103 protein-coding genes and 2 pseudogenes (2 of these 105 only partly in view) are annotated in these 115343 nt (G+C 43.7%); 32 read left to right on the top strand and 73 right to left on the bottom strand.

Going from position 1 to position 115343, the window contains the following annotated elements:
* Positions 1-448, bottom strand: the 5' portion of a protein-coding gene (locus MKZ13_RS22895) for an ankyrin repeat domain-containing protein (RefSeq protein ID WP_339178458.1). The gene continues 140 nt to the left of window position 1, outside the view; only the first 448 of its 588 coding nucleotides appear in the window; the start codon lies at positions 446-448; its stop codon lies beyond the left edge, outside the window.
* 184 nt (positions 449-632) lie between these two features.
* Between MKZ13_RS22895 and MKZ13_RS22900 the strand changes: the two genes are divergently transcribed.
* Positions 633-1535, top strand: a complete 903-nt coding sequence (locus tag MKZ13_RS22900) for a LysR family transcriptional regulator (protein WP_339178460.1) — start codon at positions 633-635, stop codon at positions 1533-1535.
* Between the two features lie 71 nt (positions 1536-1606).
* Here the strand turns inward: MKZ13_RS22900 and MKZ13_RS22905 are convergent, their stop codons facing one another.
* From MKZ13_RS22905 to MKZ13_RS22930, 6 genes are all read right to left on the bottom strand, one after another.
* Positions 1607-3511, bottom strand: coding sequence for a beta-glucoside-specific PTS transporter subunit IIABC (locus MKZ13_RS22905; RefSeq protein WP_221824500.1), 1905 nt, complete (start codon positions 3509-3511; stop codon positions 1607-1609).
* Between the two features lie 128 nt (positions 3512-3639).
* Positions 3640-4491: a PRD domain-containing protein gene (locus tag MKZ13_RS22910; protein WP_145323608.1), complete on the bottom strand. Its 852-nt coding sequence runs from the start codon at positions 4489-4491 to the stop codon at positions 3640-3642.
* A gap of 233 nt (positions 4492-4724) precedes the next feature.
* Positions 4725-6155 carry a glycoside hydrolase family 1 protein gene (locus tag MKZ13_RS22915; protein ID WP_336765139.1) on the bottom strand — a complete coding sequence of 477 codons (1431 nt, stop codon included), beginning with the start codon at positions 6153-6155 and terminating at the stop codon, positions 4725-4727.
* Between the two features lie 44 nt (positions 6156-6199).
* Positions 6200-7867: an S-layer homology domain-containing protein gene (locus MKZ13_RS22920; protein ID WP_339178463.1), complete on the bottom strand. Its 1668-nt coding sequence runs from the start codon at positions 7865-7867 to the stop codon at positions 6200-6202.
* A gap of 150 nt (positions 7868-8017) precedes the next feature.
* Entirely contained in the window at positions 8018-9475 is a 1458-nt protein-coding gene (locus tag MKZ13_RS22925) for a glycoside hydrolase family 1 protein (protein ID WP_169481317.1), read from the bottom strand.
* 289 nt (positions 9476-9764) lie between these two features.
* Positions 9765-10058 (bottom strand): antitoxin Xre/MbcA/ParS toxin-binding domain-containing protein, encoded by a 294-nt coding sequence (locus MKZ13_RS22930; protein WP_083657375.1) that lies wholly within the window; start codon positions 10056-10058, stop codon positions 9765-9767.
* A gap of 147 nt (positions 10059-10205) precedes the next feature.
* Between MKZ13_RS22930 and MKZ13_RS22935 the strand changes: the two genes are divergently transcribed.
* The 3 genes from MKZ13_RS22935 (at position 10206) to MKZ13_RS22945 (ending at position 12948) form a co-directional block, all read left to right on the top strand.
* Positions 10206-11270 carry a suppressor of fused domain protein gene (locus MKZ13_RS22935; protein ID WP_221824506.1) on the top strand — a complete coding sequence of 355 codons (1065 nt, stop codon included), beginning with the start codon at positions 10206-10208 and terminating at the stop codon, positions 11268-11270.
* A gap of 26 nt (positions 11271-11296) precedes the next feature.
* Positions 11297-12058, top strand: coding sequence for a LuxR C-terminal-related transcriptional regulator (locus MKZ13_RS22940; protein WP_221824508.1), 762 nt, complete (start codon positions 11297-11299; stop codon positions 12056-12058).
* 110 nt (positions 12059-12168) lie between these two features.
* Positions 12169-12948 (top strand): hypothetical protein, encoded by a 780-nt coding sequence (locus tag MKZ13_RS22945; protein WP_221824510.1) that lies wholly within the window; start codon positions 12169-12171, stop codon positions 12946-12948.
* A gap of 114 nt (positions 12949-13062) precedes the next feature.
* Here the strand turns inward: MKZ13_RS22945 and MKZ13_RS22950 are convergent, their stop codons facing one another.
* Complete coding sequence (locus MKZ13_RS22950; RefSeq protein WP_313771511.1) at positions 13063-14814, bottom strand: ABC transporter ATP-binding protein; 1752 nt, start codon at positions 14812-14814, stop codon at positions 13063-13065.
* 129 nt (positions 14815-14943) lie between these two features.
* Between MKZ13_RS22950 and MKZ13_RS22955 the strand changes: the two genes are divergently transcribed.
* The 3 genes from MKZ13_RS22955 (at position 14944) to MKZ13_RS22965 (ending at position 19850) form a co-directional block, all read left to right on the top strand.
* Positions 14944-16407 (top strand): ABC transporter permease, encoded by a 1464-nt coding sequence (locus MKZ13_RS22955; protein ID WP_221824512.1) that lies wholly within the window; start codon positions 14944-14946, stop codon positions 16405-16407.
* 36 nt (positions 16408-16443) lie between these two features.
* Positions 16444-17955, top strand: a complete 1512-nt coding sequence (locus MKZ13_RS22960; RefSeq protein WP_221824514.1) for an ABC transporter permease — start codon at positions 16444-16446, stop codon at positions 17953-17955.
* A 74-nt stretch (positions 17956-18029) separates the two neighbouring features.
* A complete protein-coding gene (locus MKZ13_RS22965) occupies positions 18030-19850 on the top strand; it encodes an ABC transporter substrate-binding protein (RefSeq protein WP_221824516.1) in 1821 nt (606 codons plus the stop codon).
* Between the two features lie 60 nt (positions 19851-19910).
* On the opposite strand, the gene MKZ13_RS22970 is transcribed toward MKZ13_RS22965, so the two are convergent.
* The 3 genes from MKZ13_RS22970 to MKZ13_RS22980 all read right to left on the bottom strand — a co-directional run bounded on the left by MKZ13_RS22970 (position 19911) and on the right by MKZ13_RS22980 (position 22631).
* Positions 19911-20555: a sugar O-acetyltransferase gene (locus MKZ13_RS22970; RefSeq protein WP_260632981.1), complete on the bottom strand. Its 645-nt coding sequence runs from the start codon at positions 20553-20555 to the stop codon at positions 19911-19913.
* A gap of 63 nt (positions 20556-20618) precedes the next feature.
* Positions 20619-21605, bottom strand: a complete 987-nt coding sequence (locus MKZ13_RS22975; RefSeq protein WP_260632982.1) for an ROK family protein — start codon at positions 21603-21605, stop codon at positions 20619-20621.
* Positions 21606-22175: 570 nt separating this feature from the next.
* Positions 22176-22631: a hypothetical protein gene (locus MKZ13_RS22980; protein ID WP_221824520.1), complete on the bottom strand. Its 456-nt coding sequence runs from the start codon at positions 22629-22631 to the stop codon at positions 22176-22178.
* A 207-nt stretch (positions 22632-22838) separates the two neighbouring features.
* Here MKZ13_RS22980 and MKZ13_RS22985 point away from each other — a divergent pair, with 207 nt between their 5' ends.
* Positions 22839-23039 carry a hypothetical protein gene (locus MKZ13_RS22985; RefSeq protein ID WP_026080945.1) on the top strand — a complete coding sequence of 67 codons (201 nt, stop codon included), beginning with the start codon at positions 22839-22841 and terminating at the stop codon, positions 23037-23039.
* Between the two features lie 229 nt (positions 23040-23268).
* The gene (locus MKZ13_RS22990) at positions 23269-23769 is read left to right on the top strand and encodes an AAA family ATPase (protein ID WP_221824522.1); all 501 of its coding nucleotides are present in this window, start codon (positions 23269-23271) and stop codon (positions 23767-23769) included.
* Between the two features lie 273 nt (positions 23770-24042).
* Here MKZ13_RS22990 and MKZ13_RS22995 read toward each other — a convergent pair whose 3' ends face one another.
* From MKZ13_RS22995 to MKZ13_RS23015, 5 genes are all read right to left on the bottom strand, one after another.
* The gene (locus MKZ13_RS22995; RefSeq protein WP_221824524.1) at positions 24043-25347 is read right to left on the bottom strand and encodes an alpha/beta hydrolase; all 1305 of its coding nucleotides are present in this window, start codon (positions 25345-25347) and stop codon (positions 24043-24045) included.
* Between the two features lie 151 nt (positions 25348-25498).
* Entirely contained in the window at positions 25499-25927 is a 429-nt protein-coding gene (locus MKZ13_RS23000; RefSeq protein ID WP_221824526.1) for a DUF3021 family protein, read from the bottom strand.
* A gap of 12 nt (positions 25928-25939) precedes the next feature.
* A complete protein-coding gene (locus tag MKZ13_RS23005) occupies positions 25940-26386 on the bottom strand; it encodes a LytTR family DNA-binding domain-containing protein (protein WP_221824528.1) in 447 nt (148 codons plus the stop codon).
* Positions 26387-26735: 349 nt separating this feature from the next.
* Positions 26736-27275, bottom strand: coding sequence for a nucleoside deaminase (locus MKZ13_RS23010; RefSeq protein ID WP_339178484.1), 540 nt, complete (start codon positions 27273-27275; stop codon positions 26736-26738).
* A 214-nt stretch (positions 27276-27489) separates the two neighbouring features.
* A complete protein-coding gene (locus MKZ13_RS23015; RefSeq protein ID WP_221824530.1) occupies positions 27490-28227 on the bottom strand; it encodes a cyclase family protein in 738 nt (245 codons plus the stop codon).
* Between the two features lie 200 nt (positions 28228-28427).
* Between MKZ13_RS23015 and MKZ13_RS23020 the strand changes: the two genes are divergently transcribed.
* Positions 28428-29063 carry a type 1 glutamine amidotransferase family protein gene (locus tag MKZ13_RS23020; protein WP_339185436.1) on the top strand — a complete coding sequence of 212 codons (636 nt, stop codon included), beginning with the start codon at positions 28428-28430 and terminating at the stop codon, positions 29061-29063.
* On the opposite strand, the gene MKZ13_RS23025 is transcribed toward MKZ13_RS23020, so the two are convergent.
* Complete coding sequence (locus MKZ13_RS23025) at positions 29047-29994, bottom strand: NADP-dependent oxidoreductase (protein ID WP_313771512.1); 948 nt, start codon at positions 29992-29994, stop codon at positions 29047-29049. The genes MKZ13_RS23020 and MKZ13_RS23025 overlap by 17 nt on opposite strands.
* A 174-nt stretch (positions 29995-30168) precedes the next feature.
* Between MKZ13_RS23025 and MKZ13_RS23030 the strand changes: the two genes are divergently transcribed.
* Positions 30169-31047, top strand: coding sequence for a PhzF family phenazine biosynthesis protein (locus MKZ13_RS23030; protein WP_221824532.1), 879 nt, complete (start codon positions 30169-30171; stop codon positions 31045-31047).
* Positions 31048-31112: 65 nt separating this feature from the next.
* On the opposite strand, the gene MKZ13_RS23035 is transcribed toward MKZ13_RS23030, so the two are convergent.
* From MKZ13_RS23035 to MKZ13_RS23055, 5 genes are all read right to left on the bottom strand, one after another.
* Complete coding sequence (locus MKZ13_RS23035) at positions 31113-32060, bottom strand: alpha/beta hydrolase (RefSeq protein WP_339178490.1); 948 nt, start codon at positions 32058-32060, stop codon at positions 31113-31115.
* Positions 32061-32170: 110 nt separating this feature from the next.
* On the bottom strand, positions 32171-32887 hold the full coding sequence (locus tag MKZ13_RS23040; RefSeq protein WP_017687038.1) for an expansin EXLX1 family cellulose-binding protein: 717 nt from the start codon (positions 32885-32887) through the stop codon (positions 32171-32173).
* Positions 32888-33220: 333 nt separating this feature from the next.
* The gene (locus MKZ13_RS23045; RefSeq protein WP_221824538.1) at positions 33221-34426 is read right to left on the bottom strand and encodes a cation:proton antiporter; all 1206 of its coding nucleotides are present in this window, start codon (positions 34424-34426) and stop codon (positions 33221-33223) included.
* A 3-nt stretch (positions 34427-34429) separates the two neighbouring features.
* The gene (locus MKZ13_RS23050; RefSeq protein WP_221824540.1) at positions 34430-34936 is read right to left on the bottom strand and encodes a TrkA C-terminal domain-containing protein; all 507 of its coding nucleotides are present in this window, start codon (positions 34934-34936) and stop codon (positions 34430-34432) included.
* On the bottom strand, positions 34926-35399 hold the full coding sequence (locus tag MKZ13_RS23055) for a GreA/GreB family elongation factor (RefSeq protein ID WP_221824543.1): 474 nt from the start codon (positions 35397-35399) through the stop codon (positions 34926-34928). Before MKZ13_RS23055 ends, MKZ13_RS23050 begins: the two co-directional genes overlap by 11 nt.
* Before the next feature lie 388 nt (positions 35400-35787).
* On the opposite strand from MKZ13_RS23055, the gene gdhA reads away from it, so the two are divergent.
* Together gdhA and MKZ13_RS23065 are read left to right on the top strand one after the other, a co-directional pair.
* Positions 35788-37173 (top strand): NADP-specific glutamate dehydrogenase, encoded by a 1386-nt coding sequence (gene gdhA, locus MKZ13_RS23060; RefSeq protein WP_221824545.1) that lies wholly within the window; start codon positions 35788-35790, stop codon positions 37171-37173.
* 155 nt (positions 37174-37328) lie between these two features.
* Positions 37329-38183: a pentapeptide repeat-containing protein gene (locus tag MKZ13_RS23065; protein WP_221824546.1), complete on the top strand. Its 855-nt coding sequence runs from the start codon at positions 37329-37331 to the stop codon at positions 38181-38183.
* Positions 38184-38345: 162 nt separating this feature from the next.
* Here the strand turns inward: MKZ13_RS23065 and MKZ13_RS23070 are convergent, their stop codons facing one another.
* The 6 genes from MKZ13_RS23070 to MKZ13_RS23095 all read right to left on the bottom strand — a co-directional run bounded on the left by MKZ13_RS23070 (position 38346) and on the right by MKZ13_RS23095 (position 42982).
* Positions 38346-39329 carry a diaminopimelate dehydrogenase gene (locus MKZ13_RS23070; protein ID WP_074096058.1) on the bottom strand — a complete coding sequence of 328 codons (984 nt, stop codon included), beginning with the start codon at positions 39327-39329 and terminating at the stop codon, positions 38346-38348.
* 206 nt (positions 39330-39535) lie between these two features.
* Entirely contained in the window at positions 39536-40114 is a 579-nt protein-coding gene (locus MKZ13_RS23075; RefSeq protein ID WP_237177095.1) for a hypothetical protein, read from the bottom strand.
* A 32-nt stretch (positions 40115-40146) separates the two neighbouring features.
* Positions 40147-40293: a hypothetical protein gene (locus MKZ13_RS23080; RefSeq protein WP_339178500.1), complete on the bottom strand. Its 147-nt coding sequence runs from the start codon at positions 40291-40293 to the stop codon at positions 40147-40149.
* 47 nt (positions 40294-40340) lie between these two features.
* On the bottom strand, positions 40341-41324 hold the full coding sequence (locus MKZ13_RS23085) for an alpha/beta hydrolase (RefSeq protein WP_339178502.1): 984 nt from the start codon (positions 41322-41324) through the stop codon (positions 40341-40343).
* A gap of 234 nt (positions 41325-41558) precedes the next feature.
* Positions 41559-42314: an exodeoxyribonuclease III gene (locus tag MKZ13_RS23090; RefSeq protein ID WP_221824554.1), complete on the bottom strand. Its 756-nt coding sequence runs from the start codon at positions 42312-42314 to the stop codon at positions 41559-41561.
* A 110-nt stretch (positions 42315-42424) separates the two neighbouring features.
* Positions 42425-42982 carry a GNAT family protein gene (locus MKZ13_RS23095; protein WP_339178505.1) on the bottom strand — a complete coding sequence of 186 codons (558 nt, stop codon included), beginning with the start codon at positions 42980-42982 and terminating at the stop codon, positions 42425-42427.
* 165 nt (positions 42983-43147) lie between these two features.
* On the opposite strand from MKZ13_RS23095, the gene solA reads away from it, so the two are divergent.
* The gene (gene solA / locus MKZ13_RS23100) at positions 43148-44284 is read left to right on the top strand and encodes an N-methyl-L-tryptophan oxidase (RefSeq protein ID WP_339178508.1); all 1137 of its coding nucleotides are present in this window, start codon (positions 43148-43150) and stop codon (positions 44282-44284) included.
* Between the two features lie 132 nt (positions 44285-44416).
* Here solA and MKZ13_RS23105 read toward each other — a convergent pair whose 3' ends face one another.
* The 4 genes from MKZ13_RS23105 to MKZ13_RS23120 form a co-directional block, all read right to left on the bottom strand.
* The gene (locus MKZ13_RS23105) at positions 44417-46261 is read right to left on the bottom strand and encodes an RICIN domain-containing protein (protein ID WP_339178510.1); all 1845 of its coding nucleotides are present in this window, start codon (positions 46259-46261) and stop codon (positions 44417-44419) included.
* 40 nt (positions 46262-46301) lie between these two features.
* Positions 46302-47177 (bottom strand): AbfB domain-containing protein, encoded by an 876-nt coding sequence (locus MKZ13_RS23110; protein WP_339178512.1) that lies wholly within the window; start codon positions 47175-47177, stop codon positions 46302-46304.
* On the bottom strand, positions 47116-47649 hold the full coding sequence (locus MKZ13_RS23115) for a hypothetical protein (protein WP_339178513.1): 534 nt from the start codon (positions 47647-47649) through the stop codon (positions 47116-47118). Before MKZ13_RS23115 ends, MKZ13_RS23110 begins: the two co-directional genes overlap by 62 nt.
* A gap of 341 nt (positions 47650-47990) precedes the next feature.
* Positions 47991-49016: a hypothetical protein gene (locus tag MKZ13_RS23120; RefSeq protein WP_339178515.1), complete on the bottom strand. Its 1026-nt coding sequence runs from the start codon at positions 49014-49016 to the stop codon at positions 47991-47993.
* Positions 49017-49367: 351 nt separating this feature from the next.
* Between MKZ13_RS23120 and MKZ13_RS23125 the strand changes: the two genes are divergently transcribed.
* The 6 genes from MKZ13_RS23125 (at position 49368) to MKZ13_RS23150 (ending at position 55979) form a co-directional block, all read left to right on the top strand.
* Complete coding sequence (locus MKZ13_RS23125; RefSeq protein WP_339178517.1) at positions 49368-51047, top strand: PucR family transcriptional regulator ligand-binding domain-containing protein; 1680 nt, start codon at positions 49368-49370, stop codon at positions 51045-51047.
* Positions 51048-51288: 241 nt separating this feature from the next.
* A complete protein-coding gene (locus tag MKZ13_RS23130; protein WP_221824562.1) occupies positions 51289-52065 on the top strand; it encodes an ABC transporter ATP-binding protein in 777 nt (258 codons plus the stop codon).
* Entirely contained in the window at positions 52065-52937 is an 873-nt protein-coding gene (locus MKZ13_RS23135) for an ABC transporter permease (RefSeq protein WP_221824563.1), read from the top strand. The genes MKZ13_RS23130 and MKZ13_RS23135 overlap by 1 nt, the downstream gene beginning before the upstream one ends.
* A 34-nt stretch (positions 52938-52971) precedes the next feature.
* The gene (locus MKZ13_RS23140) at positions 52972-54003 is read left to right on the top strand and encodes an ABC transporter substrate-binding protein (RefSeq protein ID WP_221824564.1); all 1032 of its coding nucleotides are present in this window, start codon (positions 52972-52974) and stop codon (positions 54001-54003) included.
* A gap of 193 nt (positions 54004-54196) precedes the next feature.
* Positions 54197-55573: an amidase gene (locus MKZ13_RS23145; RefSeq protein WP_221824565.1), complete on the top strand. Its 1377-nt coding sequence runs from the start codon at positions 54197-54199 to the stop codon at positions 55571-55573.
* A gap of 19 nt (positions 55574-55592) precedes the next feature.
* Entirely contained in the window at positions 55593-55979 is a 387-nt protein-coding gene (locus MKZ13_RS23150; RefSeq protein WP_339178523.1) for a Rid family hydrolase, read from the top strand.
* A 99-nt stretch (positions 55980-56078) separates the two neighbouring features.
* Here the strand turns inward: MKZ13_RS23150 and MKZ13_RS23155 are convergent, their stop codons facing one another.
* Positions 56079-58136, bottom strand: coding sequence for a methyl-accepting chemotaxis protein (locus tag MKZ13_RS23155; protein ID WP_339178525.1), 2058 nt, complete (start codon positions 58134-58136; stop codon positions 56079-56081).
* A 276-nt stretch (positions 58137-58412) separates the two neighbouring features.
* Between MKZ13_RS23155 and MKZ13_RS23160 the strand changes: the two genes are divergently transcribed.
* Complete coding sequence (locus MKZ13_RS23160) at positions 58413-58838, top strand: hypothetical protein (RefSeq protein ID WP_221824568.1); 426 nt, start codon at positions 58413-58415, stop codon at positions 58836-58838.
* Between the two features lie 154 nt (positions 58839-58992).
* On the opposite strand, the gene MKZ13_RS23165 is transcribed toward MKZ13_RS23160, so the two are convergent.
* The 6 genes from MKZ13_RS23165 to MKZ13_RS23190 form a co-directional block, all read right to left on the bottom strand.
* Positions 58993-60156, bottom strand: coding sequence for an iron-containing alcohol dehydrogenase (locus MKZ13_RS23165; RefSeq protein ID WP_221824569.1), 1164 nt, complete (start codon positions 60154-60156; stop codon positions 58993-58995).
* Between the two features lie 264 nt (positions 60157-60420).
* Positions 60421-61299: a TatD family hydrolase gene (locus tag MKZ13_RS23170; RefSeq protein ID WP_339178532.1), complete on the bottom strand. Its 879-nt coding sequence runs from the start codon at positions 61297-61299 to the stop codon at positions 60421-60423.
* Positions 61286-64453, bottom strand: a complete 3168-nt coding sequence (locus MKZ13_RS23175; protein ID WP_339178535.1) for a GNAT family N-acetyltransferase — start codon at positions 64451-64453, stop codon at positions 61286-61288. The genes MKZ13_RS23170 and MKZ13_RS23175 overlap by 14 nt, the downstream gene beginning before the upstream one ends.
* Positions 64454-64691: 238 nt before the next feature.
* Positions 64692-65027: a type II toxin-antitoxin system PemK/MazF family toxin gene (locus MKZ13_RS23180; protein WP_339178538.1), complete on the bottom strand. Its 336-nt coding sequence runs from the start codon at positions 65025-65027 to the stop codon at positions 64692-64694.
* On the bottom strand, positions 65024-65326 hold the full coding sequence (locus tag MKZ13_RS23185; protein ID WP_017687001.1) for an AbrB/MazE/SpoVT family DNA-binding domain-containing protein: 303 nt from the start codon (positions 65324-65326) through the stop codon (positions 65024-65026). Before MKZ13_RS23185 ends, MKZ13_RS23180 begins: the two co-directional genes overlap by 4 nt.
* A gap of 254 nt (positions 65327-65580) precedes the next feature.
* Positions 65581-65904: a hypothetical protein gene (locus MKZ13_RS23190; RefSeq protein WP_339178541.1), complete on the bottom strand. Its 324-nt coding sequence runs from the start codon at positions 65902-65904 to the stop codon at positions 65581-65583.
* Between the two features lie 326 nt (positions 65905-66230).
* On the opposite strand from MKZ13_RS23190, the gene MKZ13_RS23195 reads away from it, so the two are divergent.
* A complete protein-coding gene (locus MKZ13_RS23195; RefSeq protein ID WP_211082661.1) occupies positions 66231-66836 on the top strand; it encodes a DedA family protein in 606 nt (201 codons plus the stop codon).
* Positions 66837-67017: 181 nt separating this feature from the next.
* Here the strand turns inward: MKZ13_RS23195 and MKZ13_RS23200 are convergent, their stop codons facing one another.
* From MKZ13_RS23200 to MKZ13_RS23235, 8 genes are all read right to left on the bottom strand, one after another.
* Entirely contained in the window at positions 67018-70812 is a 3795-nt protein-coding gene (locus MKZ13_RS23200) for a DUF4073 domain-containing protein (protein ID WP_339178545.1), read from the bottom strand.
* Between the two features lie 305 nt (positions 70813-71117).
* Positions 71118-72317 carry an MFS transporter gene (locus MKZ13_RS23205; protein ID WP_339185437.1) on the bottom strand — a complete coding sequence of 400 codons (1200 nt, stop codon included), beginning with the start codon at positions 72315-72317 and terminating at the stop codon, positions 71118-71120.
* Between the two features lie 334 nt (positions 72318-72651).
* The gene (locus MKZ13_RS23210) at positions 72652-73689 is read right to left on the bottom strand and encodes an ROK family protein (RefSeq protein WP_339178547.1); all 1038 of its coding nucleotides are present in this window, start codon (positions 73687-73689) and stop codon (positions 72652-72654) included.
* A gap of 199 nt (positions 73690-73888) precedes the next feature.
* Positions 73889-74158: a hypothetical protein gene (locus tag MKZ13_RS23215; protein WP_339178550.1), complete on the bottom strand. Its 270-nt coding sequence runs from the start codon at positions 74156-74158 to the stop codon at positions 73889-73891.
* A gap of 137 nt (positions 74159-74295) precedes the next feature.
* Positions 74296-77430, bottom strand: a complete 3135-nt coding sequence (locus MKZ13_RS23220; RefSeq protein ID WP_339178552.1) for a hypothetical protein — start codon at positions 77428-77430, stop codon at positions 74296-74298.
* Positions 77420-77986: an ABC-three component system middle component 1 gene (locus MKZ13_RS23225; RefSeq protein ID WP_339178554.1), complete on the bottom strand. Its 567-nt coding sequence runs from the start codon at positions 77984-77986 to the stop codon at positions 77420-77422. The genes MKZ13_RS23220 and MKZ13_RS23225 overlap by 11 nt, the downstream gene beginning before the upstream one ends.
* The gene (locus MKZ13_RS23230) at positions 77983-79338 is read right to left on the bottom strand and encodes an ABC-three component system protein (protein ID WP_339178556.1); all 1356 of its coding nucleotides are present in this window, start codon (positions 79336-79338) and stop codon (positions 77983-77985) included. Before MKZ13_RS23230 ends, MKZ13_RS23225 begins: the two co-directional genes overlap by 4 nt.
* A gap of 4 nt (positions 79339-79342) precedes the next feature.
* On the bottom strand, positions 79343-80398 hold the full coding sequence (locus MKZ13_RS23235) for an MBL fold metallo-hydrolase (RefSeq protein ID WP_339178558.1): 1056 nt from the start codon (positions 80396-80398) through the stop codon (positions 79343-79345).
* Positions 80399-80683: 285 nt separating this feature from the next.
* On the opposite strand from MKZ13_RS23235, the gene MKZ13_RS23240 reads away from it, so the two are divergent.
* Together MKZ13_RS23240 and MKZ13_RS23245 are read left to right on the top strand one after the other, a co-directional pair.
* The gene (locus MKZ13_RS23240; protein ID WP_339178560.1) at positions 80684-81295 is read left to right on the top strand and encodes a TetR/AcrR family transcriptional regulator; all 612 of its coding nucleotides are present in this window, start codon (positions 80684-80686) and stop codon (positions 81293-81295) included.
* A gap of 197 nt (positions 81296-81492) precedes the next feature.
* Positions 81493-82815 (top strand): amidohydrolase family protein, encoded by a 1323-nt coding sequence (locus tag MKZ13_RS23245; protein ID WP_339178562.1) that lies wholly within the window; start codon positions 81493-81495, stop codon positions 82813-82815.
* A gap of 210 nt (positions 82816-83025) precedes the next feature.
* Here MKZ13_RS23245 and MKZ13_RS23250 read toward each other — a convergent pair whose 3' ends face one another.
* Both MKZ13_RS23250 and MKZ13_RS23255 read right to left on the bottom strand, forming a co-directional pair.
* Complete coding sequence (locus tag MKZ13_RS23250; RefSeq protein ID WP_339178565.1) at positions 83026-83823, bottom strand: hypothetical protein; 798 nt, start codon at positions 83821-83823, stop codon at positions 83026-83028.
* A gap of 25 nt (positions 83824-83848) precedes the next feature.
* On the bottom strand, positions 83849-84424 hold the full coding sequence (locus MKZ13_RS23255) for a papain-like cysteine protease family protein (RefSeq protein WP_339178566.1): 576 nt from the start codon (positions 84422-84424) through the stop codon (positions 83849-83851).
* 505 nt (positions 84425-84929) lie between these two features.
* Between MKZ13_RS23255 and MKZ13_RS23260 the strand changes: the two are divergent.
* Positions 84930-85478 (top strand): annotated as a pseudogene (locus MKZ13_RS23260) (DUF554 family protein).
* A gap of 26 nt (positions 85479-85504) precedes the next feature.
* Here MKZ13_RS23260 and MKZ13_RS23265 read toward each other — a convergent pair.
* From MKZ13_RS23265 to MKZ13_RS23300, 8 genes and pseudogenes are all read right to left on the bottom strand, one after another.
* Positions 85505-85762, bottom strand: a complete 258-nt coding sequence (locus MKZ13_RS23265; RefSeq protein ID WP_339178568.1) for a type II toxin-antitoxin system HicB family antitoxin — start codon at positions 85760-85762, stop codon at positions 85505-85507.
* A 121-nt stretch (positions 85763-85883) separates the two neighbouring features.
* Positions 85884-86477, bottom strand: coding sequence for a YdeI family protein (locus MKZ13_RS23270; RefSeq protein ID WP_339178571.1), 594 nt, complete (start codon positions 86475-86477; stop codon positions 85884-85886).
* A 572-nt stretch (positions 86478-87049) separates the two neighbouring features.
* The gene (locus MKZ13_RS23275; protein ID WP_339178573.1) at positions 87050-87790 is read right to left on the bottom strand and encodes a hypothetical protein; all 741 of its coding nucleotides are present in this window, start codon (positions 87788-87790) and stop codon (positions 87050-87052) included.
* 316 nt (positions 87791-88106) lie between these two features.
* Positions 88107-88643 carry a DUF5412 family protein gene (locus tag MKZ13_RS23280; protein WP_192133379.1) on the bottom strand — a complete coding sequence of 179 codons (537 nt, stop codon included), beginning with the start codon at positions 88641-88643 and terminating at the stop codon, positions 88107-88109.
* A 124-nt stretch (positions 88644-88767) separates the two neighbouring features.
* Positions 88768-89613 carry a polymorphic toxin type 44 domain-containing protein gene (locus MKZ13_RS23285; protein WP_192133377.1) on the bottom strand — a complete coding sequence of 282 codons (846 nt, stop codon included), beginning with the start codon at positions 89611-89613 and terminating at the stop codon, positions 88768-88770.
* A gap of 918 nt (positions 89614-90531) precedes the next feature.
* Positions 90532-91008: an EVE domain-containing protein gene (locus MKZ13_RS23290; RefSeq protein WP_339185438.1), complete on the bottom strand. Its 477-nt coding sequence runs from the start codon at positions 91006-91008 to the stop codon at positions 90532-90534.
* A 129-nt stretch (positions 91009-91137) separates the two neighbouring features.
* A pseudogene (locus tag MKZ13_RS23295) lies at positions 91138-91572 on the bottom strand (DinB family protein); the annotation flags it as partial.
* Positions 91573-91639: 67 nt separating this feature from the next.
* Entirely contained in the window at positions 91640-92587 is a 948-nt protein-coding gene (locus MKZ13_RS23300) for a YafY family protein (RefSeq protein WP_339185439.1), read from the bottom strand.
* Positions 92588-92953: 366 nt separating this feature from the next.
* On the opposite strand from MKZ13_RS23300, the gene MKZ13_RS23305 reads away from it, so the two are divergent.
* Together MKZ13_RS23305 and MKZ13_RS23310 are read left to right on the top strand one after the other, a co-directional pair.
* Positions 92954-93250 (top strand): hypothetical protein, encoded by a 297-nt coding sequence (locus MKZ13_RS23305; protein ID WP_339178578.1) that lies wholly within the window; start codon positions 92954-92956, stop codon positions 93248-93250.
* A 268-nt stretch (positions 93251-93518) separates the two neighbouring features.
* The gene (locus MKZ13_RS23310; RefSeq protein ID WP_339178581.1) at positions 93519-93863 is read left to right on the top strand and encodes a hypothetical protein; all 345 of its coding nucleotides are present in this window, start codon (positions 93519-93521) and stop codon (positions 93861-93863) included.
* A gap of 130 nt (positions 93864-93993) precedes the next feature.
* On the opposite strand, the gene MKZ13_RS23315 is transcribed toward MKZ13_RS23310, so the two are convergent.
* Positions 93994-94455: a MarR family transcriptional regulator gene (locus MKZ13_RS23315; RefSeq protein WP_339178584.1), complete on the bottom strand. Its 462-nt coding sequence runs from the start codon at positions 94453-94455 to the stop codon at positions 93994-93996.
* A gap of 136 nt (positions 94456-94591) precedes the next feature.
* Between MKZ13_RS23315 and MKZ13_RS23320 the strand changes: the two genes are divergently transcribed.
* The gene (locus tag MKZ13_RS23320; RefSeq protein ID WP_339178586.1) at positions 94592-95470 is read left to right on the top strand and encodes an SDR family NAD(P)-dependent oxidoreductase; all 879 of its coding nucleotides are present in this window, start codon (positions 94592-94594) and stop codon (positions 95468-95470) included.
* A 70-nt stretch (positions 95471-95540) separates the two neighbouring features.
* On the opposite strand, the gene MKZ13_RS23325 is transcribed toward MKZ13_RS23320, so the two are convergent.
* The gene (locus MKZ13_RS23325) at positions 95541-96368 is read right to left on the bottom strand and encodes a sugar phosphate isomerase/epimerase family protein (protein WP_339178589.1); all 828 of its coding nucleotides are present in this window, start codon (positions 96366-96368) and stop codon (positions 95541-95543) included.
* 293 nt (positions 96369-96661) lie between these two features.
* On the opposite strand from MKZ13_RS23325, the gene MKZ13_RS23330 reads away from it, so the two are divergent.
* Positions 96662-97303: a DUF6199 family natural product biosynthesis protein gene (locus tag MKZ13_RS23330; protein WP_339178591.1), complete on the top strand. Its 642-nt coding sequence runs from the start codon at positions 96662-96664 to the stop codon at positions 97301-97303.
* A gap of 127 nt (positions 97304-97430) precedes the next feature.
* Here MKZ13_RS23330 and MKZ13_RS23335 read toward each other — a convergent pair whose 3' ends face one another.
* Positions 97431-98753, bottom strand: coding sequence for an LLM class flavin-dependent oxidoreductase (locus tag MKZ13_RS23335; protein ID WP_339178593.1), 1323 nt, complete (start codon positions 98751-98753; stop codon positions 97431-97433).
* Positions 98735-99931 (bottom strand): MFS transporter, encoded by a 1197-nt coding sequence (locus MKZ13_RS23340; protein ID WP_339178596.1) that lies wholly within the window; start codon positions 99929-99931, stop codon positions 98735-98737. The genes MKZ13_RS23335 and MKZ13_RS23340 overlap by 19 nt, the downstream gene beginning before the upstream one ends.
* 353 nt (positions 99932-100284) lie before the next feature.
* On the opposite strand from MKZ13_RS23340, the gene MKZ13_RS23345 reads away from it, so the two are divergent.
* Complete coding sequence (locus tag MKZ13_RS23345) at positions 100285-101190, top strand: winged helix-turn-helix domain-containing protein (RefSeq protein ID WP_339178598.1); 906 nt, start codon at positions 100285-100287, stop codon at positions 101188-101190.
* Positions 101191-101246: 56 nt separating this feature from the next.
* Complete coding sequence (locus tag MKZ13_RS23350; RefSeq protein WP_339178601.1) at positions 101247-102497, top strand: MFS transporter; 1251 nt, start codon at positions 101247-101249, stop codon at positions 102495-102497.
* Positions 102498-102739: 242 nt separating this feature from the next.
* Here MKZ13_RS23350 and MKZ13_RS23355 read toward each other — a convergent pair whose 3' ends face one another.
* The 6 genes from MKZ13_RS23355 to MKZ13_RS23380 all read right to left on the bottom strand — a co-directional run bounded on the left by MKZ13_RS23355 (position 102740) and on the right by MKZ13_RS23380 (position 109291).
* Entirely contained in the window at positions 102740-103183 is a 444-nt protein-coding gene (locus MKZ13_RS23355) for a GNAT family N-acetyltransferase (RefSeq protein WP_339178603.1), read from the bottom strand.
* A gap of 251 nt (positions 103184-103434) precedes the next feature.
* Positions 103435-104334, bottom strand: coding sequence for an ROK family protein (locus tag MKZ13_RS23360; RefSeq protein WP_221824786.1), 900 nt, complete (start codon positions 104332-104334; stop codon positions 103435-103437).
* A 34-nt stretch (positions 104335-104368) separates the two neighbouring features.
* The gene (locus MKZ13_RS23365) at positions 104369-105844 is read right to left on the bottom strand and encodes a glycoside hydrolase family 32 protein (RefSeq protein ID WP_339178607.1); all 1476 of its coding nucleotides are present in this window, start codon (positions 105842-105844) and stop codon (positions 104369-104371) included.
* A 25-nt stretch (positions 105845-105869) separates the two neighbouring features.
* Positions 105870-107477 carry an ABC transporter substrate-binding protein gene (locus MKZ13_RS23370; RefSeq protein ID WP_143760332.1) on the bottom strand — a complete coding sequence of 536 codons (1608 nt, stop codon included), beginning with the start codon at positions 107475-107477 and terminating at the stop codon, positions 105870-105872.
* 55 nt (positions 107478-107532) lie between these two features.
* Positions 107533-108414, bottom strand: a complete 882-nt coding sequence (locus tag MKZ13_RS23375) for a carbohydrate ABC transporter permease (RefSeq protein WP_036617174.1) — start codon at positions 108412-108414, stop codon at positions 107533-107535.
* A gap of 16 nt (positions 108415-108430) precedes the next feature.
* The gene (locus MKZ13_RS23380) at positions 108431-109291 is read right to left on the bottom strand and encodes an ABC transporter permease subunit (protein ID WP_223200008.1); all 861 of its coding nucleotides are present in this window, start codon (positions 109289-109291) and stop codon (positions 108431-108433) included.
* A 540-nt stretch (positions 109292-109831) separates the two neighbouring features.
* On the opposite strand from MKZ13_RS23380, the gene MKZ13_RS23385 reads away from it, so the two are divergent.
* A complete protein-coding gene (locus tag MKZ13_RS23385) occupies positions 109832-110908 on the top strand; it encodes a LacI family DNA-binding transcriptional regulator (RefSeq protein WP_339178613.1) in 1077 nt (358 codons plus the stop codon).
* Between the two features lie 120 nt (positions 110909-111028).
* On the opposite strand, the gene MKZ13_RS23390 is transcribed toward MKZ13_RS23385, so the two are convergent.
* The 6 genes from MKZ13_RS23390 to MKZ13_RS23415 form a co-directional block, all read right to left on the bottom strand.
* A complete protein-coding gene (locus MKZ13_RS23390) occupies positions 111029-111847 on the bottom strand; it encodes a purine-nucleoside phosphorylase (protein WP_339178615.1) in 819 nt (272 codons plus the stop codon).
* A 164-nt stretch (positions 111848-112011) separates the two neighbouring features.
* Positions 112012-112182 (bottom strand): hypothetical protein, encoded by a 171-nt coding sequence (locus MKZ13_RS23395; RefSeq protein WP_339178617.1) that lies wholly within the window; start codon positions 112180-112182, stop codon positions 112012-112014.
* A gap of 198 nt (positions 112183-112380) precedes the next feature.
* Positions 112381-113382, bottom strand: coding sequence for an endo-1,4-beta-xylanase (locus MKZ13_RS23400; RefSeq protein ID WP_221824637.1), 1002 nt, complete (start codon positions 113380-113382; stop codon positions 112381-112383).
* Positions 113383-113621: 239 nt separating this feature from the next.
* Positions 113622-113969, bottom strand: coding sequence for a hypothetical protein (locus MKZ13_RS23405; protein ID WP_339178621.1), 348 nt, complete (start codon positions 113967-113969; stop codon positions 113622-113624).
* A gap of 127 nt (positions 113970-114096) precedes the next feature.
* Positions 114097-114975 carry an aminoglycoside phosphotransferase family protein gene (locus MKZ13_RS23410; RefSeq protein WP_339178623.1) on the bottom strand — a complete coding sequence of 293 codons (879 nt, stop codon included), beginning with the start codon at positions 114973-114975 and terminating at the stop codon, positions 114097-114099.
* Between the two features lie 38 nt (positions 114976-115013).
* Positions 115014-115343, bottom strand: partial view of a DinB family protein gene (locus tag MKZ13_RS23415; protein WP_339178625.1) — the 3' portion only. The gene runs 150 nt beyond the window's last position; the window shows 330 of its 480 coding nt (coding positions 151-480); its start codon lies off the right edge, out of view; it ends in the stop codon at positions 115014-115016.

Genomic DNA, 115343 nt, shown 5'->3' on the forward strand with positions numbered 1-115343 from the left:
GCCCACCATCCCCCAAAATGACCGCTTCCAGCAAGGCTGTCCATCCCAGGTTGTTGATATGGTTCACATCCACATCACTGCGTGTCAGTAGAAGCTCCACGATGTCCACATGGCCCCGATCCGCTGCCGGGATAAGAGCTGTGCCGCCAAAACGATTCGTTAACTTCGTATCTGCACCTGCTGTAATCGCCAATTCGACCATGTTATACATACCCTCAGCACTCGCGTATAACAGCAGGTTGTCCAATCGTGCATCCTGAAGGTTAATGTCGGCTCCGGCGTCCACTAACACCCTTGCCGTGTCTATCTTGTTACCGTGCACCGCAGCCAGCAGAGGTGTCCGCCCCAATGCATCCCGTTCGTTCAACCGGTTACCCTGTTGTGTGATAAATCGAATGACCTCATCGGTATGGCCCGCTTGAGCAGCATCATGTATTGTTTTAACCACGTTGTTTTATCCTCCAATTCAAGGTCTTTCTCATGCAGTAATATTGATATAGAAACCAAACCCTGTTAGTCAGGTATGCAAATCTAATGTATGGTAACATAAGATCGTAGTATATTAAAAATACATGTTTTGTTGGCTTTCCATACGAATTACATATACATTGCAAGCGAAGGAGAACAATCACTTGGATATCAAACAATGTCGCTATTTCATTGCCATTGCTGAGGAGAAACAGATTACAGCAGCAGCCCGAAGACTTCACATGGCTCAGCCACCCTTAAGCCAGCAGCTTAAGTTAATGGAGGAAGAGCTTGGTGTAATTTTGTTTGAACGCAAAGGACGTATGATGGAGCTAACGCAGGCGGGTCGCAGCTTCTATGATTATGCGGTTACCTTGACCAAATATATGGAGGAAGCTGTAATGGAGATGCAAAGTTTCCGTCATGGCATCCGGGGCAAACTTGCGATCGGCATCAATACCATATCGGATCGCCTGATCCCGCAAGCACTGCAACAGTTTCGCACCACCCACCCACAGGTTACCTATAAAATTCAACAAAATGAATCTGCGCAATTATGCCGATTGCTGGAAGATGGCAAAGTTGAACTTGCCTGTGTACGCATGCCCGTCCAGACAGAACGCTATGAGGTGTTGCACCTGCCACAGGAGCGACTCTTTTATATTTCTTCGACACCGCTGGAACACCCGTCAGAAATGGAGTTAGCAGCGGAGATGGGGACTTACTTCGAACAGCTTACAGGTATCCCTCTACTGCTTCCAAGCACAGAAGGACTCGGTATGTTCGAGCTAATCTTGGACAAGTTCCGGGAGCATCAGGTTACTCCCTCCATCATGGGTGAGTGCTCAGACATTAATATGTTGCTCGAGCTGGTCCGACTCGGCTTCGCCAGTTCCATCGTGCCTCATACGGTACTGCAGCTATACCAAGAGCACCCTTTCCACGTATATTGCATTCAGGATCAGCATTCCACGGTTGGCTCGGCGCTGGTCTGGCTACAAAACCGCTATCTGTCCAAGCCTGCACAACATTTTGTGCAATTGGTGCAGGATATGCTTCCCGTGTAAAAGCTATAAGCAAAAAAACAGCAGCTTTACCGGATTACACTCCGGTGAAGCTGCTGTTTCATTTTTTATGGTTAAGCTTTAGCTGTAAACAACAAGTCTTTTTCTTTGATCGTAGTGCGACCAGCAGATTCAATGGACTCATACTGATGCATATTTGTAATAATAACAGGTGTAATCGTCGTGTAACCGGCTTTTTCGATCTCTTCCCGGTCAAACTCCATCAATACATCACCTACGGTAACCTTCGCACCTGCTTGAACTTTAGGAGAGAAGAATTGACCTTTCAGCTTCACGGTATCAATCCCGATATGAATCAACATCTCTGCGCCTGTATCACTTACCAGACCAATGGCATGTCCACTCTTCGATAACGAGAATACTGTACCGTTGATCGGAGATACAACACGTCCCTCAGATGGTTGAATCGCGAATCCTTTACCCATAATCTCTTCAGAGAATGCAGGGTCTGGAACTTCGCTCAGCGGTTTAACTTCACCTGTGATCGGGCTGAATACTTGCTCATCTTGTGCTTTTGCTTCTTCAGTTACAACAGAAGTCGTTACTGCTGATTTTGCAGGCTCAGCTGCTGGTGCTGCTGGCTCAGTTGCATTTTCTTCTTGGAAGCCCAGGATATACGTAATGATTGCTGCAGCTACGATGGCAATCAAACCACCAACCAGAGCATAAATCAAAGTGCTAATTGCTGGACTGACAAATGCCGCAATACTCGGCAGACCTGCAAGTCCTGTAATAACATAAGATTTAACATTGAAGATTCCCATAAATGCACCAGCAATAGCACCCCCGCTGAGAGCTGCGATAAATGGTTTTTTGAACTTCATGTTGATACCATACATCGCTGGTTCCGTGATCCCCATAATAGCCGTAAGACCTGTGGAATAGGCAAGGGATTTGGTTTTGCTATTTCTCGATCTGAGTCCCACCCCAAATGCTGCGCCACCTTGTGCAAGGTTAGCTGCAAACATCAGTGGAATAATAAAGTCGTAACCCAGTGTTGTCATTGAACCTACAACGATTGGCAACAACGCATAGTGCATACCCGTAATGATCAGCAGTGACATCGTACCACCAATCAGGATACTTGCGAAGATGGACATGTTATCGAACAACCATGAAATACCACCAGACAAACCATTACCAAGAACAGTACCGAGTGGTCCTACAGTCATCAACGTCAGAGGAACCATAATTAAAAGGGTAACTGTTGGAACAATGAGTAACTTAAGTGAAGCATGTATAACACGATCAACGGCTTTCTCTACATATGAAGCAATCCAAACTGCCAGAACAATCGGAATAACTGTAGAAGAATACGTTGCCGCTATGACTGTAATCCCCATAAAGGATGAGTTGTGACCATCTGCCAGTAATGCTGTAATGGTCGGGTGCATAATGCCCGCAGCAAGCGCCGCAGCAATATACATATTACTACCCAGCTTACGTGCAGCACTTATCGCCAGAATGATTGGCAGGAAGTAGAATGCACCGTCGCCGATTGCTGACAAAATGATGTAGGTTGAGCTGGTATCGGACAACCATCCAAGTGCGACCAGGATCGCCACGATCCCTTTGATCATACCTGCACCCGTAATCGCAGGCAGGATTGGTGTAAACATACCTGAGATGAAATCGAACAGCGCACTTATTGGATTTCTCTTTTTCTTTTCCCCAGTTGAAGCACTTGATGTTGCATTATCTGCGTTTGGAGATTTGGACATGTTGCCAACAAGTGCGTTATACACGATAGGTACATCGTTACCAATGATGACCTGGAACTGTCCACCGTTCTCCATAACACCCATAACGCCTGGTGTATTTTTTAGCGTCGCTTTGTCCGCTTTTTTGTTGTCATTGAGGTTGAATCTGAGTCTTGTCATACAGTGTGTGACTTGATCGATATTCTCTTCGCCACCAACAAGCTTCAGTATATCCTTGGACAATTGTTGTGTATCCATTGTGTTTTGCTCCTTTTATGTGTAATGAAGGTTAAAAAAAAACCTAAACACTGAATAATGACAAAGCAGAAAAGCTTATCATTATTCAACGTTTAGGTTTTGCCTTTTTAGCAGTAACAATCCTAACTTTATTCAATTGTTTGTTCATTTCTGACAACTCGTTCAATATGAATGGTCAGATACAGTATTTCTTCCTTGGACAACACCCGATTATAGATCTTACGCGTATAGTCACTGATCCTTACTGCACATGCATGTGCTTCCGGATACTGCTTGCTCACCAAGTCATGAAGTGGATTATCTTCTTCTTTATCTTCAATCGCCATTCCTTGCAACACACGTTGGGCAAAGAACTTCAGATGAGTTAAAAATCGATAATAACTCAATGAATCTTCATCAAGTTCGATCACAAAGCTACGTCTTACAATGTTAAGTATGTCCTTAACGATGTTCGTAATACTGATCGTTTCCCTCATCTCACCGTTCATCTGGGCATTAACCAGATGCATTGCAATGAATGCGCATTCGTCTTCGGGTAACAGGACACCTAACGTTTCCTCAATAATCTGTAGCGCCTTGAGTCCAATGGCATATTCCTTCCGGTACATGCGCTTGATCTCCCAGAACAATGCGTTACGGATCTGCAATCCTTGACGATGTCGATCAATGGCAAAATGAATATGATCCGTCAGTGAAATGTAGATGCTTTCATGCAGCTTCTCACCTAACACCGTCTCGGCATAACGGATAATCTCATCCGAGCACTCGACATATTCAACCGGGATATCAGACAGAAGTGTTTTGAGTTTCTGTGATACTTCCTTACTTTCAAGCGAGAATATTTTTTCGACGAGACTCTCGTCAATCGATTCACCAGTATGCTTTTTGAAGGCAATTCCACGTCCCATAACGACCAGTTCGTTTCCTCCCGGATCAATTACGGTAACTACGTTGTTGTTCAGCACCTTCTCAATTTTCATTTCTTCACATCACCTTGCACCGTCAAAGTAGTAAAAGGCAAAACCAAAGCAGGTCACGAGATATGCCCTGCTTCTGGTTTTGCCTGATTGAACAGTAACAATCCAGTATTCATTAGCCTTAGGCCCATCTTACCATATAATTATCCATATGACAATGTTTTTGTGAAAGCGGTTAATGTGCATTAATGTGACATAAGAAGGTGCGTGTACAACCATGCTTTAAGAACTAATATTTACTCGTTGTTGTTCTTAAGACTTGCGCCATTCGTACCAATAACTTCTTTGTACCAGTGGAAAGATTTTTTCTTGTAACGATCCAGTGTTCCTGAACCGTCATTGTTGCGGTCTACATAGATGAAACCATAACGTTTCTTCATCTCTGCTGTTGAAGCACTTACCAGGTCAATACAGCCCCATGACGTGTAACCCATCACTTCTACGCCATCCTCAAGAGCTTCGCCCACCTGTACCAGATGGTCATTCAAGTATTGAATACGGTAATCATCGTTCACCGTTTTATTGCCATTTTCGTCCGTGATCAGCTCATCAACTGCTCCCAGACCATTTTCGACAATAAACAATGGTTTTTGATAACGGTCCCAGTATTTGTTCAGCGTTACGCGTAGTCCTTGCGGATCAATCTGCCAGCCCCACTCGCTCGCTTTGAGATAAGGGTTTTGCACACCTGCGAACAGGTTTCCTTTTCCTTCAACCCGTTTCTCCTGATCACCTGTCTCACAGATACTTACATAATAACTGAACGAGATAAAGTCTACAGTATGCTTCAGAATTTCAGCATCGCCATCTTCAAACTTGATATTGATATTATTCGCTTTGAAATAACGATTAATGTATTTCGGATAGTAACCACGTGCATGGATATCAGCAAAGATATCATTGCGCTGTTCCGCATGCATCGCTGCAACCACATCATCCGGGTTCGGAGTTAACGGATACGTAGGCATGCTCAGTACCATACAGCCGATTTTCGCTTCAGGCATAATTTCATGACCCAGTTTCACAGCCAAGGCACTGGCTACCAGTTCATGATGGATCGCTTGGTACAGATCCTGTTTGGACAGTTCTGCTTTTGGCGTGTAGATCCCACCACTCATGAATGGTTCCTCCAGGATGGAGTTGATTTCATTAAACGTCAGCCAGTATTTAACTTTGCCTTTGAAACGGTTGAACAGCACTGTTACATAACGCTCGTAGAAATCGATCATTTTACGGTTTACCCAGCCATCATACGTTTTGGACAAATGCAGCGGTGTCTCATAGTGAGAGATCGTTACGAGTGGTTCAATCCCGTATTTGTGGCACTCATCGAACAGGTCATCGTAGAATTGCAGACCTTTCTCATTTGGCTCCATTTCATCACCTTTAGGGAAGATACGGGACCAAGCGATGGATGTACGGAACACTTTGAAGCCCATTTCAGCAAACAGTTTAACATCCTCTTTGTAGCGATTGTAGAAATCGATCCCGATCAGTTTCAGGTTATCCTCTGTAGGACCTTCCGTTCTAGGCGTTGTAATCCCGTGAGGCATGACATCTTGAACAGAAAGACCTTTGCCATCTGTATTATAAGCTCCTTCAAGTTGGTTGGCTGCTACAGCGCCGCCCCATAGAAAGTCTTTCGGAAATGGTGTAGTCATATCAATCATTCCTCTCATTATTTATCACTATAATAGTTTGGTTATAAAACTTAGTTGGTTGGCAATTGTTCCAATCGTTGTAGAATCAGCTCCAGCTGAGCACCTGTAACCGACTTCGATGACTCAAATTGATCTTTGGACATACCGGACATAATACCGGCTTTGGCACTATTCTGAACGGCTTCATAAGCCCAATGCTTATCATTCAAATCCTTGAACAATACTACAGTTGACTCGCCTGCAGCATTCCAACCGCGACTCGTCAAAATATGGTCTACGATCACTGCCATCTGTGCACGTGTTACTTCCTCTCCCGAGGCAAACATCTGATTGCTGACACCTTTCATCAATCCTGCCTTGGTCACTGTCGCAATGGCCTGACGAGCCCATTCAGGAGCAGAATCTGTGTACGGGTAAGCAGATTCGGATACTTCAGGAAGATTTAACTTGTTGGCAAGCACGAGGGCGATCTGCGCTCTTGTCACAGGCTCCGTTGGTTTTGTTCCATGCTCTATGTTACCTCCATCCTGTTCCCCTGAAGTCCCTTTGCTTAGTTGGAACAGGTCGGCAAGTACTTCTTTGTTGTCAAAAGCCGGTACCCATGACCAATGCTTCATGCCACCGTACAGTCTTTGGCTATCCATGTATGCATCGTCATACAGCATCATATTGACATGCTTGGCTCCAAGCTCAGTCAAAGCCTGATAAGCCAAAGAGCTTGTCCGGCTGTCAGTGGTTGGATCATTTTGGGCATGCATAATCCATACTGGGACATCCACAATATCTTTCAGTTCTTTTTTGAATGCTTCTACAGATCCGGTGTAATCCGCTACCGTATCCTTGGCCGCTACAATAATCGCTCCAGCAAACAGATCGGGATATTGTGTCAAGAAACGGAAGGCACCACCACCGCCACTGGAAACACCAGACAGATAGATTCGATTCGGATCAACTTCACCTTCAGCAACCAGCTTCTGAATCAACTCATACTGCGCCACGAAGTACGCCTGCATCTGGGCCAGTTGCTGCGGGTTATCATAGATTTTGAAGCTGTAATTCTCAGGATACTGTACGGCCAGTACGGAAGTATCATACCCTGATTCCGTCCAGACTACAGCTCCACGATTTGCAGTAAGATGGCTGCGCCCGTCCGTACCAACTTCGCCACCACCATGGAGCCATACCATGAGCGGCTTTGGTTCTTCGGACGTGCTTCGTTTCAGTTGATAGGACAAGTTCGCACCATTACTGCCTGTAAATTGTCCGTTTTCAAACTCATCGACCGTACGAGTTTTGACTACATTTACATTTTTATCGTCAAAAGAAAGTTCAGGATACGCCTTGCTTGTGACTGCAAATGCCGACTTAAATCCACCTGGATATTTAAAAGGCTTTACCGCCATATGGATGGTATGATCCGTAATTGTCAATTTTATTCCGTCATCTTCATACTCATTCTGTATGATCTCTTCCGCTTCATTTAAAGGATAGCCATCATAATTGCCAGTAATTTCGAAGTCTGAAGCTTTCAGATTCTGATATTTCTCCGGATTCGCTACAGTAATGTCAAAGGACTCTACCATCTCTCCAGGATCACCAACATAGGTATTGGCCTGGATTCGAGTAACCTGGGTGCTTTCCGCACCAACGGTGGTTGGCCAGATCACACTCAGACTTAGTGTCAGGGCAAGCATCCATCCCATACTTTTTGTGTTCATACTCCATCTTTTCAAAAGATATCCCTCCATATGTAATGTTTGCAGCACATAAAAAAACGGACAAACGCTAATCAGCAGGCCCTCAGGAACATTAAATTCCATTAAACACTAACTGTTATATCAGGTTTGCCCGCTCAGAAAACGTGAGAACTACAGTTGCTCACCATTACTGGAGATTACGTTTTTGTACCAGTCGAATGAATCCTTTTTGGAACGTTTGAGTGTTCCGTTACCTTCGTCATCCAGATCCACGTAGATAAAACCATAACGTTTGGACATTTCGGAAGTGGACATACTCACAAGGTCAATTGGGCCCCATGCTGTGAATCCAATCAGATCCACACCGTCTTTGATGGCTTCTTTCATTTGTTCAATGTGTTTTTTCAGGTAATCCACTCGATAGGAGTCATGGATCGAACCGTCTTCTTCAACACGGTCATATGCACCCAGACCATTTTCTACGATGAACAATGGTTTCTGATAACGATCCCAGAAGTTGTTCAGGGTTACGCGCAGACCGATCGGATCGATCTCCCAGCCCCAGTCGGATGCTTCCAGATAAGGGTTTTTCACGCCGCCAGTCAGGTTACCCGATGTTTCTTCCTTGTCTGCAGATGCAGATTTGGTTACGGACATGTAGTAGCTGAAGGAGATGAAATCAACGGTATTGTTCAGCAAGATCTCATCATCGCCTGCTTCTTTTTGAATCACGATGTCGTTTTCTTCAAAATAACGAGCCATGTAGTTCGGATATTTACCACGAGCATGCATGTCTGTGAAGAAGAGGTTAATCTGATTCTCGTGTTGAGCCAGACGAACATCTACTGGATTACATGTTGCTGCATAAGTTTCCATACGAGCAAGCATACAACCTACTTGGGAACCAGGCATAATCTCGTGAGCAAGCTTTGTTACCAATGCACTTGCTACAAATTGGTGATGCAGCGCTTGATAAGTGGTTTGCAGTTTGTTGTCCACTTTATCGATCAGAATGCCGCCGCCAGTGTACGGGCTGAACAGCATGACGTTAATTTCATTAAACGTCAGCCAGTATTTCACTTTATTTTTATAACGGTTGAACACCGTTTCTGCATATCGAACATAGTGCTGGATCACTTCACGGCCTGCCCAACCGTTATATTTTTGCGTCAAGCCAAGCGGTGTCTCATAATGAGACAATGTAACGAGCGGCTCGATGCCATATTTCAACAATTCGTCGAATACTTCATCATAAAATTTCAAGCCTGCTTCATTCGGCTCTTGATCATAACCGTTCGGGAAAATACGTGCCCAGTGAATGGACAAACGGAATACTTTAAAGCCCATTTCAGCAAACAATGCAATATCTTCTCTAAAGTGATGGTAGAAATCGATACCAAAACGTTTCGGGAAACGTTCTTCGATTTTGCCGGAGAGGATCTCTTCGATTCGGGAAGAGGAGATTTCCATGGCATGTCCGCCTGTACGCTTCTCTTTGGGAACATGAGCGATCATGTCCGCTGTGGAGAGGCCTTTGCCGTCCTTATCGAATGCACCCTCCAATTGATTGGCAGCTGTAGCGCCGCCCCATAGGAAGTTTTCGGGGAATCCTTTTTTTGCCGTGGTCATGAACAACAACCTCTTTTCGAAATTTATTTTGGTTTTTCCAGGTAAAAAACTGCAATTTAGAGCAGAAAACAAGAAAAACCTAAACTCAAGGTAAAATAGCACCAAAAAAAGGAGCTTTCATTTCACCATCAGTTTAGGTTTTGCCTGTCTTCACAGTTACAATCCATCAAAAGATGTTATTGCGTATTCTGTTGTGTTTGCTCTTGTAATGTAAGCGTAACATATCTATTTTGCAAAATCAACTTCACTGGATCAACTGATCGTTCACACACTCTCACCATCGAAAAAATTAACGCGGCATACGCATAATCGCTGCCCTTAATGCCTGCGCTCCTTCCTCCGTTTCCAGGTAAACAGCGGGACTTTGGTCCCCTAAAGCCGGGATATCTTTCGCCATCCATTCAAAAGCGTACTCCCCCATTTCACACAAAAGCACCCGACTTATATCTGCCGGAATCCCTTGTAATCGCGCACGTTCTACCCATGCAGGATCCATCTTTTGTCCAAGTTCTTCGAACAATTCGGAAAATGAGTCCCAGCTTGCCTGATTAAACTCCTTTAAATAGATACCTTTCATACTCATGTAATTTCACTCCCTGGATTGCAATTAATAACTCCGAAGTCCTATCTGACACAATTCATCCTTAAGCCGCTTGAATCCGTTTCTGTAACAGGTAGACTTAATTTTAAATGTTTTTCGGGGGAAAGAACAGTCAAGGAGGATTCAATAATGACTCAGGAAGAAAACACATCCGGTTGGGATGCGATTGATCAATCCATGCGTGAATTGTATGGGGAACAGGAACCAAAACACTACGGCACTGCCCTTCCGTATATGCTCGGTGGGCCTGATCCACTTGATGGTATCAGCGTCTATGCGGTGAACACACCTATGCCTCACTGGCATTTTGTCACATATGGTTTCTCTGAATTATATGAAAAAGAGATGCAGGATGCATCCAAGAGCGGATATGGATTCGAGCTCACCTTTCGTCTTACACGCAGTGAAGCAGAGACTGATCCGCCAGCCTGGGCGCTGAATCTGCTACAGAATGTAGGACGTTACGTGTTCAACAGCGGAAATATCTTTCAGCCAGGAGATTACATGGACGCCAATGGCCCCATCTGTCTGGAATCCGATACTTTGCTGACTGCTCTCTCGTTTATTGAAGACCCGGATCTACCCGCAATCTCTACGCCTAATGGTTCAGTGCAATTTATTCAGATGGTTGGCATTACAGGTCGGGAATTGGAAATGGTTCAAAGCTGGAATGCTCGTGGATTCCTGTCTGTCTCCTCCATGTTCATGCCCAAATATGTGACGGATCTGATGAGAAATTCGTACGCAGATATTCCTTCGGTTATACAAGCGGTTGAGGATGGAATGGAGAAGGACGGGTCCAGTACAGCGTTTTTATTCATACAACAACTGGCTTGGGAGTCTCCTCGCAAAAGATTGCTGCAAAAATCGGTCCCGGCCAAACTCCAGCTTGGAGCCAAACAAGCCGTATTAGTTGGCACCATCCTTCGCAGCCGAATTTTGAAAGGTGCCTCCCTATCCTTGATTGGACCGGATACGAATATTCTGTTCGAAGCAGGAGAACAACCAGCCGTATTGGAATCGGACAGACAAGTTACCCTGACGGTAAACAAACAAATTGTTGAGGAGCTGGCAGAGAACCTTCATCCGGTTGAAGGGACATTCGAGGTGGTTTCGTTAGATCATCTTCTCGTTCAGATTGTTAGAACAGAGATTAAGGACCAGGAAGGACATGTCATTCAAACGATTGGATGAGAACTGTACAGCAAGGAGGAAACAACATGCCTGCCATTACATTTGCCACACGACACGAAGAGTCCCCGACTTGCTCGGATGCAGCAGGAACGGCTCCGTTCGACTATTTACCAAAATCCAGTCTGGACAGGCTTCGCAAAATCAATCACTTTCTGATTCATGCATTCCAGAACAGTATCTCGGATATCAAAGAGAATTTAACGGGCACCTATCTTTTTCTACTCACAGATACGGACGGTGTGTTACTCTCCATGGATTACAGTTCAGATCTTGAAGCTGTGGTGAAACATTCCCCTATATGTCCGGGTATGATCTTCACCGCAAAGAGCTGTGGAGTTAACGCCATATCAGAATCGATGGATAACAATAAACCTGCACTGTTGCTGCCGGAACAGCATGAAAGTCCTTATTTTCAAAGCTGGCATTGTTATGCCGCACCTCTGTTCATGGGATCACAACATGTTGGTTATCTGGATGTGTCCACCATTAATGCAGATATGCAAGGTGAACTAATCGCCATTGCCAAGCTAATTCCAGCTTACATGCAGAACTGTTACCAGAGTCAACAGACTGCTGAACTGTGCGACAAACCGACGGTGGAGTTCACCGAGCGTCAGTTAACCATTCTTGAGATGATAGCCGGTGGCCTCACTGTAAAAGCCATTGCTTTGAAATTAAAGATCAAGGAATGCACCGTGAATCATCACAAAAAAGTGATTTTTAACAAATTAGGTGTGCAATCCAGCACAGAAGCTGTTTCAATTGCCAGCCGAATGTCTTATGTATAGAAGACCCCTATAGATTCCTATAGGTAGTATATGAGAACATTTGTGCTACAATTTAGAAAGCAGGCAACATGTAGAGAGAGAAACACACACACACATTTCAGGAGGGTAATATGACAATTCCAAAAAAAGCTTCTTTATTCGCCATGCTTATTATGATTATGCTGGTTGCAGCCGCTTGCGGTGACAAAGCAGATAACACAGCCGCAACAGAAGAGCCTACCCCGACAGAAACAACGACTGGTACTGATTCAGATACAGCGAATACAGAAGAAACAGAGAAAACAGAACCAGCAAGCGAAGAGTCCAAGGAAACTGATAATTCCCAAGACGTTGAGCTGGGGACGACGGAAAAAGGTTCTTACAACAATGATTATTTCGGCGTATCTCTGAAATTCCCGGAAGCATGGGAGTTCCAGGATGCTGCAGGCATGAATGAGCTGACAAGTGCTTCATCCGAAGCGATTGCTGGTGATGATGAAACAAAGAAAAAACAAATCGAACTGTCTCAGACCAAAACATTGAATCTGCTTATGGCTTCAAAGTATCCACTGGACGGGGGTCAAGTTGGCCCTTCCGCTATGGCCATTGCTGAGAAAGTAAGCTTGTTGCAAGGCATTCGTACAGGTAAAGACTACCTGGAAGCAACCAAAAAATTCATGGTGGATAGCCAGTTCCCTTACGATTATAAGGAAATGACAACGGAAACCATCGGTGGTAAAGAGATGGATCTGATGCAAATCACGATGGATGCAGGTGACGGTTCAACCATTACTCAAGATTACTATAGTACAATCATTGAAGGTTATGCTTTCAACTTCATCTTCACTTACATGGATGATAAGACCAAAGCCGAGATTGATACCATCAAAAAATCGGTTCAATTCAAATAATCGCTTTCGATTACTGCCATTATTCAAAGCACATATAACACAACCCCGATAACGATCTATGGAGATCATTGTCGGGGTTCTTTTTTTACTAAAAAAAGATGTCTTGCTCTTGCACTAGCTAGATATGGCTACCCAGTGCCCTTCCGTGATCTCTACCCACTTGGAATGTTCGAGATTATAACGGTCCTCTACTTCAATATTTTCTTTTGTTGTTTCTTTGACAACATGTCTCTTTTTCTTCGCTTCTACCGCTGGGTCAGGCACAGGAATAGCAGACAGCAACGCCTTGGTATAGGCATGTTGCGGGTTGGAATAGAGTTCTTCACTCTCAGCCAGCTCCACAATCTTCCCGTTATACATCACCGCCACTCGATCACTGATATGTTTAACCATAGACAAGTCATGCGCGATGAAGAGATACGTCAATCCGAGTCGCTGCTGCAACTCTTCAAGCAGCTGTACGATCTGAGCCTGTATCGATACATCCAGTGCAGACAACGGCTCATCACATACGATGAATTCAGGTTCCACAGCCAGAGCTCGTGCAATACCGATCCGCTGTCTCTGTCCACCCGAGAATTCATGTGGATAACGCTGCGCATGGGTGGGATCGAGACCGACCATCTCCAGTAACTCCTCCACCCGCTTCTCCCGCTGAGATGCAGTACCTGCAAGTTGATGGATATCAAGCGCTTCTCCAATGATATCCATAATCCTCATTTTGGGATTCAGAGATGCGTAGGGGTCTTGGAAGATGATCTGCATATGTCTGCGCATCGTTTTCATCTCCGAAGCTGACAAGCGATTGAGAGGGACTCCTTTAAAGAGTACATCTCCACCTGTTGGCTCATGCAACCGCAGTATCGCACGCCCCGTGGTTGATTTTCCGCTGCCAGATTCCCCTACAACGCCAAGTGTCTCTCCTTGCCGAATATGGAAGCTGATATCATTCACTGCCTTTAAGGTATTGCCTTTCCCCAGATTAAAATGTTGTCTGAGCGATTTCACCTCAAGCAACGGCTGATCATCTTCCAGATCTCTCGGGACCAATGATACCGGTTTTGGCTTTTTCTTCTGATCCAGACGTGGTAATGCATTCAGAAGTCTGATCGTATACGGATGTTTGGGATTAGCAAAAATCTCTGTTGTTGTCCCGGTTTCCACAATCTGTCCTTCTTTCATAACAACAACCCGATCACACATGCCTGCTACTACGCCCAAATCATGCGTGATCAGAATAATCGATGTGCCCAGTTGGTCCTGCATATCTTTCATCAAATTCAGAATCTGGGCCTGAATGGTAACGTCCAGTGCGGTTGTCGGCTCATCGGCAATGAGCAATTCAGGACGACAAGCAAGTGCAATACCAATCATGACCCGCTGACGCATGCCTCCGGAGAATTCGTGTGGATATTGGTTGTAGCGTATTTCACTACGAGTTATCCCCACCCGCTCCATCATGGCAATTGCCTGTTTCTTGGCTTCCCTTTTGGACACCTTCTGATGTTTGATCAGACTCTCGGAGATCTGTTTCCCTACTTTAATGGTCGGATTAAGAGAACTCATCGGGTCCTGAAAGATCATACCAATATCACGCCCGCGGATGCTCTCCATCTCTTTCTGCGTTTTATTGGCCAGGTCGCCCCCTTTAAATAGAATCTCTCCCTTTTTCATCTGCGAAGGCGGGGAAGCAAGCAGCCTCATAATGGAACGTGCGGTCACACTCTTTCCACTGCCCGATTCGCCTACAATGCCCAGCGTCTCGCCTTTGCACACTTCAAAACTCACTCCTCGCACTGCCTGAAACTCACTCTCTCCAGAATGAAAAGAGACCGATAGATCATTCACTTTCAGTAAAGGTTCCATATCATCACCAGCTCTCATCCGTTTTTCACATTCACTCATCTCATATGTATACCATTTAAATCCTTGACAATTGTTTAGACCCTAAATAATATATACTATATCAATCGGAATAATGCAATTTAAACCTGAATGAGAGGAGGCACGCTTGGTTTGAATCTTGCAGAAGGCAGCAGACTCTCGCGGTTGGTGCACAATTTAAGTTTTATTTATGGCAAAATGCTGCTTCATCCTTCCTACCGATATGTTCTGTTCATTCTTGGATTACCGATCAATCTGGTCGTGTTTCTAATATGGCGTTCAAATCGAAAAAATGACGGCTGGGTAGCTGCCAGGCAGACGGCTGAGCAAGAACTGCTCGCTTCTTCCTATCGGAACAAGCTGAAGTTGGAAGTCGAAGATCAGTTGCGACGCAAACATCGTTTTTTCCAGCAACAGGTCAGTGAGGAAGAATTCACACGTCAGACCGAGGAATGGTTGGAAGAGACGGTTCAGAAAGAGTTGAAGGAGCGGACTTCTCGCATACTTCAGGAACAGGGAAATCACCGTCTAACGATGGCCGATACGTTCCGTTCGCTTTTTGAAAAACCGTGGTTTTTCGCGATATCGATTATTCCCGGCTGTCTGATGTATGGCATCCTCTTTTTGTATGGAAATCCTTATCTAAAGTACATATTTGAAAGAATACTGATGACGGTATTTGTCATTCTGGGCGTAGCCACACTCGTATTTACGATTTTGTATCTGTCTCCGTTCAACCCGGCAGCTAACATTCTCGGAGAGACAGCAACGCAGGAACAGATTGCAGCATTCAATCAGGTGTATGGCTTGGATCAGCCTTATCTTACACAGCTTTGGAACAATATTAAGGGAGTTGCTCTCTTCGATCTTGGCAAATCTTTTGCTGGAAATGAAGATGTCACAGCAACGATTGCAAGGAAGTTTCCAATTACCTTGACCCTCGCGGTCATTTCTCTGCTATTAGCACTTATCATTGCATTACCTATCGGTATCATCTCAGCGATTAAGCCTAATTCATGGTTCGATTATACGTTTATGTTTATCGCTCTGATTGGATTATCGATCCCGAATTTCTGGCAAGGACTTATTTTCATTCTGAATTTTTCAATCAAATTGCAGTGGCTTCCTGCCACCTTCAACCCGCAGAGCTGGCTCTCGATCATTATGCCAACCATTGTGCTGGGCACGGGACTTACGGCTGCGGTGGCACGGATGACTCGATCTTCCACACTGGAAGTCATTCATGAGGACTATGTGATGACCGCCCGCGCCAAGGGGTTAAGCGAACGTCAGGTCATGCTGAAACACGCTGTACGTAATGCATTGATTCCAATCGTTACTGTGGTTGGACTTCAATTCGGAGCCATGCTCGGCGGGGCAGCAGTGACGGAGAAAGTGTTTAATATCAGCGGTCTCGGCAGCTATATTGTGGATAAACAATTCATCCCCGATATTCCGAGTATCATGGGCGGAGTAATCTACACAGCAATTACGATCTCCATTATCAATGTAGCGGTTGATCTGCTCTACGCTTTTATTGATCCAAGAGTGCGCTCCAAGATGAAACAATATTAACGTGTGTGTTGAACTACCTCTTAAAGCAGGTGTATTATGACAAATTCATCCTTAACACAAGAAATGCGTTTCCGGCTTAAGTCTTCTCGAGAATACAGTCAGGCAAGCTTTGCCTGGATCACGTCCCTTCTCTTGACTGCATTATTGCTGTTCAATAGTTATGACTGGAGCGGGCAGACGTTCAAACCATATCTGCTAACGATACTTGGGATCTATGTATTCTTCACACTGGTCCAAAGTGTCATCACCCTTCGAATTCGAAAAGACTTGATCCGTACAGGTACGATCTCTACTCTGACACGCAGGATTGCCTGGGTTCAACTGCTTGCCATCATTTCTGGCAATATATTTATCGTAACGGCAGCCTTTCATCTGATTCGAAAAGCCAGGAATGTGGAGTACACCTTTGCGGTGTATATGCTGTTAACTCAGCTGTTCGTCATCGGTGTATCGGCGTTAAATGTTTTCAAACCCTATGTGGCTGACAACTTTCTGCCAGCCATGGCGGTGCTCATATTTATTCTGGTCATCGACCTGGTCGTACTGATTATCGTATCCCGATATAACGCGACCTCTATCCTCCCTCGCTGGATGATCGGTGTCAGTGTAGTACTGATTCTGACCTCAATCACAGGTAATGTATTTGCCCTATTGCTCGGCATCTCCATTATTGGGCGCATTCGCAGACAGGGGAAACAAAAATCAAACTTCTGGAATGATCTGTGGGAGCGACTTGCTCCAAATATGACTGCCATGTCCGGTTTGTTTTTTATCATTTTTCTGTTCTCGATATCGATCTGCAGCTTCTTTACCTTTGACTACAGCATGGCTGTGGAAAATAACTACTCGGCGCTGCTTCAACCGCCTTCCCTTGCGTATCCGTTGGGAACGGACGACTTCGGACGATGTTTATTTTCCCGGATTGTATTTGGTGCCCGGATTTCCTTGATCGTAGGTTGCATGTCGACCATCATTCCTGTGTTGATCGGTGGAGTCCTCGGAGCATTCTCCGGTTTCTACGGAAGGCATACGGATAACATCATCATGCGGCTGCTGGATATTCTCTATGCGATTCCGGGAATTCTGCTCGCCATTGCTATTATTGCGGCGTTTGGAGCCAATACGGTCAATCTCATTCTGGCGCTGAGTCTGGGTTCGATTCCAACTTACGCTCGTACCATGAGAGCCAGTGTGCTCTATGTATCTACTTTTGAATTTGTGGAAGCTGCACGTGCACTGGGGTACAACAATCGTACGATTATTTTCAAACACATTATTCCCAACTCCCTTGCGCCCATGATTATCAAATCCACACTCACGATTGGTGGAGCCGTTATTGCTACCAGCAGTTTGAGTTATCTGGGACTCGGCGTGGAGCCGCATATTCCAGAATGGGGTAACATTCTGAAGCTCGGCAGTACATACCTGGAGACCCACTCTTATCTGGCGATTTATCCAGGCTTGGCTATTATTCTGCTGGTTCTTTCGTTTAACTTTCTCGGTGACGGTCTGCGTGATGCGCTTGATCCCAAGCTGGAAAAGGCCTAATTGATTGGTTGAAATGAATGATATAGAAAAAAAGAAAACACACATCACACAATCAAGATATGGAGGGTAATCCCATGAAAAAACGTACACTGATCTCATTGTTATTAATTCTCGTCATTGTGATTTCTGGCTGCAGTGTAAAAACGAAAACCGAATCCCAGGCGGAGACCGCACCAGCGGACACAACAGAAACTGCACAAAAACCGGCTGACATTGAACTGCTCGCCATGAGTTCTTCCGAAAATGATGTAAACATTGTCCGCGACCAGCTGACCAAAAACGGCTTCAATGTGAAACTGAACCTGCAGCCGGATTACGGCAGCTTCAAATCCCAACAGGATGCAGGGAATTATGACATTGCCTTGTCCAGCTGGACAACGGTAACGGGAAATCCCGATTATGCGGTGCGTTCCCTTTTCAAAACAGGTGGAGATTACAGTATCCTTGCCGATGGGGAACTTGATAAGCTCATCGATCAGGCAGCTACTCAAACTCCAGATGAGTACAAAGACACGTACAAACAATTGGAAGATCGCTTGGTAACGGATCAGGCATATATCGCTCCTTTGTACATTTCCCTGAAAAGTCAGGCTGTGAACAAAGACATTCTGAATGTAGACACCGTTCGTCTCTCCAAATCCCGCGCCATGGCTTGGGAACCGATTGAATTCAAGGACAGCTCCAAAAATGCCAAAGATCCGTTGATTCTGACGCAAAGTGCATCCGTACTGACTTCCCTTGATCCAATCAAAGGAAACGACGGCTCCATCAACCAGTTGAACACCAATATGTACGTACGTCTCGTTAACTTGACGGATGACGATCAGCTGACAGCAGATGGATCACTGTCCCATAACTTTAGTATTGCTGAAGGTAATTCGGACTACTACTTCATTCTCAGAGACGATATCAACTTTGCGAAGATTGATAACAAAAAAGCTGTAGATACAGGAGAACGTGTCGGTGCAGATGATGTGATCTTCTCCCTGGATCGTGCTAAAAATAAAGATTCCGTTCCGGATCACCGGACGTACAGTCTGCATGAACACATCAAAGAAGCTGAGGTTGTAACGGATCTGAGTGCATTACAATCCATCAAACAATCCAGCGGCAACGGCACAATCCTCGAAGCATTGGAACAAGGATTGGGCAGCAAAATTACAGAACTCGTGACTGACAAAATCAAAGCAGATAATAGCGCAGGTAAATATCAGGTCGTTAAACTGACCACAACTGAACCTTTCCCGCAAGTTCTGAACTACCTGGCTCACCAATCTGCGGGTATCGTGTCCAAAAAACAGGTGGAGAGCATCAACACATATGATGTAGCTTCCTTTGACGTCAACAAAGATATTCCTTACGGTGATCAGAACACGGTGACTGAAGGCGCAGCATACAATAACACCCTTTATACTAGCGGACCTTATATTTTGTCTTATAAAAATGACTATGAAGGTGTATTCTTAAAAAATCCGGCTTACCGTAAAGGCACGGAAGATGAGCCAAAAATTGCTCAGGTTAACGTCCGATTCATCGCGGATGCAGACAGCGCCCTCTCTGCTCTTCGCAGCAGTGAAATTCACTTATACTACGGTGTACCTGAAACCAAGTATGACATCATCGAAAATGACAGCAAACTGAAACTGCAGAGTCTTCCAAGTAACGCTGTCTCCTATCTGTTGTTTAATACGGCCAATCGTGAAGTTGCCAAGAGCAGTGACCTGAGAAAAGCCGTGCTGTACTCCATTAATCAGGATGAGATTTTGAGTTTCTACAAGAACAACAAACTTAAAGCATACTCCACAGTAAGCCCGCTCGTTCAGACCGGGAATGAATTGAAAGCTGATCCTACAAAAGTAAAAGAATTCTTAAGCAATTATAACGCTTCCAAGTAAACGTATAACAAAAAAGGTTGTCACCAAGATCATCTATAAGATCTTGATGGCAGCCTTTTGTCATTCTTCCAGCACACGGCAATCTGCCAGAACATCGGGATAGTTTCGCATGCTGTCTTCATCAGTAATTTTGCGAATAACTTTGCACGGTACGCCTGCTGCAAAAGAATGCGGTGGAATATCACGAGTCACCACGCTACCTGCTCCGATCACACAGCCGTCTCCAATCGTTACGCCCCCGCATACTGTAACGTTTGCCGAGATCCATACATCGTTACCAATCGTGACCGGTTTGGCATAACATAGTGACTTCACATCACCGTTCTGGTCCACCATCCGTCTCCGCTCGCTGGCAATCATGGGGTGAATGGGAGTAACAATCGTGACATTGGGTCCAAAACTGGTATAGTCCCCGATCGTCACTTGTGCGTCGTCTTGTATCGTCAGATTGTAATTACCGAAGAAGTGATCGCCTATTCGGGTATGCACACCATAATGAAAAAAGATGGGGCCTTGCATGAATCCACCTTCCCCGATCTGCCCCAGTAACTGTTGCAATATCTGATTTCTTTCCTCAGTCTGTTCTTCAAAGGTCTGACTGTAACGCTGACTGAGATTATGGGCTCGCCTTTTGATGATCTTTAATTCGGGATCACTTGGACTAAACAACACGCCCTTCATGATTCTCTCTTCTTCACGCATCATGAATCCTCCTCTACGCTTGTTCCTGCAATTTGTAGAATTAAATCCACCAACATGACCTATGGGTCATAAGGCGTTTGATAGAATTCCTGACTTCAAGGCTTGAAGAACCATTTCTCGTAACCCAGCATCGAAATCATGTTGAAACGAGTCCTGATGTACAATCTCGGGCAACGACGGCATGGGATGATCCTTCCCGTACTGTTTCCATGCCAAGTCCAGCTCTTCTCTCTCCACCCGTTCCTGATAAATGACAATCTGGTGCGGGGCAACGACGGCATTAATCGTTTGCAGGATGTGACATACGTTCAGTACAAAATCATCTTTGCTCATGTCACGGTGCCAATCAGGTGAATAAGGAAGATATTTGATCTCACCAAACATCCCGTTTTTCCCACGGATCATCTGTCCATTCAACATCATGCCCATACCCGGCGGATATCGGTTCGGAAAATAAATTCCGGCTACATTCTGTTCCTTCATATCAGCATGCTGAGTACAGTATCCGCTAATCGCTGCATTAACATCATTTTCCACGAGAACTTTCAGTTGGAACTCGCTCTCGATCTCCCTGATCAGATGTGAATGGATAAGTTCTTCATGACTGCTCACTGTGATGTCTCCATCCACGGCTTGCCCCGGAATACCGATGCCGATCATATCAATGGACGGATACTCCGCAATGAAACGCGCGATAAGTTGCAGCACATGCTGTTTATCGAAAGCAGGCAAGAGACTCTCTTCCTTCAACACAACCTTATTCTCCAGATTCATGACCGTTGCCGAAATTAACTCCTGACCTTTCATCTCTTTGATGTAAAGAACAAGAGCAAGCTTGAAGTTATAATTATATCGATATGCCTGAGCAGGACGACCACCGTTAGACGGAACCACTTTATCCTGGAACAACTCTCCGCCATCACATAATTCCTGAATCAGCGCATTAATGGTAACTACACTAAGATTGGTTAGTAAAGCTAATTGTGGTTTGGTCGCCGTCTCAATCTGCTGCATGACTTCACGCACATTATTCAAATTGATGTATTTCATCATTGTAGCGTTGGCTTTTTTCATAACCCTCTCGTTTCTACTCTGGTTCAATTGAACCAAAGCAATGGTATGCATGTCATTTCACACCATATCATAACATAATACCTTACTCCAACACATGAGTTCCATCGTGCTGGCAAAGGATCGAAATCGGCAGAGTTGCATTGTTCACTCAAACAAATCATCCATCGACTTCACAGGCTTCACTTCTATCGGTTGCTTGGACAAGGCCATACTTGCATAGGTACCTGCCCAAATGATAACTGCCATAATAACGTAGACCATCCATACTTACCTCCCCGTTTCATGTGGATTATGATTTTGCGATACTTACCACATGTGACTATTTCTCTAGTTAATAAACAAACTTTATAAAGTATGTTACGTAAGTATGCGAGGATAATAGTTCTTTGTCAATATGATTTAGATTTATCCGAGCCCTTTTCAGTCCAAGGAAGATGTGGACAACATGACTACAACAACGCGTATTATCTCGATGCCCATAAAAAAATAACTGCCGAAAGAATCATTTAACGATTCTTTCGGCAGCCGTTTGTTCAATATACAAGCAGTTTATTTTGAATAGATTTGTTGTACCCCGGGCAATAAGGTCACAACTTGAATACCCACTCCCCATGCAAAATAGACCAAGTGAATGATAGAAACATCCTGAATCCAGTACACCTGCGCCATAATCCAGATGATGAGAGCAAACCCTGTATACAATGAAAAAGTCCAAGCCCAATAGCGGTCAGGATAGAGATTCATTCTCTCACCCATCCCCCAATGAACGTAGCGGATGAGCGAAATAGCAATCGTTGTAGGCATCACGCCAAGAACCAGCAATAGGATGATCCCCGGGAACAAAAAACTGGCAAACGGAGAATTCTCTAACAAAGATGCGGGCAAATTCACCATACTTCCGGATGGGTCTATGATTAAAATGATGCCTCCAATGATCGCCCCAATCCCCAGCATTCCAAGCATCAACATGAGTAACCACGATCTGCCTATACGTTGCTTCATCATGAATGGCTCCTTCCTTTCTCTCGTTTCTCAACTTCATATATGGAGGATTATGCTCAAACCCTCTAGTACCATTCTCACACATGCCGCGTATTGTTCCTGTGCTTCTTTTCACTATATAGATCTCGAAAATCATTCGTAATGGAAAAACTTGATAAAAGAACGTACGTTCGGTATAATGAGATTATCCTGAATAAGCGAGAGGCAGATATGGACGACAAATTTATTAAGGAATTACGCGAGATTAGTCGGGATGACAGACGAAGATCGGAATTTATGATTCAAGGCTTGAAGGAAACACTGCAAGAACGCAAAGAAGAAGGCATACTCAAGCGCTGGATACGGCGTAAGAAAACAGAGAAAAAAATCTCTCAAAGATTTAATCAAGATCCTCACTCGGATCAAAAGTAACAACATAAAAAGGAGGCGGAATACGCCTCCCTTGCTATTTACATATTTGAATCATTTAGACTTTGTTAGTTGTGACTTAACCCATAAGTTTGCCAAAATACAATTTTTTGTTTCAATAGGTCAAATCCTAGCTAGACTTGGTTCCTGATAAGTTTCTTACCTGTTGCCAGTTTATTGCCTTTATGTGTTAATCTAGTCCAAGGGACTTTCTTATAAAGGGAGTGAAAATATGACAAATACTTCGGACTCAATATCAATAAAGAAGGTGATAATTCTGGTGACAGGAATGTCGGGTACAGGTAAATCAACGGTTCTAGGCGAACTTGCTCATAGGGGGCATAGAATTATCGATACCGATTATGATGGTTGGAGTGAGAATGTGGATGGTTCTGGGTGGTTATGGAACGAGAATCGAATTGATGAGCTGCTCACTGAACATAGCGAAGGTACTTTATTCATTTCAGGTTGTGTATCAAATCAGAGGAAGTTTTACCCGATGTTTGACGCAGTAGTGTTGTTAAGTGTACCCCTCGAAGTAATCCTTGAACGTATAGCTTCCCGTAAGACAAACGATTATGGAAAAACTGTCGAACAACGTGAAGAAATTATAAAAAACGTCGCTAGTGTTGAACCCCTCTTACGTGCTGGAGCTACTGTTGAGATCGACACCAGGAAGCCACTTGATGATGTTGTAACCGAGCGTGAGCTCATTGCCAACTCCACTAGCTAATCACTTCTTCGCACTGTACAAAACCGCCCAGTTCGACCAATTTAAGTACCTTGTTAAACTAACCTGCCCGCTAGTTGAATAAAAGCATCCAATCACAATGGTCGGCTGCTTTCTTAGTTTTATTGAATTAACGTTTCCCGTTAGTTTAATAATCTAGTATATAAAGATTATACTGCTTCCTATCGCTCCATCTTTGTCATTGGCATAATTTATCTTGTGTTCACAATTGTTTTACTTGCCCACATTACTTAAATTCATTAACTCGACAGATACTTAATACGTCGCTTTTGGAGCAAACTGACCTTGATTCTTTAGCACAGAGTCAAAAAAACGAAGGATAAGTTCATTTTGAGTTTCAATCGCATAATACTTATCGATATCTGCTTTTCCACCCTGCAACAGGTCTGCCAATATAGGAGAGAATAAAGGTAGATCAGTCAAACTTAAATGTTTTGCGCCTTTAAAATGAACGGTGTATGCTCCTTTAAAATTTTCATTTGAAATTTTATTCGCGATATAAGAAGAGCTGCTGTCCAGCTGTACCCATACATCATCCGAATAAATGTTAAGAAGCGGGATTGTGTAAGCTTCGGATTTTACAGATAGTTCGTTCGTAGCTTCATCATACGAAAGCTCGCTAAAGAACGGAGAATCTATATTTACCACTGCGTCAATGTCATCGCGTTCTCTGCCCAGTGCTACGCTTGCCGCTCCACCCATAGAATGACCGAACACGCCTATTTTTTGTATATCGATTCGCTCATATACAGGATCTTTATTTTGCCCTGCTTGTTCTAAAATAGTATCCATGACAAAATCCATATCATCAGTTCGCATTGTTATCCATTTTTGAGTAAGCTCGAAATACTCACCAAGCGAATAAAAACCTGCTTTATTTGCATTGTTGACTTCTTGCATATACTCGGGGTTAACTGTCACAATCTTTCCAGCCTCGGAAATGGTATAAAAAGAATGATAAGGATGATCAATGGAAACGACGACATAACCGTGGCTCGCAAGTTCTGTAAAGGTAGAAGTGTTGCTTGCTTTAATACCGAATGCTCCATGGGAGAACATAAGTAAAGGATAGGTTGCGTCTGCATTTTCAGGATACCAAAATTCTACATTAACAAACCGATTGTTTTCTCGATCCGTAAATTCTTCAATACGATTCATGTCCACATAGCTGTAAGTGGCGGTGGCCACTGCATACGGACCTGTCACTTGTGGCAATTTATACTGTGGAAAAAGTAAAACCGGAACAAGAGTGACAACGATAGTCAGTGCTAGCAAAAGGAATTTCAAAATCGTAGAAAAAACTTTGTAACCCGGAGTATGTGTTTGTTTGCGCAGGAGTGCAACCATTTCTTTGAAAGCTAATATAAAGAGCAAGCCTGCAAACAGCCCCCAAGTGTACTCCCATACGACGATGTTCCCTAAGATCAGCATTATGAATACTATAAATGTTGTGATTCTCATCAAACTCTTTATCTTGCTGTGGCTTTGCTTGGTTGCAATGGAATAAACGGCAATTGCAAGCTCAAAAACCAACATAACAATAAGTATTAAAATTTCCATAAGTCTTCTCTCCTCCTCCAACTTTTTATGAGTTCATCATAAGAAATGGTAGAGGATGTGTATACGCATAAACGATAAGCTGTAGCTGAAGGCCACTAAGTTGTAAAAAACAACGCAATGAAGTGTACTTACTCTGCGTTGTGTATACCTTCTAATTCTCGTTTTTAAATGTTTTTAATCTTTTATTAATCATTTGAGCTTCCTTTTTGTCGCTCCTATAGGCCAGCAGGCGAACGATCGCATATACTACGGCAATTTGCAAAGCCAATAATAATATACCGGAAGTGGTGTATACGAGATTCAATATGACAGCGAGAGAAATTAAAACAGATTCCAGAAAGAGAAAATGAAAAACTACCCACAAGCGCATTTTATTCTCGCTAATCGAATGCGGCATATATAATATGATTCCAGTTAAAGCACCCAGAAAAGAGAACGCCATAATTGTGAAAATCGTGTTTAACTCAAAACTAGAATCAGGAGTATAGATTTGCCGTAATATAGCGATGATTATCATGATGGAGGCGAATATAATTAAGAAATCTCTGATCATTTCTTTGATGAGGCCAAAATACTTCATGTAGGTCCCCCTTTATAATCCAAGCATGTGCTTAAGCATGGGCACATACTGCCGTGATATGACTACCTTTTCCCCGTTATCCAATAATGCCTGAAAACGGCCGCTAATCGACGGATGAATACTAGTAATCTTAGCTATATTTAGGATGGTGGATTTGGAGGCGCGAAAACAATGCTTCTCTCTGCATAGTTCCTCAAGTTCATAAAGCTTTTGTTTGACTTCATGAACGTTGTTCTTACCATACGCAAACACTCTGCCGTCAACAGCTTCAAAATAATAAATATCACTAAGTTTGATACGGCTGATCTTATCCTCATGGTAACCAAGTATAATGAGCGTTTCGGTTTTTATTTTATTAACGAGCTCATATATTTCTTCGTCTACCTGGTGACACCTGATGCGGATCTCCTCTTCTTCTGTATGGTCTATAACTTCGATGAAAATTTCGATGAAAATCACCTCAAAAACTCGAATTAAAACTTGTTAACGTTTATAACATGAATCATAAATCCAAATAATCAGATAATCTCGATTTCCACGCCTTTCTAAATTAGAAGTAGGTCCTGGTGCTTGCGAACTTATCGGCGTCCAATAATGTCCTTATTACCTTAATTTTAAAGTCGTCCCTCCAGAAACAAATTGACATAACCCTATTATAATTTTCCGTGTTCCATTGATTCCTCCTCTTCGTTCAGGTATATTACCACTCATCTTACTGGAATATAGTAGAATAATCTATTTTATGCTTACTGTTCATTTAAGCTAACCTGCCCGTTAGCTTAATACATCAGGTGCAAAGTTTCATTTATTATTGAACAGTTTCATTTACTAATTCATCATTCCAATGATTATCGCTATACCCACGGCTGTTGTTCCATTCTGCTAACATTTTTCTTTGTCTCAACTCTAAATCTCTGTAAGGGGCTGCAACAAACACGATGTCGTGGAACAGATCATTATAAATAGGTAATTCGCTATTTAATTCCTTGAATTTTTTAAATGCACCTATATCCCTATCATTTGCAGCCCAAACCACTTTTTTAATCAAAGACAACACGATTGTACCTGTGCACATGGGACAAGGCTCACAGGTAGTATATAAGGTAAGTTCGTTCTTTGGAATAAATTTCTTGCTCTCAAGATGAAGTATCACATTTCCGGCTTTTCTTATAGCGTCCACTTCGGCGTGAGCTGTAGAATCACAGCTTAAAAAAACTCTGTTCCTACCTCGGCTTACAACTGAACCATCTGCATCAACAATAATTGCACCGATAGGAAAAGTACCTTCATCTCTAGCCTTTTCTGCTTCTTCAAAAGCTAACAGAAGGTTTTCGTAATGCTTGTCCATCTTATACACACCCCATCTCAGTAATTCCCAATAATAATATATTCCAGAAATATACTGCTACTCCTTCTCCCATAATGCTAATTTTTCTTGTACGGCTACGCTAACCTGCCAGTTATCTTAACTGAAAAACAGCCGACTATTTAGCCGGCTGTCTACTTGAGTATTCTGAGTTCTGTGCCTGATTTATCTATTTCAGCTTTTGATCTAGCTAGTTTTACGGCAAAATGGCAAAAGACCGGACTGGAAAGCCAGATGCTTTCTCCGCTTTGGGTACAATATTGAAAATAACAGCGCCTTTAGCCGGCACCTGATCCAGGTTTGTTAACAGCTCGACCTGGTATGTATCCTGAGCAAGTACATAATATTCTGCCAGAAGTGCTCCATTCTTCTGATAATCCACCGCTGAATCCGTGTCAAAGGTTTCATGCCCAATGGCTTGTACTTTTCTCTCCTCAAATAAAAACATGAGCGCACTAACCGACCATCCGGGTGCATGACTGTTGCCCTCCGCATCCTTGTTATCAAATGTTTCATGGTTAGGCCAGCGTTTGCTCCAATCGGTACGTAAGGCTACAAAGCTTCCAGCTTCAATCACGCCATGCTCTCTTTCAAATGCAAGAATATGCTCCACTTCCAGTGTAAAATCCGGATTGTTCTCTACTTCGGCAGACTGGTCAATGACCACAAGCGGGAGCACAAGCTCCTTCAAACCTAGTTCATCCAGATACCGGGTATCCCGAACGAAGTGGATCGGCGCATCAAGATGTGTCCCGTATTGACCCGGGAACTTGAAGCTCTGGGCAAAGAAGCCTTGATCGTGATCAAACAGTGTATCGAATTGCGCTGCTTCGAAAGCTGAAAAATGTGGAGAGCCTGGACCAAACGTATGAGTCAGATCCACCCATTTCTTTTCTTTTAACAATTGAATGGCTTGAATGAGTTCGTTGGACATCCTAATCACCTCATGCACAAAATGGAATAAATTTCTCCTATTATATCTTATTCCATTACAATTGGGGAGAATACCTATATTGGTTGGCAGGGCAGTTAATTTTCAAATTTAAAAACTTCACTGACCGTAGATGTCAGTGAAGTTTTTTTATAATAGGAGAGTAATCCATTCAATCATGAATAACAAAAGGAGCGTGTATGATGCAAACGAAGAACGTATATCTATATGTATTTGATACGATGTCAGACTGGGAGATAGGATATCTAACTGCTGAATTGAACTCGGGAAGGTATTTCAGGAAAGAGATCAAGCCTTTACAGGTCGTAACCGTAGGCGTGGATAAACATCCGGTAACTACCATGGGCGGATTGAACATCCTTCCTCATATTTCTATTGATGAATGTTCATTGAAAGGTGACGACGTCATCATTCTTCCAGGAGGAAACACCTGGATGGACACCATCCATGATCCCCTATTGAAAAAAGTTGCTGCCTCTATAGAAGAGGGTACGGTTATTGCAGCGATTTGCGGTGCGACTGTTGCACTTGCAAAAATAGGGATACTGGATTCCAGACAACATACAAGCAATGATTTAGAATACCTGAAGATGATATGCCCAGAATATACTGGGGAAACATATTATCAAACGGAGCCAGCAGTAACCGATGGAAATCTAGTTACTGCATCTGGAATAGCTCCGTTAGAATTTACGATGCATGTGTTGAAGCTGTTGAATGTCTTTGCACCAGAAACATTACAGGCCTGGTTCAATCTGTATCAGACTCATGAGTCCAAATACTTCTACCAGTTAATGAATTCTATTGCACCTGAATAACCAGTTTCCCTCGGGTATGATGGGTTTCACTCTTCTCATGTGCTTCCCTTACTCCCTGTTGAGTTAGCGGGTACGTTCCATCAATAATCGATTTGAGCTTGCCTTCCGCAGCCAGTTCAGCCAGCTGATCCAGTTGATCCCCTTTGGGCTCCATCATGAAGACGTTGGCCGTTACTCCGGCTTCCTTAGCAAGCTTCTCATCCGGTTGTTCCACCAAGGACACGAGATGTCCGCCAGACTTTAACACTTTGAAGCTGTCGCGCTGAATATCACCGCCCATGGTGTCCAGTACAACATCATAACCGGAGAGAATCTCCGAGAAATCTTCTTTTTTATAGTTGATAAAATGATCCACACCCAACGAGCGAAGCAACGCTTCGTTTGATTCACTTGCCGTGGAAGCCACTTCAGCGCCTAGGGACTTGGCGATCTGAATTGCATATGTTCCCACACCACCTGCACCAGCATGAATGAGTAACTTCTGCCCTTTGCCTAAACGTCCATGATCCACAAGGGCTTGCCAAGCCGTCATCGCAGCCAGCGGGATCGCTGCCGCTTCCTCGAAACTCAGTTGCTCCGGTATACGGGCTATAATGTCTGCATCGACAGCAACATATTCTGCATAGGTCCCGAATTGACGCGGACGCGCAAATACCCGATCACCTTCTCTGAACCGCGTGACATTGGAACCTGCTTCAGCCACAATACCCGCAACATCGCCGCCCAGAATCAACGGAAAATTCTCCGCTGCTTCTTTCATATCACCTTGTCTGATTTTGAAGTCTACCGGATTCACCGACGTGGCATGCGTTCGGATTAACACCTGATTCACTCCACATCTTGGCTTGGCTACTTCCTGTTCCTTCAATTGTTCCGCTCCACCAAATTCCTCAATCACAATTGCTTTCATTAGAGATCCCAGCCTTTCCATTGGATTATCGTTATGCTCTCCTCCATCATTACCCTTTCCCAGCAATCACTTGACCTATTCATTCAAAATTCACAACAATCTGAGATTCACAAGCCAATTCAACAATCGTGATATAATGTCGATTAGTGATGAAGTTAAATCTTAACCCAATAACTGAACAAGCGAGGTAACACGATGGAAGTAGAAGTAAGTACATTACATGCATTTTCGGATCAGGCTCATGGAGGAAACCCCGCAGGTGTTGTTTTACAAGCAGCACATTTGTCTGAAACCCAGATGCAGGAGATTGCCAGACAAGTCGGTTTTTCAGAGACTGCATTTGTTATGCCGTCGGATCAGGCAGATTTCAAAGTGCGTTACTTTACCCCAAGTGATGAAGTCGATCTATGTGGACATGCCACAATTGCTTTGTTTTATCTAATGAAGACACAGCTGCTCGTTAATGTTGGTACATATACACTGGAGACACTGGCCGGAATTCTTAAAGTTGATATCGAAGTCAATGGAGAAGTCTATCTGTCTCAGACGTTGCCGGAGTTTGGGGAGATCGTGGATCGACAGCAGATTGCCGATTCGTTACGTATTTCTATGGAGGATTTGCATGCTGAACTACCTGTACAGATTGTGTCTACCGGGCTACCCGATATCATGATAGCCGTTAAAGATATTGATGTTCTAACCAAAATCGATCCTGACTTCCAGCGTATCACTGAAATAAGTAGGGCTCATCATGCCATAGGTTATCACGTGTTTACACTCGAATCAGATGATATGAACGTTCTCGCAGAATGCCGTAATTTTGCACCGCTTTATGATATACCGGAAGAGAGCGCAACGGGCACATCCAATGGTGCAATGCTCTGTTATTTATCCCAGTACAACCAGCTTACAGATCCTCATCTTCACACGTACACGATCAGACAAGGGTATACCATGAACCGCCCCTCCGAGATCCGAGCCAGATTAACGCTGGGCAGCTCTAATGAAATCACACAGATTCAGGTTGGCGGTAGTGCAGTTCATATCAAGAACATTAAAATACACCTCCCTTAATGGGAGGTGTTTTACGTACTTAGGATTTTAGAATTATGTACTTGAAGCAATATCATGATCTTAAATCATTGAATTTGTTGTAAAAATCGTAGTACCGCTACCTCCAACTGGTTCAGTCCTGGCTGCTCTATAGGAAAATGGCCTGCCCCTTCCAAGATCACACATTCCTTGTCTACCACCAGACGATCAAAAAAAGATTGGCTGAACCTGATTGGTGTCATGGGGTCCAGTTCAGGGTGAACCAACAGGACCGGACACTGGCTGAACTGTTCCGGGCTTACCTCCGATTTTTTATTAAGGAATGTTCTTAATAATTCCAACGGAATACGTGCAGCTGCCGCTTGTGGATCATCCATAATAAGCCGGGTTAAGTCCTTGTTATTGGTAATCAGTTGCATCCGGGATACCTGCTTGACCGAAATACGTACATGATCCAGCAGACCAGGGAACATATCCATCATCCGTTTTCCCGCCCGGCTTACCAGACGATTCGGCGCAAGCTGGTCACGCATTTCCGGGTTACTCGTATCTACAAATGTAGTTGCGATCAAACCCTTAACACACTTGCTGCGTGCACTGGTGTGATAGGCAAGCATACCTCCGATACTACTTCCCAATACAACGATTGGCTTGCCGTCTTTCTTGTATTCCCGTTCGATGAGTGACACAAGCAGCTCTATCCATAGTTCGTAGTTGATACGTGTACCAGACATTGCGTAACTTAACCCATACGGTGGAAGATCCGGCGACACCACCTCGTACCCATGCCGCTGCAACATACGGGCATACGGAGCAAGTAACCTGCCATTGCCTCCCGCCCCATGAATGAACAGGATTTTGATTGAAGACTCCGGCGCAGGCAAGCGGTCGATATGCAGATGAACCCCATTTGACTCCGACCATTCTTCCTCAGGAAATGTATGCTCCCCTAGCCTAACTTCTTCCGGGAAAAAGGCCTGATACTGTTTCCAATAGGGATGTGTTGTCTGATATGAAGGCAAACTTTTTTTCATACGGGTACATTCTCCTCTTTTCGTATACAAAAAAAGCCGTACAGTGTACGACTTTTCGTTAAGAATACGTCTATGACCATACTTCTTTTTATAACACCTTCGTATATCTGTCAATCGGGAAACTGTACATTGCCCGGTACGATATATGCACCGCCTGACCCATCATTAGGCAGAGCCGGGATCGTGTCATTTAATACCTGACCGCGAATATCGGTAATACGCACGTTTAGTTTTTCTTTGCCCAGTCCAGTTCCGAGGAAATGATTATAGTCTTGCTTTTCAAGATTGAGCCACGTACCATCCTTCTGTTTCACTTCGAACTTTAGCACCGGATATTTGTGATTACGAACCTGAATGGCTGCCCACCACTGACTGCTGCCTTCCTTAATCCGATAGGAGACGTTGCCTTGAATTGGGGCTTTGACCACTTTCCAGCTGATATTGATTTTGCCTGCCTTTGGGTCACCGATCAGGTTAAAAGCATTCGGTGAGAGATCCAGCGCTCCGCTGGCGCCTTCTGGATAGAGATCTGTTACATAGACGGTTGTTTTGCCTTTAGGACCCTGCACCTCGAGATAGGCTCCCGCTAAAGCGGCTTTGACACCGTTATAATTAAGTTGGAACGGATTAAGTGCAGTAATCTTCATGTCCGCCGGGATGGGATCAAGCAACACTGCACCTCCCGAGTAGCCTGAGCCTGTATACGTCGCGTAACCCTGATATGTATCGTTCCATGCGGCAGATGCAGGTAGAGCAAATAATACGAGACTGAGCAACATCCCTGTACCGGCCCATTTTAACCGTTGAAATCTACTTTTCTTGTTCATAAGCTATTCCTCCTCTACGTTCTCGTGTAAATGGTTGGTTCAACTACTAGATTTGAATATAACATTATTTTACATAATAACTGTTTATTTTCAATCCCTCTCTATTAAATCACATCCAAAGTCCCATCTCTAGACTTAAACATTCACGACCACGCACAAGATATGGATACATACCATAATTTGGTGGAATGAGCATAATTACAAGCCGACATTGGGACGATTCCCAATAATTAAAAAACGCCACACCTCGGAGTGATTCTCTCTCCAAACAATGTGACGCTTATTAATCATTAGGTTATAATTCCCTGGCTGTCCAGCGACAACCGCATCGGCTCATCCTGTTTCCCTTCGTTTCATCCGCTTCCTTAGTCGCTCATACGATGCGTAAATCCGCGGAGATTCTTTTGTCAGGATAGGCCCCAGCACAGCCAGAATTAACACATACAACACGGCAAACGATTGGATGGATGCCATCAGCCCTCCGGCCTTGCCGATGTTCGCCATGATAATGGAGAATTCACCCCGCGAGACCAGGGTAAAGCCCACATTCAATGATGCTTTAGGGCTCATTCCAGCCAGTCTGCCAGCGATCATACCTGCACCATAGTTACTGGCAATCGTCAGAATAACGGCAATAATCGTCATCCCAACAGCTCCGCCAAGTGAAGCCGGCTCGATGGTCAGGCCAAAACTGAAGAAGAAAATTGCACCAAAAAAATCTTTGAAAGGCATGATCTGATGTTCAATCCGACTCACATGTCTTGATTCGCCCAGCACAAGCCCCATCATCAACGCTCCAATAGCTTCCGCTACATGCAGTGTCTCCGAGAAACCAGCCACCAGGAAGAGCAGTGTCATGACGGTAAGCAGGAACAACTCTGATGACTTGATATTCAGTGCCTTATCAATATATTTGATGCTTTTCCTGCCAATAATCAGGAACAGCACAATAAACAGCAGGGCAGACAGCGATACCAGCAGAACACTTAAGAATGAAGTTGCCCCGCTGAGCACAAGCCCAGTCAGGATGGAGATATGAATCGCGATGAACAAGTCATCAAACATGATCATGCCCATGATAATCTCTGTTTCAGGGTTTGCCGTGCGTTTCAGATCAACGAGCACTTTAGCTACAATGGCTGTAGAAGAGCTGGTCATGATCCCGCAGACAACAAGTGTCTCCTGAAGGGGCAGATCCATGAACCACCCCAACAGCAATCCAGAGACAAAATTTAGGCCTACATAGAACATGCCCCCGGTCAGAATGGCTTTACCAGACTTTAATAAACGGGAGACCGAGAACTCCAAACCCAGATAAAATAACAAAAACAGAATGCCAAGCCTGCCCATAAATTCAATAAAGGTCGAACTTTCGATAAAACGTAAATCCACTATGCCAATCTGTGGTGCATGTGGTCCAACAGCCATACCAATGAGGATATAGAAAGGAATGACCGAAAATCGTAATTTTGAAGATATCAGCCCAGTAAGTGTAATCAGCGCAACGGCAATTCCCACTTCGAATATGAGCATATCCATAGGCTAAGTCCGTCCATCAGTCAACAATTGTTTGAGATGTTTGATCTGATTCCGTTCACCGGCAACTACAATTGTAGCTCCAGCGGTAAAAGCATAATCCGGGCCTGGATTAAAATGCTTCTCCTTATCCTTGGTTACAACAGCGAGAATTACGGCGCCCGTGGCCTGACGGATATCCAGTTCACCAATCGTCATGCCAACGCTTGCGGCGTGAGGTTCAATTCGCAGCCATTCGATTAACAGCCCTTCAAGCATCACTTCACGCTCATCCTGAAACTTCGGTTTATAGGTCATACCACCAACGATGGCGGCTACTGCCCGGGCTTCATCATCGTCCAGGGTGACAAGAGATACCATATCACCCACTTCTTCAGGCGTACCCCCTGACTCCATATGGAACAAGTCACGTCGCTCGTCGTTATGAATCACAATGACCAAGTGCTCACCACTACGGGTATGCAACCAGTATTTACGTCCAATCCCTGGTAAGTCTGTCTCTTTAAAGTGCATGATCTGCACCCCCTAGGGCCGGCTCGTTCAAGGTTTCGCTCCTCAGCTCAATCCCCGTGATGCGAATTCTCATGGAACCTGATGGTGTATGAACAGGCCTAACTTCCCCTATACTGCCAAGCAGTAATTGACTCCCTACTGGAGAGAGGAAGGAAATACGACCCTCATCAGGATCGGTATCTTCTGGCATAACAATCATGAACGAATCTGACGTATGAAAATCGAGATATTCAAAATCAATATGACTGCCGATCAATACAGCTGAGTCCAAATCTTCATCAGGGCCCAGGAGTAGTTTTTCCACATACTCCGTATATGCCGACAGTTGTTTTTCCAACTGTATCCGCTCTGGATCACGCACGTCGAAATAGGCGTCGAGAAATGTTCTTTTCTCTTCACCGAATGTAAATAGCTGGCTCACCAGCTTCTCTCTGCAATTATGGCGGGAAGTCCTATGGTTCATAGTAGATTTCACCCCCTATACAAGCCTTATTCTCCATGTTGATTGGCATGTTTCTCTTCATCATCTTGTTTTCCTCCTTTTTATTATAAAAAGACCCCGGGATACGAGACCTTCTTACCATCTTACCAAAACTAATATTTTAATCCAGTATATTCGTCTAACTTGCTTTTTTATTATCATTTGTGGTCATATCTTCCATTTAATAACTTAATTCTTCACATCATATGGTAGATCCATAGAACATTTTAATTACTGCATAAAAAACATTTTATGAATTTTCATCTCGTATTTTTATTTGCTTTCCTGTATATTTAACTACAAACTTTTATTCAATTTATGCAAATAAGCCTCTACAGACTTTAACACAATAAAGGAGTGCATCGAAAAAGTGTCCACGATAACAAAAGAAACTACAGAGTCCGTTCAAGTTACTGCCGCAGAATATGTTCATTCCGTTTATGAGTCGGTTGTCGCCAGAAATCCGCACGAAGATGAGTTCCATCAAGCTGTCAAAGAAATTCTGGATTCCCTTATTCCTGTTATTGAAGCACACCCCAAGTATAGGAACCATAGTCTGCTGGAACAGCTTGTTGAACCCGAACGTGTAATCACATTCCGTGTCCCATGGGTAGATGATCAGGGCAAAGTTCAGGTTAACCGTGGATTCCGGGTGCAATTCAACAGTGCCATTGGCCCTTACAAAGGCGGACTTCGCTTCCATCCTTCTGTATACTCGGGCATCATCAAGTTCCTTGGCTTCGAACAGATCTTCAAAAATGCTTTGACCGGTCTGCCTATTGGCGGTGGTAAAGGTGGTTCTGACTTCGATCCCAAAGGAAAATCGGATCTGGAAGTCATGCGTTTCACGCAAAGCTTCATGACTGAACTGTACAAATATATTGGTTCCGATACCGATGTACCGGCAGGTGACATTGGTGTAGGCGCAAGGGAAATCGGTTATATGTTCGGCCAATACAAACGTATCCATGGCGGACATGTGGCAGGCGTATTGACAGGTAAAGGACTGCTGTACGGAGGAAGCTTGGCACGTAAGGAAGCGACTGGCTTCGGCTGTGTGTACTTCGTGAAGGAGATGCTGCAATCCAAGGGACTCAGCTTCCAAGACAGCACAGTCGTTGTCTCTGGCTCTGGTAATGTGTCCATCTATGCCATTCAGAAGGCACAGGAGCTTGGAGCTACAGTCGTTGCGTGTAGTGACTCAGGTGGCTACATACACGATCCACAAGGCATCAACCTGGATACCGTGAAACGTCTGAAAGAGGTTGATCGTCTTCGCATCAGCGAATACATCAAAGAACATCCGCATGCTACATATACCGAAGGCTGTGAAGGCATCTGGTCCATCCCTTGTGATATTGCTCTTCCATGTGCAACGCAAAATGAGATCGATGAAGAAGCTGCGGCCCTTCTAATCAAAGGTGGCGTGAAGGCCATTGGCGAAGGCGCAAATATGCCTTCCACCCTGGCCGCCATTGACGTCTTCCACGGTGCAGGCGTGCTGTTCGGTCCAGCCAAAGCGGCTAATGCCGGCGGTGTAGCCGTGTCTGCTCTTGAAATGTCACAGAACAGCATGCGGTTGTCCTGGTCATTTGAAGAAGTAGACGCCAAGCTGCATGACATCATGAAGAACATCTACACCAGCTGTGTAGAAGCTGCTGAAGAGTATGGCTGTGAAGGCAACCTCGTAGCCGGAGCGAATATCGCCGGTTTCCTCAAGGTAGCGGATTCCATGATCGCTCAAGGTGTAGTTTAATTTATATACGTGATTCTCCACGATCAAAGGGCGTTCCCATCCATTTGGGTAACTGCCCTTTTTTCCTTGTCTTCAATTGCTCTAATCGCAAGGCAATGGTAAAGTGGTACTGACGTAATTCCATCTATTTGTACTATTATAAGGAAGTGTTTACATTGTCTAACCAACCATTTGCCAGCACTGCGAGTCCGCATCTAAGCGCAGATTGCGAGCAGTGTTTTGGCCTGTGCTGTGTTGCCTTGCCCTATGGCAAGTCATCGGACTTTGCTTTTGACAAGGCCAGCGGCACACCCTGTCCCAATCTGCGCACGGACAATCGCTGCGGTATCCATACCCAGCTTCGGCAGAAAGGGTTCAAAGGTTGCACGGTATACGACTGTTTCGGAGCTGGACAGAAGCTGTCCCAAGTGACCTACGCGGGCAAAGATTGGCGTGATCATCCAGAGTCTGCTAACGAGATGTTCGAGTGTCTGCCTGCCTTGCGACAACTTCACGAGTTACTCAGTTATATGAAGGAAATGATGATGAGACCGGAGACGTCATCCCTTCACTCGGCATTTGGTGAGTTATATGAGGAGATTGAGCACTTGAGCAATCTGGAGCCCGCGGCACTCCTCCGTCTGGACATCGCCAATTATCGATTCAGTGTGAATCAACTCTTGGTCCAGGCAAGTGAGATGGTACGCGCGAATGTCCCCCCCACCGCTCATGGACAAGGGAAGTCGAAGAAGAGTAAAAAACGTACCGGAAGTGACTTTTTTGGTGCCAATTTAAAAGGGGCTGACCTGCGGGGCGCAAGCTTCCGAGGAGCTTTAATGATCGCAGCCGATCTCCGAAATGCAGATACACGAAATGCGGATTGGATTGGCGCGGACTTGCGGGATACGGATCTGGGCGATGCAGACCTGAGAGGTGGCATCTTCCTGACGCAATCCCAGATTAATGCAGCCAAAGGTAATGTGAATACCAAGTTGCCGGATCATCTTAACATTCCCTCACACTGGGTGTAGGGCGCCATTTCCACAAGAGCACGAGCAGGGATACAGGCAGGATTATACCTGCTAATTCATATGAATGTATGAATCGTGTACAGCAACAGCCAAAAAAAACAGCTCGTCCTGTACATCCAAGGACGAGCTGTTTTTTATACAAATCACTGGAACGAATCAGAATTATAACAAGTCGCGGCGAAGATCTTCAGCCGATTTCGGAGACAAGTGACCGAGCGGAATATCAAATACCGTTTTCGCTCCCTTATGTCCTTCCACGCTCAATCGTTGTGCAGCTCTTGCATACGCCACAAGTACGCTTGCTGTAAATTCAGGATTGCTGTCGAGTTTCAGACCAAATTCAATAATTTGCTTTTGACCGGCACCTGTAACCCCACTGCGAATAACAAATCCACCATGCGGCATACCTTCATGCTCGGATTTCAATTCTTCTTCGCTAATGAACGTTACCGTTGTATCGTAATCTGCAAAATAGTTAGGCATCGATACAATCGTCTCACGGATCTCATCCTGGTTGGCACCATCTTCTGCTACCACATAACATTGACGCAGATGTTTCTCACGTGTAGACAACTCTGGTGTCTCCCCTGCACGAATGCGGTTGATCACCTCTTCAACAGGTACAGTATACTGTACACCCGCCTTAACGCCTGGAACACGACGAATAGCATCCGAGTGGCCTTGGCTCACACCTTTGCCCCAGAACGTGTACTCTTTTCCTTCTGGCAGGATGGACTGTGCAAGCAGACGGTTCATGGAGAACAAGCCTGGGTCCCAACCTGTGGAAATGACACTTACGTGACCGCCTTGTTCTGCCGCAGCATTAACTTCTTTGTAGAATTCAGGAATCTTCGCATGTGTATCGAAGCTATCTACCGTATTGAACAACTTGGCGATGGCTGGTGTCTGCTCTGGAAGGTCGGTTGCAGAACCACCACAGAGGATCATAACATCAATCTTGCCTATGTATTGCTCCGCTGCAGAGATATGCTCAAAACGTACTTCTGTGCTTTCAGCGACCATCTGCTCCGGATTACGACGTGTAAACACAGCAATCAGTTCCAGATCCTCGTTCTGGGAAATGGCTTTCTCTACACCTTTACCCAAGTTACCGTAACCAACAATACCCACTCTAATCATGTTCAATCCTCTCCTGTCTTCTTCTATAGTTGTCTATTACTCTGTTTATAATGATATAACATACCATGTAACCTGTCAGGTTTCCAGTTCGAAATAAAAATACCTTGCAGCGGTGCAGCAATAATGCGGCTCCGTATGCAAGGTATTATGACGTTCATTCGTTATTTTAGGAAGGCAGAAAGCAGGAAAGAAAAATAGCCCTTATCTTCTGCTTATGATTCTGTCCAGGTCAACGTCAGTTCAATGACGCCTTCCTGTCCCGCCAATGTTCCTCCAATCAAGGACCAAACATCCTGTGTCTCCGGATCGGTTCCCTGAATGATAATATTTTTGTCATCGATTGTCTGACCCGCATCCGCCAACTTTTTGGCGTTGAAGTATTCTTTATACAGCTGGGATACGGTTTTCATATCTTGTTCAGTGGAGAAAATCACCATGGCCGATTGCTTGCCTTCATTCTCACCAGAATTGGCTAAACGAATCGTTGCATCTTCCGGCAATGGGAAATCACTTGGCAAATTCTCCGGCAACTCATTGGTTCCAGCAGCCGCTTCCTCACCGCTTTCTGAATCGGAGTCTGCTGGTGCAGTCGTACCTTCCGTTTCGGTCACTGTACTTGTAGTTGCTTTGCTTGCACCTTCATCAGTCGCTTGTTCACCGGTTCCGGAGGAAACTTCAGTGTCCACCTTCTCCGTATCACTCGGTTCGTCTGCCGCGCTGCTGCAAGCACTCAAGGCCACCATCATCGCCAGTGCCGCACAGGCCAATACATATTTCCTTCTCTTCACCATCCGTTACCACCCCTTCTTCTTCGTTTCATGTGCTAATCACGTTCAAACGGCTGGATCACAGGCACCGCATGAACGTTATTCTTAACCCATGTCACAGATACAGATAATACACTTAGAGACAATAGACAACTGGCTACAAGAATGGACAGGAAGCGGGTGATTACTTTAAACTTTTTCATCCATCCCTCCTCCTCCTGTTCATCATGTGTTTGTGGAATCATGTTACTCATAGGTCACTGGACGGTGTCACTAATTTCATGATCTCGGCAGCGACAATATCCGGTTGACTGTTGTGGATGTAATGCTCGGCGTGAGGGACAATCTGCTGGGTTCCTTGTCTGGACCATGAAGCAAATTTCACTTGATCTGCCTGCCATGCCCGACTCCCCTCACTTGGTTGATCTGATCCGGCTGTCAGGATCGTCAGAGGGAAAGGAAACTCCTTTTTGTTCTCCAGCACACGTAATGCGTTGATCTTGGAATGACGAATCTCATCCATCACGTTGTCATTGTATGCATGCTTCAGGGTAGAAATGGTGGCAGCCTTTTTCATCGGCGGAGAAACCAACTCCGGGTCAATGACCAGTGTTGCCATCATCTGATCCGAATGCAGCAATGTACGCGCAATGCCTGTTTTAACCAGGAATCGGACTGAAGTAAAATACCATTCGGGCGTATCCATTTCCACCGTACTGTAATATTCAGGACTACCTCCATCGATCATGACCATGCCGGCTACCTCATCAGGATACCTTTGCGCAAACCGAAGTGTCTCCAGCGCACCCAGGGAGTGACCGACCATAATGTAAGGTGGACGTTGACCGGATGTGCGCAGCAATTGATGGATCTCTTCCGAGATGGTATCAACATCACGAGGTTCATCCGTATAGTCGCTGTATCCATACCCGAACCGATCATATACCGCAATTTTTACCTGTGATTTCAACTTGTCATATAGCGGACTGAAATCCACATATGGATTCGGTGTACCCCAGCCTGAGGCAAACACCACGGTTACCTCTCCTTTGCCAGCGGTGTAGAGGTGCATGTTGCGACCACTCACTTCATAATACTTGCCTGGCGGGGGATAGGACTTCATATCCTGCGTGGATTGATACGCTTCATACGCTGTACCTGCCAGCAGCAAAAGTCCTGTGGCAAGCATTATGCCTCCCAGCACTTTTAACCCTCTCCGTAACCCCTTCTTCATCTTCTCTACCCCTTATCCCAAAGGTTCATCTATATATGTATGCTTCAATCGTACCCAAGAAATAGCGGGATTGAAACAATCCCGAGTCCAGTCCTTTCCCCAACCAAAGTCCAGTATCCCTCCCCTACTTGTGACGCAAAAAAACTGCAAATCTCCCATTTAGGAAACTTGCAGTTCATCTATGCCTATATTTTATAATTCATGCCTCTGTCCATCTCACGATAATCCTTGTACCTACAGTTCCAATGTAAGACCCACCGGGCAATGATCACTGCCCATCACATGGCAGTCGATATGCGCATCTGCCACCTTAGGTGCCAATTGATTAGATACGAGAAAATAATCAATGCGCCAGCCCACGTTCCGTTCTCTAACCTTCGGCATATAAGACCACCAGCTGTATACATCCGTACGATCCGGATACAGATGGCGGAAGCTGTCCACATATCCAGAAGCAAGCAAATCGGTCATTTTGCCGCGCTCTTCAAGGGTAAATCCGGAATTACCCAGATTGGGCTTCGGATTCTTCAGATCGATCTCCTGATGAGCCACATTCAGGTCACCACAGACGATAACCGGCTTGGTCTGCTCCAGTTGCAGAATGTATCCCCGGAATCGATCCTCCCATTCCAGACGGTAAGGCAGCCGGGTCAGATCCCGCTTCGCGTTAGGGGTATAGACGTTCACCAGATAAAACTCATCATACTCCAGTGTAATCATACGTCCTTCCGGCTCGCTGTCCTCCTCCATCCCGTAACGAACGGATAAAGGCTTGATTCGGCTAAATACAGCCGTGCCGGAATATCCTTTTTTGATCGCATAATTCCAATATTGATAAACATCTTCCCCCAGCTCCATCTCAATCTGCCCGGCTTGCAATTTGGTCTCCTGAAGGCAGAAAATGTCCGCCTGACTCTCCTGATAATAATCCATGAATCCTTTGGTCACACATGCCCTTAAGCCATTCACATTCCAGGACACCAGCTTCATATCCTCATCTCCTCACATCTCTCCAATATAGCATGGGCCCATTCCGGGGGACAAGCCTTACGGATTTGGGCTGAGATGGAGTTATTGGAATCCTTATGAGGCTAGCTTGCCTATTTTTCGCTTCGTAACTTCGAGAACACCGCAAGGTCAATATATCTGCCTTTCTCATACTCATGCTGCCGCAGTACACCTTCCTGTTGAAAATCAAGCTTGTGTAACAGGCGAATCGACGCCTCGTTCTCCGGTTCAACCTTTGCTTCAATCTTGTTGAGCTGCATGCTTGTGAATCCAAAATGTAACACAGCACGGGCCACTTCAGTCATAACACCGCGGCCCCAGAAAGAGGAACGCAGGTCGTATCCGATCTCTGCACGGTTATGTACATCTTCATAGTTCAGGAACCCACAGGTTCCGATCACTTTACTAGTTTCACGGTCTTCAATCATCCAGCGTAATCCTGTGTGTTCCTTGAAAATCTTCGTATACCAGCTCATCTCACCCTGTGCATCCTCCACGGATTCAAAAGGAGTGAATGGCATATATTGAACCACAGCTTCATCGGAATATAACTCCAACAGATCATGGCTGTCTCCAGTCTCGGCTGACCGGAGGATGAATCGTTCTGTCTGAATTAATGGAAATAGATCAAACCTAAATGGCTCACTCATGCTTGGTCTCCTTTGCAACATTCATTGTAGAAGTCCATTTTACTATTAATATGTTCTATTAACATCTCTCTCTTCTCTATAAGCTGTTGTATTGACTATTAAAAGTGGGGAGACTACATTATGCTTTAGAAGACTAACATTGGAAATAGACTAGGAGGCGGAACCATGACCACACCATCATATGACGTTATTATCGTTGGAGCCGGCTCCATGGGTATGAGTGCAGGATATTATCTATCACGCAGTGGATGCAAAACTTTATTAATTGATGCCTTTGATCCTCCGCATACGGAAGGAAGTCATCACGGGGATACCAGACTGATGCGCCATGTGTACAGTGGTGGGCCTGACTATATTGCCATGGCATTACTCGCACAGAAGTTATGGCACGAGCTGGAGGAAACGGTGGACGATCAACTATTTGTTCCTTCCGGTGTAATAAATGTGGTTGATCCAGAGATTCATTCCTTCCACAACCGATTGAGCCATGCAGATGATGCAGGCATTCGGTATGAAACGTTGCACGCAGCCGAGGTGATGAAACGCTGGCCAGGTATTACCGTACCTGAACACTACGAGGGCATGTATGAACCGGATGCGGGTTATCTGTATAGTGAACCCTGTATTCGTGCCTACCGCAAAGCAGCCGAGACTCATGGTGCCACCTTGTTAACTCACACTCGGGTAGAGCATATTGAATACGGACCACATTCCGTCGCAGTTCAAACTTCAGGTGGTGAGACCTACCACGCGAATCAAATCATCCTGAGCGCTGGTGCCTGGTTTCAGACATTGAAACCTTTCGTGGATCTCCCGATCCAGGCAGTGCGTAAAACGGTTGGATGGTTTGATGCACCAGAAGCTTTGTACGGCGAGGAACACTTCCCCGGTTTTACACTGGCAGGAAAGGAAGGTACATATTATGGATTTCCAAGCATTGGCGGATCAGGTCTGAAGATGGGTCGTCATGATACGGGCCAGGTGTGGACACCAGGAAGTACGATGGCTCCTTTTGGTACGGAAGAAACGGACGAGGGTGATCTGCGCAGGCTGCTCGAACTTCATATGCCTCAGGCAGCTGGAGAATTGAAACGTGGTAGTGTGTGCAAGTATGAATTCACTTCGGATGAAGATTTTATTATCGACCGACACCCTGCCCATGAGCGTGTGTGGCTGGCTGGCGGTTTCTCCGGTCATGGCTTCAAATTCGCAAGTGCCATTGGGCAGATTCTATCCGACTTGGTGCAAACGGGGCACACGGATCAGGATATTAGCAGGTTCACCCTATCCCGTTTTCGTTAAGTACCAGCTGGGTGGATGAATATATGTATGTCTAAAATAGCTACTTTCTTAGAGGGTGCAGTGTTGCTTAGAGCACTGCGCCTCCTCCAAGAAAGAAGGACACGTACGAACGTTAGCTCATGCCAACTCACACTAATTAACTTTGATTAGGCTCCATTGCTGATTGGCTCCGCCATTGTCGGCCCACTGAATCGTCGAGGCACCCGCGGTCAGAGACCCTTGATTGATGTCAACCGTCAGGCCACTGTTTCGATTCGCAAGTACCACATCTCCTCCCACATCAATGGGCAGCCATTGCTGATTGTTGCCCCCGTTATCCTGCCACTGAATCAGAGCGGCTCCGCCTTGTGTAGAACTTGAATTCACATCCAGTAAAAGCCCACTACCCACATTGCGGATGTTGTAATATCCGTTACCTGCCGACTCCAGCTTCCACTGCTGGTTCGCTGCTCCATTATCATTCCACTGAATGATTGTTGCCCCACCCGTAGAAGAAGCACCGTTAACATCGAGTGCAAGTCCACTGTTGCGGTTGATTAATTTGTAGATGGCCCCAGCTTCATATCCTGTACCACCATTATAAGTTGCACCGGAAATGACGTAGGTTGTGACCGAATTGGCCTTGGCCGTAGCGGTAAAGGTTTTGTTTTGCACCGAAATATTAGTCAGTTGCTGCAACTTCTCTGTTGAAGAAGTCCGGTATACTTGAGCAGACGTGCCTGTGTTAGTAAAACGACTTAGATCATAGGTTACCGTTGTATCCGTCGATTCCGAATTGGTTGTAACCAGTACAACTTTGCCGGAAGCTGCATCATAGGCTGCAAGGGTATTGGCATCACTCATGCCGATAATCTTGTATCCAGGACGAATAAATTTGCTGTAATTGCCCATGACATAATATTTTTGGTTCACCGTGTAACTGGTCGTTTGCGTATTGTTCAACACGTTCTTGAAGAATCCCCATCCTTCTGCACTATCGACGGCTTGCCAATACACCCATCCACTTGCGCCCATATTGCGAATATCCTTGAGGATGGTACGTGACATGGTAAGTCCGCTTGCATCTCCGTCTCCATATTCCGAGGTCCACAGATGTTTGCCCGCAGACGTCGCGGTGTTGCGCAAAGCAGTACGATTGCTTCCGCCATACGTATGGGTGTTGATCTGACTGATTGCTGATTTCACCGCGGTGCTGTAGCTGTTGAATGATACATTGGTATCATCGATACTATATTCTTCCGGTGCGCTCAACTTTGTGGACAGGCCCTTTGCATTCAACGAAGCTTGTAATTGACTCAGAATCGTGTTCTGATCCGCCCGGTCAAAGTGCATGCCCTCCTGATCATTGCCCTGCTTCCACCACGTCGAGATCGGTTCATTGAGCGGAGTTACGCTATCGAATGTGATCCCCCAGTTATCCCGGAAATGCTTCACGACCTCAGTCAGATAATCGGCAAAATCATCAACATACTCAGGCTTGAGGTTATTCCCTCCATTCGCTGCACCCGACACATTGCCACTGATGGTCATCCAGTAAGGTGCGGAATTCGCAAAAGCTTCGATGACATCCACGCCTTGAGCTTTGGCAGCTTGCAGCATATATCGTTGGTTTGCATCTGCATTCCAGTCATACACGCCGGGAGAAGGCTGGTAACCAGGAACGGCTTTGCGATATTCGAGAATATTGGACGATGGATTATCCCCGCCTCCAATGTTATACCGCAGGATGTTCAAACCCAGTCCGGTATTTGCGTTGAATATTTTCTCCACATACTCATCCCGGTTGGAGTATTCTCCTACCACTTTGCCCCACCACGCGAGCGATGTTCCCCATCCTTCCATCGTCTGGTATTGCTTCGATGGATCGGCAACAGCCGTGTAAGCTCCCGCAGCAGATACCTCTGTCCCCAGTCCCAAACTGCCTGTTAGCAGACTTCCTGCCAGCAGCAGCGAGCTCATTCGTTTTAACCACTTCATCCGCTTCACTCCTTAGAATTTTTCGGAACACGAACACCTATTATTGTGCAACCTCTCGGAAGGTCGCGTCTGACTTATCGAGTGCGGTAACGACAGATTCCAGTTTCAGCACATTATTATAATGTCTCAGGTACAGGTTCGGGTTACTGAACGAGGTATACGATGTCCAACTGGCGTTAGCAAGTCCATTTATACGTTTGAACGTGGCGTCATTTCCGAACGAAGGGCTGCCGTCATTTTTCACAAGTGTGATGCTGCCATTATTATTGCGCAGGAAATAACCTGGATAATTCATGGACTCAAACGAAATGCCTGTTACATTCGACAGCCCGGGTACGATACGGAATTGTGCATCCTCCGCCGGACTGACACTCGCATCAATCCGTGCCTGATAGTTGTAATGACGAATGAAGCTGCCCGGCACATTGAATGACCCCAGCTTGCAGATATCACCCGGTTGTCCAGACTCTTTCAATACGGTCATATGCCGGACGAGTCCGGTAAGACCTGCAATCTCTTGTTTGGCACCCCAAGTCTGGAAGTTGTCAGCAGAGTCGCTGTAATAATATTTTTGTGTTGCATAGCCGTCAAAGTAGATTCGCCAGGAGCCATTATCCAGCTGAACAAGCGCCGGGCCTTCCACCCAAGAACCCCAACCTGCCCAATCCCCTGCGCCTTTAAAGGTATAAGGACCCGTTAGCGAGGTGGATGTCGCATATTCAATGTATTTGGTGGTCTCGTTCTTGGTAAAAGCATGATAGGTTGAGCCTGTCTTCACGATAAAAGTGTCGATATAATTGGGAGCAATGCCTGCCAGTTCAGTAGGTGCAGACCATGAGGTAGATGTTAGATTGCTACCTGAAGCTGTGAGTACATAAGGTTTGAAATTCTGATAGTTGCCTGGTGAGAGGGACACGATAATGTTCAGACTGCCGTTGCTGTCTTTGAACCATTTCTGGTGCCCAGGTGTGTGCAATTGTGGTAGGTGTGGATAATGTAATATTACGGACAAATGTCCAGTTTACTTTATCCGGGCTGGAGGCGATGCCGATGGTGTTACCCGACCAGTTCGTGGTGTAGACAACGTAATATAGACCATCTGTGTGCTTCATGATGCTGGGATCGCGGATCAGATCGGCCGGAGGTGTATAGGCTGGCCCTTTTAGCAAACCATAGTGGGTCGCATTATAGGATTCATAGATATACATATTGGACTCACTTGTGTTCGTAAAGGCTGATATCGTATATACACTTGTCGCTGCTCTGGCTGTATTAGGGAATAACATGGTTAATAGCAGTAATGTTCCAAGCAGCAGAATCATTCCGGCCTTGAAACCATTGGACTTTCCTGCTCCTATTCCTATCCCCTCTTCCTTCTTCGTCAACATTGGGTCATCTCCTTATCCATGAGTGATGAACAGAGGAATACCTTACTGTATTACCAAAGACAGAGCGTACCTGGGACTGCCCCTGAAGATCAACACCTCACGACTGCCATCGGGTATATTTCAAATTCTCAGTTTACGAGTATTTTTAAGAAGCACTTTTCTTGTACTCCAGCCGAATATCGGCGATTCATCCGTAGGAACTGTAACGAAGGGAGAGTATAACATACTTAACATCATTCAATTGAAGTTAAAATGAGTTTGGTTATTAAGAAAATAAAAAAGGTGATCTCTGCACGAGAGAGTTCACCTTTCTTGTATTTATCAAAGATATTTAATTCAATCTACTTTAGATAGGTTAATCTCACTTCCTCAAGATCTGATAACAGTTCCTGAACTGCCATCCGTTCCTCCTTCTCAATCTTCTCAATTAATTCAATTATTTTTTTTATATGAATTGTTTTTTCTGAAATTCTGTGCTTTATACATAAATTTCTAAGAATTAAGCACATCTGTTTAATCTCTCTGTAAGCCTTCTCATGAATATCAAATCTAGTAATATACTTTTTCTCATCGAGATAAACCAAACTTCTCAACATCACTTCTTTATGGTCAAAGAGCAAATGAAGAGATCTAATCAGACTAAATTCAAATAAAGCAGTCTTTGTAATATGTTCTCTTAAAAAACGATAAACTCCTATTCCCCAAGCATCTGTATCTTTTCCAGGTTCTTCAACCAACTTATAATCGTTAGAGGATTTTGTTTCATTTATATAGTCATGCAACTGTTTAATCAGATAACCCAGATCAAACTTGAACTCACTTTTTCGTTCATTAAATTGCAAAAGCTGAACTCCTCTGAACCATTCTCCCTCAGAATGAGGACTTACAAATGCTTCGTTAATGCTATCAAAATTTGCTTCTGAGAACGAATATTTGGAATTAAAAAAATCAGCTACGTAAAACATTTGTTTTTCTTTGTTATATCCATAGATCAACATATCATGCGGGGCATGCACTTTTCCAAAATTATCATAGGCAGCAATGTAGTATTGATCTATGCTTAAATATACATAATTGTCTTCATCAATTGCATCAATAATAAACTGTGTTATATCGTCACACCACTTTACTAAAACCTTCTTATGGTAGTGGTGTAATTCAAACAATCGATAGTATTCTCTAAAAACAGGCGTATAAAATTGTATGTAAACCTCTGGAGTCTCCCAGGCTACTAGCTGGACATGATTATGACAAAACCACGGAAAAAAAACGTCTTCTTGAGTGCTAAGAATAGCAGTCATGTTTGCAAACGCAGGAAGTGAAGTAATCATTGGATATTTAATCGGTAACCCTTTTTCTGTTGGCATCCTTATCTTCCTTTCTTAATCCGCTAGATTTATTACTAAATATTTAATTTAGACCAATTTTTTTCTATCATATCAGAATTTACCCTATAATGAAAAGGCTTTCATAATTGAACAACTAAAGCGCAGTGTAGTACATTAGATATCTGTCATCATCACATTTCAAATAGTTATACTACAAGTGTATTTTCAATCTGGGACCGTATACTATATTTACAAAAGAACATCCTCGGCACTTTGCAACATGCTTAAAATACGATATCCTTTAGCCTCTTTATTCAAACTCTTCTTTACGCCCACCTCACTTAATGTTAGATTTTATAACATATTATTATGAAAGCGAGTGGGTTGAAGATGGATCTGCAACAGTTATTGACTATCCCCATTCTCTCCAGCGCAAAGGTTATCGCCGGACATCGCGGCCTTGATCGCTTGGTGCAATCGATTAATATTATGGACGCACCAGATATTGTCCAATTCCTGAAGCCGGGAGATATGCTGCTGACCAACGGTTATATCCTGAAGGACCGCCCCGATGCGCATCTTGCATTCATTACAGACATGCATGCAATTGGTTGTGCAGCGCTTGCTGTCAAGACACAGCGTTTCTCTCTTGAATTATCTCCGCAACTGCTTGAGACAGCCAACAGACTGGGCTTCCCAATCATTGAGCTGTCGGAGATAGACAATACACTCGGTGAGATATTTCAACATTCGATCAGTGCCATCCTTCAGAACAAAACCCATGAGTTGCACTACGCCTTATCTATTCACAAGCAATTTTCCACGATGGTGATGCAGGGAAAAGGCATACCATCCATCGTAGATACGTTGTCTCAGTTGCTATCCTCACCTGTACTTCTGCTTGGTTCGAAGAAGCAGATTACGGCAAGCTCCCATTATGCACAACAGATGGATCACCAGTCTCTCGCCGCGCCCTTACTGACATTTATTGATGAGCACCCTTCCTTCCACACCGCAATCTCGATCTGTCTACTTACTGCTGATAAATATCGACATGCTGAACTTCATCCCATCTTCACGGATCGGCACGAGGGTTATTTGATCTCACTATACGACAGTTCCGCAAGCTCTAAGCTCTCCACTCTGGCACTGGAACAAGCCGTCAATGTGATCGGTCTGGAGTTAACCAAGAAGCAAGCCGTCAAGGAGCGCTCCCGCCGGTACAAAAATGAATATTTCTCCGATCTCATTCAAGGCTTCATTCGTTCGGAACAAGAAGCGCTGCATCGCGGCAAGAAATATGGGCTGCAAACCAAAGGCAGTTCCGTTCTCATCATCGCCAAAAAGGATGAATCCTTAGCGGGCATATCTAAGCAAAACTCTACATCCTCCGGGGAAGAGCGGTTCATCTCGGAACGAGATGCTAATTATGAGCTGATTAAACAGGAATTTGCCCGATTGGATCTCTCCTTTGTCATGTTCACAAAGAACGACCAGTTCGGCATACTTGTCTTTTTGGCCGAATCGTCTTGGGACGAACACACCGTGGTTCAGCAGCTTGAGCGGATGGCGAGCAATCTGTATACAGAGTCGCAGCTCAGCCTATCCTTCGGCATAGGTAATTCCTACACGAATGTATTGGATATTGGACTCTCCTACAAAGAAGCAGTCAAGGCGCTCCAGTCCGGCTATCAGATGCGAAAGACCCGCTTCGCTCATTCCTATCAAACCATGGATATAAGCCGTCTTTTGCGTATGATTCCCCACGATGAGATGCTGCAGTTCCATCACGAAACCTTTAAGCCCTTCAACGACCGAGATCCAAACGAGCGTAACGAGCTTATGAAAACCTTGTCCTCCTTCTATGAGAATCACTGCCAGATCGTCGATACGGCGAAAGAGCTGTTCGTACATCGCAATACCGTGATCTATAGATTGGAGAAATGCGAGAAACTAACCGGCAGGAACATTAAGGACCCGATGGAGAGCCTTCGCTTCCGACTTGCCTTCGCACTTGAGTCCCTTCTGAATGTTAATCCAGCTCCTAGTGAAGCTAATCATACGTCTTAAACCGAGAATGTGTCATGTATAATGACACGTTCTTTTGTTTCCTTTTCATATTCAATTCATGTTCAATCTTCATTTGTGCATTTTAACTGATTTAATTCTATTTTTATGTTCAGAGTAACTAATGACAATGATGCAAACAGTCTATATGATTAGGAATATATTCATTAATGTCATGTTAATTAACATCAAATCACATCAAGAAACGAAAAAACATCAGGCTGTAGGAAAGGGGCTACCTATCATGGCTATACAGATACAAGGCGTATCCAAATCATTTGTCAGTGCAACCGGAGAAGATATTCAGGTCCTGGCTGAGGTTTCGATGCAAATCAAGAAACAGGAATTCTTCAGTATCGTGGGACCGAGCGGTTGCGGCAAAAGTACGATTTTCAACATTATCGCAGGTCTGCTTAAGCCAACAAATGGCAAGGTTATCGTCTGTGGCGAAGAGATCGATCAGACCACCGGTCATGTCGGTTATATGATGCAGAAGGACCTGTTACTTCCTTGGAGAAGCATCCTGGACAATGTCACGCTAGGCTTGGAAGTGAAGGGCATGTCCAAAAAGGATCGCGGCGATATTGCCATGGATTATCTGGATCGTTATGGCCTAGCTTCATTCGCAGGAGCCTATCCCTCTACACTATCAGGCGGTATGCGCCAACGTGTAGCCCTCATTCGTACCCTCGTTACCCAGCCCGATATTATATTACTGGACGAACCCTTCTCCGCACTTGATTATCAGACCAGACTCATTCTGGAAGATGAGATCTTGTCTATCCTGAAATCCGAGGGCAAGACAGGCGTCCTGATCACACATGACATCGAGGAAGCGATTGCCATCTCCGACCGCATTGCCGTTATGAGTAAAAGACCAACAACCGTGAAGCAGGTGTATGACATTGGTCTCGCCTCGCAATATGGCTCAGCACTGAAAGCCCGCTCCGACCACAAGTTCAAGCAGTATTTTGAATCGATCTGGTCAGAGCTTGATATCCAAATGGGGAGGATCAGCTAATGAAGAGCACATCACCTGAAGTTACCCTTGCCGGAAAGCCTGCTGGAGTTACGAAGAGCAAGAGCAAACGCAGACAGTCTACCTTCTCCAAAGAATGGCTGATGACGATGCTGTGGCGGTTCATTATTGTTGCGGTCATCCTAGTGATATGGGAATCCGCCGTTCGCTTGGAAATGGTTAACGGTTTCCTCATGGGATCACCAAGCGCCATTCTTGATGCCGCCATCACGATGGCCAGCTCAGGGCAACTGCTTACAGACGCGTTTGCAACGGTGAATGCCACCGTTATCGGATTCGTAGCCGGAAGCTTAATCGGCTCATTGGCAGGACTGCTCATGTGGTATTCCAAGTCCGTTGCCCGTGTGCTCGATCCATTCATTGTAGCCATGAACGGCATCCCGAAGATTGCCCTAGCTCCTATGATTATCATCTGGTTTGGTTCAGGCATCTTCTCCAAGATTGCTCTGGCCTCCGTAGCAACATTTATCGTAGCGCTATTATCCGCCTACCAAGCGACTCATCAAATCGACGAATCCCAGATTAATCTGATGAAATCCTTCGGTGCAAAGAAATCACAAATTTTCCGCAAAATTATCGTTCCTTCCTCTCTGCCATGGATCATCTCAGCCTTCCGGATCAATATCGGTTTGGCATTGGTATCTGTCGTAGGTGGAGAATTCATCTCTTCAGATAAAGGACTTGGACACATGGTATTCGTCGAAGGTAACCTGTTCAACCTTCCGGCCGTATGGGTCGGCGTGTTCATGCTTATGCTGGTCGCCATGCTCCTCTACACCTGTGTCGGTTATATTGAATCCCGTCTCCTTCCATGGAATGACAACAAGACCAGCAGCAAATCCACATCTGTATAGCTGACCTACAACGATTAAAGGGGACTGATGACTAATGCGTACATTCAAAAAGATAGCTTTTCTAGCAACCATGACGGTTATATTGACTTCACTGCTCAGTGCATGCGGCAGCAATGCCACAACACCTGCGAGTGGCGCAGGTGCATCTGATAGCGGGGGGCAAGCAAATACGCAGGTAGACAAAATTATGGTGTCCGAAGTTTATCACAACCTGCTCTACCTTCCCTTGTATGTAGCGAACAACCAAGGTTTTCTAAAGGAGAATCGTATTGAGCTATCTTCCATCCGTGCTGCCGGAAGTGGTCCAACGGCATTGTCTTCGGTGATCTCAGGCGAGTCTGCGTTCTCCTTCCACGGTCCTGAGCATGTCGCATTTGCTAATGCAAAGGGCGGAGATGCTCGCTCACTGGTTCTTCTATCGGGTAGCGCTCCAGTATGGGCAGTTGCGCGAGAAGGCGTAACCGTGAACTCGACAGCAGATTTCAAAGGTAAAACCATCGTTGTGGGCTTGGCACCTACAAGTTCCAACAGCTTACTGCGGAAGTTATTCGCTGACAACAACATCGATATTGACAAGGACGTGACGATTACTGAGGTTCAGAATGGTTCCGAGCTTGGTGCTGTATTAGCAGGCAAAGCTGACATTGCTATCGTTTACGAGCCGCAGCTGGATCAAGGCATTGCTGAGGGACTGCATATTGTCCATGATTTCACGAAGGATTATCCTGACTTCGCCTTTGCAACGATGAATACAACCGCAAGTTTCATTGAAAAGAATCCTGATCTCACCCAGCGCTTCGTTACCTCTATTGAGCAAGCCCTGGACTACATTCAATCGAATCCTGAAGGCGCAAAAGCAGTTGCCGTGAAGGAATTCCCGAATCTGGACAAAAACGTCGTGGAGCAAGCGGTACAACGCATGATCGACAGCAAGGTATATCCTGCGGAAGGACTCATCAATGAATCGGCCTTCGAGACCGCAATCGATATGCAACGCTTCATCGGCAATCTGAAGGAAGACCTCGCTTACGAGGAGATTATCGATTCAAGCTTCACCACCAAATAGAGAGAGAAAGGGTGATTACTCTGAACCAGGACGACTATCTCACACACCGCCGTACAGAAAGCACCAAATATGCAGACGGAGTTATTACAAGCGAGGAGCTTGCCCTATTTACAGCAGACTTGGAGCTGATTCGAAACTTCAAGTTGCCAGAAGAAGTAGGGCCCAATCCCCCACATAGGAGCGTGCCTCTGCGATGATTACGAAACCACTTAACGAGCTGACGATTGCTGAAGCCGCAACACTGATTAAAAATAAGTTGATATCTCCTGTCGAGCTTACAAAATCCTATTTGAATCGCATTGAGAAAGTAGAGCCTGCTGTGCAAGCCTTCGTTACGGTCACCGCCGAACAGGCTTTGCAGGCCGCAAGAGAGTCTGAACAAAAACTGATGAATGACGAATATCTCGGTCCTCTGCACGGCATTCCCTATGGAGCCAAAGACATTATCCATACCGCTGGCATACGCACCTCGGCCGGATCAAGTACCTTTCCAGACTTCGTACCTGGAACGAATGCAACTGTGATTAATAAGTTGCAAGCTGCAGGCGCTATCCTGCTCGGCAAGACAACAACGACGGAATATGCCTTTCAGGGAGGAGAACCGCCAACCCGCAACCCATGGAATCTAGAACATACCCCAGGCGGTTCCAGCTCCGGCTCTGCCGCTGCAGTAGCGGCAGGCATGGCTTCCTTCACACTCGGAACACAGACCTTTGGATCTCTGCTTAGACCCGCAGCTTACAACGGATTAACCTGTATGAAACCCACTTACGGCAGGGTTAGCCGTAATGGTGTCATTACAGCCAGTTGGAGCCTGGATCATATTGGCGCCTTCACTCGATCCGCACAAGATAACGCAATCGTTCTGGAATCAATGGCCGGGCAAGATGAGCTGGACTCCTTCACGCTTCCTTATGGCAAGCCAGACTTAAAAAATGCTCTTGAGCATCCTATTTCAGAAATGGTGATCGGTCTCCCGAGCAACTTCTTCCAAACCGATGAACCAGCGATCTTGTTAGCGGTAGAGTCGGCAATCGCTGTGCTTGAGAAGCTGGGCATGCAATGGAAGAAAGTTGACCTGCCTTCTTATATGGAAGAGACCATTGCTGCTCATCGTACGGTTATGCGGGCAGAAGCTGCCGCCTTCCATCAGGAACGCTTCGCGGAAGCCTCTGATCGTTACGGCCACACGATGCGGGAGCAGCTTGAGCTCGGTTACCAGACGCGTGCCGTTGATTATTTACAGGCACAACGTATCCGAACGATATTCCGGAGCGAGATGATGTTGTTGTTCGATGAAGTGGATGTGTTATTGACTCCATCAACACCCTATGTGGCCCCATATGGCTACAAGACGGGCAGCCCGATTTTCAACGGACCGTTCACCAATACGGGTCTACCGTCCATCACCGTACCCATCGGGTTTGATACCACCTCAGGGAAGCCATTACCTATCGGCATGCAGCTTGCTGGTCCACTTATGCGAGAAGACCGCTTGTTGTCCATTGCTCATCATTATCAGCAGGCTACGAACTGGCATCAGTTAACACCAATCATACACACTCATTAGGAAAGGAATGACCGCTACGATGTCTACCATCATACATGCAAGTGCAGCACCCAAGTTCCCACTTCCTTTCTCCCATGCTGTCCGCGCAGGAGATTTAGTCTACGTCGCAGGTCAAGTAGGTGTCGATCCACAGACGCTTGAGCCTATCGGCGGCATTAAGGAGCAGACTGAGCAGTGTATTCGTAATATTAAGGTGATCCTGCAAGAAGCCGGACTTACACTTGATCATATTGTGAAGGTAACCACTCATCTGGCCCGAGTCGAGGATCAGTCCGAATACAACGAAGTGTATGCGCGAATGATTAAGCAGCCCTATCCCGCCCGCATTACCGTATTTAGCGGGTTAGGCCCTTATTTAATCGAGATGGAAGTGTTGGCGTATGCGCCTTCCATTCGAGGAGAGTAACACATCACCAAAGAGCACCTGTAGCCATAGATGGGTACAGGTGCTCTCTTTGTCTAGAAACGCGGTTCTCTTTAGAAAAACGGGTTTCTTTTCGTATTCCTATGTTGTTTTGAAGCGAGATGATTCCTCGGCAAGTTGTTTGGTCAGTTCATCAATTCTCTGCACCATATCTGTCAAATGTTCAGTCATGCCGGACTGTTCCTGCATGGTTGCTGTGACTTCCTCAACAGAAGCCGACACCTCTTCACCGGAAGCAGACAAGTTCTGTGCAGCTCCAATGACGTCATCCTTATCACGTTCAATCGATTCGATCTCCGTGGCAATAGCCTGAACCTGGCTCATCATCTCATTCATATTCTCGGTGACAAAATTGAATGTCTCCTTCGTCTGGCTAACGCTGCTCTTATGCTGTTCCGCAATCGCTTCAATAGCCTGAACACTTCGGTTATTCTGCTCCACGTGATCAATGGTCTGCATTACGATTCGGTTGATATCCTCCGATTGAGCTGTCGTCTGCTCTGCCAGCTTGCGAATCTCAGAAGCAACGACGGCGAAGCCACGTCCCTGATCACCAGCTCTCGCCGCCTCGATTGAAGCATTCAACGCAAGTAATTTCGTCTGATTTGCGATCTCGGCAATCGTTCCTGTAATCTGGTGAATGCCCGAGGAACTTTCGGCGAGTTGCACTGTAATTTTGGAGATGTTGCCAACTTCAATCTCGTTCTGCCCGTTCACCGCAATGAGTGCATCAATAACTTCATGATTATTTTGGAAAGCATCCGTAATTTCATCTGCCTTGAACTTCACTGCCTGCGACATTCCATTCACGTTCGCAATCTTGTTACCCACATTCATGAATTTGTCCACAATGGCTCCCGTATCGTTCGCCTGGGACTCCATAGCTCGTGAAATCTCAAATGCTGTTGTCGTTGTTTCGGCAATCGTGGTCGAAGTTTGCTGAGTGGACTGTTCCAGCTCGGATGTACTTGTTTTCAGGATACCGATGGAATGGTTCATGCTGGAGATCAGCTGTTTATTGCCTGCTGCCATGGTATTGAAGCTGTCCACCAATTGTTTGAATTCTCCGCTATATTTACCTTGAGCCTGCACCGTCAGGTCGCCGCCCGCAAGCTGTCTGAACAACACAGTTAGTCTTGTAATTGGTCTGGTTACCAGCAAAGAGATCAGGATACCGGCTACGACGGAAACCGCAATCGCACTAAACAGAACAATATACATCTGTTTTGCCATCGCACGCAAAGGCTTCTGCACATCACTCATTTTATCTTCAACAACGACGGTCCAGTCGGATCTTGGAATTTTGGAGTAATACGCCACTTTCTCATCTGTGCTAATCTCCCCTTGCTGTAGTTCAGCGTTTGGAGCAAGATCAATCAATGATTGGTATTCGCCGGACTCCATCTTCTGGCCTGCCAATTTCTCATCCGCTGAATCGTAGATGACCGTACCTACACGGTCCAAAATGATCACTTTTCCCTCATCATTAATATTGATATTTTGTAGCTGATTAACGAAGAACGAGGTGGATGCCGCAGATACGAGCACTCCCTGTACTTCTTGATTCTCATTGTAGATTGGCATGGCAAAAGCCGTACCAAGTTGTCCTGAGGACTTGGCTACAATCCCTTCACTAATCACGTTTTTACCCTGAATTGCTTCTTGGAAATATGCCCGATCTCCGCGTTCCGCCTTGATAACTGCCGGATCATTCGCTGCAATAATAATGCCATTCCGATCCAACAAAATCAGACTGTTGTTACCTTCCATACCTGCCAGACTGTCCGCGAGAATACCACTTGCCTTATCCAGCAGTTCATTGTTTTCCGAGAAAAAGTTCTCACCTTCCTGCCCATCCGTATTCCGAATCTCCAGCAGATCCTGGAAGGTACGATGTGTTGTGATCAGAAAGGTGGATTGTTCTTCCAAACTTAGTGAAGCATACAACCCTGCCCCCACCCGATCCGAGGTTGCCTTAATTTCATCTTTACTTTTGTCGAGTGTAATAACTGCCGCTACGCTGTAACACACTACCGCAGTTACCGCCAGTACGATACACACCAGCAGACTGATCATAAGTGGTAGTTTGACTCTGAACGACATGTTGCGCATGCGTTCTCTTGCCTTGCTAAATACCATGATTACATTCACCATCCATTTTCATTTTCATCATTATGAAGTCCAAATTCTATGTATCTACTTTATATCGGTCGATATCAAATAATCTGTAAGCTGTTTCGCCAGTTATACTAGGTCAAAGGCCACTGCAAACGATTGGAAAATGAAGACTTTGGGTTAATACAAAATATGACATCGACATCGTATAATATATGAAATACATATCGTGCAGGAAGAGGGACAACGCATTGAATCCGAAAATGCCTACTATATTAAATGTCGAATAGGAGAAGTGATATGGTAAAAACAGCATTACCCACGCTATTAAATGTCGTGCGCATTTTATTAAGTGTAAAACTGATCTATGTGATCGTGTCCTTTATCGTGTTCCTCATTGACTTCAACCAGAACATGGAGGCCTATCTGGGTTTCTTACGCAAAGGAGATGATCTGGCTTACGCCTCTGGCGTAATCTTAGCCAGAATGTTGTTTATCATCGGTCCCAGTCTGCTCGCTGTTATATTCATCACCAAAAGAAAGTTCAAGCTCACCGTGACGTTTCTGAGTCTGGCGCTATTCGTTTCCATTCCGAATGAGAGTAACCTGTTCACCCTGATTCATCTCTTCGCCCTGCTCATCGTGCTTTTGCATCGTCCAAGCAAGATGTATCTGAAACGAAAGGATACCCCTGTCAATGAAGCCGTAGTTGAACCGAAGAATTAATTCAAAAAGGGGATCACATGACATTGAAGTCCAGAAAAAAAGGTAGAGCGCACAAGATATGATGTCATAATAAAAAACAAGGGCGTTCCTTAGTATTAAAGGAAGGTCCTTGTTTAATGTCACTCACTATACAAAGTGATTGTGAGATTTACAATTACAGTGCAGCTTGATAAATTTGTACTACATCTTCACGCTGCAAGTTTTTGAAGAATCCGAACGGACCGAATCGCATCGCTTTATCAGCCATCACATCAATCTGACTGTCGTCGATGTCATAGTCAGCCAAACGGCTAGGGGCACCAATTGAAGTCCAGAATGTACGCAGCGCTTCAATGCCTTCTTCAGCCACTTGTTTGTCCGACTTTCCAGTAGGATTAATATCAAATACATTAACAGCCATACGTTTGAATCGATCTACATCCACATCCAGATTATGTTTCATCCAGTGTGGGAAGAGGATTGCAAGGCCACCCCCATGCGGAATGTCGTACACGGCCGAAACGGCATGTTCTATATTGTGAGAAGCCCAATCTCCGGCAAGACCCATATTCAGGACATCGTTAAGCGCCATTGTTCCACAATAGAGAATGGTTTCACGCAGTTCATAGTTTTCCGGATCTTTAATCAGACGAGGGGCTGTATCGATAACGGTACGAAGAATCGTCTCACAGAATCCAAGCTGAACCGGTGTATTCGTATCCAGATGGAAATAATGTTCAAACACATGAGACATCATGTCTACCATGCCGTATACAGTCTGATCCAGTGGTACGGTGTATGTGTACTCCGGATCGAGAATGGAGAACGCTGGGAAAGAATACTCGCTGAACCATGCCCATTTTTCCTGCGTGTCCTGATTGGTTATTACTGAACCGTTGTTCATCTCGGAGCCTGTCGCTGCCATCGTTAGAATTGTCCCCAGCGGAAGTCCGCCTTCCGGGGTTGCTTCACGCACAACAACATCCCACATGTCTCCATCGTAATTGGCTCCTACTGCAATGGCTTTCCCACAGTCAAGTACACTGCCGCCGCCAACCGCAAGAACCAGATCAATGTTATGTGTTCTGCATAGTTCTACACCCTTATGAACCGTAGACAGACGAGGGTTCGGTTCCACACCAGCCAGTTCCGTAACCTCTGCTCCGATCTCATTCAACTGGCTGATTACCTGATCGTACAGCCCGCTACGTTTGATGCTTCCACCACCATATACAAGCAAAATACGTTTTCCGTATTTTGGAACTTCGGTTTGTAGTGCTTGAAGTTGCCCTTTGCCAAAAATCAGCCGGGTCGGATTATAAAACTGAAAAGATCTCATAACGTATGTTCCTCCAAAGAAGTCTGAAATTTTGTGCATCCACCATTATAGTTCTCTTTATTCGTAAAAACAAATACAGGCAAGAAGGAGATAACCGATGAGTATGGAGTCTGTCATGGCTAAACACTGTTTTCCTGGACAAAAAAGCTCCTGCCAGCAAAGCGGCAGGAGCTTACATCACAGGGATTCAATATAACCATCGCATGCTTCCATAACATGCATGGTCTACATCCCCTCAGATATTAAGAATTCGGCACTTAGGTTCTACCCCAGATCGGCAATCCGCTGTCCAATACGTGGAAACAGCCCAAAGGCATTCTCGTAGAAGACTTTATCATGATGCTGTTCCGGTACAAGTCGGCGGACAAATTCGGCATACAGATCGATTGGCGCAAGCGGCCAGTCGGTGCCAAACAGCATTTTCTCGTAATGATCCGAATAGACCAAGGCCCGGCGGAAATGATCCATGAATAAAGGTTCGTTCATGAACCGTTCAAAATGAGGCCGATCCCCCACCACAAGACCGGACAAATCCGCGTACACGTTAGGATTCTTCGCCACCACTTCAGCTGCATCCATTACCCAAGGATCACCCAGATGACAGATCATGAAGTTCACACCGCGCTGCTGCAAGGCTAATTCATCCACCGTTAATGGATGCGAATACTTGAGCAACCCATTCATCGAGTACGTGTCTCCAGTATGAATCACAACAGGCAAGTTGTACTTGGCTGCGAGTTCATAGACCGGAGTATAGATTTTGTCATACACATAGTGATGATAGTATCCGGCATAGAGTTTGATTCCGGCTACCTCGGGGGATTGCAGTCTAGCTTCAATCCGGTCCAGCTCGTCCTGAGCGTTTTTACCGTCTAGCGCATTAGGGTTGATGCCCACGCATTCCATGAGGAATGACGGAACCTCCTCTTCCAGGTCAAGTCCCATCGGGTTAGGGGAACTGGAATCCGGGAACGCTCCCTTCGTCTGCTCCGTAACCCCCATTCCGATACCCAGAATGACGTCGTTTTTATCAAACTCCGCTTTAAGACCAGCGGCAGAGTAATCCACTTTCGACAGATCGATTGCTGTTCGGTGAAAGCTGTCGATGTCCGACAGATGAATATGAATATCAATGATCGGCATGTGAAGCCTCCTTTTCATCGGTAGAAGATACAAAATTCAGTTTGAGAAGGTCATGCACATCCGCTGAACTCAGCGGGATCTGTCCCAGAACCAAATATGTCGGCTCCGTCCAGACCGTCTCCCCCTGCTGGAGTGTCAGATGATGATTCACGTTCAGACCCGTCACCTGATTATTGGCAAACCCCCACGCACTCTGATTCGGGTAACGATGGACCGCATGCAGCATGTTCTCACGCGAAACCGAACCTACTCGCAAAAGGTCTTCAAGTGGCAGGCCCAAATCCACCTTGCCCAGCGGGAATCGATCTTTACCCGGTTGTTCTATCCAACCTTCCGCAAATACAGATGAAGGCTGGAGGAAACGTTCCTCCGCAAGCGAGTAATCCGTCAGCGTCAGGCCGCTTTCGTTTGTCACGGCAAGCAGCGTACATAGCACAGGAACACCAGGGAGCATCAGATAATGCTGGTGGATCGTGATTCCCCGATTCGCTTCATGCTTCTCAATCCGGGTAGTCAGCTTTATGCCTTTCCAGACGTTGCCGTATTGATCCTTCTGCTCTGTCCAGGAAGCGACTCTTTGTTCCAACTGCCGGCTGAAACCATTCATGCCCGGAATCCCCACACCCAGTCCGCCGTACCACGGATTCCACCACGAGCGTGGAGCCGGTTCAGGATACGAGCTATCCAACCATTCTTCTCCTGCATATTTCAGAGAGTGTACTACACTCCCGAATTCAGGAGCAACGGCGATCGACAATACTCCATTGTCTACGGTATACAAAGGTCCAGATGAACCTTCTTCAATCTTCTGCTTCACCTCTGTTCCGCTCTGCGGGAACCAAAGGGCAGTTCGCTCCTGAATCCGATCTTCGCCCCGGTATAGCCCACGAACTTTCCAACCACTCACGTGCTGGTCTCGGTCCGCTTCGTCTGGTGAAAATGTCAGCTTGGCGGAGTTTAGGTTCTGCTCCGGACTGAATTCCTCAGCATTGGCCATAACCTCCTGTTCACCACCCTGCTGTACATACAGCTCCAGCTTGCCCGCAAGCGGAACCAGTTTGTGTTCAGTCAACGTTGCTTGTAGCACTTCCGGGGCAAATGGATTCCCCTCACTCAATGTGAGATCCAGATGACTGTCCAGCAACGGAATGATCGGGTTACGCTGCTTCTGTGCAAACGCACGGAAATCCGACCATTTGGCAAACGTGTTCAAAGCATATACAGTTGCTTTTGTCCGCACAACGGCTCCTGCGGGAATACGGCCAAGCTCATGCTGAAACCCCAGCGTGTATTCCGGGCGAAGCAACTTCAGAGAAGGGTCCCAATAGATACCGCTGGCACCATACTCCTCCTTACAGAACAGCCAGTTCTCCGTGATTTGGGCGCTGTCCCAATGGCTCGGATCGCCAGCGTAAGAATCCCCCATATCCACAAAACGATCTTGATACGGGAGAATTAACCGGTTTCCGTAAAACCCGAAGTTGTTCATTAGAAACAGGTCTTCTTCCCAAGCGGTACCTCGTGTATTTTCAACCTCGTGGTGGAATTCGGCGATTCCATTCGCAGACAGCTTGACCACGGACTTGATCTGCAAGCCAGGGAAATCCTCTGAGTCATACAGTGCTTCAAGAACCTGACGTTCACCTTCGGGATAAATATTCACTTCTTTTGCTTGTTTCTTGGATAACTCTTCGGCAAACGGCTTACCCAGCTTCGGATAAGTCCACCAGAATGAATGACGGGAGCCCGGGTATTCAATCCACATGTTATTATCTTGTTTGCTCATATGAAGGGAGAATGCGCCATTCACAGCCACCCATTGATCCTCAATCTGCCCGCCATATTTCCCTTCGATTCCCTTCATCAGTACAGAAATTTTGCTTGTAAAAGAGATCGCATGGTTCCCCGCTGGGACAGCCGTCACTTCTACTTCTTGGGAATAGAGACCATACGAACGCAAGGTGAAAGGCACTGGCACAGACATCTTACCTTTGGCAGGCACCGTAAAGCGCACCGAACGCTCCGCCCATTCAAGGAATTCATCCTCAGGCAGGTCCAAGCTGAACTCCGTTTCTGCATCCACATTATTTTCCACGTTCAGAACCAACTCAGCCGGGATGCCTGGATAGAGTTCCTTCACAGGCAAGACGGTCTTGATCTTGGCCGGAAATTTCGGGGCAATACCCAACCTGAACTCCGCTTTCTTACCGCCGATCAACCATGTGCTGGCAACCACAGGATGCGTTTTATTGTTATTCTGTTCCTCTGAAATCGGATCAAGGTGAAACTCACCTTCCACGATGATGGTTTCTCCCGGAGCCACTGCTCGTGCAACGTCCAGCGCAAATCGAATGTTTTTGTTATCCTCACCCTTGATCTCAACCGCCAGTTCGGACGCAGAAGTGTTCTTAATGCGATAGCGAACCTTATAGCTGGAACCAAATACCAGATCATGATCGTCAACCTCTGTGGAGATTTCGTAATCCGGTGTTTCGAGGGCAGTCAGCCCGCGACCCGACTTTTCAAATGCAGCCCGCAGGGAGACATCTCCCTTTTTCCACGTGTAGTCAAAGAAATCAAAACCACGTTCCCGTCGGCCATCCGGCTCGACCACGAGTTCACGCGTGCTGTCTGCATACCAATCCAACTCCTCGAAATATGGAGCAAGTGCTTCGGTCTGCAAAATGGTAGGGATGAAATTCATCAGATGCACATTATCATCTTTTTTCTCCCAGAAGAATCCACATTTCTTGTACATCGGTACAGCCTTCGTGTTGCCTGCCCATGTGAACAGATCCAGGCGGGGCCATCCGGCCTCCACGGTCTTGCGCACAGCATTCAGGATCAGGTTACGTCCGACCTTATACCCGTGATAGTCGGGGCGTACGTTAAGCAGCGGTACATATAACGCTCTCTCGTCATAGCGGTAATGAGCAAAACTGCAGAAGCCAACAACCTCTTCCTCATGAACGGCTAGAAATGCATAAAGATTGGACGAACTCTCCATCTCACGGCGAACTGTTTCCTCTGTTCTAAGGTTGGTGCCACCTCCCCAGCTTTCGTTACTGCGGTTCCACATATCCGCAAGTGCGGCAGCGTAAGAGGGATCGTATTCAATAATATGGATTTGGTCGATAATCGAAGTTACGGTCATGTTCTGATCTCCTTCTCTTTATGTACAGGATGGTGAAGAAGCTAGTGATAGTCTTATCATACTATAATTGGAAGCATTTTCAGAGAATTAAAAATCTTTCTTTCCAACTTATATGTGCCTTTCGGAAGCTCTTGTTAGAAGCGTCAAGGATGGACGAATCTATTTAGGCATGAAAGAAAAAATCCACGTCTTTTAGTTAGACGTGGATTTAGGAATATGATCAGCTACTAATTTTCAATTATGCCAATATAGAACGGACATTGCGTAGAACTGATTTCATAAATTCAGAGGTTGGTTCGGCATGCCCCGCAATTTGGACACGTCGTTGCCGCACATCAAGACTCTTCAACTGATCCGTCAAAACAACACCTGAAAATGGCAGCTCTTCTGGTAATGTAACTTCAAAAGGATAATCCTTGGCTTGGCTCGTTATGGGACATACAACGGCAAAACCCGTTATTTCATTGAATTCAAGTTCCGATAGAACAATAGCCGGTCGTCTCCCGGCTTGCTCGTGACCCGCTTGAGGATCAAAGTCAAGCCATATCAGATCGCCTCGTTTGGGAATAATCAAAGTAACTCGTTCCCTTCAGTACCAAAGTCTATTTCTTCATGTCTTGTATCCTGTTTCACTTTAGAGAGCAAAGTCTTTAGATGGTTACGTAGTTCCTCATTGGACTCTACAGGCTTGGTTTTTGGACGCAACAACAATTCATTATCTTCTGTCACCAAAATCTCGATTTCCGAGCCTTCTTCCAGATTAAGACGCTTAAGCAATTGGTTAGGAATGCGAATTGCACTGCTATTTCCCCATTTGCTAAGTGTGGCTGTAGTCATGGCAATCCCACGCCTTTCGTTTGATTGATGCTCCAATTATACCTCACCTCCCTACAGTTGTATATCTATATGATATACATGAAACAATAAAAGGATACATTGTATTCAACCATAAAATAATGATTGTACAGCCTATGATTATGAATAGATATACCATTGGTATAAAGCAAAATAAGCATATAAAAAAACCTCATTTGGTCGAAACGAGGTTTCGCAGTCAGATCATCCCCAACAATGAAAAACAGCTGTAAGCCTTAGACGAAAAAAATGAAGTCCAGACTGCCCCTGTTTTATGGAGCTATAGTCCTTCGGTAACTTACCCTTGTATTATGTGCCTTGATCTCGACTGCCAGTTCGGACGCAGAAGTGTTCTTAATGCGATAGCGAACCTTATAGCTGGAACCGAAAACCAGATCATGATCATCGACCTCTGTAGAGATTTCGTAATCCGGTGTTTCGAGGGCAGTCAGCCCTCGACCCGACTTTTCAAATGCAGCCCGCAGGGAGACATCTCCCTTTTTCCACGTATAGTCAAAGAAATCAAAACCACACTCCCGTCGGCCATCCGGCCTCCACGGTCTTGCGCACAGCAGCGTAAGAGGGGGCGTATTCAATAGTATGGATCTGGTCGATAATCGAAGTTTCGGTCATGTTCTGATCTCCTTCTCTTTATGTACAGGATGGTGAAGAAGCTAGTGATAGTCTTATCATACTATAATTGGAAGCATTTTCAGAGCATTATATCATTGCCTCGGTATCCACTTCTGTATGAAGTGTCAATGAATCCATGCAACCCTTATGTACGGGCAAACATATTGCCGCAGTATGTCCTGAAATGGATATTCATGTGAACTTTGACAAGCTCTATTCGCTATTGTTACTCTTTGTACAGGAGTGTTTCTTTTATATATAAAAAAAGATAGATTCATGGAGGGAAAGCATGACAGAATGGATCACGCAATTTATACTCTTTTTTAAAGATTTGTCATACGCAGGTCTGGTTATTGCCTTGTCGTTTGAATTCGTACCTGCTGAACTTGTACTGCCCATGGCGGGATATTGGGTGTATCTTGGGGATATGAAGCTTTGGCTGGCTATACTCGCTGGTACCGTAGGTGGTACGTTTGGACCTCTGACGTTATATGCCCTGGGACGATACGGTGGCAGACCGATGGTCGAAAAATTTGGCAAGTATTTCTTGATTCGCCCCCACCATCTGGACGCTTCCGATAAGTTCTTCGAGAAATATGGCAGCGGGGTAGCTTTCTATGGACGTTTTGTACCCGGTATTCGGACCGTGATCTCGATCCCATGTGGAATGGCTAAGATGAATGTGTTTAAGTTCAGTATCTTTACCTTCTTGGCCATGCTTCCGATCACCTCATTGTACATTTACTTAGGCTTCAAATTAGGCTCTCAATGGGAGCACGTGGACGAGATTGTTAAACCTTATATCGTTCCGGCAGCGGTTGTTTTCTTAGGTGCTTTTGGATTGTACGTGCTTTTGAAACGTTGGAAAAGAAGAACGGCTTTGAACAAGTCATAGTCTTGTTGAGTTAGGGGAAAAGAGATGGGAAGTTTGATGTTGATTCTTTGAAATAGTCTTATGAAAAAACTCATCTAATTTATATGTTATGTAAAGCCCCGCTGATTTAAAAAATCAGCGGGGCTTTATTGTGATTGTTGGGTATAGAATCGTTTAGAGATTCTCCCTTTGATATTTCTATTTATTCGAAATTATATGTCGTTGCTGCGCCAGCTGGCAAAAGATTACGTGCTGCTTCCCGAACCTGAACCGATTCTCCGGCTTGAAGGGAGACAACTAAATCCCGACTAAACTCAATCCAATCTACTCCATCCATGGAATACTCAAGAGTTGACGTGAGTGGTGCAAGTGAATTACCCGTTCTTTTCACATTTACATTAGAGGTGAATACAAAACTTTTAGCAGTTCCTGCTGGAAGATACTTGCCACCTTTCTCACGAAGCAATATGGTGAGATCCCCTGGAAATTCAGGTGGATTCACCTCATCGTACGAGGTCCAACTTCCTCCTTCATCGGATGAATACTCCATAACTGATGATATATACATGGTATCGAATTTGTTGGTACTATCATTATGATAAATAAGTATTCCTACCTGATCCGAAAAGGAGAGAGATGCTGTTTTTCCAGCAGGTATTTGATTTACTGGATCGGCTTGTAAACGAACCTGTACTCTTGCTTTACCTGGGAAAACCGGTGGATCCTGCTCATCATATGGAATCCATGTCGTTCCATTGTCTACCGAAAATTCCATTGAAGCATCAGCGCCAATGATGATATTTTTAGTTTCATCCTCAGTCAAGACTGGTTTCTCAGGAGCTGAAGGCAATGTATCTTTTACATCGATAAAAATTGATGGGGTGTACGTTCCATCTTTTAGTAGAGCTCGAATAAACAGTTGGGTGGTGTCAGTAGTTAAAAACGTTCCTGATTGCAATCTATATCGGTTACCTGCATTCTTGTCTACGGTTGCAATCGATGATGTACTTCGTCCGTTGCTTCCCCAAAGAATTTCATAAGATACTACCGAGTTCTCGTCTGTAGCTGGAGTCCATGTAATATCGCCTCCAACAGATCCGGGTGTGGCATCAGTATCCACAAAATTTAAGTTCAGAGGGATATTAGAAGCTGCCAAAAACGCTTCTTCATATGCTGACTTGATCTCTTGAATACTAGAGAATTCACTTTCAGGAAGTACATTTCTTTGGTTAAGAATGGATTGAGCAATCTCTTTACGCGCCAAGCTATTGAGCCTATCAAACGCACTAACATCAATATTTAAAATGGCTGCGTATCTTTTTAGAGTTGACTCTATATTTGCTGCATTTACAGCGTTATTCATAGTTTTAATCGCATTTGATTCATTCGCTGATGGTGCAGGATATTGTGTATTCACTGCAGAGATGATTTCTTTCACATCAGCAAATGTTGAATATGTGCCTGCTTCCACAAGAGCTTTCTGATAATGTTGTCCATTGAACTCCACCAACCCCAATTCCTGTTTCAACGGAGAAGGATACACACCAAGAATGTGCATGACTGCTTCTCCCTTTAACGGATCGATCGTGTTACCCGTTTCTATGGATAACTGTTTGGTGATCAATGAGACCACTTCGGGACCTGAGTAACTTCCATGTCCGCCAAATGAATGGGCACTTGGAGAACCATTTTGTTCTGTAAATTTAATCTTTAGAGCATCTTTTACGTAGGTCCAGTCTAATCTATAAGACGTTCCATCTCCCAATGTTACCGGGTCAAAATTCAGATTCATAATAGGCATATTGGGAATGGTTAGATCCCAGTCAATTGAATTAATCTCAATAAATCCATATCCATAATTTCGAAGATGACCATTTTTAACTATGGCAGACGGGTTAGTTGTACTTGTAGCCGGAGGAGTAAGTAAGCCAGTGAACTGAATTCTAATCTGACTTAAGTTTGAATTCTCATAAGGAAGAACACTAATGTCATTCGCAAGATAATTCATAACGGAATGGATAAGCATCGGTTGCGTTTCCTGACCCGTTTCTCCATTTTTGAAAATGGCATACATGCTGTATGCTTTGGTCGGTTCCAGGCCTTCTATTTTATAGGTTACAGGTTGGTTAGCTGTTATAGAAAACATACCATGTGTTGAAGGCAGGTTATTAGGAAGTATTCCACTCTTCACTTGTTCAGTTGTAGGACGTACATTATCACCTGAACGAACAGCCATGTAATAGACCGTACCCGTTTTGTTCGTGGTCATCAAACCATCAGCCGAAGTTTCTGTACGGTTTTGATAACTCTTGTAAGTGTACGGATACCATGCTATTGGGTCCGGATTCGTTGGTGTTGGTGTTGTATCCGGATTAGAAGGCGTTCCTCCTCCGGAGTTCCCCGCATTACCTCCGCTATTGGAAGAATTACCGCCTCCTGAACTTGGGAGTACGTAAGCTGGATTCGATGCTCCGTTAATCGTAGCGATCTGTGTTTTTACTTTATCGTAGTTTGCAATCACTCTCTCTGGTGCTATTCCGTCTGGAAGCACTAGACGTTGAATGGAACCGTTAGCTGGGAGTGACACTTGGCTGGCACTATCTGTAATCGTTACGGACCCTATTACCCCGGTACCTTGTAGTGCAATTGTGCCAGAACCTTTAATGGTCACCGATTCGATATGACCTGTTCCAGAAATTGTTGTTTCTTTATTACCTGTATTGATCTCCAAGTTCTGGATGTGGGCATACAATGAAGTATTTTGAACACCTTCTCCTACAGTTACACTCTCATATGTGACGGATTCATCCCCCCACAATCCAGAGAGCTTGGACTCAATATGGACTTCTTTAACGACCGTTTTATTTACTGCTTCAACCCGAACATCTTCCTTGGTAACATTCATTCCTTGGAGTGACGAATGGTCGAATACGACCGTATTATTGTCTCCGCCCTTAACGTATGTTGTACCTTTTACCGTAATTTTCTCTGCGTAAAAGTCATTTTCGAGTTCCTTCGTAATTTCCAAATCGCCACTAACGTTGATATTCTTAATCGTTATGTAGTCAGCTGCAACTTTTACATTGCCTTCAATGACTGCTTGTCCGCCATCTAGTACGGTATTACCTGAGAACTCTTTTTTACCCGATTCTGCTCCCTGACCTGGCGTAAGAAGTTTTAGTTCAAATACCTTGGTGATACGACCATCTACGGTTTCAACACGAACTCCCGCGTTAGCAAGTGCAGCTACATTATTTTCCGAGAAAAGCGGTTTTAATGCTTCCGTCACACTATAATTGGTATTTCCAATCGTCACCATTCCATTTTCTATTTTCTTGATCGTTTGAAGTTTATTGATTGTAGTCTTAGAATCCATTCTTACTAAAATAGCTGCCAATTCCTGCCGAAGTACTGGTTTCTGTGGATGAAAGCTTCCATTACTTCCTGTCATCAAACCTGATGAAACAATGGATGAAACTGAGTTTTTAGCCCAAGCGGATATTTTCTGATTATCCTTAATACCTGGAAGCTCATCTTCTTGAACTGCCACTGCATCTACTTGTGTAGCTCTGGCCAAAATGGAAGCTAATTCTTCTCTTGTAATTACTGCTTTAGGACGAAATGTTCCGTTACGATCTCCATTCATCCATCCTGCTTTTTGTACCGCATTAATCGCACTTTCACTCCATGAACCAGGAGCAACATCTGTAAATGAAGAAACCACATTGTTGCTTAATTGAAGGCCCATTAATTTGGCAAGCGCGACTGCCGCTTCTTGGCGAGTTACCTCCTGTAAGGGGTGGAAATAACCCTCACGATCTCCATTCATGAACATCTTCTCTTGAGCTTCTTGAATAAGTCCCTTTGCCCAAGGCGATGCCTGTGCAACATCTTTGAACGGATCGGATGCTGCCGACACGTTGGAGTGAATTGCCGTGCTTAGCGTAAGAGCTATCGTTGCCATAGCTGCTACACCCAGTTTTTTCGAAATATCCATATTGCCTCCTAATGATTAAGTCTTTTCTCCTGATTTTTGTATAATATTGAACCAAAAGACCTATACATCATAATATGTAATTTAGCTTATAACAATAATTAATTACCAAAATATTCTGATCGTTAAGGAAAATAGTACTATTTTGTATCATTTGAGAATAGTTGAACCCAAGCTATATATCGTAGCAATTACTCCGTTGTTCCCTGTCTACACATGAAAATCTGTCATGAAGCATAAAAAAACTCCTTCCCACTCCATAATTGGATGAGAAAGAGTTATCAAAGAAACTTCACTTATCATATTATCTATATCAGTTCCTGCCTTCTTTTCAAATACACGTACAACACTACGCCAGATGCCGCACAGATCACAGCACATAAACCGATGAATCCATATCCCGCTTGAAGTCCGCGCAGCAGTCCCAACTGAGTCGTTGAACCGTACAGATTCTTCACGCCCTCAATCACCCAGCCAATCACATAGTTACCAATGACACTACCAACCCCCATCAAGGTAACCGTGAACGTAATCGCGGTGTCACTGCCATTCGGATATCTGCGTGCGATAAACGCCATAACTGTTGGATAGATCATCGCTATGCCCGCGCCAGATATTGCAAAGAAAATCGCAAGACGCTCTCCCCCTGCAAGTGCCACGAACGTACACACTCCCGAGAAAGCCGAGAACAGAATCAGTGACAGTACAAATCCGATCCGATCCGTTAGAGGACCCAGCAGCAAACGTCCAAGCGAGAACGTGAGGAAGAATGCGGACAGTAACCCCGAAGCTTTCACGGTGTCCCACGTGTAGGCTTTCTCCAGGAAGTTAACCAGCCAACCCCCAACCGCCAATTCTGATACCACGCCAAAAGAAAGAATAAGCACCATCAGCCAGATGGCTGGATCACGTGTTAACGTCTTGAGCGAGGTCCGATCTTCATGAGGAAGATCATCCCCCGGAAACTTGCTGCGCAGTGCCGCAATGATCGGCAGCAGACAGAGTGACAACATCACCAGATACATGCCGCGCCAGTCCAGTACGTGTCCGAACACACTCAACGACATCACCCCTGTCGCCAGCAAAGGCGCCACCGTTGAACTCAGCCCATAGAAGAAATGGGACAGGTTCATCATCGTACCTGTGTTCTTCACAAAGATCCGCGCACCCAGAATCGCCAAAGCAATCTCCAGCATGCCGTTACCGATGTACATGAAGAAGTACGATGAAGCAAAGAGAGGATAGTTATGAGACATGTAAATGAACACACCCGATAAGATCATCGATGCAAAAGATATGATGCTGACGGCCTTGATACCCCATTTGCGAACCAGAATAGCCGTGAACGAGCAGGCGATCAGGTACCCCAGTGCGTTCAGAGACAATAACGTCCCGAGCTGTTTCTCATCCAGATTGAAGTCGAATTGAATACGCGGAATGGCCGGCCCCTTAATATTTTCCGATATCCCGAATACGATAAATCCCAGAAAGATTGTTGCCAGTTGCATGGCGTACAGCTTGTTGAACTTTCGTTTGTTCCCTTGTGTACCTGCTTGCTGATTCAAAATAAGTTCCTCCATTGTGTCTATATAAGTTGAAACAAGGGTCATAAACTGGACACTCCAATGACAGAACAACCTTCCAATCGCTGTTATCCCCAGATTTTTTTCATTCCCTTTTGTTAAGGGAAAATCCGGTGATAAAGGCGAACGCTCCGCTTTTTCAGGTTTTTTCTGTCCTCTCCGTTACTGTTTAATGAAATAGTTCATCTTATATAAAAGGATTACTACAATTTTATTCGATCAGATGAAAGATCATCCTTCTGATCAACGTTCAGTTCCTTTACCACTGCTTCTCAATCACCTGGATGCGGTAGGTCAGGCTCTCCAGCGTCACCGCGACTAGCCCCGTAACATATTCGCGCCGAGTGTCTCTTTGAATAATCAACTCCGGCATATGCTCCAGTGGAATCATTCGATCCAAACAACCTTGCGTCAGGTCATCACGCATCGCCGGGTCCATCGTATCCCCTGTAACCACAATCGTAGCCGGGTTAATGATCGCGATGATGGATACCAGCGTCTGTACCACCAGTTCCTGCAACCCTTCCGTCGTTTTCAACATTCGCAGCTGCTCTTCCCGTGATACGCCAAAAGGTAAAAAGGACACTTCGCCCCCAAATTGCGTATTCCCGGTCAGCGGGCGACCATCAATGATAAAGCCTGCACCCGGAAAATGGTTCTCCGGAAACGTCACCACCGCGAAGTTTTTCTCTTCCTCAAACTGCTGCTGGTTATACAGTCCGTAGACCGTCAGGTTCATGTCGTTGCCAATGACCACTTCCACGTCTTCATACTGCTCCTTAAGCCTTGGCCCGAGTGGCTGATACATCAGCTTCGGTACGTCGCAAATCCCAATAACGCCGTTGTGCGCCACCCCAGGTATGCCGATCCCAATCGCCTGAACATTGTGGTGTTGTTCGATCAGGTTCGCAATTAGATCCTCTACCACCGTTACATTAATTTCTTCCAAAATGAGCGTCTGTTCGTCCGCCATCTCTCCGTTCAGATTGGCATATGTATGTGTAATGGAGTGAATACCGCCCTCTGTTCGAATAATTAGGCACAGCACACTGGCGTAGTCCGCATTGAATTGATATCGACTCGCCGGTCTTCCCCCACTCGATTCGTCTGGACCCAGATCGATAATCTCACCCGTTTGGAGTAATTCGTTAAGGATTGTGCCGCATGTCGCTACGCTTAGTTTTGTCAGGTTCGCAATGGAAGCCTTCGTGCCTACGCCCATTGATCGGAGCGTGTTCTTCACCAATTCAACGTTAATGCGCTTCACCTGCTGGGTGTTGTGTGATGTGGGTAGCATAGTTAGTTATATGCCTCCTTTCGTTCATTTCGAACCATTCAATGAATGTTTTTAAAAGTGTTTTAATAATTGAAGTGTAGGGGGATTTGGGAGGAAAGTCAATGCTAAATTGAGAGCGATAAACGTATGGACGGGAAAGCAAAAAGACAGTTCAAGATCATCTAATATCATCCTGCACTGTCCTTTTAGTTAAGGTAGTTTATGTAGACTGGCTTATGTGATTGGCCAAGATGCTCTTCTCCAGTCGAACTTCAAATAACTTTCGGTTCAGATCCTGTTCCATGGCATGAAGGTGATATGCTGCTTGTTTCACCGTATCCATGTCTAGCACACCTGCCTGCTTCGAAATTATCTCCATGGCGTCTAGGATGAGTTTATTGCATGTGACGAGTTGATCAACGTAATCGTCTTCTTGTTGGACGAGTTGTGCATACTGCGAAGACAGGTCTTCGCTGTTGGTACTTGTCATGTTAATCTCTCCTTTGTTAAAAAGAGATTAACATAGACTAAAGGCGAAAGTGGTACGCGAAGACGTACAATTGAAATTAATAATTTTGTACAAAAGCGCATTAACAGTTAGAGCGCTATATTAATTCTTCTTCAAAATCAATAATGATCTTCAGATTTAATTCTCCCAAAAGACTCTAGTTGTACAAATTTAGACTTAAAAAAATTTGGATCTAATTTCCTTTTCACTAAATTAAAAAATCTATCATCATGGGTAGCAATTATAACCTGCTTGTCCAGTTCTGTTGTGATTATTCTTAACAGGTCTATAAATGAAAGTAAATTTATACTATCTAAATGTTGGATCGGGTCGTCCATAAAAATAGTGTTATAACCATTATTACTTTCAAGAGCTTTAGCTAAAAATATACTTAAAGAAAGTATATTTACTTGGGCAGAACTAAAGAATAGTATTGGAGACTCTTCTTTTGTTTTTTCTTTATTCAAGGCTGAAACCATTAAGCCTAATTGACTATCCTCTTGTTGTATTATTCTAAATTCAATATTGGTGAAGTCGGGGTGAGGCTCTATCATTTGATATATTTTGTTGATTGTTGCTAAATTAAATTTTGTTTCTATTTGTTTTTGAATATGCTCTTTGCCAGTTAAAACTAATGAATTTGTATCTCTTAATAACTGATCAACATATTCTTGTTCAGCCAATAAATCATTTAAGATATTTTTTTTCCTTATCCATAACTCATTTTTTTCTAGAACATCGAGATTGTTAATAGCTTCTTTACACACCTGTATTAATTTATCATTTTGGGATTTAGTTTCATTTTTTTGTGATATAAATTGCTCTAAATGATTCAGAGAGACATCATCTACATCAAGGAGCAGTTTGTATTCAGTGAAAAATTGGTTTTTGATATTATTTAATTCATGGTTTAATACATCAATTTGATTAACACTGTTAACAATATTTTCATAATTCTTACCTTCTAACTCCTTTAAAAAATTATTGTAATTTTTAATTGTTTCATTTAAACCTAAAGTTTCGGTAACTAGTAAAGCATTAAAAGAATCTTTCATTTGTGTTAGTGTCTCAATGAAATTCTCATTTTCTAACAATTCATACTCCTGTAATAAAATTCTTCTGTATTCATTAAACTCTTTATTATTTAAAAGATCAGAGATTTGATTGTTAATAAATTCAAAGTTACTTTTCAATTTAGTTAATTCATGTTTCTTACTTATTATTATATTTTTCGTAATTTCTATAGAATTTTCAATTCCACCTATTGTCTCTTTCATTCGCTCAAGATTTAAATTTATTTCATGTGAAACTAAATTAAGCTTTTGACGAGTCTCCTCGAAATAGTTTGATTTATTATAGCCTATAAGAAAATCATAGATTAAAGTTATATTATCTTGATGTTTATTGAATAGCTCTTTTGAATTTTTTAACTTTCCAATTAAATACTTCTCTTTATCAATATACCTCACGTATTTACTTTGGAGACTTTCTATGGCAGTACTAATACTTTCGTTATAAGCTTCTCTAAGTATTATTAGCTTGTTAGTATTATTATTTTTCTCTTCTTCTAACATATTTATATGATTAGTAAGGATATCTATTTCTGAGAGATACTTCGTGTCATTGTTTATTTTTTTTAAGAGTTCATTGAAATCGTTATATTGATGTTTACACAAGGGACAAGAAGAATTTTTTGTTTCTGTAACGAGTTTAGTCCCTAACTCAATTAATTCTAACAAATCACCATTTAATCCATTGTATTTAGAATATAAACTGTTTTTTTCGTCAATTAAATTACTAAGCTCAACATTTCTATTGAACAGTTTTACACATTGATCATATAGAACTTCAATATCATCTGATGGATGTTCCATTGATACTTTTCCCCATAAAGTATTATTATCTGCAGCTCTATATTCTTTATACTTATTGATAATAAATTCTAATTGTTGTTCTTTCTTCCCTTGCTCGATTAAACAGTGTTCAATTCTCCTTATTCTATTTTCATAGAATATTTTCTTTTCTAAAGACGAAATTTTGCTATAGCAATCTTCTAATAAAGATAGGTCGTTTTTTATCTTTTTTCGTTTCTCTATAAGAAATTCATATTCTTGATTTTCATTTATATGCTCTTTTTCAATAAGAAACATCTCTTCATTAATATTATATATTCTTCTATCTAACTCAGATTTACTCGCACTTAATCCAGCAATTTTACTGTTCATCATTTCATAAAAACCGTATTGATTTATTAAGTATGTGACACCTCTAATTTTTAAATTTAATTCTGCTATCTTTGCTTCATACTGCTTGAAATTCTGTTGTTCTACGTTCAAATTGTTGAAAGTATTTAAAATTTTATTCAACTCATTTTTCTGACTAAAATTTTCTGCAATTGAACTCTTGGAGTTAATATAGTCCTTCTTAAGTCTTACACTTAAGTTAGTTGCCCTTTCAATTTCATTCTTACTCTGAGTCGCTATTGTCTCAAAAACAGACAACTTTTTGTTAAGACTTTGCATAGCCTGGTCATAATCTGAAGATTCATCCATAATAATTGGCATGTTATCCGGATCATTTCTGAAAACCTCAGTTACCAATTTATGCACATTCAAAATTACTAATTCATTAGGTTTACTGGCATTGAGTTCAGTCCTCTGAGCACTTATCTTATTAGAGGTATCCTCCCATTTTTTTTGAACGTCTTTGTTCATTTGGATTAAGTTACTGTACACCAGAGTATCATCACTGTGATCCCAAAATTCTTTTAATGCATTGAATCTTTCAGTAGAAGTTGAAAACCTTAAAAAAGAATCTATCTTATCATGTGTTAATACATTCTGATTTATAAACAATTTATTCCGATGTTCTTTGAAGAATTCACTAGACTGAAAGATAACTGGCTTATCATCATCACGTTGTCTTTTACCATTTAATACAGGTGTTCCTAAAACAATTTTTTCATTATTTTCTAATATAAACTCTACTCTTCCATATCTATTCAAACTATTTTTGTTCTTCAATATGTAACCTTTATCATGATTAGCAATTTCTTTTACTCGATTATTGCCATATATCCTCTTTATATTTCCAGAGAAGCCCCACTCAACCGCATCAAAAAAAGAAGTTTTCCCGAAACCATTAGGGGCATAGATAACTATCAAATTCATAATTTCTTCTTCTACTGTAAAATCAAAAATCTGACTTTTGTTATAACCCCGGAATGCTTCAATCTCAATCGATTTAAATTTCATTTCTTTTTCTCCTTTCATTTAAGTAATTTTGTATTTTTTCTTTTTTTAATTTTTTGTTATTCAGTTGTGTGAATTCTAGGAATAGATTAGCTAATTCAGCATTATCTGAGTTGAATAATTTACTTGCCAATGCAATATCATTCAATCCATCAATTTTTTTCTCAATTTTCAAGGTAAATAGTTGCATTTGTATATAATTCATTATCTTATTTTCATCTAACCATTCTTCATTACTATCAATTATTATTTTCCTTGAACAGTATTTATCTTGTTCAATCTTATATTTAACATCTCTTGATACTTTATCTACAACAAAGAAAAATAAATAAATATTCCATTTTTCAACATTTTTATTTAGATTACTTTGAAAATATGTAGCTATGATGTTATTGATTTTCTTCCACATTTCTTCCAACTGAACATTGCTATGAAATTGAATACTGAATATATAAAATGAGAAGTTAGGATCTTTTTTTTCCCAACATAGCAAGTGCTCTAAACTTTGTTGACTATCTAGTTCTAATTTAGGGATTATAATATTATTCTGTTCTATCATTTTTCAAATACCCTTTCTAACTCTATTTTTAATTCTTGATCGATTGTATTAAGATCCTTATTCCAGTCTACCGATTCGAAAATATTTTCAAATTTCTTCAAATGAAATACAGAAATGTTTTTGTCGATCTCTGGGTCATCAATATTAATTACTCCATTTAGTGGTTTAGTTTGTGAAATATCGGTTATTATATTTTTTATCTGAGACTTATTTAGAGCCGCTGCTTTGAATGATCCAGAGTTATTTACAATGATTATTCCGTCTTGGCGAATATCATCATAAATATTATCTTTAGTAACAATGTGTTCAATAAAGTCATGGAAGTTATAAAATCTTTTAACGAAAAAGTGATGAATTGGATCTTTTCTGGCTTCAGAATTAGTTTTATATAAAAGAATAGGGGATGATAGGTCTTTTGACTCTAATTTAAAATTACTATCATGACTTAGCGCAACTAATAATAATACCCATCCCCTCCATAAATCATCATGAATAGATACCGATTCACTATAATCCGAATAAGGAACCAATAATTTCTCTCTAAGAACATCTTTAATTTTTGCTGGAGTAACTTCCGCACTAACCGAACTTTGCAGTTTTTGTTTCAACCAAGACCTTTCGAATTCACTATATCCTAAAAATGCATGATGGAAATAATAATCAAATGTTGATAAACAACTTGGCTCCAATGGCTTCAACGAATTTGCCAACAAGAACTCGTTGAAGCTTGATATATTTTCAACAATAAACTCAGAAAAAACACCTGATGGATGTTTAAGTTCTATTATTACACCAACTATAAGTAAACCTTCATTCTCTTGAATATATACGGCCGATCCAGAGTATCCTTCAATATTTGTCAAAGCATCATTCTCATATGTTAAAAATCCCACATCTACCTTCGCTGTAAACTGCTTTTGCTCATTTCTTTGAATATGCATAATTTTAGCTTCAAATAATTGCCCACAAATGTTTCGATCATTCAAGATATACGGGTATCCATAAGAGATAATTTCACAGTTCCTATGTGGCTCACCCATTAATAGATTGGGGAGATCATTAACTTTTTTCACAATAATACAAGCAATATCATAAGAGTCATCTTCATGTATCTTATAAGATATCACATTCAATTTTTCTCCTCCAAAATCTGAATCTCTGAATATACTAATATCAGATAGTTCCAAAACATTTGGGTTATCAAAATCTTTACCTATTAGACAATGCTTTGCTGTTAAGACATATGAATATTCATCTGAATGTGGCTGAAACAAACAACCACTACCTAGAGAAGGTTTAGTACCACCCACTTGAATTCTAACAGCCATCTGAGAATAATTATCGCTAAACAATCTATTAGACCTCCAAATGATAGTTGTACTGATTTGAATTTAGCAAAATGCATTCAAAATCATAGTTTTCCATATCTTTTTTTGTGAAAATATCACTTCGTTGTTTATAGTTGAAATATAAATATGTCTTATCTTTATTAGAATTAATGATACGCGCCAAACATTCCTTATCAGGAACACCATGTTTTACTCCGTTAGTGCTAATCAAAAATTTTCTACATTCAATAATTTGAAGAAGCTCATCACTAGTATTATACTTACTTCCATGATGAGATACTTTCATTAAATCAATTTTCAACTTATTTCTTTTTGAATATCCTAATGCCTCTAAACTATTTACAATAATGGATGGATGAGAGTCGCCTAACATCATTATTTTTTTGTTTCTATACTCAAATATAAAAGCTATACTTGTTTTATTGGGTAAGCTTTTGTCCTCAATAAATTTATCATTTATCAACTGATCTATATCAAATCTATCTTTGGAATGTGTAGAAAAACTGATTTTAGAGGTCTCTTCACCCAACTCGGTTTCCCAATTTTCGTGTAATTTAGTTAAAGTTTCTATGTTTGGAGATAATATAGTAAATGTTGCACCCTCAATTTGAAAGTAATCAAGTGATTTAATTATATCTTTATTTGAAATACCTAAAGTTTCAATAATAGATTCAAATTGAATGCCTTGAGCAATACTAACTCTTGATGATTCGGTGTCTGTTAGGTAGATATCCCTATTTTGTTGTATTTCGTTACTAAAATATTCATATAAAACCCTTCCTGAATTAAACCAAATTTTCCTAAATATATTTTTGGGTATACTTTTGTCTTTAAATAGTGATAATATTCCTTGAATATGATCACGATCCACGTGTGTAAGAACTAATAGATCAATGAATTCATTTTTTAAAATCATATTATGTATTTCTTTTTTTAATTTTTGAAAACCAATAGGCCCTCTTCCTCCATCAACTAAGATATTTTTTATATCTTTTTTTTCCCCAAATTTTATCAAAAAACAGTCTCCATCCAACGCAGGTAGCGCCATTATTTCAGTATTCATCTTACCTCCATGTATAATTTAATTTTTCCATCATAAAGCAACACAACATTCATGGTATTGGTTCTACAGATTTCGCTATAATGTTACCCAATACCTTCCAAACTAGTGTTCTCTTTCTTTATACTGATATTTGCTATTCCGAAATATTATCAAGAAATTGGAAGAATATTTATTGTGTTAGAGTATTTCTCACATAAAGTCCCCTTCCTCACCTCATTGACAACCCCCAAAAAAGACTCTATCCTAATAACGAACCAATCATTCACTATTAAGGAGTCGTTCCCGATGGTGCAAGCCAAGAAAGACGAAGTCAGGAAAGAGATTGAATACGCGGCACTCAAAGTCTTTTTTGAAAAGGGCTATGTGGATGCCAAGATGAGCGATATCGCGAATGAAATCAATATTTCCGTGGGCAATATCTATACTTATTTTAAGAACAAGAAAGAACTATTTTACGCCGTCGTGCCGCCGGATCTGGTGGATTATCTGAAAAATGTGCTGGTGGAGACGATTCACTTTGATAACCAGACCTTGTTCGAGGAAACGGATAGCAAGCGAAAGTCGGCGCTGTTGCAGGAACAGGTAGACGTATTACGGAAATACCGGAATCAGATTGTTATCATCTTCGAAAAGAATAAAGGCACCATCTACACCAACGCCAAGAATGAACTTGTTGAGCTGATGATCGAAACCAAGAAGGCGTATCTCAAGAACCAATATAAACGATATGAGATCGGCACCGAGGAGAATTTGATCTTACTGAACATCCTCGCGCATAATGTGATCGACATGAATCTGGATCTATTGAAGCGGGATATGAGTGAGGACAGCCGGAAGCAAATTTTCGAAGCGTTGTATGTATACAGACTTTACGGTATGAAGAGTCTCAACGAATAACGTTCCATCTCATCACTAATGCCGGGTATACAAAGCGTGCAGATCAGATCAACTCCCCTTGGTTTGCACGCAAAAAAACTTAATCATAGATCAGCCTATTTTTTTGACCTAAAAATGAATTAATTATTCATTATTGAAAAAGGCATCATCGTTATCCTAACTACTCACCTCACCCACATTCTAAGGAGGAACACAACATGAACACCGCTTATGCATTGAAAAACGTCAATCTGATCCACGGCGACTCAAGCCGCAATCTGCAAAAAAACATGACCATTCTCATCAATGAGCAAGTTCTCATTCAGGATATCGGCCGAGATAACGATTTGCATATCCCAAGTCACTACACAACAATTGACCTCTCAGGGAAATACGTGATGCCTGGACTGATCAATGCCCACGCGCATCTCTTTGCAGATGGTAAACCGTTCAGTCTCTCGGTCAGTGAGGGTTTGTTGCAGTTTGCCTATGATCGGATATTGAACACCAAGTTTGGCAGAAACGTTTTGAAAAAACGTATGAAACGCAACGCGCTGACCGCACTCCATGCGGGTGTCACAACGATGCGCAGTGTGGGGGAATTTTTTTACACCGACGTCCAGCTGCGGGATGAGATTAACAACGGTGACTTTGTCGGTCCTAATCTGCTTGTCTCCGGGTTTTTCCTAAGTGTAACGGGCGGACATGGTGCTCCCTTTCTCGCTCTGGTGGGCGATTCCCCATGGGAAGCACGAAAAAATGTACGCATCAATGTGAAACACGGCGTGGATCTGATCAAAATCTGTGTGACGGGTGGCGTGACGGATGCGAAGATGGTCGGCGAAGCTGGACGTTTACAGATGACGGTGGACGAAGTTGCAGCGATCTGCGATGAAGCCCATAAGATTGGCCTGCGGGTAGCAGCTCATGTGGAAAGCACGGAAGGCGTAAGAGTTGCTTTACAAGGTGGCGTCGATACCATCGAGCACGGTTCGGAGATGGATGACGAAATCATTCGTTTGTACAAAAATAATCCCAATGCCCTGAATGGCTACACCGCACTCATCCCCACCCTGCAAGCCGCTTATCCCTCCGCTTCACTGGATACGAGCGTAACGAAGGTAAGTGCAACGGTAAAAGAGAATTCCAGACTCGTCTACGATTCAATGCTCAAAGGCGTAAAACAAGCGATCGAAAACGACATCACCATCGGGATCGGCACGGATGCTGCCATGCCTTACGTGACTCACTATGATATGTGGAGAGAGATGGACCATTACATGAGACAGGCCAACCTGAACAACAAACAGGTCATCGACATGGTGACCCGAACCAATGCAAAAATCCTCGGTGTTGAAGATGTAACAGGAACGGTGGATATCGGGAAACATGCCGATCTGATTATCATGGAGCAAATTCCGCTGGAACATATCGAGGCCTTGTCAGACATCTCTATGGTCATGGTCAAAGGAAATCTAATTCAAACACCATCTGTCACAAGAATCAAAGAAGTCGACGATGTTCTAAACTCAGTTTGGTAAATTCAGGAGTGAATATTAATGAACAAAATCATTCCACCACCCTCTTCAAAAACATGTAAAACCCAGTATAAAAAAGCACCTACGAAGGGAGGATACCCTGAAACCGTAGGTGCTTTTGGTTAAACAAAACTTCAATTTAACCCTCAACATGCTTACTTTTGTGAACGGAAGGAGAGTTCTTCGTTGAATGGAGTGTCTGTGGTGTTTAAATCATTTCAAGCTCTGTCTTTTTCTTACCCACATGTACACTACTATTGAGCCTACTAAAGCAATGACCAAACTCATTATTGTTATACTCATATAATTATTCTCAGATGTTCCGGAGTTAATGACCGGATAGCCACCCGCACCGTCTACTTCTGGATCAACTCCTTGGGATTGCACATCTTTTAAGAAATCAATCGTCTTGGAGGAATCCCATAGCTGATTATTATCCATACCTCCCATAAGTGATTTTTTCTCAGTAGGTACATCTGGTATATTTACTTCTTTACCATTGATCTTCACGGCCAAATAACGGATATTTCCGTCCTTGATTAATACCGGATTAAGCGTATCTACGTCAGTAGATAAGGATTTTGTCATCGTATTTAAGGACGCATCCAACCTGGAGGCATCTCCTCCTGCAAGAACCACTCTGAACTCACCTTCGAATTGTTCTATACTAAGAAATGACTTTCCAACACCGCCCGATTGCACAATAAAGTCATACTGTCCTGTCGGCTTAGACACATCAATCAGACTGTCAGATACTTTTTCAAATTTCTCAGAGTCAAATAAGTATACTTCGAAGCCAGGGCCTAAAGTGACAGACTTAACTTCTTCTTCATTCTCATAGCCATATCCCACAGGATCGTCTAATACCATTTTTTTGAATTCATCCAATCCTTGTCCTTTGGCAAAGGTCTGTACATCTTCAGGTACATTGCTGGCATAACTACTTGGAGCCATAATGTAACTGACCATTAGACCTATCCCTATTATCATTAAAATTCTAATATATTTCATGATTATAGACCTCCTCAGCTAATCCTTATTGATAATGCCAAAAGTCTTTAAGTCCCCATCTCCACGTTCTTTCTGCTCCCGTACCTCCGTTAAATTTCGAGAATTCCATTGAAGTTTTCACACCATCCCAAGGATCCAGATAATGCATATAATAAGTATAGGTAGGAGTATTACTATAGCCATAAATAGCAACTGCATGACCAATAAGAGCCGTAGGACTATTCCATTTCCAACTCACATATACGGGGCGCCCTCCATCAATCTGACTTTTTACTTGGGCAACATTTAGATTACCTGAGTAATAATTAGAAGATACTCCATAGTCATGCATTCCACTTTGGGCTTCTACTGTGGATGCCGATATATTAGCACAAGAACTGGTTGACTTCACTTTCTTAACGAAATCGCATTGATAGACATTTTTGTTAGCCGTGAATTTAAGAACACTTGAACTAACTGCTGCCCAACACCATTCACTCTTCTCTTGCTTTGCAATAGGATATGATGGCAAATCAGTAGAAGCAGCATATGCTTGTGACACAAAAGAGAGTGTGAATATTAGTGCAAATACGGAGAATAAAAAAGTTCTTCGAGATTTCATTTTAAACCTGCCCCCTCATTTCATTAGATTTGAATAAATTTGTTAAACTGCGCTTATCTACCTCAATCTTTTTTGTTCCCTCCAATCCAAACCTTCCATATTCATGTCACCCACGCTGTATATAACTAGTAATTCATCATAAATGTTTCCTTTTTTTTAAAATACTTTAATCTAAGTTCAAAAAAAGTAGCGCAAAGCATATCCACCATTTGAGGCTTGTTGCAGTATGCCTATGATCGGATATTGGATACCAAGTTCGGAAAAAAAAAGAGTGAAACGCACTGACCGTACTCCATGCAGGTGTGACGACGAGGCGTCGTGTGGGAGAATTCTTTTACACTGACGTGCAGCTGCGGGATGAGATTAACAACGATGATTTGTCAGACCCAATCTGCTCGTCTCCGGTTTTTTCCTAAATGTACGGATGGAAATGGGGCTCCTTATCTGGCACTGGTGAGCAACTTCCCATGGGAAGCATGAAGAATAAGGGTCGCTTTACAAGGTGGTGTGGATACCATTGGGTACGGTTCCGAAATGGGCGACGAAATCATTCGTTGGTACCAAAATAAACCTAACGTCGTTCTTCTTCCTGACGATAGGCGGGATAATTGGGCAACTCATTGATTTCGAGAACATCTTGTCCAACATCAGGACCAAATTCTCGTCCAATGGCTTAAATGAAGGATTAACGGTTGCCATCTCATTGTTGTGCGTGGGATCGATCCCGATTCTGGGGCCACTATAAAGTGCATTACAGGGGGATAATACCTTTTTACAAATCAATACGATTTTCTCAGGTATTACGTCATTGATTCTGGCATCCACCTTTGGGATCGGCATCATCTTCTCAGCGTTCATTCTATTGATTATCGAAGTACTGGTCTTCTTCTCGGCTGATTTCTTATCCGTCTTCATGACGACAAACATCATGAACGAAATCACTCTGATAGGTGGTATCCTGGCGCTTTGTACGGGGTTAAACATCTTGAAGATTACGAAGATCAAAGTGTTGAATCTGTTGCCTGCCTTATTTATTCCTATCTTTATGCTGTAGCTTCAGATATGTAAATATAGAGTTCATCAATCATACTTAATACTTGCTTCAATTAAATATGCTTTATCTTTAGGATTCAATAATTCAGGCATTATTCTTTGAGGTGGCGGAATATCTTCAACAGGTTCTCCATCCAAAAATAATTCAAGTGCTTCTTTCGCCATCAATAATGCTTCTTCAACTGAATCGCCACAGGTGATACACCCAGGCAGATCAGGAAATGTAACATTAATTCCATCCTCAGCAAAATTAAAAATTGCGTAGTATTGGTAAGTTCGAATCATATGGGACACTCTCCTGTTATCTATACTTTTAGCAAAAACAGCAAAAAGCCTTTCGGATTATATCTGAAAGGCTCTCAACTCGCTTTTACTCTTAATTTCCCTCAAATATATTGTTATAAGATTAATCATTCAATCCTTTGCCCTCCAGGATCGGCTGCATGTACTTCTCGATTCGTGACACTTTTGTTTTGGATTGCTTCGGTTGTGAGAAATAATAGAGATATGCCCGCTGCCGTCCGGGTGTCAGTGCTTCAAATGCATCTCGGAAAGCAGGATTCTCATCGAATTGCTGTTGAAGTTCCTCAGGAACGCTATATTCGGTAGTCTTTTTCATTTCCACTTGCAGTCCGGCCTGTTCCACTTCAATCGCTTGCTGGATATAGGCTTTGATCATAGCCTCCTGCTCCTCAATTTGCTCCAGACTGGTGAAGCGAAGCTGGCGTTCTGCCTGTACATTCTCCGTTTGCTGGACCAAAATGCCGTGTGTATCCTTCAGCAGAGCACCTTTGAAGAACAGAATGGCCACGTATTCTTTGAATCCATGAATTAGTACGATGTTTTTCCCATCGAGCATGTAACAAGGATGCATCCACTTCATATCCTCTGTCAGTTCAAAATCCCGAATAATCTCTCTCAGCTTTGTGGACTCTTCCTTCCACGTTTTGAGTTTCTTTAGATAGCCGTCAACTTTGCGATTCCCACTTGTATCGGTCATGGAGAAATACCTCTCTTTATCTCATGGTTTTATAGATTCAATTGTACTGGTTTTCAGTGGATTGTACAGCGTTGCTTACAGAGCCTTTATTGACTTTTCCACTTGAATTTAAACCTGAATAGCAACAAAGACCATCCTGTTAGATGGCCTATAATTAAAGAAAGTGATTTAAGAAGACGTATTAATTGGTTTGAATTATTTGGGGCGAGTTCTATTAAATAAATGGCTAAAGAAGTCAATATGGACGTAGAGTATAATCTGTTGTACTCTTTTATGGCAGTTAATTATTTATGGAGAGCAACGGACCTGATTCTAAAATCCTTTTTCCCAACTAAACAACTATCCTTTTCAATGTTTATAATGACTCAGCAAAAAGGAACTATGTGCAAACTAACTGAAGAACAACTTCAATTCTTTAAAAAGACGGACCCACAACTGTTTGATAAACTCGTAGAACAATCTGAAACCCCATCAAGTTAATTCCGGCTACGGATAAGAAATAAGACAGCCAGCTCCCAAGTACGGGGGCTGGCTGTCTTATTTAATTGTAGTTGTTGATGGAACAGAAAGTCTTATGAACCTTCAAGCACCTTATCTTCAATTACAGGCGCCGGTATTTCTTTAATCTCTACGGATTCTTCCGGAGCAAAGCTCTGGATCTTCATCGGCATAGAATCCAGGTACTTGTACTCTTCGGTCTTGGTAGAGCTAGTTACAATTTCACCGTTTTTGTCTTTCTGATAAATCACACGTTTTGTCGGTAAACCCGTATTTACATCAATGGTTACAACTTCCTTGTGGAGGTTATCCTCCGAAACAGCTTTTTGCTCGTTACTCTGTGTAGCAGAACGGGATTGTGTGCCCGCTGCTTCCAGTACTGTCCAATCCTGACTCTGTAATTCTTCTTTAGCATTCTCCAACAGCGAGATCTGTAGCAACTTCTCATTTTCAGCAGCTATGTTGTCCGGCATGGTCCAAGTATTCCCAACCAATTTTCCTGTCTCGAAATCTCGACCATACGAAGTGATTTTCTTACCACCATCTTCAATAATCAATTTATTATGAAGCTGGTTATCACGGTATTCCTCAGTGATTTCTGTCAAATTCACACGGTCCCGGTAGCGAACGATATATGATCCGTCTTCAAACGATTCTTTAATGTAATCAATCTTACCCTGGGTCGCCTTAAGTGCTGCGTTTTCAACATCGCTTTGAGCACTAACTACAGACGGTTCATTCAAGTACATGTAGCCACTCACAGATGCAGCTACCAGTGGAATGGTGAGTAGTGTAACCAATGTTTTTTTCTTCACAGGTTGGCCCTCCTCTTATTTAGTCAGTATATATTCTTATTGCTTTATTCTGATTTTTACGTGCCTAACATTTCATATCCTCTATATAATTATCCGTTTTGTACTTAACAATCCACTTAGTGAGGAATTAACCATACTATCCAATATGGAACTCAGTGTATTACGTTCGCATTTAATCTCTAAAACATTCAAAGTGTTGATACTACTTTCTAACACTAAAAAAAGCGATACTCCTGAGGGAATCTCGCTTTAAGTTTATTATGAAATCAGCATCTTCACGTATTATACAATATTTTGGAAGTTGAGCTTAAACAAATCAATTAAGGTTACGGCGTACAGTTTCTCCATTCAATAAATTTACAGTTTGATCATTAATTGAGATTGTGTGGTTATCAACCCATTCCAACTTAACTTGATCTGTCTTTCGCTCATAGTAAAATACTCGTTTAAACCATAGAGGTCCTTTTAGTTCTCCTATAACTCCAGAAGACCCCATGGCACCAGCGTCAGTTTTAAAGAAATTTAATGTATAGTTCTTGTCTGGTGAATGCGTAGTCGTAAGTAATTCTTTTGAACCCGAAAACATGGATGTAAATGATAAAACACCAAAAAGTAAAACGATCAGTACTACCGAAAGAAGCGTGGATATCCAACTTCTTACCTTAGCTGACTTGCTCGATTTATCTTTGAAACTTATTAAACTTAGGACCAAGCCTATAACTGAAAATAGTAGAATCACGTAGTTTGGTGGTATAACTAACCATTTATTATTCATATTAGAATACAGTGAATACATCGAAATAATGGACAAAAAAAGTACTAAAAACAAAGCTAACCAGCTTATTTTTTTCACTAAAAATGAACCCCCTTTTCCTTAAATAGATAAAAATTCGCGGTTAATACATCTTTCCTGCTTAATGAGATGACACATATCCCTCAATATATAAAGTTTAGTCGAAGATTATGTCCATTGTTAATTATCTTGTAGCGTCATTGAATCCTTGTTGTATAGCGGCTCTATCATTTTTATCTTCTGGAGTCCAGATATCACCGTTAGCATACTGACCACCATAAAACAAAATTTGCAAAGGAAATAAAAATTGTCCAGTGAACCCATAATTGTAATTTCCAATATATTCAGTAGTTACTGTTCGACGTCCTGTGTGTGTATCGGCCAACCATTGTTTCTGAGCACCACCCCAACCTGGTTGGGTTTTATAATCCCAAGGTCCACGTATATTTACTTTTGCTTTAAACCATATTGCTGTGGACGCTGTTGCTACTAATGCGGGTTGGCCCGTCGTAGCGGAAGAATAAAAAACATTCCAATAGTAACTCGTCAGTTGGTTTCTATTTGCTGTAACCATTCCTTTAAGATCCAGAATTTCGCTATATGGTGTAACTATATCATCAGAAGGATTAGAAGGTTCAACAGTAATTAAATTGCTTGGTTCTTCTCTTGATAACTTAGCGATTTTTTCATCAGATACCATCTGAGGGTCATTATTATCGTCAATATATGAGTAGCCCGCTCTAATCAGAACATTTGTTGATTGAAGACTATTAATATAGTCTTGGTATACGTTTTCATCTGTAACTCCAAGCTTCTCTTTATTGACTTCAATTTCATTGATGTTGATCAGACCTCTTACAACTTTAATAAGGTTAAGATCTTTAGCTTTTTCATGTAATTGTTGGACTTGAGCGACCTCTATTACTTCAGAGTCTGCAGCTTTTGCAGAGAGATTGAAACTCATGAATAGCGCTATTGCTAAGATCGTTCCCAGTACGTACTTCAGTGATTTGTGATTTATAGTATTCATTTAGAATAACTCCCTTCAAATTAAAAAGTTAGACGAAGTTACTATCCTCCTTTCTACATATGAGGCTTTGAATAAACAGCTAAAGATACTATTGTTAACTCCTATTTTGGAGTAGACAATCAATTCAACTCTGGTAAAGAAGTTAAGATAAATTACCGCTAATATATGTATTTATACATAATCTAGATTAAACATATATATTACATAAAAATATTTATTAAATACATTGATTCTAGTATTTTACATTTAATTGTTACAATTTGTAAACAACGGCTAACTATTTTGCTTATACACCACAATAATCCATAAGATATAAAGAAAGCCATCCTCCTAATTTCAGGGTAGCTTATCGAATGGATACTAAATACGAGATTGCACTTCAAAAATAATCTTATGCCCGCTCTTGTTCATGGAGCTTCAGTGTAATGTTAACTATCGGTTTGTACGTGCTGACTGATACATATCTATCAAATCTATTTCTTGCTGAATTTGAAAACTAGATTCTCACTCATTTTTCTAAATATTTCCGAAATTCCCCTTCAGCAAGCGGGTTTGATCCTTATTAGATGTACCCTAGGCAGCGTGCAATATTTCCATTGAGTTGCTCGTCAGTCATAACAGACAACCGTGACAGTTGATGGTTCATATACAGACCTCCATCCGGATTTGGAAAGCACGGACCGGGTTCTTTCACAAGAAGATATGACTCCACATGTATACAACCCACTTTTACTTGTATACCCCCATTTTGCAATCATAGCTGTTCGTGTATATGATTCAAGCTATTGAGAAATACGGGGCAATTAAAGGTCTTTCCTTGGCATTCATCGTCTTCGCAAATGTAATATCAACGGTGGAGGATATGATTATCCATAAAGCAAAAAGGTCCATAGACTGTCTATGGGCCTTTTGGTTTGGTTAACATTTCTGGCTTAAGCTAATATCCAGTAGTGACTGTGTCTCATCTTCCAACATGGAGGAAGCTATCATCATGAAGTCATCAACCCCAATTTCAAAGTGACCTTTACGAAATGGAAACCCCCAATTGCGATTTCCGCGTGTAAAACTAAGTTGGTCTAACAACGTTGCGATCTTCACTTCTCGACACGGAAGATAACGGAGATCTCGGCGAAAGGGTACAAAGGATTCCGACATCTGGTATTGGTATATCCTATTGTCGGTAATTTGGCCAATAGCGGTAAAAGCCTGAAGTGGCTTGCCTGTTGATATGTCTGTGCGTGGAGAATAGTATATCAGCCAATCACCCGCGGACATCTGTCGCAACAGTGCTGACTTGCCATGGCACAGCTGCGCAAATCCTCCCTCTACGGCTACATTCACATGAGAAGCAGATACAACGCCAATCCAATATCTGCTGTCCTGATTTGGTTTCATAGATACATCCCATCCTCTTTTCTCGTATACATTTCCAGATTCGATATCAATCGATCTAATTGCAAAAAAATGATGTCTGTAGTGCATGTCTATCAACAAAAACCACTCCTGAGCGTTTAGAGCGCCAAGCCTTGGATGATGTATTTTGTTATTTACCGATGCTTGGTATACAAGAGGTTCTGTACTCCTCATCCGTTCCATGACCATGTGAAGCCCATCAATCAAGGACTCCATGCTCTCGGGTGGTTGCGGGGTGTACTGCGGGGAAGCAGGGACTTTAACAGGCACGGGAGGGAATTGTCCTAATTCAAACACTTGCCTACCCAGTTCTGTTTTTTCCTCCCCCAAGTTTAACGTTGAATCCTCACTGCTCAAACACTGCTCAATATTATGCAGATGCAAGAAAAGCGCTGATTGAATCAAATGTACATACGTCTGTCCAATGGACCATTCCTCTTCACTCTGTTTTTTATGTAAGCTCCCCATATCCAATTTGTTCAGTTCTGCCAAATATCGTTCTACTGCCGTTTCAAATGATTTCAATACTTCCGTTGTACTTCTCATCCTTCAACCCACTCCTCTTGATCTGTGATATATCAAAGTATAAAAAAACACTACTGACAGGTGTATGTCAGTAGTGTTTTAAGATATTTTTGGCTACTTCCTGCATGCGGAAGCGTAAAGACTCTGGCTCCAAGACCTCGATATCTCCACCCCAACCAAGTAAATAATGCAATATTTCCTCCGGATAGCGGACACGAAAATGAAAAACAACACCTTCCTCTTGCTCTTCAAATGCATCCATATAAAAATGAAGGGCCTCCATAATTTTGTCAGCAATTTCAGGTTTAGCCCGAATTAATACTTGTTCGTTACGGTCCTCAGGAGGTCGATAACTGTTTAGATCAAAATCCGGTGGCAAAAGGAATTGATCCTCCAGCACGGAAAGTTCAGTCATGCGTGACAAACGAAAATGACGGATGTCTTGTCGCATATCACAACGTGCAATTAACATCCAATTCTCCTGAACCAGTGAGAGTCCGTAAGGTGAAACCTCACGCATATTATAGCGATTGCCATCCGTTCCTGGCATTTTTTTCAGGTACATAAAGCTGATCTTACGTTGATCCAGAATGGCATTACGTATCTGGTTAAGGTATGTTTTCACCCGCGCTCGGGTTAAAGGTTCAACCGTATGAAGCAGTCGCATCGTTTCCCGAACACGTATTGATTCGTCACGAACGGATTCAGGTAAAATCGCTTCAATTTTGCGTTGAGCCGACTTAGCCTCCATCGCGTATTCTGTATCCATTCTCTGTTCGATAAAATCAGCTCCCATGAGCAGGGATACGGCTTCTTCTGCTGTGAAGCTTACCGGGGGCAGAAAATATCCTTCCATGAGGGAATACCCATGACCCGGAGCACCCATGATCGGAACACCAGCCTCACTTAATGCCTGAATATCTCGATATATCGTACGTACACTTGTCTCAAATTGAGCAGCTAAATCTTCTGCTCTTAACATCTTTCTTCGCTGCAATTCAAGCGTAATCGCAAGTTGCCGCTCCGTTTTGTTCATTTTCCAAGCCCCCACCGTTTCATCGTTCAAACCTAACTCATTCTATCACAGTAACTTGCCCTTTCGTTTCGTGGATTAGATCAATGGAACGTCTTACATATCACCAGAAGAAAATCTTATGTGGACTTAGAGCGAGTTGTTTGTGAAATCAGACCTATCTCCACTTTATATTCATACTGGAAAAATACGATACATAAACCGATAATGTTGAAGATAGCTAACAACGCAACAATCATTATTCATTGAAGGAGTTGTACACTTTTGAAAAGATTCTATCTAGGTTTTGGATTAACGATCACTATTATCATTTGACTATTATCAAGCTCTACTCCAACAGAAGCAGCATCGAAGAAAGTAACCTTAAAATTGTCAGATGGAGCGACGTACTATGGTGAAGTTTTAAACGGGAAACCTCATGGTAAAGGAACAGCAAGATGGGGAGAAACCGAAGTTTACTCTGGAGATTGGGTGAGTGGTAAGCGGCAAGGAAAAGGCAAGTATACATATACATTAGTTGAAGGTGGAGGTGTCCCCTTTGAGGATTACAATGAATCTAATATGGGCCATGGCACAGGTGAATTCACTACAAAAACCTACACCGGATCATGGATTAATGAAAATATATTGGGATTAAACCATCCGAATTCTCCAAAGGTACATTAACTAGTGGCAAATTCACGGGGGTTACGCATCTAATCGATTATAGTGATTCAGTTAGTTATTCTAAACAAGTCATAATGAACAATAACGTATTAAAAGAGAATCACATAACATCTGCCGTCTTTGATAAGGATCGCAAGAAAATCATTCATGAATTCCTGCAAGCTATTAGGCCCTATTCAGTCAAAATCAATACCATCTCTGACGAGATTATGTCATTAAAAGACATTAACTACGAGGAAATGATTCCCTAGGTAGTGGAGGTCACAAAATGAGAAAAAAGCGATGGATTGTGAGCATAGTCATTTTGATTATCATACTTTTCATGAGCGAATTGATGATGTTGTCCTCAGGAAAGGTTGGCGTTCTCAACATAACGCAGAGAGTCATTTCAGGTGCACCTCATGTTATCGTTCAAGGGCAGACACTGTCTTACCAAGGTAAGGTTCATTGGGAGGATATCCAAAGTAGTATCGAAGAATATTCCGCAAGCGATGAAGGAACGGTCTTGTATAAAGCACTAGGCACCCCTGTCCCACCACCTTGGATATATGTGAGAACAGGAAACCATCAGGGTTTCCGATATAAAATCCCACAGCTTCCCTGGAAACTATAAAATGATCTGGGAACTTCACGAGCGGACATCACCAGATGTCCGCTTTTGCTATGAATTTATAGTCTCACTCGCTCAATGGTGACATGTCCTATGGTTCAGGTATCAAATACAATCCACACTATTGTTCCTCTCACTTTTCTTCCAATCCATTAAACTGCCTGAGCATGGCGGTGAAACGCCCCAGTTCCTTATCATCCCATCTGGATATACGGTCATAAAAAGCTGACTCCTTCTCCTTGAGGGCAGCGATCGTCGATTGTTGACCAAGTTCCGTAAGAGATAGTAACACCCCGCGCCGATCTTCGGGGTCTGGCTCTTTGCTAACATATCCCGACTTTTCGAGGTGTTTGATTAATCGGCTGACCGAGCTGCGGTCCATTGCAGTCGCTTCTGCCAAAGCTGCGGCGCTTGTTGGGCCATAGGAGTACAGCCATCGAACCAGGTGAAAAGCGGCAGGTTGCAGGTTCGCATCAAAACGCTCGGCAGAGCGAACGTTAAGCGCATGCGAAGCACTGATCAGTGCATGAATCTGCTCACCCAGCGCTAGCTCCAGGGTTGCTCTATCTTTGGTTTGGACTGGATTTTCACTCATTATTGTTAACTCCCTCTCCTCGATACATGAAAGTAGGCTTCCAGAAATATAGTTGACAAATATCAATTAATATTTATAGTTGATTTATGTCCATTATATATTTTCGAATCTATTCGTGTCAAAAGGAGATCTTCTTATGCAAACTCAACATCCCATTATTGTAATTACCGGAGCAACAAGCGGTTTAGGGCAGCTTGCTGCCATGGAACTCGCCAAACGCGGGGCACATCTTATACTCACAGCCCGAAGTAAGGAACGTGCAGAGGCTACCAGGTACAAAATCAAGGAAATCATGCCTTCTGCCAAAATCGAATTTTTCTATGGAGATTTGTCTTTACTGAGTGATGTAAAACGTATTGGGTTAGAGATTGTTGCCGCTTATCCGCGTATAGACGTACTTTTGAATAATGCCGGACTTCATGCTTTTGAACAGAGAGTCACGTCCGAAGGATATGCCGAGATGATAGCCGTCAACTATTTGGCACCTTGGCTGTTAACGCACACCTTGCAGTCTTCCCTGATTCAATCCGGCCATGCTCGAGTCGTCAATGTTGCATCTGAAGCTTCGCGAAATCACGGCACACTAGTATTGCCAGATGACTTAACGGATATCACTCCTTTTACTGCACGCGGTTCATCTCCAATCTATGGCAAAACCAAACTGCTCAATATTATGTTTACTGGTGAACTCGCCAGACAATGGCGCAGAACCGGAATTCGCGTAAATGCCTTGAACCCTGGCTTTAATGTTACGGGTCTTGGACGAGAGCTATGGTTTGCAAGTGTGCTTGAACGCATGTTAACCTTTTTGCACATCGGCGACCCGCGCCGGGGTGCGGATATCATTACTCGGTTGGCTGTGGAACCGAAGTATGGCGAGGTTTCGGGAGGATATTTCAATGTGGGAACTGGGGCATCTATTGTTCCTATACATCCTGGCGGAGATGAGGCCATGCAAAACAGACTGTGGATCGTTACGACACAACTGATGAACGATCACGGCGTGCTGGATTAATCAAAAAAAGAACAGGGGTGTTCCAAAAGCCATAAACACAGCTAGTAACACCCCCTCCTTTTTTCAGTACTTAGATTGCTGCAAATACCTTGTCAAAACCCGCTTTCGACTTAGCCAATATTTCACTCAAACTTAGTTTCGATGCCGGTGCCAGTACTTCCTGAGCCACCACGCCATTGTAACCAATCGCCTGCAGATTTCTCAGAAACCCACCCAGATCAATGACCCCTTCCCCGGGATACAAACGCTCATAATCCAGCAATTCTTCAACGGGCAGATCATAGGCATCATTAATGTGAACATGAACAACCTGTTCTTTCTTCAGCTTCAACAGATCTTCCATCGGTAAACCATTCGTATGCCAGTGATAGGAATCTACCAATAAACCTACGTTAGGCGCATGGATCGTCTCAATCCAGTCCAGCGTATCTTCCACACGCCAGATAAACGGATTCTTCCATTGCGTCCGCAAATGGTGGCAGCCCACAAACTCCAGACCCAACTTAATCCCGTAAGCATCCAAGATATCTGCACAGAGTCTCAAGCGTTTCGTAGCCGCGGCCATAAATTGCGCTGCCGGTTGATCCGTTGAGGGTAAAATATACGTGCAACAGCTGTAACAGTCCAGCGAAGCAGAAGCTTCTGCCATAGCGACCAACGATTGCAACCCCTCACGGAACTGTTCATCTGTCGCCCGCCACTCCACTGTCAGGCCCGATGAACCGATGATCACCTGATTGCTTTCCAACAGATGTTGCGCTTGTTCTTTGCCATACGTTTCAATCAATGAGAGCGGATTCAAATCTACAGATCCGAATCCGTGCTTGGCCGCATCTGTGATATATTGTTCATCAGACTCGATGTTCCCCAATCCCGCATTTGTTAACCCTCTAATCATCCCAATCTCCTCCTGTGACTCGTCTGGAATTACAGATTGTCCAACCACTTTCTTGTCCCCTTAACCAACACTCTGGTTTGAACAGGGCATATTTTTATAATAACAGTACTCTCTCAAAAAGAAACCATCATATCCCATTCTTGAAAAGAGTAGTGCAAGCAGCTGCAACTTATATCCAACTTTCACGTATTAAAATGAACATCTAATTAAGGAAGGGATTGGTAATCTTAAAAATGAACTCCATACCCAAAAAACATGTCCCTACCCTAATCTTTCTGGTATGCGTTGTCGTCGTGTCCTTACTTGTTGGGATATTATCCAGACCCTATTTTACTGAGCCCATATTCTATGTAGATCAGCATAAGTACACTTACGATCACGAGCAAGGCTATCAAATTACGTATGAGAGCAGTACAGCAGACCCCATTCAGGTCACCGTCAATCAGCAGAAGCGTACGGTCAGCATCGATCAGCAGAACTATGTCATTACCCAAATCGCCTCCACCCCTATTGCAACGTATAACGTGGTATACCCTAACGACCACCAATATACAGTTGAACAACAATCCGAGCAATTATTAAGCTACGATGAAACCGGGAAGATGCTTTCTCCGGTCAACATGTATGTAGACAGCCAACGAGTCATGGAGGATGACGAAGAGCAGTATACACCTGCTATGCTCGTGACTGCTGCCTATCCGGAATATCATCACACGCCAGGTACACCCGTTCTCCTGTTCATCGCGCTTGCCGGACTCATCTATGGATGGTGCAGCTTCTATTATCCAAAGTTTCAGAAGTTTCAATTCTTGCTCTCTCTCCGCTGGATATGGTTAAAAGATCCCGAACCTAGCGAATTTTATTACGTCATGAGCAAAATTGGCGGTATAGCTTGCATGATCGTAGCCATATGGGCCGCGTTTCAAGCATTTTAAGATATTTTCTTCTGAGTGGAGTGTGCTCAGAAATGCTCTGCATCAGAACAACGGTAATCACGTCCAATCCATGGATGATGTGATTACCGTTTTGTTTTATTTTATAAGGCTCACAATTAAAATATATCTATCTCACACGCTCTAACGTATATCGATTACGCGGAATTTCAAGACCCAGATTACCACGGAGCGTATCCTGTTCATATTCAGTCCGGAACAGCCCTCGTTCTTGCAGAACCGGGACAACCAGTTCCACGAAATCTTCCAGTCCATTGGGCACCACGGTACGAACATTGAATCCGTCTGCCGCTTCGCCTTCATACCATTCCTGAATCTGATCTGCGATCTGATCCGGTGTACCAATAAACGATGTGCGTGGAGTCGATGCCAGCAACGCCACTTGGCGCAGGGTCAGCCCCTGTTCCCGTGCCTGCTGCTTAATTTTATCTGTTGTACTGCGGAAGCTGTTGCTGCCGATCTCCCCTATCTCGGGAAAAGGTTCGTCCAGCGGGAACTGGGAGAAGTCATAATGGTCGAAGTAACGTCCCAGATAATTCAGCGCTTGGTCAATGCTGACCAATTCAGCAATCTCCTGATACTTCCGCTCAGCCTCTTCCGCTGTTCTACCCACAATGGGACCGATGCCTGGGAAGATCAGAATGTCCTCTGCCTGACGTCCATATGCCACTGCTCTTGCCTTCACATCCCGGTAGAACTCCCTTGCTTCCTCCAGCGTCTCATGTCCTGTATATACGGCATCCGCCGATCGGGCAGCCAGATCTTTACCAGATTCGGATGAACCCGCCTGAAAAATCACCGGATGACCCTGCTTCGAACGTCCCACATTAAGCGGACCCTGTACGGAGAAGTGCTCCCCCTTGTGATTCAGCGTATGCATCTTCGCAGGATCGAAGAATACGCCCTGCTCCTTATCTCCGATAAAGGCATCGTCCTCCCAGGAATCCCACAGGCCTTTGACCACATTCAGATGTTCTTCCGCAATTTCGTAGCGCAGAGCATGGTTCGGATGTTCGCCTTTGCCGAAGTTCAGTGCCGAGCCTTCCAGAGGTGAAGTGACCACATTCCACCCGGCCCTCCCACCGCTTAATTGATCCAGTGAGGCAAATTGCCGCGCAACCGTGAAGGGTTCACTATATGAAGTAGACAATGTAGCAACCAACCCAATGTGAGAAGTTGCCCCGGCGAGTGCGGACAGAAGCGTCAGAGGTTCGAAGCGATTGAGAAAATGAGGATTGGACTTCTCGTTAATGAAGAGACCATCTGCAATAAAAAGCAGATCGAACTTCCCTTTCTCCGCGATACGTGCCTGCTTCTGGTAGAATTCCAGACTAACGCTCGCGTTAACGGGAATGTCGGGGTGACGCCAAAAGGAAATGCTGTTACCCACTCCGTTCAGATTAGCTCCCAACTTCAATTGTCGTTGTGACATATATATTCCTCCCTATGTTGTGGTAATGACACTGCCCAAGCCGCTCCAAGCAATACAATGCCTGTGAAGAGAAAAATAAACGGAATGCCGACCCATCCACCGAGCAAACCACCGATTAACGGTCCTAGTACAATACCGAACTGACTCGCCGTCTGACTCAAACTGACAGCCCTTCCACGAAAATCGTGATCAGCATACTTGATGATCAGCGCATTGAGCGCCGGATAGACCGCGGCAAAGAACAGACCATAGACAAATCGCAGGCTGCCAAAATAAATCAGATTCGTTGCTGTCATCTGCAGCAGACTGCCAATTCCACCACCAATCAGTCCAATAAACAATGTTTTCTCGTATCCGATCCTGCCACCAATCTTCCCCCACCGGGGCCCCATAATAACTGTTGCCACACCAATGGCTGAGAAGACGATACCAGCACTAAGTGTTGCACTGCCGATATCTCCGCCAATCTGTACGACATAGAGCGTCAGCACCGGTTCGATAATGAGCACTGACGTTGAAACCAGCAAAATCAAAACGTAGATGCGCATCAACCCGGGAGTAGAAGCGGCTCTCTTCAAATCCCCCATGATCCTTGTTGGAACCACCGTACGAGTTAGCCGTGACTCCTTCACACCCAGAACCATCAGAGCCGCAAGCAACGTAATCACAGCCGATGCAATGAAGCATCCCCTCAGTCCAATCCAGTGACTTAATACCCCTCCGGCAAGAGGACCCAGTATTCCGCCCGCAGCGCTGGCCGTGGAGATCACGCCAAGTGCATAACCCACATGTTTCTCCGGAGTATTGGTGCCGATCAGTGTAATTGAGGCGGGATGAAAACCAGCCATGAGTCCCTGAAAGACCCTTACCGCGATAAACGTATACGGATCGTAAACAAAGAAATTAGCCAGATGCGCAATGCCTAGCCCAACGCCTGAACGCACCAGCATCAATTTGCTTCCATATCGATCAGCCAGCGATCCCCAGAAGGGTGCGCATAATCCACTGATCAGAAAGCTGATGGAGATGGAGATACCGGACCAGGCTTCCAGACCGGTATCGATCCCGAGATCATTTTGCAGGAATAGAGGAAAGAACGGAACGGATAGCGAGTACGCCATATGATTGAAAAACAGACCGAACCACAGAATATACAGATTTCGTTTCCATTGTGGCATCTTGGCTTCTCCATACTATATAATTCCTATATAAAAAGTAGGTTATTACCCATATTAGGGTACGACCACTGGAAAGTATAATAGAAAAGTTCAATAGACCCATTCAAGAATTAAATGAATGGGTCTATGACTTTGTTTCATGTGGGTATTCGATATGATTGGTGCATAGACAAAAATCCTCTGTTAAGTGGTACGTTTTTCACTTTCCTTCTGGTGAAACATTTTTTGTGGAATTAGGATGTTTGGTACCAACATGGAAAATTTATGTTGAAACAACAAATAAGTTCGTATAATATAAAATCAATTACTTGTTCTATAAATATAGAACTAATTTAGAAAGGAACTATACTCTTATGAGCTACACAGTAGAAGTTGATTTTGCGCCAATTTATGAATGTGTAAGCACCCTGAACGCTTTTTTGAGTAAACAAAATCATACTAACCTGGATGCCGGGAAACGGTGGGTTCGTGATGTACAGGATCGATTCTCACCAGCCAAACTTCAACAAATGCGAGATACGATGAAAGCCACAGACAACTTCAGCCTTGCGCCATATATATGGAGCTGTTCAGGGGAACGTTCGGTGAATGGCTTTTTGAATTGGCTTGAAGAATTGTCCTCGGGCCAATTGTATGACATCGCCGCGCGCTTTAAGTTAACCGTCCCCTCCAATCTGCCCGAATTGCGCAGTCGGACATCCGAAGTGCTACGAGAATGGGATACTCAGTATTTTGGGCAGATCGATCCGACAATTATTGAGGGACTCTTTTTGGAAGCTGAATCGAGACGTTCCAGTCTGAACGGGATGAATGACCAAGAAGTCTACGAACAAGCTACACAGGGCATGAGGATATATCCCAACAATACGTTAAAACAAATAATCCTCATCCCTCAATATCATGCACGTCCATTTGTCACCTCAGCAATCTTCGACGAGATGATTTTCACTAATTACTCTTGCGATATTCTTCCAACAGAACCGGGACGACCAGACCCTGGATTACTGCGTCTAACGCGGGCACTCTCCGATGAAACCAGACTGTTCATCTTACGACTACTGGCTGGTAAACAGCTGACCTTCACTGAAATTGTCCGTGAGGTTGGACTGTCCAAGAGCACGGTGCATTACCATCTAATAGCCTTGCGAGCAGCCGGGCTGATTATCGTGCATTATGATTACAAAAACACCGAATATAGCCTGCGCTTGGAAGCTCTGAACAACTTTCCACGGCAGATTGGAGCTTATATTGAGGGTTGAGTTCAAGCATTCGCTTCTCCACAAAGTGCACTATTCAAACATACGGAGGAACCTTAATGCTGAAGCGAAGTTACTACGGTTTATTGGCTACTGTTACTCTTAGTTCTCTCGGTGATGTGTTTGGTCTTTTGGCCATGGAATGGCTTGTTTATGAATTAACTACCTCTAAGCTAGCCATGGGTGCTATGGCACTAAGCTTCAGCATTCCCGAAGTAGCCTTCCGCCTACTTGGATCACCGCTGTCCGACCGACTGCATCGTGGACGGTTCATGACCGGACTGGCTGCAGTACGACTGCTGGCTCTTTTGTTGCCACTGAGTATGGGTATCGCGGGCCAATTACAGCTTTGGCACCTATTTCTCGCCGCAGCACTCAGCGGAGCCTGCTCAGCCCTCTTCATGCCAACGGCCATGGCTGTTGTACCAGGCGTAGCTGGCAAACATAAACTTCTGCGGGCATTCGCAGTGATTGATGGTTGTCGGAATGCCGCTGCTTTGCTGGGACCTGCCTTTGCCGGAGCTCTAACGGCTGCATCCGGAGCGTTACCAACACTTGGAATAAATGCTATTTGTTACATTGCAGCCGTCATCGCACTGCTCTATCTGCCCACAATGCAGAAACCAGTAGCACAAACTTCTTTTTCTCTTAAAGCTTATATCCGAGATATTGGAGAGGGCTTCTCTTTTTATCGGCGATTCCCAGCCATGCTCTCGATTATGATAATGGTTTCGATCAGCAATATGTCCTCTGTAGCTATCTGGACCATGATGATTCCTTTTGTCCGCGAAGTGCTGCACCGGGATGCCGCCGCCATGGGCACTCTGACCACAGCTTCGGCATTTGGCACACTAGCAGGACTAGCTATTATCTCGTGGATGGGTGAAATCAAGAGAAGACGCACGGTCATGCTGTGCAGCTTAGCTGTGATTGGGCTTTTCAACGCTTTATTGGGACTATTTCCGAGTTACCCATTTGCACTTATTGCCTTATGTGCTGCAGGAGCAGCCGGACCTTTCTTCGGTTCTCTAAGCTCTTCGTTACATGGTACGCTTGTGCCCAGTTCTCTACAAGGCCGGGTTAATTCGATCCGATTCCTGATTGGTGGAGGATTACAGCCCGTAGGCGCTTTTGCAGGTTCAGCGGTTGCAGAAGTCTATGGCCTTCCCTTCCTCTTTCTGTCTTTAGGTCTTCTTCCTTTCATCTGTTCGATAGCTGCTTCATTTCTCCCGAACCTGAAAGATTTGAATGGCGACCTCGATACTCTACTACATAAGTCATCCAATAAAGTTCGTATTACAAGCAGTTAATAATACTAAAAGCGCCGTCCCTTTTTATAGGAACGACGCTTTTGACGTGTGACAACGATAGCAGTTTACCTCAAACATGCCAGAATACAACATCTGTCCCCCACTTCCCAAACATACGGGATCGGTATCCTGACATAGGTAATCCGGAGATAAAAGCCAAATTTTCGCTTCTAAAGATTTTTCTATACTCTCCATTATCGTGTAAGTATGAAATCAACTTTACACTACACATCGCGATCATACTATTCCTTCAATTGGACCGACATAAACACATCGACCTCATCTTCACTGTCCAATATAAATCCAAATCGTTCATACAATCGGCGAGCAGGACTTCCCTGCAACACATTTAAAATAACCCTTTTCCCCTGAATTTGATCCTTTTCCAGCAGCAATTTTAGTACCTGAGTTCCTATTTTCTGTCCCTGATAATCGGGATGTATGTAGAAATGTTCCAATAGAAATGCCTCAGACTTGGGCTTCAAGGCGACACAACCTACCATTGAACCCTCCACTTCAATAATATGTGTATCGGCAGGGTCAAAAGTATTCCGGAAACGTTCACGTACCTTCACATCATCGTACCTTCCCAGTCTGGTTAGATCATCGTACAGTACCAAGGCTCGCAAATCAGCGAGTTGCTCTTGGTCTGCCTGTACAGCTTGACGCATTGTTATTGGGTTCATTTGTTGAATTCCTTTCCATTAGAGACACGTTAATTTTTGAATGTCTTATCGCACTATAGAACACTAAAAATCATACCTTTGGCAGCTCACTTGAGCAACATCGGATTTTAGAACGTACTATTTTTTTTCAAACCTATTGAACTCCAAAAAAATAAAAAAGCCCAAAAAGGACGGTGCACCATTGGCTTATACAAATAAGCGAACCCGCAGCCATCCCTTCTGGGATGTAGATTGTAGATTATTATAGAAAACTATGAAACATGTGAAGCTTGTGCCGCATGTTGTAATGCTTCCAGACCCAATGCTAGCGCACCACACAAGCCCGCATGCTGGCCCAATCCGGGCTGCACAATATATTGGTCGATATGTTGCGTGATTGGGGCTGCATTCACATAACCATTGAGATTCCGCACTACCTGCTCCCGGATCATAGGAAACAGATGATCTTGCTGCATCACACCACCACCCAGGATGATCTTCTGCGGCGAATGAAGCAAGATGACCGTAGTAATCGACTCCGCAATGTAAAAGGATTCGATCTCCCACGCCGGATGATCTGCCGGCAGTTCACTGCCAGGGATCTGCCAGCGAGCTTCAATGGCTGGACCTGCTGCCATTCCCTCCAGGCAATCGCCATGATATGGGCATAATCCATTAAAGTGATCGTCTCGATGGCGTCTTGTGCGAATATGTCCACCCTCGGGATGTAACAATCCGTGGACGCGTTGGCCCCCTGCCACGAGTCCGACACCAACGCCTGTGCCAATCGTGTAATATACACAGTTGTCCAGTCCTTGCGCTGCTCCCCACGTCACTTCACCGAGCGCGGCAGCATTCACATCCGTATCCCATCCAAAGGGAACCGGAAATTCATGCTTCAAGGTTCCAATGACATTACAATTTCCCCACCCAGGCTTAGGCGTGGTCGTAATATAGCCATACGTGGGACTATCCGCTTGCAGATCAATCGGACCAAAAGAGCCTATCCCGATTGCTTCCACGTCTTTATCCTTGAAATAGTCGATAACCTTGGCAAGTGTTGTCTCAGGATGTTCTGTTGGAAAACTGATCCGATCTTCAATCTGTCCATGCTCATTGCCTACACCACATACAAACTTTGTTCCGCCCGCTTCTATGGCTCCAATACGCATCGTTCTGGGCTCCTTTCCTTCATTACAATTAACCTTAAGCCTTGTTAGCCTTGGTCGGTGATATCTCATAGATATGAAGTGAAGAGAAGACCAGATCTGTATTTTCTGCATGAGCAGAGAGGCCTTGGCAATCCGCATCAGGATAGATTAGATCCGTAATAACGGCCTGACCATCATTTGCAAATACCTCCACAGATGAATGATCTACAAAGATACGCAAACTTTGATTTCCATTCACTTCTTTTAACTCAGCTGTATGACGGCTCAGGAAAAGTTCATGAAAATTGCCGATGCCTGATCGACTACGATCAACGTACACTTCACTTCGGATCGAGTCTACACCAATGACCGTCTCGTGATCTGCGCCGCTTCTTAGCGCAAAATGGAACGACTGATCCTGAGCCCACTCTGCATGGATCTCATAGTTCACGAGTTGCAAAGCGTTCAACTGCTCACTCACTTGCTGAATCGAAGCATCCTGTAGGGACAATACTGGTGTACGGGCTTGCTCAAGTTCACGTGCAGGACGTTGAATCAATATAACTTCTCCCGCTCTTGTCTCCAGTGTCAACTCCCGGGCAATGGTCATTGCTCCACGGTAATCATTGGTTGGCGTCTGGTTGGCATACATCCAGTTGCTCATCCAGCCGATAATGAGGCGTCTTCCATCTTCCTCAGGAACGTCAGACCAACTAACTCCTGCGTAGTTATCCCGACCATGATCAATCCAGCGAACCGTATGGGATGCCTCGTCTGGGACAAATGTAGTTCCATCAAATTCTCCGGTAAAATATTGTGTTCTGGAGCCTTCAATAAAAGCAGGATCTGCACCGATGCTAACAAGCATCACCCATTTCTCCTGCCCTGAATCTCCATCCACTGCAAGCGGGAACAGGTCGGGGCATTCCCACACACCGTCGTGTGAACCAATCCCGGCGCCGAATTCACTTCCTAACGTCCAATCTTTCAGATTGGGAGAACGATACAGACATACCGTTTGACCACAAGCGATAATCATAATCCACTCTTTGGTCTGCTCATGCCAGAACACTTTGGGATCACGGAAATCAACAAAGGACTCATGCTTTAATACCGGATTCCCCTCGTACTTAGTCCAGGTTCTGCCGTTGTCTTTGCTATACGCCAGACTCTGGGTTTGTATGGCATCTTGGTTTTTAACTTCAAGATGATGGGTGAAAATAGCAACCAATCCTGGCTCACCCTCAAAGAATCCGGTCGTGTTATTCCAATCCACTACGGCACTTCCCGAGAATATAGTGCCATTCTCATCGGGGAGTAAGGCTATCGGAAGTTCCTCCCAGGAGATCAGGTCCCTGCTCACTGCATGGCCCCAGTGCATGGGGCCCCATGTGGTTCCATGTGGGTGATGCTGATAGAACAAGTGATACTCCCCATTGAAAAACACCATGCCGTTTGGGTCGTTCATCCACTTCTCTTTCGGTGAGAAATGGTATTCATTTCTGTAATCTTGTTTAAGAATTGTCGACATTATGGTTTCTCCTCCGTACTTTTCTTTATTTGTTGTTACGGTCATATCCCGCTTGTTTAATCTGCAGCCATTCTTGCAATCCAAGGCGATCCAACTCTTTCAAGTAAGCATCCCATTCCTGATCTATTTTCCCGTTCTGATACCATTCTGTACGCAGACGTAACACGTAGGCGAAGAGATCGGTCTCAATCGTGGACAATCGATCCAGTTCATCAATGGAGAAGAACACACTTGGATATACGTTCTCCGCTTTCATATGCGGAACCATAACCTTGTCGAGAAGTTCCATCCGCCAAGCCGCATCTTCCGGTTTGGTTGTGTATTTGTCATAATAACTGTCGAGAATGGCCAATGGTCCTGCAATACTGGTTTTTTGTCTGAGTTCCACGGGTGCAGATCCTTCCAGTGGAAGATGCTTCAGCATCCCTTTGGCTTCATCGAATTCAAAGATATTTTGCTGACTCTCGTCTCCATAGGTACCCCAGTTGTTCTGCACAGATTGGAGCGGATCGTACAATTGGTCTACCCACTTGGCTGTGGATTCGAGGTTTTTATTGCTGCTGGTAATGACCATGCGACCACGATCAAGTCCTATTCCGTTTGTTCTTGTGACATTGACCTCTCCGTTAGGCCCGGCAACCGGAGGCAGAACATCATACGTATCATTCATGCCTGTAATGTTAGCCTTATCCCATGTGAAGTACATGCCGTACTTGTTATCCTTGCCTTTCGCCAGGTACGTGTTCCAATCCTGTTGGTACGATTCGACATCCACGAGGCCTTCCTTAACCAGCTCATGAATGTATTTAACCGCTTCCTTGTAACCTTCATCAGCTGCCGTGAAGACCACTTTCCCATCATTGGTTACCACGGTATGATCCCAGTTCTCTCCGAGTCCAAATGCCGCAAAGAGAAATGTCAGATCTTCTCCGCCCGGTTTGTTAATGAAAGATAACGGAATTTCGTCAGCCTTGCCGTTGCCGTTTGGATCTTGAGTTTTGAACGCGATCAATACTTCTTTCAGTTCTTCGGTTGTCGTTGGCATCTTCAGTCCAAGCTTGTTCAACCATTCCACATTAATCCAGGGCAAGTTATCCACTGACTGAATCCGTTGTTTGCCACTTCCGAGTTCTTCAATCCATGGGAATGAATAGATATGTCCGTCTGGAGCCGTGATCATGCTCTTGTATTCGGGAGCTTCCTCCAGCACCTTTTTCAGATTGGGCATGTGTTGTTCAATCATGTCCTCTAGTGGAATGATCGCCCCGTCCTTCGCCAGTTTCAGGAGATCATAATCCCCGTAACCTGCATCAAAAATGGCATCCGGCAAATCACCGCTGGCGACCGCCAGATTTCTTTTTTCCGCAAACACATCACTCGTATAGTTCTTCCAGTTGATATGCACATTGGTTTTCTCTTCGAGTCGTTTGTTAATCAGCTTGTCGTTCGGATCAGCAGGAGCCAGCGGAGAGCTCTGTGTTATAAAATTCAATGTCACCTTGCCATCAGGGGATTGCGCCTCACTTGCCGCGCCGCCTCCACCTCCGCCACAAGCGGTTAGAAAGAGCATTGCAGATAACATGGAAATGGACGCCGTTGTAACGGCTTTTCTGGACTTGTTTACTTTTTTCATAATAATGACCTCCATGTGTTGGATTGGATCAACTTACTGTATCGCAGGCTGTTCACTATTTGAGGGAACCGACCATGACACCTTTTTCGAAATACTTCTGGAAGAACGGATACATGATGATGAGTGGCAGACTCGAAATGACAATCGCTGAGTATTTAATCATCTCGGAGAGCCGTTTCAGTTCCGCCATCGCGAGCTGATCACTGATCATGCCCGGTGCAGCCTGATTCTGAATCAGAATGGAACGCAGAACGAGCTGTAACGGATGCAGGTTCGGATTATCGAGATAGATCATTGCATCAAAATAGGAATTCCATTGCCCAACGAACGCATAGAGTGCAAGTACAAAAATGATCGGTTTCGACAACGGAATGACGATCTGGAAGAAAATCTTCATCTCAGAAGCGCCATCCACGTTAGCAGCTTCTTTCAGTTCTCGAGGGACTCCTTTGAAAAAGGTTCTGGAGAGAATGATGTTCCAGACGTTAACCGCTCCAGGGATGATGATCGCCCACACCGTATCAAGCATGCCGAGATTACGTATGAGTAGATACGTAGGGATTAATCCCCCACCGAAGAACATCGTAATGATAAAGATAATCATAAAAAATCCACGTCCCGCGAGTCTATCATCCGACAATGCATAACCTGCAAATATGGATACGGTCACGGTGATCAGTGCAAAAGAAACCGAGTACAATACCGCATTTGCAAACCCCCGGATCATGGCTGGATTGGACAAAATCATCTGATATCCGTCCAGACTCCAGTCCGATACATTAAAGGACAGTCCACGATTCAGTAGCACCGTGGGGTCCATGAATGAGGCGATAACAATATAAATCAGGGGAACAACCACAACCAGTACAGCACAGGTGAGAAAGATGGCATTGAGTGTGAGGATCAACCGATCCATTCCCGTGTGTTTAACAACCATGGATAATACTCCTTTCCTAATAGAGGCCTTCGCCTTCATTCAATTTCTTCACAATCAGATTCACCGTCACCAGCAAAATCACATTGATAACCGAGTTGAACAATCCAACTGCCGCTGAATAAGCATAATCTCCAGACTGTAACCCCACCTTGTAGACATATGTGGCAATAATCTCGGAGGACGGCAGGTTCATGGACGTCTGCATCAGATAGGCCTTCTCAAATCCAATGGACATAATCCCGCCAGCTGCAAGGATAAAGACGATGGCCATAATCGGACGAATCGTTGGAAGATCAATGTGGCGAATACGCTGAAGGAGATTGGCTCCATCCAGATTAGCCGCATTGTGAAGCTCTGGATCAACATTGGCCAAAGCCGCGACGTATATGATGGAAGCCCAACCCGCTCCAGTCCAGATATCGGACAAAATGTAGATCCAGCGGAAATATTCCGGTTCAGACATGAACATGATTGGCTGACCTGTAATCCATGTGGCTAATTGATTAATTGGCCCTGTCGGTGAGAGGAAGATGAATAGCATACCCACAACAACGACAACCGAGATGAAATTGGGTGCGTATAGAAACAATTGGATATTTTTCTTGATGCCAGCTTTGCGTACCTGATTCAGCATGAGTGCCAGTAAAATGGGCACCGGGAAACTGAATATTAATCCCAAAAAGCTGAGTTTAAGCGTATTCATTAAAATGATATCGAAATTGGGTGAAGCTATAAATTTCTCAAAATGCTTCAGGCCTACCCAATCACTACCCATGATGCCTTTGATCGGACTGAAATCCTTAAACGCAATGATGGCTCCGTACATCGGAATGTACTTGAAGATAAGAGTCAAAATTAAGGCAGGTGCAAGCAACATATATAAAAAGTAATTTTTTTTGAGCTGCTGCAACCTGTGACCGCTTGTCGTCCTCACTTTCAGTACCCTTCCTTCGCCCTTTTTGCTGTCGGCTATGTTATCCAACACGATACCTCCGTTCATTCTAGAAGTTGACAATTGTTTTCAGTAAGGGCTTTCAATATTTACAATTGCCTATTTAATAATTTACAATTTATCAGGTTTCAACGGATTTAGTCAATACGTTTTGTAAAAAAATATTTGTGCATTTGATCATTTCATCTTTGCATTAATGTAACTAAAGAGGATTGAATTTGCATGTATACAGCACTGGATCGTTAATACCAGCCTAGATATTTCTATATCATTACTGTAATAGATCATCATTGTTACACTAGTTAACGAAACTTCTGGAACAATTATGAAAATAGAATTCACCTATCTAAATGTAAATGTAATTGTGCATTTGTAAAACAGAGATTGCTATTTGTCCCGTTCTATTATACATTTGACTTAGAGAAGAATATGGATGACTATTGATGATTAGAGGTGAAGCATTAGATGGCAAAGGAAAAAGTCACGATACAAGACATCGCTGATGCTTTGGGGATCTCCAGGAATACAGCTTCCAAAGCATTAAATGATAGCGGAAACATCCCGGATGAGACCCGAAATCGTGTAATTAAAAAAGCAATTGAACTTAAATATAAACAGTTTGCCTATATGGACAATGAGCATGTTCTAAGCAAGGCTCCGGGAAATATCGCCCTGTTAACTGAAAACCTGCCTAATACATCTCACTTTGGTTCGTTGTTAATCAGCGGTCTGGAGAAAAGAATCAGTGCGGAGGGATACAATCTCTCGATTCATATCGTGCGTGAAGACGATCAAGATACACTTACACTTCCCAACAATTTTGATATAGCCAAAGTAGACGGCATTATTTGCATTGAATTATTTGATCTGGAATATACACAGCTGATTACCGATCTGGGCATCCCCACCATCTTTATCGATTGCGCTTCCAACATATGTTATCCCGAATTCCAAGCAGATTTGCTACTCATGGAGAATGAACATAGCATCTACCAGTTAACCACAAAATTAATTGAGAGCGGCTACACAAGTATTGGATTCGTTGGAGATTACAATCACTGCAAGAGCTTTAATGAACGATGGGTTGGATATCACCGTGCTATGCTGGAGGCGGGGTTGCAGGTCGACCCGTCCCATTGCATCCTGGACAATGATCGCCTGTGTTTCTCCAAGCCAGGATGGTTGAACCACCGAGTGGCCGAGCTGGCATCCCTACCTTCTGCTTACGTATGCGCTAATGACTTTATAGCAGTTGATCTGATCAGGGCGTTAAAAGATAGAAATGTCGCTGTGCCACAGGATATTGTGATATGCGGATTCGATAATGCACCCCAATCTCGAATTATTGAGCCAGCATTAACGACGGTTCATATTTATAGCAATGAGATGGGCATTAAGGCTGCGGAGATGCTGTTATCCCGGATTAATAGCCCGACACAGCCGTATCAGGTCTCCCACATTGTGACCAAACCCATCATCAGGGAGTCCACACCAGCAATCATGGCCGATCATTCTCAGATGGTTCATAGTTCTGCAAAATAAAAAAAAACGTATGTCTCACGAGTAACAGCTCGTGAAGCATACGTTTTTTGGTGGTTTTGATTGGGTTGGATGAGAATTCCATCCTATCCATCGCGGCCTAGAAAAAAAATCATCTCGCGATTAGATCTCTTTCAAGATGCCTTTTACAAGTCCGATAAAGGTTGTTTTCACTTGCGCAGCCACTTCAATAACTTCATCATGACTTAACGGCTGATTCAGAATACCACAGGCCATATTGGTCAGACAGGAAATGCCTAGTACCTTCATACCGCCATGAATGGCAACAATGGCTTCAGGTACCGTCGACATCCCCACTGCATCCGCACCCATCGTACGAATCATGCGAATCTCCGCTGGTGTCTCATATGCCGGGCCACTCCACCATGCATAGACACCTTGTTGCAGGCCAACATTCTGCTCTTCTGCAACCTTAAGGGCAATGCTGCGCAGTTCGCGATTGTATACCTGTGATACGTCTGGGAAACGAACACCCAGTTCGGCGTTATTCGGTCCCATCAACGGGTTATTGCCTACCAGGTTAATATGATCTGTAATGAGCATCAGTTGACCCGGCTCAAAGCTTGTGTTGATGGCTCCGCAGGCATTGGTGATAAGCAATTGCTCGACACCCAGCGCCTTCATGATCCGAACGGGGAAAGTCACTTCGTCTAGTGTAAAACCTTCATAATAATGAAGGCGGCCTTTCATCGCTACAACCGTTTTGCCCATCAGTTCACCAATAACCAATTCATTGGCATGACCAATAGCCTCCGATTGGGCGAAATACGGAATATCTGTATACGGAATAACGGTCGCATTTTCAATCTCGTCCGCGAGCGCTCCCAGTCCGGAACCCAGGATCATGCCTACGGCAGGTTTGGTATGGATTCGGTTTAATATGTAATCTCTTGCTTCCTGAATATGTGCGGATTGATGCATAATGATATCCTCCTGATGATCTGAATTGAGTAACGAAAACTGAGTTAATGAGGTGTTACTCATCAAGTGTAATGAACAATGGTCTTGATGTAAATGGAAGCTGTTCTATATCCAATTAAAAAACGACCCTATGCTCCAGGATCGTTTAAAAACATGGACATACCCTATTCCAATGTATATTTGTTTCTACTTTTCATGTAATCAATTGTCATGATCAGCAACAGCATCAATGTAGCAAACATCAGCGGTTTGGCAAAAGTACCTTCTTCAAAAATATAATAACTAAATGTAAAATTTCCGGCAAAAGTAATTAAATAGTTTCGGATGTAATCCATCTTCTCATCTCATTTCAGGAAAGAATTTGGTTCACTATTTCTTCAACCCTATCATAAACTTCCATTTAAATCCATATTTTTATCATCCATACAAATCAACGCCTTAATCATGCACGAGATAGCCCTACTGTACAATCTATATGGAGTACAGCAAAAAACCGGCCACATCGTGACCGATTCTCTCCACTTCCCTGATGTTCAGGACATAGGGTTAATGATACGCCAAAATGATTCCTTAGGCTGCAACTGCTGATCAAAAACAAAGGGCCAGTTTTTGCGTCCGCGTACCGGGAAATGGTCTAACCAGGTATAATTGTCCGCTACTCCCCAGAATGTCACAGAGGTAATGGATGATTTATACTCACGGAACAAATTAAAGATTTCTTCATATCGACGCTCCTGTAGCTCAGCCATCTCCGAAGTTGGCGCGGTGAGGTCCGTTCGACGATCCTCATAACGAAACACCGACATATCCAGCTCCGTAACATGCAACTGTACATCCAGTGAAGCATAACGCTCAATAGCCATTCGGATCTCCTCAATCGAAGGACCATGAATATTCCAATGCCCCTGCAACCCAATCCCGTGTACAGGCGCTCCCTTGTCAAGCAAAGACCGAACCAGATTGTAGATCTTCTCCCGTTTGACCGGATCTGTCTCATTGTAGTCATTATAGAAAAGAAGCGCATTTGGATCAGCTTCATGAGCCATACTGAACGCTTGCAGCAGATAATCTTCCCCCACCAGCTCTAACCACTTCGTATCCCGCATGAACAGGTCGGTCTTATCTTCAACAGCTTCATTGACGACATCCCACGCATATATTTGCCCCTTATACCGACCTACTACCGTATCAATATGTTGCTTCAAGCGAGATAATAATAGCTCTCTGGAAGCAGAAGCACCTGAGTTATCCTCAAAGACCCATTTCGATGTTTGATTATGCCAGACCAAGGTATGTCCGCGAACCGCAATCCCTTGGGCAACAGCAAAATCAACAATTTTATCCGCCGCCTCAAAATTATAACGATCCTCTTCCGGGTGAATTTCTTCAAATTTCATCTGATTTTCAGCCGTGATGCTATTGAAATGTTTGGCGATGAAATCCCCTTCGGACTGCAACATTCTGGTATGTACAGCAGCACCTATTTTGAACGTATTGGCATAAGCAGCATGTAGTGATGGAATTTCGGTTGGCATTTACAATTCCTCCCTGCCATTTTTTATCCATCATATCGTTTGTTGAATACGCTTACAATGAACAAATTATACTTCTTCCCCCTCATATTTAACTATTTATGATCCTCGGCCCTGTTCGCACAACAAAAACACCTCCACGTATGTTCCACTGCTCATCGCAACAGAACATTTCTCGGAAGGTGTTTTGTGATCGGATTTTCAGTTAAATTCAACTCATGTACCAAAGAGGGTATGAAGCGTTACAGCTTGTCCACCTGTAACAAGGTCACCTGTTTCACTGTGCATGCCGGGTTAATTTGCTCCTCGGACAGAATGTTCAGCTTGATGAGGCTTTTCAGCTTATGGCTGTCTACCTTGGATAACAATCGCCAGATGTCCGGGTCTGGAAGAGAAGCATACAGCTTCTGATCATCGTATTCCTTCCGGTTCTGAAGCACTGTTTTCACGGTGTAACCACCAACCTGCGTCTCATACACCCCTTGTTCTACACAATACGCGACAATCTCATCTCGTAGTACAGACAGCTGCTGCTCAATATCTTTTTGCTGCTGCTTCAGGTCAAAGTAAGTTTGTACTTTCTGCTCCATATCGATCACGCTCCCTACTATCATAGGTATGCGAGGATCGCTAGTTTAGGACTGGCTGTTTATTTTAATTAAAAAAAGTGGTCTTTCTATTACTTAATCGTATACTATCTCATTGTGTATCCCCGTATTACGATTGCAGCAGGTGTTCATTTAAATATGGATTATGGACAGCCATACTGTGAACCCTTTCCATTACATCTGGCCCCATGGGTACATCCCCAACACGCCTTAACAGAATCCAGCGCAGGCAAGCTATTGCTCCAAAAATCTGTTCCTCTTCCAGCGTGTACGTATAACTGGCAGAACGTGCAAATTGAGCGTGATACATCTCGCCGTAACTTTCTCCATTATAGATGTTGATCAGAAACACAGACCATGCCATATCGTACCTTGGATCACCATATTGCCCATTAGTCCAATCGATGATGGTGTAATGGTCGTCCATCTCAAGAATGTTTCCCAGATTATAATCGCCATGAATCAAGCGGTCCTGTCTGATCTGGACCTGCTGAATCAAGTTTGCCAGAAGATCATTTATATCGTCATGTAATTCAATTTGAGGAAAAAAGTATTGAACAAAATCGTACCTGAATATGTATTCTTCATCTTCACCAGTACCCACTTCATTCACCGGATAACGATGGACCTCCATTAATCGCTCAGCCAAATGTGTCAGTTTGGTTTGTGTTAATTGGGTAACGGGCTTTCCATCATAGCTCGTTAACAGCACTTGATTCTCTTGCTCGTCTAATCCCCAACCGTAGGGTTTGGAAACACGAATTCCACTTTGATAAAGCTTGGACAATAATCGATATTGTCTGGCGATATCCGGTTTGGAATCCTTGTCCCAGACTTTCAATACGTACCGCTGATCTTCCGTTTCAATTCTCATCACACTGGCTTCCAGTCCAGGTGGCAAGGAAATGATCTGATACTCCTGTTCAATCACCTGCTGGATATGTTCATCCAGTTCTATCCAATTCATCTGGCTAAGTTGAATTGTCATCGTTTCCCCTTCTTCCGTGTTATGAACGCCTCTCCTGGTTAGTCAGATATAATCAGGCCTTTGCCAATGACATTAGCGGATACCGGCTGCTTGCCCAATTCTCTCGCCCATACGGATAACTGTCCCATATGGTGAATCTCATGGGCAATCACATGTCGCATAACTTCTCCCCATGAATCTGTACTGGCCTTGCCAGCTGAGCGATGATCGATATAAGCTCTTTTTTCCATACTCGAATCCCAGGCTGTAACAAATGCCTCCACATCAGGACGTAACTTGCGATCGAGTTGCCTTACTGCCTCAAGATTCTGGTAGTTTGCAAAATCTTCTGCATCATCCGGTTTGCCCTGAAGCAACTGAAGCCAGCT

Origin of the sequence: Paenibacillus sp. FSL R5-0701 (assembly GCF_037973995.1) — a bacterium.
Classification (GTDB): domain Bacteria; phylum Bacillota; class Bacilli; order Paenibacillales; family Paenibacillaceae; genus Paenibacillus.

Coding starts and splice junctions, on each gene's coding strand:
- MKZ13_RS22905 (WP_221824500.1), bottom strand. CDS start 3,511: ATGGATACACAACAATTGTCCAAGGATATACTGAAGCTTGTTGGTGGC.
- MKZ13_RS22910 (WP_145323608.1), bottom strand. CDS start 4,491: ATGAAAATTGAGAAGGTGCTGAACAACAACGTAGTTACCGTAATTGAT.
- MKZ13_RS22920 (WP_339178463.1), bottom strand. CDS start 7,867: ATGAACACAAAAAGTATGGGATGGATGCTTGCCCTGACACTAAGTCTG.
- MKZ13_RS22925 (WP_169481317.1), bottom strand. CDS start 9,475: ATGACCACGGCAAAAAAAGGATTCCCCGAAAACTTCCTATGGGGCGGC.
- MKZ13_RS22930 (WP_083657375.1), bottom strand. CDS start 10,058: ATGAGTATGAAAGGTATCTATTTAAAGGAGTTTAATCAGGCAAGCTGG.
- MKZ13_RS22935 (WP_221824506.1), top strand. CDS start 10,206: ATGACTCAGGAAGAAAACACATCCGGTTGGGATGCGATTGATCAATCC.
- MKZ13_RS22940 (WP_221824508.1), top strand. CDS start 11,297: ATGCCTGCCATTACATTTGCCACACGACACGAAGAGTCCCCGACTTGC.
- MKZ13_RS22945 (WP_221824510.1), top strand. CDS start 12,169: ATGACAATTCCAAAAAAAGCTTCTTTATTCGCCATGCTTATTATGATT.
- MKZ13_RS22950 (WP_313771511.1), bottom strand. CDS start 14,814: ATGGAACCTTTACTGAAAGTGAATGATCTATCGGTCTCTTTTCATTCT.
- MKZ13_RS22955 (WP_221824512.1), top strand. CDS start 14,944: ATGAGAGGAGGCACGCTTGGTTTGAATCTTGCAGAAGGCAGCAGACTC.
- MKZ13_RS22960 (WP_221824514.1), top strand. CDS start 16,444: ATGACAAATTCATCCTTAACACAAGAAATGCGTTTCCGGCTTAAGTCT.
- MKZ13_RS22965 (WP_221824516.1), top strand. CDS start 18,030: ATGAAAAAACGTACACTGATCTCATTGTTATTAATTCTCGTCATTGTG.
- MKZ13_RS22970 (WP_260632981.1), bottom strand. CDS start 20,555: ATGATGCGTGAAGAAGAGAGAATCATGAAGGGCGTGTTGTTTAGTCCA.
- MKZ13_RS22975 (WP_260632982.1), bottom strand. CDS start 21,605: ATGATGAAATACATCAATTTGAATAATGTGCGTGAAGTCATGCAGCAG.
- MKZ13_RS22980 (WP_221824520.1), bottom strand. CDS start 22,631: ATGATGAAGCAACGTATAGGCAGATCGTGGTTACTCATGTTGATGCTT.
- MKZ13_RS22985 (WP_026080945.1), top strand. CDS start 22,839: ATGGACGACAAATTTATTAAGGAATTACGCGAGATTAGTCGGGATGAC.
- MKZ13_RS22990 (WP_221824522.1), top strand. CDS start 23,269: ATGACAAATACTTCGGACTCAATATCAATAAAGAAGGTGATAATTCTG.
- MKZ13_RS22995 (WP_221824524.1), bottom strand. CDS start 25,347: ATGGAAATTTTAATACTTATTGTTATGTTGGTTTTTGAGCTTGCAATT.
- MKZ13_RS23000 (WP_221824526.1), bottom strand. CDS start 25,927: ATGAAGTATTTTGGCCTCATCAAAGAAATGATCAGAGATTTCTTAATT.
- MKZ13_RS23010 (WP_339178484.1), bottom strand. CDS start 27,275: ATGGACAAGCATTACGAAAACCTTCTGTTAGCTTTTGAAGAAGCAGAA.
- MKZ13_RS23015 (WP_221824530.1), bottom strand. CDS start 28,227: ATGTCCAACGAACTCATTCAAGCCATTCAATTGTTAAAAGAAAAGAAA.
- MKZ13_RS23020 (WP_339185436.1), top strand. CDS start 28,428: ATGCAAACGAAGAACGTATATCTATATGTATTTGATACGATGTCAGAC.
- MKZ13_RS23025 (WP_313771512.1), bottom strand. CDS start 29,994: ATGGAAAGGCTGGGATCTCTAATGAAAGCAATTGTGATTGAGGAATTT.
- MKZ13_RS23030 (WP_221824532.1), top strand. CDS start 30,169: ATGGAAGTAGAAGTAAGTACATTACATGCATTTTCGGATCAGGCTCAT.
- MKZ13_RS23035 (WP_339178490.1), bottom strand. CDS start 32,060: ATGAAAAAAAGTTTGCCTTCATATCAGACAACACATCCCTATTGGAAA.
- MKZ13_RS23040 (WP_017687038.1), bottom strand. CDS start 32,887: ATGAACAAGAAAAGTAGATTTCAACGGTTAAAATGGGCCGGTACAGGG.
- MKZ13_RS23045 (WP_221824538.1), bottom strand. CDS start 34,426: ATGGATATGCTCATATTCGAAGTGGGAATTGCCGTTGCGCTGATTACA.
- MKZ13_RS23050 (WP_221824540.1), bottom strand. CDS start 34,936: ATGCACTTTAAAGAGACAGACTTACCAGGGATTGGACGTAAATACTGG.
- MKZ13_RS23055 (WP_221824543.1), bottom strand. CDS start 35,399: ATGAACCATAGGACTTCCCGCCATAATTGCAGAGAGAAGCTGGTGAGC.
- MKZ13_RS23075 (WP_237177095.1), bottom strand. CDS start 40,114: ATGGTGAAGAGAAGGAAATATGTATTGGCCTGTGCGGCACTGGCGATG.
- MKZ13_RS23080 (WP_339178500.1), bottom strand. CDS start 40,293: ATGAAAAAGTTTAAAGTAATCACCCGCTTCCTGTCCATTCTTGTAGCC.
- MKZ13_RS23085 (WP_339178502.1), bottom strand. CDS start 41,324: ATGAAGAAGGGGTTACGGAGAGGGTTAAAAGTGCTGGGAGGCATAATG.
- MKZ13_RS23090 (WP_221824554.1), bottom strand. CDS start 42,314: ATGAAGCTGGTGTCCTGGAATGTGAATGGCTTAAGGGCATGTGTGACC.
- MKZ13_RS23095 (WP_339178505.1), bottom strand. CDS start 42,982: ATGAGTGAGCCATTTAGGTTTGATCTATTTCCATTAATTCAGACAGAA.
- solA (WP_339178508.1), top strand. CDS start 43,148: ATGACCACACCATCATATGACGTTATTATCGTTGGAGCCGGCTCCATG.
- MKZ13_RS23105 (WP_339178510.1), bottom strand. CDS start 46,261: ATGAAGTGGTTAAAACGAATGAGCTCGCTGCTGCTGGCAGGAAGTCTG.
- MKZ13_RS23115 (WP_339178513.1), bottom strand. CDS start 47,649: ATGTTGACGAAGAAGGAAGAGGGGATAGGAATAGGAGCAGGAAAGTCC.
- MKZ13_RS23120 (WP_339178515.1), bottom strand. CDS start 49,016: ATGCCAACAGAAAAAGGGTTACCGATTAAATATCCAATGATTACTTCA.
- MKZ13_RS23125 (WP_339178517.1), top strand. CDS start 49,368: ATGGATCTGCAACAGTTATTGACTATCCCCATTCTCTCCAGCGCAAAG.
- MKZ13_RS23130 (WP_221824562.1), top strand. CDS start 51,289: ATGGCTATACAGATACAAGGCGTATCCAAATCATTTGTCAGTGCAACC.
- MKZ13_RS23135 (WP_221824563.1), top strand. CDS start 52,065: ATGAAGAGCACATCACCTGAAGTTACCCTTGCCGGAAAGCCTGCTGGA.
- MKZ13_RS23140 (WP_221824564.1), top strand. CDS start 52,972: ATGCGTACATTCAAAAAGATAGCTTTTCTAGCAACCATGACGGTTATA.
- MKZ13_RS23145 (WP_221824565.1), top strand. CDS start 54,197: ATGATTACGAAACCACTTAACGAGCTGACGATTGCTGAAGCCGCAACA.
- MKZ13_RS23150 (WP_339178523.1), top strand. CDS start 55,593: ATGTCTACCATCATACATGCAAGTGCAGCACCCAAGTTCCCACTTCCT.
- MKZ13_RS23155 (WP_339178525.1), bottom strand. CDS start 58,136: ATGGTATTTAGCAAGGCAAGAGAACGCATGCGCAACATGTCGTTCAGA.
- MKZ13_RS23160 (WP_221824568.1), top strand. CDS start 58,413: ATGGTAAAAACAGCATTACCCACGCTATTAAATGTCGTGCGCATTTTA.
- MKZ13_RS23165 (WP_221824569.1), bottom strand. CDS start 60,156: ATGAGATCTTTTCAGTTTTATAATCCGACCCGGCTGATTTTTGGCAAA.
- MKZ13_RS23170 (WP_339178532.1), bottom strand. CDS start 61,299: ATGCCGATCATTGATATTCATATTCATCTGTCGGACATCGACAGCTTT.
- MKZ13_RS23175 (WP_339178535.1), bottom strand. CDS start 64,453: ATGACCGTAACTTCGATTATCGACCAAATCCATATTATTGAATACGAT.
- MKZ13_RS23195 (WP_211082661.1), top strand. CDS start 66,231: ATGACAGAATGGATCACGCAATTTATACTCTTTTTTAAAGATTTGTCA.
- MKZ13_RS23200 (WP_339178545.1), bottom strand. CDS start 70,812: ATGGATATTTCGAAAAAACTGGGTGTAGCAGCTATGGCAACGATAGCT.
- MKZ13_RS23205 (WP_339185437.1), bottom strand. CDS start 72,317: ATGCAACTGGCAACAATCTTTCTGGGATTTATCGTATTCGGGATATCG.
- MKZ13_RS23210 (WP_339178547.1), bottom strand. CDS start 73,689: ATGCTACCCACATCACACAACACCCAGCAGGTGAAGCGCATTAACGTT.
- MKZ13_RS23215 (WP_339178550.1), bottom strand. CDS start 74,158: ATGACAAGTACCAACAGCGAAGACCTGTCTTCGCAGTATGCACAACTC.
- MKZ13_RS23220 (WP_339178552.1), bottom strand. CDS start 77,430: ATGAAATTTAAATCGATTGAGATTGAAGCATTCCGGGGTTATAACAAA.
- MKZ13_RS23225 (WP_339178554.1), bottom strand. CDS start 77,986: ATGATAGAACAGAATAATATTATAATCCCTAAATTAGAACTAGATAGT.
- MKZ13_RS23235 (WP_339178558.1), bottom strand. CDS start 80,398: ATGAATACTGAAATAATGGCGCTACCTGCGTTGGATGGAGACTGTTTT.
- MKZ13_RS23240 (WP_339178560.1), top strand. CDS start 80,684: ATGGTGCAAGCCAAGAAAGACGAAGTCAGGAAAGAGATTGAATACGCG.
- MKZ13_RS23245 (WP_339178562.1), top strand. CDS start 81,493: ATGAACACCGCTTATGCATTGAAAAACGTCAATCTGATCCACGGCGAC.
- MKZ13_RS23250 (WP_339178565.1), bottom strand. CDS start 83,823: ATGAAATATATTAGAATTTTAATGATAATAGGGATAGGTCTAATGGTC.
- MKZ13_RS23255 (WP_339178566.1), bottom strand. CDS start 84,424: ATGAAATCTCGAAGAACTTTTTTATTCTCCGTATTTGCACTAATATTC.
- MKZ13_RS23265 (WP_339178568.1), bottom strand. CDS start 85,762: ATGATTCGAACTTACCAATACTACGCAATTTTTAATTTTGCTGAGGAT.
- MKZ13_RS23270 (WP_339178571.1), bottom strand. CDS start 86,477: ATGACCGATACAAGTGGGAATCGCAAAGTTGACGGCTATCTAAAGAAA.
- MKZ13_RS23285 (WP_192133377.1), bottom strand. CDS start 89,613: ATGAATACTATAAATCACAAATCACTGAAGTACGTACTGGGAACGATC.
- MKZ13_RS23290 (WP_339185438.1), bottom strand. CDS start 91,008: ATGAAACCAAATCAGGACAGCAGATATTGGATTGGCGTTGTATCTGCT.
- MKZ13_RS23300 (WP_339185439.1), bottom strand. CDS start 92,587: ATGAACAAAACGGAGCGGCAACTTGCGATTACGCTTGAATTGCAGCGA.
- MKZ13_RS23310 (WP_339178581.1), top strand. CDS start 93,519: ATGAGAAAAAAGCGATGGATTGTGAGCATAGTCATTTTGATTATCATA.
- MKZ13_RS23315 (WP_339178584.1), bottom strand. CDS start 94,455: ATGAGTGAAAATCCAGTCCAAACCAAAGATAGAGCAACCCTGGAGCTA.
- MKZ13_RS23320 (WP_339178586.1), top strand. CDS start 94,592: ATGCAAACTCAACATCCCATTATTGTAATTACCGGAGCAACAAGCGGT.
- MKZ13_RS23325 (WP_339178589.1), bottom strand. CDS start 96,368: ATGATTAGAGGGTTAACAAATGCGGGATTGGGGAACATCGAGTCTGAT.
- MKZ13_RS23335 (WP_339178593.1), bottom strand. CDS start 98,753: ATGTCACAACGACAATTGAAGTTGGGAGCTAATCTGAACGGAGTGGGT.
- MKZ13_RS23340 (WP_339178596.1), bottom strand. CDS start 99,931: ATGCCACAATGGAAACGAAATCTGTATATTCTGTGGTTCGGTCTGTTT.
- MKZ13_RS23345 (WP_339178598.1), top strand. CDS start 100,285: ATGAGCTACACAGTAGAAGTTGATTTTGCGCCAATTTATGAATGTGTA.
- MKZ13_RS23350 (WP_339178601.1), top strand. CDS start 101,247: ATGCTGAAGCGAAGTTACTACGGTTTATTGGCTACTGTTACTCTTAGT.
- MKZ13_RS23355 (WP_339178603.1), bottom strand. CDS start 103,183: ATGAACCCAATAACAATGCGTCAAGCTGTACAGGCAGACCAAGAGCAA.
- MKZ13_RS23360 (WP_221824786.1), bottom strand. CDS start 104,334: ATGCGTATTGGAGCCATAGAAGCGGGCGGAACAAAGTTTGTATGTGGT.
- MKZ13_RS23365 (WP_339178607.1), bottom strand. CDS start 105,844: ATGTCGACAATTCTTAAACAAGATTACAGAAATGAATACCATTTCTCA.
- MKZ13_RS23370 (WP_143760332.1), bottom strand. CDS start 107,477: ATGAAAAAAGTAAACAAGTCCAGAAAAGCCGTTACAACGGCGTCCATT.
- MKZ13_RS23375 (WP_036617174.1), bottom strand. CDS start 108,414: ATGGTTGTTAAACACACGGGAATGGATCGGTTGATCCTCACACTCAAT.
- MKZ13_RS23380 (WP_223200008.1), bottom strand. CDS start 109,291: ATGTTGCTTGCACCTGCCTTAATTTTGACTCTTATCTTCAAGTACATT.
- MKZ13_RS23385 (WP_339178613.1), top strand. CDS start 109,832: ATGGCAAAGGAAAAAGTCACGATACAAGACATCGCTGATGCTTTGGGG.
- MKZ13_RS23390 (WP_339178615.1), bottom strand. CDS start 111,847: ATGCATCAATCCGCACATATTCAGGAAGCAAGAGATTACATATTAAAC.
- MKZ13_RS23395 (WP_339178617.1), bottom strand. CDS start 112,182: ATGGATTACATCCGAAACTATTTAATTACTTTTGCCGGAAATTTTACA.
- MKZ13_RS23400 (WP_221824637.1), bottom strand. CDS start 113,382: ATGCCAACCGAAATTCCATCACTACATGCTGCTTATGCCAATACGTTC.
- MKZ13_RS23405 (WP_339178621.1), bottom strand. CDS start 113,969: ATGGAGCAGAAAGTACAAACTTACTTTGACCTGAAGCAGCAGCAAAAA.
- MKZ13_RS23410 (WP_339178623.1), bottom strand. CDS start 114,975: ATGACAATTCAACTTAGCCAGATGAATTGGATAGAACTGGATGAACAT.